Annotated in this window: 118 protein-coding genes and 1 riboswitch (2 of these 119 only partly in view); of the genes, 47 read left to right on the top strand and 71 right to left on the bottom strand. The window is 49.2% G+C overall.

Annotated features, from left to right (window positions below):
* From AR688_RS05660 to AR688_RS05615, 10 genes are all read right to left on the bottom strand, one after another.
* Positions 1-287, bottom strand: the 5' portion of a protein-coding gene (locus AR688_RS05660; protein ID WP_068230305.1) for a DUF2919 family protein. It extends 202 nt beyond the left edge of the window; the window shows 287 of its 489 coding nt (coding positions 1-287); the start codon lies at positions 285-287; its stop codon lies beyond the left edge, outside the window.
* Positions 284-619, bottom strand: a complete 336-nt coding sequence (locus AR688_RS05655) for a DUF3392 domain-containing protein (protein ID WP_068230297.1) — start codon at positions 617-619, stop codon at positions 284-286. Before AR688_RS05655 ends, AR688_RS05660 begins: the two co-directional genes overlap by 4 nt.
* 1 nt (position 620) lies before the next feature.
* Positions 621-2654 (bottom strand): NAD-dependent DNA ligase LigA, encoded by a 2034-nt coding sequence (gene ligA / locus AR688_RS05650; RefSeq protein WP_068231260.1) that lies wholly within the window; start codon positions 2652-2654, stop codon positions 621-623.
* Between the two features lie 108 nt (positions 2655-2762).
* On the bottom strand, positions 2763-3668 hold the full coding sequence (gene zipA, locus AR688_RS05645; RefSeq protein WP_068230294.1) for a cell division protein ZipA: 906 nt from the start codon (positions 3666-3668) through the stop codon (positions 2763-2765).
* Between the two features lie 14 nt (positions 3669-3682).
* Complete coding sequence (locus AR688_RS05640) at positions 3683-7096, bottom strand: AAA family ATPase (protein ID WP_068230291.1); 3414 nt, start codon at positions 7094-7096, stop codon at positions 3683-3685.
* Positions 7097-7189: 93 nt separating this feature from the next.
* Positions 7190-7807 carry a mechanosensitive ion channel domain-containing protein gene (locus AR688_RS05635; RefSeq protein WP_082694680.1) on the bottom strand — a complete coding sequence of 206 codons (618 nt, stop codon included), beginning with the start codon at positions 7805-7807 and terminating at the stop codon, positions 7190-7192.
* Between the two features lie 24 nt (positions 7808-7831).
* Complete coding sequence (locus tag AR688_RS05630; RefSeq protein WP_068230285.1) at positions 7832-8326, bottom strand: YcgN family cysteine cluster protein; 495 nt, start codon at positions 8324-8326, stop codon at positions 7832-7834.
* A gap of 2 nt (positions 8327-8328) precedes the next feature.
* The gene (locus AR688_RS05625) at positions 8329-8991 is read right to left on the bottom strand and encodes a fumarylacetoacetate hydrolase family protein (RefSeq protein ID WP_068230282.1); all 663 of its coding nucleotides are present in this window, start codon (positions 8989-8991) and stop codon (positions 8329-8331) included.
* A 5-nt stretch (positions 8992-8996) separates the two neighbouring features.
* Positions 8997-10025 (bottom strand): lytic murein transglycosylase, encoded by a 1029-nt coding sequence (locus tag AR688_RS05620; protein WP_068230279.1) that lies wholly within the window; start codon positions 10023-10025, stop codon positions 8997-8999.
* A gap of 25 nt (positions 10026-10050) precedes the next feature.
* Positions 10051-10323, bottom strand: a complete 273-nt coding sequence (locus AR688_RS05615) for a YcgL domain-containing protein (RefSeq protein ID WP_068230276.1) — start codon at positions 10321-10323, stop codon at positions 10051-10053.
* Positions 10324-10488: 165 nt separating this feature from the next.
* Between AR688_RS05615 and minC the strand changes: the two genes are divergently transcribed.
* Genes minC through minE form a run of 3 tightly spaced genes read left to right on the top strand, consistent with a single transcriptional unit; the run spans position 10489 to position 12280 of the window.
* Positions 10489-11196, top strand: a complete 708-nt coding sequence (gene minC / locus AR688_RS05610; RefSeq protein ID WP_068230273.1) for a septum site-determining protein MinC — start codon at positions 10489-10491, stop codon at positions 11194-11196.
* Between the two features lie 10 nt (positions 11197-11206).
* A complete protein-coding gene (gene minD / locus AR688_RS05605; protein WP_068230270.1) occupies positions 11207-12016 on the top strand; it encodes a septum site-determining protein MinD in 810 nt (269 codons plus the stop codon).
* Between the two features lie 3 nt (positions 12017-12019).
* Positions 12020-12280: a cell division topological specificity factor MinE gene (gene minE, locus AR688_RS05600; RefSeq protein ID WP_068230267.1), complete on the top strand. Its 261-nt coding sequence runs from the start codon at positions 12020-12022 to the stop codon at positions 12278-12280.
* A 70-nt stretch (positions 12281-12350) separates the two neighbouring features.
* Here minE and AR688_RS05595 read toward each other — a convergent pair whose 3' ends face one another.
* From AR688_RS05595 to AR688_RS05575, 5 genes are all read right to left on the bottom strand, one after another.
* Entirely contained in the window at positions 12351-14276 is a 1926-nt protein-coding gene (locus AR688_RS05595) for an alpha/beta hydrolase family protein (RefSeq protein ID WP_068230265.1), read from the bottom strand.
* Positions 14277-14421: 145 nt separating this feature from the next.
* Positions 14422-15807 carry a DUF4397 domain-containing protein gene (locus tag AR688_RS05590; RefSeq protein WP_068230261.1) on the bottom strand — a complete coding sequence of 462 codons (1386 nt, stop codon included), beginning with the start codon at positions 15805-15807 and terminating at the stop codon, positions 14422-14424.
* A gap of 146 nt (positions 15808-15953) precedes the next feature.
* A complete protein-coding gene (gene rnd, locus AR688_RS05585; protein WP_068230258.1) occupies positions 15954-17087 on the bottom strand; it encodes a ribonuclease D in 1134 nt (377 codons plus the stop codon).
* A gap of 63 nt (positions 17088-17150) precedes the next feature.
* Positions 17151-18806, bottom strand: coding sequence for a long-chain-fatty-acid--CoA ligase FadD (fadD, locus tag AR688_RS05580; RefSeq protein ID WP_068230255.1), 1656 nt, complete (start codon positions 18804-18806; stop codon positions 17151-17153).
* A 156-nt stretch (positions 18807-18962) separates the two neighbouring features.
* Positions 18963-19736: a class I SAM-dependent methyltransferase gene (locus AR688_RS05575; RefSeq protein WP_231731975.1), complete on the bottom strand. Its 774-nt coding sequence runs from the start codon at positions 19734-19736 to the stop codon at positions 18963-18965.
* Positions 19737-20103: 367 nt separating this feature from the next.
* On the opposite strand from AR688_RS05575, the gene AR688_RS05570 reads away from it, so the two are divergent.
* Positions 20104-21402, top strand: coding sequence for an alkaline phosphatase (locus tag AR688_RS05570; RefSeq protein ID WP_068230252.1), 1299 nt, complete (start codon positions 20104-20106; stop codon positions 21400-21402).
* 138 nt (positions 21403-21540) lie between these two features.
* Here AR688_RS05570 and AR688_RS05565 read toward each other — a convergent pair whose 3' ends face one another.
* The 8 genes from AR688_RS05565 to AR688_RS20130 all read right to left on the bottom strand — a co-directional run bounded on the left by AR688_RS05565 (position 21541) and on the right by AR688_RS20130 (position 27232).
* Positions 21541-22053, bottom strand: coding sequence for a chalcone isomerase family protein (locus tag AR688_RS05565; RefSeq protein ID WP_068230250.1), 513 nt, complete (start codon positions 22051-22053; stop codon positions 21541-21543).
* Positions 22037-22537 carry a DUF2878 domain-containing protein gene (locus AR688_RS05560; RefSeq protein WP_197412119.1) on the bottom strand — a complete coding sequence of 167 codons (501 nt, stop codon included), beginning with the start codon at positions 22535-22537 and terminating at the stop codon, positions 22037-22039. Before AR688_RS05560 ends, AR688_RS05565 begins: the two co-directional genes overlap by 17 nt.
* Positions 22537-23274 (bottom strand): SDR family NAD(P)-dependent oxidoreductase, encoded by a 738-nt coding sequence (locus AR688_RS05555; protein WP_068230244.1) that lies wholly within the window; start codon positions 23272-23274, stop codon positions 22537-22539. The genes AR688_RS05560 and AR688_RS05555 overlap by 1 nt, the downstream gene beginning before the upstream one ends.
* 62 nt (positions 23275-23336) lie before the next feature.
* Complete coding sequence (locus AR688_RS05550) at positions 23337-23639, bottom strand: hypothetical protein (protein ID WP_068230241.1); 303 nt, start codon at positions 23637-23639, stop codon at positions 23337-23339.
* Between the two features lie 172 nt (positions 23640-23811).
* Positions 23812-24534 carry a tRNA (adenosine(37)-N6)-threonylcarbamoyltransferase complex dimerization subunit type 1 TsaB gene (gene tsaB / locus AR688_RS05545; protein WP_231731969.1) on the bottom strand — a complete coding sequence of 241 codons (723 nt, stop codon included), beginning with the start codon at positions 24532-24534 and terminating at the stop codon, positions 23812-23814.
* A complete protein-coding gene (locus tag AR688_RS05540; RefSeq protein WP_068230239.1) occupies positions 24527-26461 on the bottom strand; it encodes an ATP-dependent DNA helicase in 1935 nt (644 codons plus the stop codon). Before AR688_RS05540 ends, tsaB begins: the two co-directional genes overlap by 8 nt.
* 91 nt (positions 26462-26552) lie before the next feature.
* Entirely contained in the window at positions 26553-26804 is a 252-nt protein-coding gene (locus tag AR688_RS05535) for a hypothetical protein (RefSeq protein WP_068230237.1), read from the bottom strand.
* A 263-nt stretch (positions 26805-27067) separates the two neighbouring features.
* On the bottom strand, positions 27068-27232 hold the full coding sequence (locus tag AR688_RS20130; protein WP_156420210.1) for a hypothetical protein: 165 nt from the start codon (positions 27230-27232) through the stop codon (positions 27068-27070).
* A 24-nt stretch (positions 27233-27256) separates the two neighbouring features.
* On the opposite strand from AR688_RS20130, the gene hisG reads away from it, so the two are divergent.
* The 10 genes from hisG (at position 27257) to AR688_RS05485 (ending at position 38387) form a co-directional block, all read left to right on the top strand.
* Positions 27257-28165, top strand: coding sequence for an ATP phosphoribosyltransferase (gene hisG / locus AR688_RS05530; protein WP_068230234.1), 909 nt, complete (start codon positions 27257-27259; stop codon positions 28163-28165).
* Positions 28166-28167: 2 nt separating this feature from the next.
* Positions 28168-29490, top strand: a complete 1323-nt coding sequence (gene hisD, locus AR688_RS05525; protein WP_068230231.1) for a histidinol dehydrogenase — start codon at positions 28168-28170, stop codon at positions 29488-29490.
* Between the two features lie 3 nt (positions 29491-29493).
* Positions 29494-30609, top strand: a complete 1116-nt coding sequence (gene hisC / locus AR688_RS05520) for a histidinol-phosphate transaminase (protein ID WP_068230228.1) — start codon at positions 29494-29496, stop codon at positions 30607-30609.
* Positions 30606-31676, top strand: a complete 1071-nt coding sequence (hisB, locus tag AR688_RS05515) for a bifunctional histidinol-phosphatase/imidazoleglycerol-phosphate dehydratase HisB (RefSeq protein WP_068230224.1) — start codon at positions 30606-30608, stop codon at positions 31674-31676. Before hisC ends, hisB begins: the two co-directional genes overlap by 4 nt.
* Complete coding sequence (hisH, locus tag AR688_RS05510) at positions 31676-32269, top strand: imidazole glycerol phosphate synthase subunit HisH (RefSeq protein WP_068230221.1); 594 nt, start codon at positions 31676-31678, stop codon at positions 32267-32269. The genes hisB and hisH overlap by 1 nt, the downstream gene beginning before the upstream one ends.
* Entirely contained in the window at positions 32266-33003 is a 738-nt protein-coding gene (gene hisA / locus AR688_RS05505; RefSeq protein ID WP_068230218.1) for a 1-(5-phosphoribosyl)-5-[(5-phosphoribosylamino)methylideneamino]imidazole-4-carboxamide isomerase, read from the top strand. The genes hisH and hisA overlap by 4 nt, the downstream gene beginning before the upstream one ends.
* Complete coding sequence (hisF, locus tag AR688_RS05500) at positions 32985-33758, top strand: imidazole glycerol phosphate synthase subunit HisF (RefSeq protein ID WP_068230215.1); 774 nt, start codon at positions 32985-32987, stop codon at positions 33756-33758. The genes hisA and hisF overlap by 19 nt, the downstream gene beginning before the upstream one ends.
* 13 nt (positions 33759-33771) lie before the next feature.
* Positions 33772-34386, top strand: coding sequence for a bifunctional phosphoribosyl-AMP cyclohydrolase/phosphoribosyl-ATP diphosphatase HisIE (hisIE, locus tag AR688_RS05495; RefSeq protein ID WP_068231252.1), 615 nt, complete (start codon positions 33772-33774; stop codon positions 34384-34386).
* 193 nt (positions 34387-34579) lie between these two features.
* The gene (locus AR688_RS05490) at positions 34580-36070 is read left to right on the top strand and encodes a sensor domain-containing diguanylate cyclase (RefSeq protein WP_068230212.1); all 1491 of its coding nucleotides are present in this window, start codon (positions 34580-34582) and stop codon (positions 36068-36070) included.
* A 154-nt stretch (positions 36071-36224) separates the two neighbouring features.
* Positions 36225-38387, top strand: coding sequence for a S46 family peptidase (locus AR688_RS05485; protein ID WP_068230209.1), 2163 nt, complete (start codon positions 36225-36227; stop codon positions 38385-38387).
* 155 nt (positions 38388-38542) lie between these two features.
* Here AR688_RS05485 and AR688_RS05480 read toward each other — a convergent pair whose 3' ends face one another.
* Complete coding sequence (locus AR688_RS05480; RefSeq protein WP_068230206.1) at positions 38543-38971, bottom strand: CBS domain-containing protein; 429 nt, start codon at positions 38969-38971, stop codon at positions 38543-38545.
* Between the two features lie 214 nt (positions 38972-39185).
* On the opposite strand from AR688_RS05480, the gene AR688_RS05475 reads away from it, so the two are divergent.
* Positions 39186-39674, top strand: coding sequence for a fasciclin domain-containing protein (locus AR688_RS05475; RefSeq protein ID WP_068230203.1), 489 nt, complete (start codon positions 39186-39188; stop codon positions 39672-39674).
* A gap of 6 nt (positions 39675-39680) precedes the next feature.
* On the opposite strand, the gene AR688_RS05470 is transcribed toward AR688_RS05475, so the two are convergent.
* Entirely contained in the window at positions 39681-40562 is an 882-nt protein-coding gene (locus AR688_RS05470; protein ID WP_197412117.1) for an EamA family transporter, read from the bottom strand.
* Between the two features lie 313 nt (positions 40563-40875).
* Between AR688_RS05470 and AR688_RS05465 the strand changes: the two genes are divergently transcribed.
* Positions 40876-42159 carry a DUF3422 family protein gene (locus AR688_RS05465; protein ID WP_068230195.1) on the top strand — a complete coding sequence of 428 codons (1284 nt, stop codon included), beginning with the start codon at positions 40876-40878 and terminating at the stop codon, positions 42157-42159.
* 84 nt (positions 42160-42243) lie between these two features.
* A complete protein-coding gene (locus AR688_RS05460; RefSeq protein ID WP_231731964.1) occupies positions 42244-42939 on the top strand; it encodes a lytic transglycosylase domain-containing protein in 696 nt (231 codons plus the stop codon).
* Between the two features lie 3 nt (positions 42940-42942).
* On the opposite strand, the gene AR688_RS05455 is transcribed toward AR688_RS05460, so the two are convergent.
* Genes AR688_RS05455 through AR688_RS05445 form a run of 3 tightly spaced genes read right to left on the bottom strand, consistent with a single transcriptional unit; the run spans position 42943 to position 45575 of the window.
* On the bottom strand, positions 42943-43365 hold the full coding sequence (locus AR688_RS05455) for a CBS domain-containing protein (protein WP_068230182.1): 423 nt from the start codon (positions 43363-43365) through the stop codon (positions 42943-42945).
* Between the two features lie 26 nt (positions 43366-43391).
* Positions 43392-44516, bottom strand: coding sequence for a PilT/PilU family type 4a pilus ATPase (locus tag AR688_RS05450; protein WP_068230174.1), 1125 nt, complete (start codon positions 44514-44516; stop codon positions 43392-43394).
* Between the two features lie 6 nt (positions 44517-44522).
* Positions 44523-45575, bottom strand: a complete 1053-nt coding sequence (locus AR688_RS05445; RefSeq protein ID WP_068230172.1) for a type IV pilus twitching motility protein PilT — start codon at positions 45573-45575, stop codon at positions 44523-44525.
* A gap of 30 nt (positions 45576-45605) precedes the next feature.
* Here AR688_RS05445 and AR688_RS05440 point away from each other — a divergent pair, with 30 nt between their 5' ends.
* The 10 genes from AR688_RS05440 (at position 45606) to AR688_RS05400 (ending at position 53216) form a co-directional block, all read left to right on the top strand.
* Positions 45606-46292, top strand: coding sequence for a YggS family pyridoxal phosphate-dependent enzyme (locus tag AR688_RS05440; protein ID WP_068230169.1), 687 nt, complete (start codon positions 45606-45608; stop codon positions 46290-46292).
* An 8-nt stretch (positions 46293-46300) separates the two neighbouring features.
* Complete coding sequence (proC, locus tag AR688_RS05435; protein ID WP_068230166.1) at positions 46301-47116, top strand: pyrroline-5-carboxylate reductase; 816 nt, start codon at positions 46301-46303, stop codon at positions 47114-47116.
* Positions 47117-47154: 38 nt separating this feature from the next.
* On the top strand, positions 47155-47694 hold the full coding sequence (locus tag AR688_RS05430) for a YggT family protein (protein WP_068230163.1): 540 nt from the start codon (positions 47155-47157) through the stop codon (positions 47692-47694).
* A complete protein-coding gene (gene yggU / locus AR688_RS05425) occupies positions 47691-47987 on the top strand; it encodes a DUF167 family protein YggU (RefSeq protein ID WP_068230159.1) in 297 nt (98 codons plus the stop codon). Before AR688_RS05430 ends, yggU begins: the two co-directional genes overlap by 4 nt.
* A gap of 41 nt (positions 47988-48028) precedes the next feature.
* Entirely contained in the window at positions 48029-48451 is a 423-nt protein-coding gene (locus tag AR688_RS05420; RefSeq protein WP_068230155.1) for a DUF4426 domain-containing protein, read from the top strand.
* Between the two features lie 12 nt (positions 48452-48463).
* The gene (gene rdgB / locus AR688_RS05415) at positions 48464-49060 is read left to right on the top strand and encodes an RdgB/HAM1 family non-canonical purine NTP pyrophosphatase (RefSeq protein ID WP_068230152.1); all 597 of its coding nucleotides are present in this window, start codon (positions 48464-48466) and stop codon (positions 49058-49060) included.
* Between the two features lie 2 nt (positions 49061-49062).
* Positions 49063-50205 (top strand): radical SAM family heme chaperone HemW, encoded by a 1143-nt coding sequence (gene hemW, locus AR688_RS05410; protein ID WP_068230149.1) that lies wholly within the window; start codon positions 49063-49065, stop codon positions 50203-50205.
* A gap of 95 nt (positions 50206-50300) precedes the next feature.
* Complete coding sequence (locus AR688_RS05405; protein ID WP_068230146.1) at positions 50301-52148, top strand: DUF885 domain-containing protein; 1848 nt, start codon at positions 50301-50303, stop codon at positions 52146-52148.
* A gap of 359 nt (positions 52149-52507) precedes the next feature.
* A complete protein-coding gene (locus AR688_RS19850) occupies positions 52508-52681 on the top strand; it encodes a YqaE/Pmp3 family membrane protein (protein WP_082694679.1) in 174 nt (57 codons plus the stop codon).
* 46 nt (positions 52682-52727) lie between these two features.
* On the top strand, positions 52728-53216 hold the full coding sequence (locus AR688_RS05400) for a pyridoxamine 5'-phosphate oxidase family protein (protein ID WP_068230144.1): 489 nt from the start codon (positions 52728-52730) through the stop codon (positions 53214-53216).
* A 71-nt stretch (positions 53217-53287) separates the two neighbouring features.
* On the opposite strand, the gene AR688_RS05395 is transcribed toward AR688_RS05400, so the two are convergent.
* The 7 genes from AR688_RS05395 to AR688_RS05365 form a co-directional block, all read right to left on the bottom strand.
* Positions 53288-53827, bottom strand: coding sequence for a DUF924 family protein (locus AR688_RS05395; protein ID WP_197412115.1), 540 nt, complete (start codon positions 53825-53827; stop codon positions 53288-53290).
* 98 nt (positions 53828-53925) lie between these two features.
* Complete coding sequence (locus tag AR688_RS05390) at positions 53926-54198, bottom strand: hypothetical protein (RefSeq protein WP_156420209.1); 273 nt, start codon at positions 54196-54198, stop codon at positions 53926-53928.
* A 173-nt stretch (positions 54199-54371) separates the two neighbouring features.
* Complete coding sequence (locus tag AR688_RS05385; protein ID WP_068230135.1) at positions 54372-55103, bottom strand: SDR family oxidoreductase; 732 nt, start codon at positions 55101-55103, stop codon at positions 54372-54374.
* 10 nt (positions 55104-55113) lie between these two features.
* On the bottom strand, positions 55114-55635 hold the full coding sequence (dhiA, locus tag AR688_RS05380) for a type II toxin-antitoxin system antitoxin DhiA (protein WP_068230131.1): 522 nt from the start codon (positions 55633-55635) through the stop codon (positions 55114-55116).
* Positions 55629-55898, bottom strand: coding sequence for a type II toxin-antitoxin system toxin DhiT (gene dhiT / locus AR688_RS05375; protein WP_068230128.1), 270 nt, complete (start codon positions 55896-55898; stop codon positions 55629-55631). Before dhiT ends, dhiA begins: the two co-directional genes overlap by 7 nt.
* Before the next feature lie 122 nt (positions 55899-56020).
* Positions 56021-56425 carry a VOC family protein gene (locus AR688_RS05370; RefSeq protein WP_068230124.1) on the bottom strand — a complete coding sequence of 135 codons (405 nt, stop codon included), beginning with the start codon at positions 56423-56425 and terminating at the stop codon, positions 56021-56023.
* 205 nt (positions 56426-56630) lie between these two features.
* The gene (locus AR688_RS05365; protein WP_068230121.1) at positions 56631-58049 is read right to left on the bottom strand and encodes an aminotransferase-like domain-containing protein; all 1419 of its coding nucleotides are present in this window, start codon (positions 58047-58049) and stop codon (positions 56631-56633) included.
* A 134-nt stretch (positions 58050-58183) separates the two neighbouring features.
* Between AR688_RS05365 and ccoG the strand changes: the two genes are divergently transcribed.
* The 3 genes from ccoG to msrA all read left to right on the top strand — a co-directional run bounded on the left by ccoG (position 58184) and on the right by msrA (position 62697).
* On the top strand, positions 58184-59560 hold the full coding sequence (gene ccoG, locus AR688_RS05360; RefSeq protein WP_068230119.1) for a cytochrome c oxidase accessory protein CcoG: 1377 nt from the start codon (positions 58184-58186) through the stop codon (positions 59558-59560).
* Positions 59561-59761: 201 nt separating this feature from the next.
* The gene (locus AR688_RS05355) at positions 59762-62023 is read left to right on the top strand and encodes a GGDEF domain-containing phosphodiesterase (protein WP_068230116.1); all 2262 of its coding nucleotides are present in this window, start codon (positions 59762-59764) and stop codon (positions 62021-62023) included.
* A 134-nt stretch (positions 62024-62157) separates the two neighbouring features.
* Positions 62158-62697, top strand: coding sequence for a peptide-methionine (S)-S-oxide reductase MsrA (gene msrA, locus AR688_RS05350; RefSeq protein WP_068230113.1), 540 nt, complete (start codon positions 62158-62160; stop codon positions 62695-62697).
* Between the two features lie 37 nt (positions 62698-62734).
* Here the strand turns inward: msrA and AR688_RS05345 are convergent, their stop codons facing one another.
* Together AR688_RS05345 and AR688_RS05340 are read right to left on the bottom strand one after the other, a co-directional pair.
* Entirely contained in the window at positions 62735-64525 is a 1791-nt protein-coding gene (locus AR688_RS05345; protein WP_068230110.1) for a TonB-dependent receptor domain-containing protein, read from the bottom strand.
* Between the two features lie 38 nt (positions 64526-64563).
* Positions 64564-64748: riboswitch (cobalamin riboswitch) on the bottom strand.
* An 87-nt stretch (positions 64749-64835) separates the two neighbouring features.
* A complete protein-coding gene (locus tag AR688_RS05340; protein WP_068230107.1) occupies positions 64836-65318 on the bottom strand; it encodes a YajQ family cyclic di-GMP-binding protein in 483 nt (160 codons plus the stop codon).
* 93 nt (positions 65319-65411) lie between these two features.
* Here AR688_RS05340 and AR688_RS05335 point away from each other — a divergent pair, with 93 nt between their 5' ends.
* Entirely contained in the window at positions 65412-65768 is a 357-nt protein-coding gene (locus tag AR688_RS05335; RefSeq protein ID WP_068231243.1) for a VanZ family protein, read from the top strand.
* Positions 65735-66631 carry a ketopantoate reductase family protein gene (locus tag AR688_RS05330; RefSeq protein WP_068230104.1) on the top strand — a complete coding sequence of 299 codons (897 nt, stop codon included), beginning with the start codon at positions 65735-65737 and terminating at the stop codon, positions 66629-66631. Before AR688_RS05335 ends, AR688_RS05330 begins: the two co-directional genes overlap by 34 nt.
* Before the next feature lie 2 nt (positions 66632-66633).
* Here the strand turns inward: AR688_RS05330 and thiI are convergent, their stop codons facing one another.
* The 3 genes from thiI to pomA form a co-directional block, all read right to left on the bottom strand.
* Positions 66634-68106, bottom strand: a complete 1473-nt coding sequence (gene thiI / locus AR688_RS05325; protein ID WP_068230101.1) for a tRNA uracil 4-sulfurtransferase ThiI — start codon at positions 68104-68106, stop codon at positions 66634-66636.
* Between the two features lie 91 nt (positions 68107-68197).
* Positions 68198-69160: a flagellar motor protein MotB gene (locus AR688_RS05320; protein ID WP_068230098.1), complete on the bottom strand. Its 963-nt coding sequence runs from the start codon at positions 69158-69160 to the stop codon at positions 68198-68200.
* A 3-nt stretch (positions 69161-69163) separates the two neighbouring features.
* Positions 69164-69931 (bottom strand): flagellar motor protein PomA, encoded by a 768-nt coding sequence (gene pomA / locus AR688_RS05315; RefSeq protein ID WP_068230096.1) that lies wholly within the window; start codon positions 69929-69931, stop codon positions 69164-69166.
* A 199-nt stretch (positions 69932-70130) separates the two neighbouring features.
* Here pomA and xseB point away from each other — a divergent pair, with 199 nt between their 5' ends.
* From xseB to dxs, 3 genes are read left to right on the top strand one after another with little or no spacing between them, the layout of a single operon-like run.
* Positions 70131-70376 (top strand): exodeoxyribonuclease VII small subunit, encoded by a 246-nt coding sequence (xseB, locus tag AR688_RS05310; protein WP_068230093.1) that lies wholly within the window; start codon positions 70131-70133, stop codon positions 70374-70376.
* Between the two features lies 1 nt (position 70377).
* Complete coding sequence (gene ispA, locus AR688_RS05305; RefSeq protein WP_068230090.1) at positions 70378-71265, top strand: (2E,6E)-farnesyl diphosphate synthase; 888 nt, start codon at positions 70378-70380, stop codon at positions 71263-71265.
* 14 nt (positions 71266-71279) lie between these two features.
* Positions 71280-73139 (top strand): 1-deoxy-D-xylulose-5-phosphate synthase, encoded by a 1860-nt coding sequence (gene dxs / locus AR688_RS05300; protein WP_068230088.1) that lies wholly within the window; start codon positions 71280-71282, stop codon positions 73137-73139.
* Positions 73140-73179: 40 nt separating this feature from the next.
* Here the strand turns inward: dxs and AR688_RS05295 are convergent, their stop codons facing one another.
* The 10 genes from AR688_RS05295 to glyA form a co-directional block, all read right to left on the bottom strand.
* Complete coding sequence (locus AR688_RS05295; protein WP_068230086.1) at positions 73180-76212, bottom strand: ligand-binding sensor domain-containing protein; 3033 nt, start codon at positions 76210-76212, stop codon at positions 73180-73182.
* A gap of 26 nt (positions 76213-76238) precedes the next feature.
* Complete coding sequence (locus AR688_RS05290) at positions 76239-76718, bottom strand: phosphatidylglycerophosphatase A family protein (RefSeq protein WP_068230083.1); 480 nt, start codon at positions 76716-76718, stop codon at positions 76239-76241.
* Entirely contained in the window at positions 76715-77677 is a 963-nt protein-coding gene (thiL, locus tag AR688_RS05285) for a thiamine-phosphate kinase (protein WP_068230081.1), read from the bottom strand. Before thiL ends, AR688_RS05290 begins: the two co-directional genes overlap by 4 nt.
* A gap of 34 nt (positions 77678-77711) precedes the next feature.
* The gene (nusB, locus tag AR688_RS05280; RefSeq protein ID WP_068230079.1) at positions 77712-78125 is read right to left on the bottom strand and encodes a transcription antitermination factor NusB; all 414 of its coding nucleotides are present in this window, start codon (positions 78123-78125) and stop codon (positions 77712-77714) included.
* 17 nt (positions 78126-78142) lie between these two features.
* Positions 78143-78607, bottom strand: coding sequence for a 6,7-dimethyl-8-ribityllumazine synthase (gene ribH / locus AR688_RS05275; protein ID WP_068230076.1), 465 nt, complete (start codon positions 78605-78607; stop codon positions 78143-78145).
* A 118-nt stretch (positions 78608-78725) separates the two neighbouring features.
* Entirely contained in the window at positions 78726-79835 is a 1110-nt protein-coding gene (gene ribBA, locus AR688_RS05270) for a bifunctional 3,4-dihydroxy-2-butanone-4-phosphate synthase/GTP cyclohydrolase II (RefSeq protein WP_068230072.1), read from the bottom strand.
* A gap of 12 nt (positions 79836-79847) precedes the next feature.
* A complete protein-coding gene (locus tag AR688_RS05265) occupies positions 79848-80498 on the bottom strand; it encodes a riboflavin synthase (RefSeq protein WP_068230069.1) in 651 nt (216 codons plus the stop codon).
* An 11-nt stretch (positions 80499-80509) separates the two neighbouring features.
* Positions 80510-81643 carry a bifunctional diaminohydroxyphosphoribosylaminopyrimidine deaminase/5-amino-6-(5-phosphoribosylamino)uracil reductase RibD gene (gene ribD / locus AR688_RS05260; RefSeq protein WP_068230066.1) on the bottom strand — a complete coding sequence of 378 codons (1134 nt, stop codon included), beginning with the start codon at positions 81641-81643 and terminating at the stop codon, positions 80510-80512.
* Positions 81643-82098, bottom strand: a complete 456-nt coding sequence (gene nrdR / locus AR688_RS05255; RefSeq protein WP_068231240.1) for a transcriptional regulator NrdR — start codon at positions 82096-82098, stop codon at positions 81643-81645. The genes ribD and nrdR overlap by 1 nt, the downstream gene beginning before the upstream one ends.
* Before the next feature lie 94 nt (positions 82099-82192).
* On the bottom strand, positions 82193-83446 hold the full coding sequence (gene glyA, locus AR688_RS05250; RefSeq protein ID WP_068230063.1) for a serine hydroxymethyltransferase: 1254 nt from the start codon (positions 83444-83446) through the stop codon (positions 82193-82195).
* A gap of 242 nt (positions 83447-83688) precedes the next feature.
* Here glyA and dinB point away from each other — a divergent pair, with 242 nt between their 5' ends.
* Positions 83689-84753, top strand: a complete 1065-nt coding sequence (gene dinB / locus AR688_RS05245; RefSeq protein ID WP_068230060.1) for a DNA polymerase IV — start codon at positions 83689-83691, stop codon at positions 84751-84753.
* 65 nt (positions 84754-84818) lie between these two features.
* Here dinB and AR688_RS05240 read toward each other — a convergent pair whose 3' ends face one another.
* Positions 84819-85031, bottom strand: a complete 213-nt coding sequence (locus AR688_RS05240; RefSeq protein ID WP_068230058.1) for a cold-shock protein — start codon at positions 85029-85031, stop codon at positions 84819-84821.
* 269 nt (positions 85032-85300) lie between these two features.
* Positions 85301-86617, bottom strand: a complete 1317-nt coding sequence (locus AR688_RS05235; protein ID WP_068230055.1) for a DEAD/DEAH box helicase — start codon at positions 86615-86617, stop codon at positions 85301-85303.
* Positions 86618-86763: 146 nt separating this feature from the next.
* On the opposite strand from AR688_RS05235, the gene AR688_RS05230 reads away from it, so the two are divergent.
* Both AR688_RS05230 and AR688_RS05225 read left to right on the top strand, forming a co-directional pair.
* The gene (locus AR688_RS05230) at positions 86764-87297 is read left to right on the top strand and encodes a DUF2058 domain-containing protein (RefSeq protein ID WP_068230054.1); all 534 of its coding nucleotides are present in this window, start codon (positions 86764-86766) and stop codon (positions 87295-87297) included.
* A gap of 30 nt (positions 87298-87327) precedes the next feature.
* Positions 87328-87837 carry a GNAT family N-acetyltransferase gene (locus AR688_RS05225; protein WP_068230052.1) on the top strand — a complete coding sequence of 170 codons (510 nt, stop codon included), beginning with the start codon at positions 87328-87330 and terminating at the stop codon, positions 87835-87837.
* Here the strand turns inward: AR688_RS05225 and AR688_RS05220 are convergent.
* The gene (locus tag AR688_RS05220) at positions 87834-88568 is read right to left on the bottom strand and encodes a class I SAM-dependent methyltransferase (RefSeq protein WP_068230049.1); all 735 of its coding nucleotides are present in this window, start codon (positions 88566-88568) and stop codon (positions 87834-87836) included. The genes AR688_RS05225 and AR688_RS05220 overlap by 4 nt on opposite strands.
* 39 nt (positions 88569-88607) lie before the next feature.
* On the opposite strand from AR688_RS05220, the gene gloB reads away from it, so the two are divergent.
* From gloB to AR688_RS05205, 3 genes are read left to right on the top strand one after another with little or no spacing between them, the layout of a single operon-like run.
* The gene (gene gloB / locus AR688_RS05215; protein ID WP_068231237.1) at positions 88608-89375 is read left to right on the top strand and encodes a hydroxyacylglutathione hydrolase; all 768 of its coding nucleotides are present in this window, start codon (positions 88608-88610) and stop codon (positions 89373-89375) included.
* Between the two features lie 56 nt (positions 89376-89431).
* Positions 89432-91039 carry a LysM peptidoglycan-binding domain-containing protein gene (locus tag AR688_RS05210; protein ID WP_068230047.1) on the top strand — a complete coding sequence of 536 codons (1608 nt, stop codon included), beginning with the start codon at positions 89432-89434 and terminating at the stop codon, positions 91037-91039.
* Between the two features lie 36 nt (positions 91040-91075).
* Complete coding sequence (locus AR688_RS05205) at positions 91076-91558, top strand: hypothetical protein (RefSeq protein ID WP_068230044.1); 483 nt, start codon at positions 91076-91078, stop codon at positions 91556-91558.
* A gap of 5 nt (positions 91559-91563) precedes the next feature.
* Here the strand turns inward: AR688_RS05205 and AR688_RS05200 are convergent, their stop codons facing one another.
* The 15 genes from AR688_RS05200 to pspA form a co-directional block, all read right to left on the bottom strand.
* Positions 91564-91776, bottom strand: a complete 213-nt coding sequence (locus tag AR688_RS05200) for a hypothetical protein (protein WP_068230041.1) — start codon at positions 91774-91776, stop codon at positions 91564-91566.
* Positions 91777-91813: 37 nt separating this feature from the next.
* Positions 91814-92740 carry a chemotaxis protein gene (locus AR688_RS05195; RefSeq protein WP_068230036.1) on the bottom strand — a complete coding sequence of 309 codons (927 nt, stop codon included), beginning with the start codon at positions 92738-92740 and terminating at the stop codon, positions 91814-91816.
* A gap of 206 nt (positions 92741-92946) precedes the next feature.
* Positions 92947-93591, bottom strand: coding sequence for a maleylacetoacetate isomerase (maiA, locus tag AR688_RS05190; RefSeq protein WP_068230033.1), 645 nt, complete (start codon positions 93589-93591; stop codon positions 92947-92949).
* Positions 93592-93742: 151 nt separating this feature from the next.
* Positions 93743-94759 (bottom strand): fumarylacetoacetate hydrolase family protein, encoded by a 1017-nt coding sequence (locus AR688_RS05185; protein WP_068230030.1) that lies wholly within the window; start codon positions 94757-94759, stop codon positions 93743-93745.
* 2 nt (positions 94760-94761) lie between these two features.
* Entirely contained in the window at positions 94762-95910 is a 1149-nt protein-coding gene (locus AR688_RS05180) for a homogentisate 1,2-dioxygenase (RefSeq protein WP_068230025.1), read from the bottom strand.
* Positions 95903-96976 (bottom strand): 4-hydroxyphenylpyruvate dioxygenase, encoded by a 1074-nt coding sequence (gene hppD / locus AR688_RS05175; protein ID WP_068230022.1) that lies wholly within the window; start codon positions 96974-96976, stop codon positions 95903-95905. The genes AR688_RS05180 and hppD overlap by 8 nt, the downstream gene beginning before the upstream one ends.
* A 213-nt stretch (positions 96977-97189) precedes the next feature.
* Positions 97190-98752 carry a transcriptional regulator TyrR gene (gene tyrR, locus AR688_RS05170; protein WP_068230017.1) on the bottom strand — a complete coding sequence of 521 codons (1563 nt, stop codon included), beginning with the start codon at positions 98750-98752 and terminating at the stop codon, positions 97190-97192.
* Positions 98753-98951: 199 nt separating this feature from the next.
* Positions 98952-99293 (bottom strand): 4a-hydroxytetrahydrobiopterin dehydratase, encoded by a 342-nt coding sequence (locus tag AR688_RS05165; RefSeq protein ID WP_068230013.1) that lies wholly within the window; start codon positions 99291-99293, stop codon positions 98952-98954.
* Positions 99294-99302: 9 nt separating this feature from the next.
* Positions 99303-100103, bottom strand: coding sequence for a phenylalanine 4-monooxygenase (gene phhA / locus AR688_RS05160; RefSeq protein ID WP_068230010.1), 801 nt, complete (start codon positions 100101-100103; stop codon positions 99303-99305).
* A 181-nt stretch (positions 100104-100284) separates the two neighbouring features.
* Positions 100285-101481, bottom strand: a complete 1197-nt coding sequence (locus AR688_RS05155) for a trans-sulfuration enzyme family protein (RefSeq protein ID WP_068230007.1) — start codon at positions 101479-101481, stop codon at positions 100285-100287.
* A 103-nt stretch (positions 101482-101584) separates the two neighbouring features.
* Positions 101585-102595, bottom strand: a complete 1011-nt coding sequence (locus AR688_RS05150) for a TIGR01620 family protein (RefSeq protein ID WP_068230004.1) — start codon at positions 102593-102595, stop codon at positions 101585-101587.
* Entirely contained in the window at positions 102592-103971 is a 1380-nt protein-coding gene (locus AR688_RS05145) for a YcjX family protein (RefSeq protein ID WP_068230001.1), read from the bottom strand. The genes AR688_RS05150 and AR688_RS05145 overlap by 4 nt, the downstream gene beginning before the upstream one ends.
* Positions 103972-103989: 18 nt before the next feature.
* Positions 103990-104406, bottom strand: a complete 417-nt coding sequence (gene pspC, locus AR688_RS05140; RefSeq protein ID WP_068229997.1) for an envelope stress response membrane protein PspC — start codon at positions 104404-104406, stop codon at positions 103990-103992.
* Positions 104399-104635, bottom strand: a complete 237-nt coding sequence (pspB, locus tag AR688_RS05135; protein WP_068229994.1) for an envelope stress response membrane protein PspB — start codon at positions 104633-104635, stop codon at positions 104399-104401. Before pspB ends, pspC begins: the two co-directional genes overlap by 8 nt.
* A 24-nt stretch (positions 104636-104659) precedes the next feature.
* Positions 104660-105331: a phage shock protein PspA gene (pspA, locus tag AR688_RS05130; RefSeq protein ID WP_068229991.1), complete on the bottom strand. Its 672-nt coding sequence runs from the start codon at positions 105329-105331 to the stop codon at positions 104660-104662.
* A 184-nt stretch (positions 105332-105515) separates the two neighbouring features.
* Here pspA and pspF point away from each other — a divergent pair, with 184 nt between their 5' ends.
* Genes pspF through AR688_RS05100 form a run of 6 tightly spaced genes read left to right on the top strand, consistent with a single transcriptional unit; the run spans position 105516 to position 111911 of the window.
* Complete coding sequence (gene pspF / locus AR688_RS05125) at positions 105516-106601, top strand: phage shock protein operon transcriptional activator (RefSeq protein WP_068229989.1); 1086 nt, start codon at positions 105516-105518, stop codon at positions 106599-106601.
* 59 nt (positions 106602-106660) lie between these two features.
* Positions 106661-108241 carry an ABC transporter substrate-binding protein gene (locus AR688_RS05120; RefSeq protein WP_068231234.1) on the top strand — a complete coding sequence of 527 codons (1581 nt, stop codon included), beginning with the start codon at positions 106661-106663 and terminating at the stop codon, positions 108239-108241.
* Positions 108238-109254 carry an ABC transporter permease gene (locus AR688_RS05115; RefSeq protein WP_068229987.1) on the top strand — a complete coding sequence of 339 codons (1017 nt, stop codon included), beginning with the start codon at positions 108238-108240 and terminating at the stop codon, positions 109252-109254. Before AR688_RS05120 ends, AR688_RS05115 begins: the two co-directional genes overlap by 4 nt.
* Before the next feature lies 1 nt (position 109255).
* A complete protein-coding gene (locus AR688_RS05110) occupies positions 109256-110152 on the top strand; it encodes an ABC transporter permease subunit (RefSeq protein WP_068229983.1) in 897 nt (298 codons plus the stop codon).
* Complete coding sequence (locus AR688_RS05105; RefSeq protein ID WP_068229974.1) at positions 110152-111147, top strand: peptide ABC transporter ATP-binding protein; 996 nt, start codon at positions 110152-110154, stop codon at positions 111145-111147. The genes AR688_RS05110 and AR688_RS05105 overlap by 1 nt, the downstream gene beginning before the upstream one ends.
* On the top strand, positions 111144-111911 hold the full coding sequence (locus tag AR688_RS05100; protein ID WP_068229970.1) for an ATP-binding cassette domain-containing protein: 768 nt from the start codon (positions 111144-111146) through the stop codon (positions 111909-111911). Before AR688_RS05105 ends, AR688_RS05100 begins: the two co-directional genes overlap by 4 nt.
* Before the next feature lie 43 nt (positions 111912-111954).
* Here AR688_RS05100 and AR688_RS05095 read toward each other — a convergent pair whose 3' ends face one another.
* The 3 genes from AR688_RS05095 to lon form a co-directional block, all read right to left on the bottom strand.
* On the bottom strand, positions 111955-113862 hold the full coding sequence (locus AR688_RS05095; protein ID WP_082694678.1) for a SurA N-terminal domain-containing protein: 1908 nt from the start codon (positions 113860-113862) through the stop codon (positions 111955-111957).
* A gap of 228 nt (positions 113863-114090) precedes the next feature.
* Positions 114091-114363 (bottom strand): nucleoid-associated protein HU-beta, encoded by a 273-nt coding sequence (gene hupB / locus AR688_RS05090; RefSeq protein WP_008220336.1) that lies wholly within the window; start codon positions 114361-114363, stop codon positions 114091-114093.
* A 209-nt stretch (positions 114364-114572) separates the two neighbouring features.
* Positions 114573-114952: the 3' end of an endopeptidase La gene (gene lon, locus AR688_RS05085; protein WP_068229965.1), read on the bottom strand. The gene runs 2017 nt beyond the window's last position; 380 of the gene's 2397 nt are visible here — the last part of the coding sequence; its start codon lies off the right edge, out of view — the gene reads right to left on this strand; the stop codon is at positions 114573-114575.

The following is a 114952-nucleotide window of genomic DNA, read 5'->3' as shown; positions in this document are numbered from 1 at the left end:
CGACCAAAGCGCCAGATATGCCGCCAGCCGCTATGGCCTTTAGGTTTTCGCTGGCTAAGGGCCGCAATGAGCAACAGCAGCGGTGCTGCCACAACACAGGCGAGGATAAAATCAGTCTGGCGTGGATAAAATAACGTCAGCATATCGCGCTGCGCCTGCGGCAACGTTAATACCAGCACCCAGCAAATATAAGGCCGCAACAACAACAGCAACAGCCAGTAAAAGCGCAGCGGTACTTTATGCAGGCCGTGATCGTCCAGCACCGGCCAGAGCGGTGGCTGTGTCATAGCTGGCGCTTACGTTGTGCCAGTATGCCCAGCAGCGTAAAAATACCCAGACAAACCCAAGGCAACCACAGGTTGCCTATTCGGCCCAACTGGCCTGCCACCAATGGTGTCAGGAAAATTGTCAGCGCGCCGTAACCAAAGGCACACAGCAGAATAAAAATGCTGGTGCGCCAGATAAAATGCATGTGGGCAATCTGGCGGCGCACAAAACGGTTTAAATCATCACCAAATACCACCAGACAGGTTGCTACCATAGCCAGGGCAATATCACGCACATAAGGCCGGAAAAAACTGCCCCAATCCAGTAACAACTGATAAAGAAAATCCGGCATCTTAGCTCACCCCATACTGGGCAAATACATCCAGCATCTGTTGCTCGCTCCACACCGGTACATTCAGCTCGGTGGCTTTGGCCAGTTTAGAGCCGGCATTATCACCGGCAATTACTGCATGAGTTTTCGCCGATACTGAACCAGACACCTTTGCGCCCAACCGTTGCAACCTGGCTTTGGCATCATCACGCCCCATGCTAACCAGAGTACCGGTAAGCACCAGGGTTTGCCCGGCCAAAGGTTGCTCAGTTTGCGCCAGTTGTTCTATAACCGGCCAGTTGATACCGGCGTTTACTAAAGCGGTAATAACGCTCTGGTTATGCGGCTCGGTAAAAAAGCTTTTCACGTGCTCGGCAACGACAGTGCCGACATCATTCACTTGCAGCAACTGCTCCAGCGTGGCCTGCTGCACGTTGGCTAAAGAGGCAAAGTGATTCGCCAGATTGAGCGCTGTCGCCTCGCCCACTTCACGGATACCCAATGCATAAATAAAACGCGGCAAAGTCGTTTGTTTTGACTGTTCAATAGCCGACAGCAGCTTGAGCGCCGACTTCTCGGCCATCCGCTCCAGCCCTACCAGTGCTGCCATATCCAGGGTGTAAATATCAGCAGGGGTTTTTACCAGTTGCTGTTCGACCAGTTGCTCTACCAATTTATCGCCGAGGCCTTCTATATCGATGGCTTTGCGTGAAACAAAATGCTTAATTGATTCTTTTAACTGGGCTGCACAAAATAAACCGCCGCTGCAACGCGCTACTGCCTCACCGCTAACCCGCTCTACCTTCGAGTCACATACCGGGCACTGCTGTGGAAAGACAATATCCTGCGCTGTTTGCGGGCGTTGCTCCAGCACTACCGAGACTATTTGCGGGATCACATCTCCTGCCCGGCGCACTATTACGCTGTCGCCTACTTTAACGCCCAGCCGCGCTATTTCGTCCTGATTATGTAAGGTAGCATTACTGACAGTAACACCGCCCACTACCACCGGCTCCAGCCGTGCGACCGGCGTAATAGCCCCGGTGCGGCCAACCTGAAACTCAACATCCAGTAAGGTTGTCAGCATTTCCTGCGCCGGGAACTTAAACGCTATCGCCCAGCGTGGTGCACGGGCAACAAAACCCAGTGCCTGTTGCTGGGCTAAATCGGACACCTTTATCACTACACCGTCTATTTCATACGCCAGTTGGCTGCGCCGCTGCAGAATATCCTGATAATAAGCCAGCGCTTGTTCTGCCCCGGTTACCAGCCGAATTTCCGGACATACCGGCAGCCCCCAGTCCTTTAACTGCATTAAACGCTGATAATGGCTTTGGCTGCTGAGCAGCCCTTGTGGATCGTCAACTGCGCCCACCGCATAGGCATAAAACATTAATGGCCGCTGTGCACTGATCTTGGGATCAAGCTGGCGTAAACTGCCTGCTGCAGCATTACGTGGGTTAGCAAACACCTTTTCACCGGCTGCGCGGGCCTTGTCATTCATTTGCGTAAAACCGGCCAGAGGCATAAACACCTCACCGCGTACTTCCAGCACGGCCGGCACCGCTTTGCCTTTTAGTTTTAACGGTACCGCACGAATGGTTTTCACATTGCTGGTAATATCTTCGCCGGTATAGCCATCGCCTCGGGTAGCGGCTTGCACTAATACGCCATTTTCATAGCGAATGCTAACAGCCAGGCCATCAAGCTTTGGCTCACAGCAAAAGCTGAACTCGGCGCTGTTGTCTAACCGCTCGGCCATGCGTTTATAAAACGCACTGAAATCGGCGGCATCAAAAGCGTTGTCCAGCGATAACATCGGTATGCTGTGGCTTACCTGGCCAAACTTTGCCAGCGGAGCTGCACCAACCCGCTGAGTGGGTGAATCAGAGGTGATAAGCTGCGGATGCTCTGTTTCCAGTTGCTGTAACTGGCGGTATAAGCGATCGTACTCTGCATCGGGCACCGTGGGGTTGTCTAACACATAATACTGATAACTGTATTCTTCCAGTTGCTGACGCAGTTGTTGCAGTTGCTGCAAAATAGCCTGACTCATAAAATAACTTTGCCTGTAAAAATTTACGCCTGAGTTTGCCATAACAAAAACGGCAGGAATACTGCCTGCCGTTTTAGCTGATATTATTTTCGCCGTTAGCTGCCAGCTTTAGCCGTGGATTAAACGCTGGCGCTGAAATTCGCGGATTTTATCCACATAGTGCCGCACCGTTTGCACCGTTAACACGCTGCGCTGGCCATCCAGCACCTGGCCGCCAAACTCTTCAGCAAGTTTTTTTGCTGCATTGTGCATCAGGTTAAAGTTCTGCAGCGGCTCGCCAGGGCCGGGTAAGGTCATAAATAAACTCACGCCACGGGTGCCCAGCTTTTCGATATTTTCTAAGTCAAAAGTGCCGGGGTTAAACATATTGGCCAGGCTGAATAACACTGCGCCTGAGCCTGCGCTGTCCAGATGACGATGGAAAATATCCATCTCGCCGTATTTAAAGCCCAATGTCAGCAACGACGACAGCAGATCCGGCCCTTTCATCTCTTTGCCTTCAGGCAATAATACATACAGGATCAGCACTTCGGCGGGCTCTTCTTCAACCACGGCTGCTGTTTGTGGCTCAGGCTCGGGTTCAGCCTCAACAGCATAGTCAGCCTCGGTGTGCAGCCTGGGTTCGTCATCATCTGCCAGCGCAGAAAAATTAAGCTGCGGCTCTTTGGGCTCATCAAACGGCAGCTCGCTTTGCACTTCGGCTTTTACCGGGGCGGCCAGCGGGCGCTTTGCTGCTACAGTTTCAGCGCGTTTAAACACTGATGTTTTTGCCGGCGAAACGGCCGGTTTAACTGCTGCAGTTTTATCGCCTGCCTTTACTACCCGCACCGCGCCTACGCCCAGCTCGTCAAAGCCATCTGCTTTTTCATCAGCTGCCTTAGCAGCCTGCTCGTCATAATACCTGTGCTTGGGCTGGCCGGCGTTTTTACGCACTGTCCATAAGCCATGCAGCAACAATGCACCTAAGACTAAGGCGCCGATAATAATAAAAACCAAACGTAATTCGTCAGCCATAAGGTTACCTTTAATTAAGAGGCTGCTGCCATTTTAACAGCATCATCCACATCGACAGCAACAACACGTGACACGCCGGGTTCCTGCATTGTCACGCCCATTAGCTGCGCCGCCATTTCCATGGCAATTTTATTGTGGCTAATATAAATAAATTGCACTGTTTCTGACATTTCCCGCACCAGATTGCAAAACCGGCCGACGTTGGCGTCGTCCAGTGGCGCATCTACTTCATCTAACATGCAAAAAGGCGCCGGATTAAGCCGGAAAATCGAAAACACCAATGATAAAGCGGTTAAGGCTTTTTCACCACCCGATAATAAATGTATTGTACTGTTTTTTTTACCCGGCGGTCGCGCCATGATAGTAACACCGGTTTCCAGTAAGTCATCCTCAGTAAGGGCAAGATAAGCACTGCCGCCGCCAAATACCTTCGGAAACAGTGTTTTTAAGCCTTCGTTTACCTGCTCAAAGGTATCTTTAAACTTCTGCCGTGTTTCTTTATCTATCTTGCGAATAGCCGTTTCCAGTGTTTCCATCGCTGAGGTTAAGTCGTTATTCTGCGCATCCAGATATTGCTTACGCTCAGCTTGCTGTTCGTACTCTTCAATAGCCGCCAGGTTTATAGGCCCAAGCCGGCCAACAGCATCAATGGTTTTATCCAGCTGTTGCTGCCATAGCGCCTCTTCAGCATCGGCCGGTAATTGCGGCAGAATATCTTTCATACTGGCCTGCTGCTCGCGCAGCAACTCCAGCATATTGTTAGCACGTACACGATAACCTTCGCTATCAAGGCGAAGTTCTTCCAGCTCGCTGCGCTTTTTATTCAGTATTTGCACAATACCCTGTTGCCCTTGCTCTAACTGGCGGATTTGTTGCTCGGTAGCACCCAGCAGTTCCTGCTGTGCAATCATCTGTTGTTCAGCCTCTTCGCGCTCAAGCAGGCTGTGCTGCAGTTGCTCCTGCAACATCAGCTCGGGCTCATCATCCGGCTGCAGCTTATTGCTTAATTGGTTTAACTGCTCCTGCAACTGCTGTTGCTGCGCTGTGGCACGTTGCAGGCTTTGCTGCAGCGCGAGTAATTGCTGCTCGGCCACTTTTTGTTGCATCAGCAATTGCTGTTGCTGGCTGCGCTTGTGTTCAAACTGAGCGCGCAGTTGCTGTAACTGCTGCTGTTGTGTGCCGCTTTGGCTGTGTAACAGCTGCTGGTCTGCTTCATGTTCAAGTAGCTGCTCAGCGCTTTGCTCTTGTGCCAGCGCCAGTTGCTCGATGCTTTCTTCCAACTGTGCCTGGCGTAACTGCAATTGTTCGCGTTCTGTTGCCAGCTTTTGCGCCAGTTTTTGTGCTTGCTGCAGCTCTTGCTGAGCCAGTAATACGCCGGTTTGCTGCTGTTGTATTTGTCGCTGCACCTGCTGCAGGCTGTGTTGTGCCTGTTGCAGTGTATCGGCCGCCTGCTGCTGAGCCTGCTGCTGGGCGGCCAACTGATCGGCAATGCTTTGTTGCTGTTGCTCTGCACTGGCCAGCTCAGTAATCAGCTGGGCTAAACGCTCCTGGCGCAGTAAATAACTGTCTTGCGCCGCGGCACTGGCCAGCAGCGCCCAGTTGCTGCCAAGCCAGTAACCCTGTTGACAAATAACTGACTGGCCGGCTTTAAGAGCAGCAACACTTTGCTGTGCGCCAGTTAATGTTTCTGCCAGCAAGATATGGTTGAAGCTTTCCGGATATACGCCTGCCAGTATTACCTCTGCCAGCGTGCCCGCTATGGCTGGCTGCTTATTAGCCGTTACCACAGTGGCGGGTTGCTCTGGAAGTTGCGGCGCTACAGCCGCATGCTGCAATTGCCCCAATACCAGCGCAACAGCACCGGCCCAGCCGGGTTTAACCTGTAACTGGCGTAATAACTGTTGCTGCTCGTTATCCTGCTGCTTTTGCTGTTGCTGCAACTTTAGCTGCTCACGCTGCAGCATCTGCAATTCACTATTGGCGTTTAGCTGCTCAGCTTCCAGTTGGCGGCTAAGCTGCTCATGCTGCTGTAAATCGTCCTGAGCCTGGCTATGCGCCTGAGTATGTTGTTGCAACAGCTGTGTGGTGTGTTCAAGCTCTGCATTTAGCTGGCTGATGCGCAGCTGCAGCGGCTCGAGCGACAGCTCTGTGGTTTCCTGCTCAAGTTGCTGCTGTTGTTGCTGTACCTGATTTAACTGTTGTTGCTGGTTCTGTAATTGCAACTGCTGTTGCTGCTGTTGTTGCTGTAAGCGAAAATGCTGCTGTTGCCAGTGCTGAAAAGCCTGTTGTTGCTGTTGTTGTTCATCTTCCAGTTGCTGCAGTTGATGGGTAAGTTCATCCAGTTGCTCGCTCAGTAAGGCCAGTTGTGGCCCGTCCTGTTGCAGTTGTTGCTGCAGCTCAGTTTGTTGCGCCTGCTCGGTGGCAATAAAGTCTTCTGCCTGGCTCAGGCTGTGCTTTGCCTGCTGCATTTGTGCGCTGAGCGTTTGCTGTTGCTGGCGCTGATGCAAAATTTGCTGCTCCAGCCTGCTGATCGTGGCACCTTGCTGATAAAACCGGCTTTGCACCAGATCCAGCTGCTGCCTGCCATCCTGCGCCTGCTGTTTTAGTTCCAGCAACACACGCTGATCGCCCAGCTCCTGCGACTGAAATTTCTCCAGCTCGGTTTGCTGTTGCTGTAATTGCTGTTCCAGCGTGCTAAGCCGGTTGCTGTACTGCAGCCATTTTATCGTTGTCAGCTCGGCTTTTAGTTTACGCTCTTGCGCTTTAAGCTCTTTGTAGCGCTGCGCTGCTGTAGCCTGGCGTTTTAACTTTTCAATGTTTTTACCCAGCTCTTCACGCACATCCGCCAGCCGGTCGAGGTTTTCGCGGGTGTGTTTAATACGGTTTTCCGTTTCACGGCGCCGCTCTTTGTATTTGGAAATACCGGCGGCTTCTTCGATAAACACCCGCAGCTCTTGCGGGCGGGATTCTATCAGGCGTGAAATCATGCCCTGTTCAATAATGGCGTAGCTGCGCGGCCCAAGGCCGGTGCCAAGGAAAATATCGGTAATATCGCGCCGGCGGCATTTACTGCCATTTAAGAAGTAATTCGACTGCGCATCACGGGTTACAATGCGTTTAATCGCTATTTCACTGCGATCGGCCAGGCCACCTGCCAGGCGGCCTTCGGTATTTTCAAACACCAGTTCTACCGATGCCTGTGACACCGGCTTGCGCTGCGACGAGCCATTAAAAATAACATCGGTCATGGCATCCCCACGCAGATTTTTAGCTGAGCTTTCACCCAGTACCCAGCGCACCGCATCAATAACGTTAGACTTACCGCAACCATTGGGGCCAACCACTGCAGTCATCTGCTGTGGAAAAGGTACACTGGTGCTGTCAACAAACGACTTAAAGCCGGACAGTTTGATTTGTTTTAAGCGCATCTGGGCAGCATAGTATTATTGTTATCATTGCTTTGGGGTTATCATTGCGTTAGGCAAAATGTACCAGCGGCCATTTGCGCTGTCACGAAAAAATCAATCTCTTTTCTGGCTAATCAACATCTTACGCCGCCAGCGCTGGGCTTTTTCCGCTGCGGTGTTATGCACCACAGTACGGCTTTTCTTTGGAAATACGATAACAGGGCGCGATATTAACAGGTTATTCGGGTAGACCACCTGCTCATTGTCTTTGGTACGCAATACGGTGCTAAACAGGTTAATTTCCACAATGCGGCCTTCAAGATAATTTCCGCCGTCTATTACCCGCACTTCCATGCCTTCGGCAAAAGCTTTTTGCCCCAGCAGGATAAAAAACGCGGTAATATTGCTAAGCAGACTCCAGGCAGCGAATAACGCAACCCCCACCACGGCAATCATCGATGAGGCCAACACCAGCAAGCCACGGATATCAATACCCCAGATGATACTTAGCACCACAACCAGCAGTAACACCAGCAGAATATGAAACACCGCCGCTGCGCGTTTATTCATCTCTGCTTTCAGTTTACTGTGGGCAATAACCTGATATAGCAGCGGCATAACCCGGCGGCTGATAATAAAATACAGCACCACCACTGTCACACTAAGCAATAGCTGAACTGTTATCGGGCTGAAATGGGTAAATACCTGCTGAATATAATCAAAAAATGACAAGACAGTAACTCCGCTCAACGCTGTTTAATCCAGATCGTTTAGTGGCCAGCGCACGATAAAATCTTCAAAGTCGTCCAGGTTTACCTGTAACTCAGAAATGGTTTTATTGCGCACCGACATCTGTTTTTTATGCATCAGGCTTTTTTTACCGCCGTTGAGTAACGGATGCCAGTGCGGCAAGCCGCGCCCTTCATGCAAACGCCGGTAGGCGCAACTGGTAGGCATAAAGAAAATGTGTTTCAGATTTTCCTTTGTCAATGCGATGCAGTCAGGCACCAGCACTGTACGCTGGGTATATTCGGTACACTCGCACTTATGGCTGTTTAAATAGCGACAGGCGATATTGGTGTAATGCACCTGTTCATCCTGATGCAGCACGGCTGTCGGGCCCTCTTCCTCGTCATCATCGATAAACTTATTTAAACAACATTTAGCGCAGCCATCGCATAAGGCTTCCCACTCTTCAGTGTTCATTTCGTCCAGGCTTTTTGCTTCCCAGAACCGCTCTGCTAACGCCATCTTTAGTTTACCTTGCTGTTTACTGTAAAAAGATCGGAAAGTTGTAGCTGCAGCGTATCACCAGAGCTGAGCGGGCCAACACCTGCCGGAGTACCGGTAAGCACAATGTCGCCTGGCAACAACGTAAAATGCTGGCTCATTTCGCTGATAAGCTGGGTAATACCACGAATCATATTGGCAGTATTACCTTGCTGGCGCTGCGTGCCGTTAACTGTCAGGCTAAAATCCAATTGCTGCGGATGCTGCACCCGGGCTTTTTCGACAAAACCAGCTGCCGGACAGGCGCCGTCAAAACCTTTGGCTATCTCCCACGGCCGCCCCAATTGCTTAAGCTGAGCCTGTATATCACGAAGCGTCAGATCCAGCGCTAAACTGTAACCCCAGATTGCATCATTTACCGCAGCATAACCGGCCTGCTTTAACGGCTGGCCAATCAGTACCGCCAGCTCGGTTTCGTTATGCACTGCGCCTTGTGCTGAGGGAATAGTAAAACCGGGAGCCATTGCACACAGCGCTGTAGAGGGTTTAATAAAAAACAGCGCTTCAGGGGCTGTTTTGCTTTGCATTTCGGCAATATGATCCTGATAGTTCTGACCGATGCAAACAACTTTACCGACAGGCAAGCCGATAGTGTTTCCATTAATATCCAGGTGTTGGTATGCCATGAATGTTAATCCTCAGCCACAATTAAATCAGCCAGATAGCCCACGCTGGTAACAAAGTAGTAAGAACGGTTCCAGTGCATCAGTACTTTGTAGTTGTCGTACGCCAAAAAAGCCCGGCCGCCTTCGCCATCGGGTAGTACCAGAGCAGCTGTCAGATCACGTGCTGGTAAAGCCGTTTTATTCAGCCGCTGCAAACCTAGTTTATTCCAGTCTGCCAGGCTGCGCTCAGATTGCGACCAGCGCCCCAGCCATTCGCTGCGCTGCAGGCTGCCGCGGGCTATGGCGTTGGCAATATCAAAACCTTCCGGCAGTATGACTTCGCGGCCCCAGGTTTTGCTGTTATCCCAGCCTTGTTGTTTTAAATAGTTGGCAATAGAGGCAAATACATCGAGCTGATTGGTCCAGATATCTTTTTTACCATCGCCGTCACCATCCTGCGCGTAGGCCATAAAAGAGCTGGGCATAAACTGGCTTTGCCCCATGGCTCCGGCCCATGAGCCTTTCATATCATCCAGGCTGATATGGCCCTGCACCAGAATATCCAGCGCATGGTAAAACTCTTGCTTAAAAAAGGTTTCACGCCTGCCTTCATACGCCAGTGTGGCTAATGCCGATGGTACTGAATAGTTGCCCATAATGCGGCCAAAGCTGCTCTCCAGCCCCCACAACGCAACAATAAAGCGTGGTTGCACGCCATATTTCTGGCCAATTTTTTCCAGCTCCGGCAAATACTGCTGATAATTCTCACGCGCCATCCTGATACGGGTTTCACTTACACGCTTGGGTAAATAGGTACTGAGGGTTTCAACAAATTCCGGCTGGCTTTTATCGGCAGAGACAATGCGTTCGTGAAACGTCAGCGAAGCAAATACCGGCTCAAGTAATTCAGGTGCATAACCTTTGCTTAATGCCTCTTGTTTTAACGTTGCGGTGTAGTCGGCAAAACTGGGTTTGCTGTCACTATTTTGCTCCTGTGCTATTACAGCCACACTTAAAAAGGTACTAACGGCGACACAGATAAGAGATCTAAACATAAAAAAACCTATTGATAATGGGAAGTTACTGTTGTGACAGCTTCTTGTGCTCTGCCAGTAAATTGTCTACCGGCGGCGGTATCTGTAAATAATAGCCCTGGCTTTGCAATTGCTGCTTTACCTTATCGATATCCGCCAGCGCTAAATGTTCCCGCCGTGCCAAATTGATCAGCGTAACCAGCACGGGGGTACCAAAGGTTTGCAACAGTGCTTCAGGCACCTTGCTAAAATCATCGCGGCGCTCAACATACAGATAGGTACTGTCTTTTCGCACACTTTTGTAAACGGCACACAGCATCGAATAAAACCACGCATCAACCTTGCTTAACTAAGGGCTAAACTATAACATGACAGCCTTGTATTGCGTACCCGCAGACTCGCGGCAACGCAAATAAATGCCGGGGTTTGGCTAAAGTAAAACACCCGGTTATGGTAAATAATAACAAGTGCGCACTATACCCTTATGTCAGATCAGTCTTTGGAACTAAAAGGCAGCTTATTTCCTTTATCGGTGCTGTCATGTACCGATCTCAGTGTCAGTTCACTCTCACAGCAACTTAAGCAGAAGCTGGCTCAGGCTCCGGCTTTTTTTTATCAGGCGCCGATTATTCTTAATTTAGCGGATGTAGAGCAAACACCTGATTTTCATGCGATAAAACAACTCTTTATCGAGTTAAAACTGGTGCTGGTAGGTGTGTGTGGTGCCAGCAGTGAATTAAAGCAACAAGCGCAGCAGGCTGGCCTGGCCGCATTACAACTGGCCAAAGACAGCAAAACTGCGGTAGCTGCCAGCAGCACTACACGCCAGACAGCAGTGGTAACCAGCACAGTTAATATACCGATGGACAGCAAAATTGTTGAACAGACAGTGCGCTCTGGTCAGCAGGTATATGCCAAAGGCACAGATTTAATTGTTAAAGGTACCGTTGGTGCCGGTGCCGAAGTCATTGCCGACGGCAATATTCATATTTATGGCACCTTGCGCGGCAAAGCTATTGCCGGAGCAGGCGGTGACAACACTAAACGTATTTTTTGTTACAACTTACAGGCTGAACTGGTGTCTATTGCTGGTAATTACTGGCTTAGCGACAGCCTGCAGGGCGATTTTTGGGGTAAGCCGGCTTGTATAAAATTACAAGACGACCAACTGGTATTAGCAGAATTAGCGTAAGGATTTCACTATGGCAAAAATCATAGTAGTAACGTCAGGAAAAGGCGGCGTAGGTAAAACCACTTCCAGTGCTGCCATTGGTACAGGCCTGGCGTTAAAAGGCAACAAAACCGTTATTATCGATTTTGATATCGGCCTGCGTAATTTAGATTTAATTATGGGCTGTGAGCGGCGCGTAGTGTACGACTTTGTTAACGTGATCAACGGCGAAGCCAATTTAAAACAGACACTGATCAAAGATAAGCGCACCGACAATTTATTTATTCTGCCTGCTTCGCAAACCCGCGACAAAGACGCGCTGACCAAAGAAGGCGTAGAACGGGTATTAAACGAGCTGGCAAAAGATTTCGACTTTATTTTATGTGACTCGCCCGCCGGTATTGAAGCCGGTGCCATGATGGCACTGTATTTCGCTGATGAAGCTGTAGTGGTGACCAACCCTGAAGTATCATCAGTACGCGACTCTGATCGTATTTTGGGTATGCTGTCGAGTAAATCACGCCGCGCCGAGCAAGGGCTGGATGCCATTAAGGAACATCTGCTGCTGACACGCTACAACCCCGAGCGGGTAGAAAAAGGCGAAATGCTCAGCGTAGAAGATGTAAAAGAAATTCTGTCGATTGATTTGCTGGGTGTTATTCCGGAATCACAAGCCGTGCTTAATGCCTCAAACTCAGGCCAGCCGGTGATCCTGGACAAAGACAGCGATGCCGGCCAGGCGTATTTAGATACCGTTGAGCGCTTGCTGGGTGAAAAAGTGCCGTTTCGCTTTTTAACCGTAGAGAAAAAAGGCCTGTTAAAGCGGATTTTTGGAGGATAAAGGATGTCATTACTGGATTATTTTCGCTCGAGTAAGAAAACCACCGCCAATACCGCTAAAGAGCGTTTACAAATCATCGTAGCGCATGAACGCAGACGGCGTAACAGCCCGGATTATTTGCCACAGCTGGAGCGTGATATCTTAGAGGTGATCCGCAAATACGTGGATATTTCGCCGGAAGATATCGCCGTGTCATTAGAGCAACGCGGCGACGAGCTGTCGGTGTTAGAGTTAAACGTTACCTTCCCGGAAGATAAGCGCTAAATCTCCAACACGGATAAACAAAGCCCGCTTAATGCGGGCTTGTTGTTGTAGATTACTGTAAATTTGCAACTTAATTAACTGCGACACGCTGCTCTGGCAGCTGTAAATGGCTTTTCAAGAAGCGATCCATCGCTTTAAAGGTTTCCAGCCGGTGGCTGTTGGTACTCAGGTAATGATCGCCGTCTTCCAGTTCAATATACTCTACTGATTTTTTCTTGTTTTTCAGTGCTCTGAACATCGCTGTACTTTGCTTTACCGGCACAGAACGATCTTTAGTACCGTGTATTAACAATACCGGCACCTGAACTTTATCAGCATGTGTCAGCGGCGAACGCTGCTCCAGCAGATCGAAATTATCGCCTATTTGCTTCTTGACGATTTCATAATTGGTAAAATTGCGCTGCGATTTTACCAGATCTTCGACATCAGTGACGCCGGCAAAACTTACCACGCACTGATATAAATCAGGTGTTTTTACTGCCCCCATCAGCGCCGCATAGCCACCATAGCTGGCACCTACTATACAAATATTTCCGGGTACTGCTATGCCCTGCTCAATTAACCAGCGCGTGCCGTCTTCTACGTCGTCCTGCATTTGCAAGCCCCAGCCCTGCAGGCCCATTTGCATAAAGTCAAAACCATAACCATATGAGCCGCGGAAATTCATTTGCAATACTGCATAACCACGATTAGCAAAAAACTGTGTCCAATAATCAAAGCCGTCATCATCAAAAGATATCGGCCCGCCATGCGGGAAAATAATCGTTGGCAATGTCCCCTGTTGGTAGCCTTGTGGCGTTGTCAGATAGCCTTCTATCGTTAAACCGTCGCGGGCCTTATATTGAATTTTTTGTTTTGCCACCATCAGCTCTGGTGCCAACTGGCTGAATTTAGGTAGCAGAAATTGTAATGTTTTGGCTTTACGATCGCCTAACAGGTAAGCACCGGCATTGGTTTCACTGCTGGTAAGCACGATATAACGGTTCTGGTCGTGGCTCATACTAACAATATAATTATCAGCATCAGGCAAAGCATCATCCACCGCCTTCTGAAATGCCTGATACTTAGGGTCTATATAATCTTCACCGACGGCAATAATCTTCTTGTCCTGCCAGGAATATGAAATATCGGCAGGTACATCGTAATCAGGATCAGCTTTTATCAGCTCGGGCTCTGGCTTGTCTTTCGCCAGGTCGACTTTAAATATGGCTTTTTTGCCATTATGGTAAGCCGACACATATAACAGGTTTGGATCTTCATCAAAGCCTATCGGCCAAATCGTATCTTCTGATAAGGCTTCAAACTGCCACAATAAACGGAACTCATCGTTATTTGGCTTTTTCTCTTTAATCTGATATTGCGTATCATCGCGGAAAATAGCGATACGCGGCTGGTGCTGCCTGTCGGCAACCCAGTCAATCAGGTTCTCGCGGGAATGGGCAACAATTTTTGATAAATCACCATTGAGATTAATTTTAACCACACTGGTGCCTACTCCATGGTTGAAACCGTCTAATGCCAGTAAGAAATGCTCTTCGTCTTCCGGCATTAACGCTACGATATTTGATTGAAATTGCGGTGTGCGGACTAATTTACGCTGCAGCTGCCCCCGGATAACACTGCGATTTTTACCGGTTTCAGTATCAATAACCATTAACCGGGTTTCGGTTACCGGCGTACCGTAGCGGTGCGACGCATAAGCCGCTTTTACCAGTAACTGCTTGTTATTGGCCCACACCACAGAGTAAATATTGAGATCCCGGCTGTCGGCTTTTACCAGAAACTTCTGCTCCCCCGTTTCCAGATCAAACAGTTTAACCAGCACTAATTGCTCTTTCTCCGTATCGACAGTCTGGGTCATGGATAATTTTGTACCGTCGGGCGATAACTTTAGCATGTCGATACTCGGGGCGCTGGCAAAGGCTTCTACCGGCAATTCAGCAGCGTTAGCCATACTGAATAAAAAAACCAACACTACAACTATGCATCCTTTCATTATTATTATTCCTGATTTTGTCAATAATGCTGCTGCACATTAGCAAAACCGGTTTAACTCAGCAAAATATTTTGTTGTATGGTTTATAAAAAGAAAGCCCGCTTAATGCGGGCTTCAATATTGTGTCACTGATTACAGTCTACGCTTATTGTACAGTAACAAAGTCATCCATCAGGATTAACCCTATCATGGTTGCATCCAGATTTACGCCATCACGCGCTATAGCAGTGTAAATGCTGTTTGCCTCCAGGCTTACCGGCGCTTCAATCGCTTCGGTTTTAGTACCGGTTGGCGTTACGCTAACAACATAGTCACCAGCAGCCAGTGCAACATAGCCTGTTTCAGCTTTAAAGGGCACATTGCTAAAAGCAGGTGTTGCGGTGGCAATATCACCATCAGCCGTGACATAAATATCTACATTACCTGCCAGTGTTGAACCGTGTACAATACGGACTTTGGCTTCAGTAGCCACCCGGCGTGGCATATCAGCCAGGATCAGCGGTTCAACTGTCCCTTCACCCAATGAACCTACTGCCAGCACGCTGTAAAAAGCACCGGCCTCTACAGTAACGTCTTCGTCTATCACCACTACGCTATTATCTGCATCGGCAGCAACTTTTACGTTGTAAGTATTAGGTTCTACTGCAACATAATCTGTAAAATCAGGGAATGCCAGTGCATCCACCAAGGTTATGCTGTCGTTTACTAACACATCTACTGCCGGTGCGTCAGAAACATTATGTACTACCCGTAATGAGGCAGTAGCACCGGCATCCAGAATGGCCATCTCGCTGCCATCCTGCCCTACGGCTAGCAGTGAAACCGGTGACTCGCCCGAATACTGGCTGTCAACCGCTGCAACAACCAGATCTGTACCCGCAGTGCTTAAATCCAGCGTACCGCTATCAAACACTACTGTTTCATTATCAGGTAAGGTAATACGTACCCGGTACTCTGCCGGGTCCAGCTCTAATGGATCAGTAAAATCTTTAAATGAGAAGGTCACCGCCGGCGTACCAAGCTCGGCGTCTGGCGCGGTAACATGTACACTGACTTCAGGCGCTGTAGAGGCGGCGTGCACTACCTGCAGGCGGATTTTACCAGAAGCTACGTCATCCACTGTGCCTGTAACAACCAAAGGCTCAAGGGATTCCTCTGCAACCTTGCCAACCGCAAATACGGTGTAGCGGGTTGCTTCTTCAAGTGCTAAATCCAGTGGACCTATTACCGTAGCGGTGTTGTCTTCACCGGGTAATATAGCGTCAACGGCTATACTGTAGGTAGCGGGCGGCAGCGACAACACATCAGATGCTTCGCCAAAGGCGAGTCCTTCAATAGCAGCATCATCATTGGCTAACACGTTAACATCGGGTGCGTCTATCGCGGTATGAACAACCTGCACACTAGCGTCAACCACTACCGGAGGAGGAGGCTCTGGCGTTGGAGCCGGATCGTCATCATCATCTAACCAGCAACCTGTAAGCGATATTGCCAGCACTGCAGGTAAAGCAAAGCTTTTTATTTCTTTCATTGTTGTAACCCTTCAGTTATGAATTGCTGAAGTGTTACGCCATGGTTTTTACTGGGGATCAACATAGTTTTATGACAAAAATCGAACAAAAATGTCGAAAAAAAACACTAATCCAAAACTGCCAGAATTACGTAGTGCCCGCCCTTTTATAAAGTGATATGGGCCGGAACCGGCAAAAATGGCTTTAAATACTCAGAGCGCCAACCTTTTAAATACTCCGGTACGGGCAATTGATCTCGTTCTTGATCTGTCACCCGCCAGCACCAGTTAAGATATTCATTTAACTGGCGTTTTACTGACATAAATTCAGGCGGAATATTATGCTCAGCTGAGGCTTGTTTAACCGCAGCAGTAAGTTGGGTCACCGTTTCTTTATAACCGGCAAACTGTGACGGATGATAAAAACGTTGCGGACACTCTGTCTGTGGTAGTTCTTTAGCTGTGCTAATCAACTCAATCAGTGCTTTGGCATGACGGCGCAGTTCCCGCGGTGGCATCCCCGGAATATTCAGCAAACTTTCTGCCGTTGCCGGGCGGCGTTTTGCCAGCTCAATAAGCTGAATATCTTTGATAATTAGCCCCAGCGCCAGATCACGCTGCATCGCATATTGCTGGCGCCAGGCAGCCAACTCACGCAGCACTGCCAGCTCTCTTGGGGTAAGCTGCCAGCTGTTTTTAATTTCAAGATACTTAAATTCCAGCGGTAATTGCTGCTCACGCCGCTGCATTAACTGCTGCCCTTCTGCCAGCAATAATTGTTGCTGCGCCGGTGTCATTTGCTCAGTAAGCTGCTGGTACAGCGGAAACAAAAAATGCACATCATTTGCTGCGTACTGTAGTTGGGTTTGCGACAATGGCCGGGCCAGCCAGTCAGTACGGGACTCACTTTTATCCAGTATTTCGCCACTAAGCTGCTCTACCAGCCGGGCATAGCCCATGCTACTGCCCCAGCCTAACAGCTCGGCTGCAAGCTGGGTGTCAAATAATGGCGTAATCTGCGTAATACCCACCGTTGCCAGCGCCTCGATATCTTCACTGCACGAATGCAATAACTTAATCAGCTCTGGTTTAGCAAACAGCTGCTGTAGCGGCCGCCAATCGGTAATTGATAAAGGGTCCACCAGCGCCAGCTGGCTGCCATCATATAGTTGGATTAAACCCAGTTTGGGAAACAACGTACTCTGGCGGATAAACTCAGTATCTACCGCCAGTAATGTGCTGTTTGCTGCCTGCTGACAGTAGGCTGCCAACGCGTTGTTATCTGTGATTACACCAATCATCTGTTACCTGTTATACGCTAAAACAAAAGCCGGCTAAAAGCCGGCTGTTTGCAGTGTTGCACGTTATCCGCGCAGTTCACGCCGCAAAATTTTACCAACATTAGTTTTTGGTAATTCCTTACGGAATTCTACCAGTTTAGGTACTTTATAGCCCGTTAAATGTTGCCGGCAGTGCTGGATCACTTCCTGCTCGGTCAGGCTGGCGTCTTTTTTCACAATAAAGAGTTTAACCGCCTCGCCGGTCGCCTCATTCGGCACGCCGACAGCTGCAACTTCGAGTACTTTGTCACTCATCGCTACAACTTCTTCTATCTCATTCGGATACACATTAAAACCCGATACGATGATCATGTCTTTTTTGCGATCAACAATATAAAAGAAGCCCTCGTCATCCATACGGGCAATATCGCCGGTGTAAAGCCAGCCATTTCTGAGCACTTTTTCTGTTTCTTCCGGCCGGTTCAGGTAACCCAGCATCACCTGCGGGCCTTTTACTAACATCTCACCGGGCTCTCCGGCGGCAACGTCATTACCTTCCTCATCAACCAGACGAATATCTGTAGAGGGCGCAGGCAAGCCAATACTGCCATTAAAGCTGGTTAAATCATAAGGGCTTACCGTTACCAGCGGGCAGCACTCAGTTAAACCGTAACCCTCCATCAGGCGGGTACCGGTTACTTTTTGCCAACGCTCGGCTACCGGGCGTTGCACTGCCATACCACCGCCAATAGAAGCCTTGAGGCCGCTAAAGTTTAAATCAGCAAAACCAGGGGTATTTAGTAAGCCGTTGTACAGCGTGTTGACACCGGTAAAGATAGTAAAGTGAAACTTCTGCAGCTCTTTGACAAAGCCTTTCATGTCACGAGGGTTGGTGATCAGTAGGTTGGTTGCACCATACTTAAAGAAAGTGAAGAAGTTCGCTGTCAAAGCAAAGATATGATAAAGCGGCAATGCCGTAACTACCTGCTCGGCGCCTTTTTCCAGCAATTTATCAATACAGCCACTCACCTGTTCCAGGTTAGCCACCATATTGCGGTGCGTTAACATGGCGCCTTTTGATACGCCGGTTGTACCACCGGTGTACTGTAAAAATGCAATATCTGCCCCCTGTATATCAGGCTTACTATATTTGAGTGTTGCGCCTTGCTCCAGCGCAGTGTTAAAGCCGACAAACTTTGTCAGTTTATACGCCGGCACCAGCTTTTTGACATACTTAACCACCAGATTGACCACTGCACCTTTTAAAGTACCAAGGCGGTCTCCCATTTTGGTCAGAATAACGTGATCCAGCTTCACCTTGCTTTCAATTGCACTTAAGGTGTGAGCAAAATTCTCTACGATAATGATAGCTTTCGCTTTGGAGTCGTTTAACTGATGTTCAAGCTCGCGCGGGGTATACAGCGGGTTCACGTTTACTACTGTACAACCGGCACGTAACACGCCCATAAGCGCTATCGGGTATTGCAACAGGTTGGGCATCATAATAGCGACAGCATCGCCCTTTTTCAGCCCCAACTCCGTTTGCAAATAGGCGGCAAAAGCGGTGCTTTGCTGGTCCAGCTCACGATAGCTGATACTTTTTCCCATATTGATAAAAGCGGTTTTATCCGGGTACTGGGCAATGCTTTGTTCAAATATACTTAATAATGACGGGTAAATATCGGCATTAATTTCTGCGGGTACGCCTGACGGGTAACGTTTTAACCAAACTTTATCCACCGTCTTCTCCTCTTGTCTAAGGTTATTATTTTATAGGTATAAAACCACAAGCACGCAATCTGTTGCTGCGCTTTAGTGCTTAAATAGTGTTTATTTGAGTTTTTACTCTAACAAGCAATCATCCCATAATTGCTGACATTGTACAATTAGCGCTATTTATTCCACGGGCTTAATAAATTTCAGCGTCATGCGGTCACTTTCACCAATGGCGATATACTGCTGTTTATTGTACTGCCCCATCGCCAGCGTTGGCGGCAAAGCATAAACGCCTTTGGGATAATTTTTGGTATCTGCCGGATTAGCATTCAGCTCACTGCTGGCTACCAGTTCAAACCCGGCCAGCTCTGCTGCCTGAATAACATAGGCTTCATCCAGATATCCTTCAACTGCTGAGCTGGAAATATCAGATAGACGGGCAGAACGGTGTTCAACCATACCCAGCACGCCGCCGGGTTTTAGTGCCTGAAAAATACTTTGCAAGGTGCCATATAAGTGGCCGCTTTCGTTCCAGATATGCGCATTGCGAAAGGTCAGCACCATATCAAATTGTTCTTGCTGAGGCGGTGAAAGCAGGGGCGGATCTAACTCAATATTGGCTACCTCACCAAAGTAATCGCTTTGTTCAGTCAATCGCTGCATAAGCCGCTCACTGACACGAGCCCAGAAAATACTGCGCTCTTCTTTTAACGAACCATCGTTATGACGAAATTGCGCCAATGTCAGCTTGCCGTCATCTTTGAGAAAAGGCGCCAAAATCTCAGTATACCAGCCATGCCCCGGCCAGATTTCCAGCACAGACATCTGTGGTTCAATGCCAAAAAACTGCAGCGTTTCTGCTGGCTTACGGTATTTATTACGTAATTTATGCTCTGTGCTACGCTGCTCAGCATCGGCCAGCAGCTGTAATACCAGCTTCGGCTCATCAGCCATAACAGGCGTGTACAGGCAAGCTAGCCCAGCGAAAAAAAGAGTAAATAGGATTGTCTTTCTTGTAGTTATAATTGACATACACCAGACCTTACTGATTGCTGACATCACATAGCGCCGTTACAGACAGCTTGACTATGTATACTTATGACACATTTATACGCATTTACGCACATTTACCAGAGCTTCGATTGTTCAGTTTTAATTCAGTTCCATTTACCTGTGGCTAATTTAGCTGCGCTCAGTCTCGGATACAAAGTAAAGCATTAAGCCTGACAAAATAGCGTTTTATCGACATAGGTTTGTCATCGCACTTGTATAAAGTACACTAGCAACCCAGAACATCAAGCCCTATATAAGGTAAACCTTCATGCGCCGTCATTTGTTATCTCTGTCTTTATTGCTGGCACCGGCTGTAGCACTAGCTGCACCGAAAAACATTATTTATATGATTGGCGATGGCATGGGCCCGGCATATCTGGCCGGTTACCGTTATTTCAGTGATGACAAAGCCACTGCGGAAGTGGAAAACACTATTTTTGACGAGCTGTGGCTGGGCATGGCAAGCACCTACCCTGACGATGACACCTACGTTACCGACTCAGCCGCAGGCGCAACTGCCCTGGCCACCGGCTTTAAAAGCTACAATGGTGCTATTTCAGTAAACCGCCAGCATATTCCTATCGGCACCATGATGCAGCTGGCAAAAAAGCTGGGCAAAGCCAATGGTATTGTGGCCAGCTCTCAGGTTAACCACGCTACGCCGGCGTCGTTTTTAGCGCACAATAAAAGCCGGCGTAATTACAACGAAATCGCCGATATGTACCTGGATTACCGCATCGAAGGTAAAACCGTTGCCGACGTTATTTTAGGTGGCGGTACAGATTATTTTATTCGTGATGACCGCAACCTGGTTAATGAGTTTAAACAGCTGGGTTTTCAATACACCGACAGCTGGCAGCAGCTAGATACGTTAACTAAAACCCCGGCCATGGCGTTGTTAGCTGAAACAGCCTTACCGGCAGTATTAAACAGCGTGCAGGATAAGCAACTGGCTACCCTGACAGAAAAAGCGCTGCAACTATTAACGCCAGCCAAAAAAGGCTTTGTGTTGATGGTAGAAGGCAGCCAGATTGACTGGTGTGGCCATGACAATGATATCGCCTGTGCGATGGCCGAAATGGACGATTTTGCTAAAGCCATTGCCGTGGCTAAAGCTTATGTTGATAAACACCCGGATACTATTTTGGTGATTACTGCCGATCATGAAACCGGCGGTATGTCATTGGGTGCTGCTGGTGAATACCAATGGCTGCCGGATGTAGTACGGAAAGTTACCGCTACCGGCCGCAGTATTGCAGAGCAGCTGAAAAAAGCGGATTCCGATAACGCCGCTTTGACACTGTGGGCAAAGCTGACGTCAATCAGTTTAACGGCAGAAGAGCAGCAAGCACTGCTGGCAGCCAGAACACAGGATGAAACCATGCTGCGTAAGCTGTCCAATCAACTGGTGGCAAAATATTCCTACACCGGTTGGACTACTGGCGGCCACACGGCTGCAGATGTAGCAGTGCTGGCGTATGGCAAAGATGCTAAAGATTTTGTCGGTTTTCAGGATAATACCCAGATTGCGAAAAAGCTGATGCAATATATTCAGCAAACTAAGTAGCATGCATCTTAGTTTACACTGCGAAGTGAGAACCGATTTGCTCTAAGCTAACCGTTGAAGGCATGGATGCCTGAGTCGAGCCCCCAGGGAAGGGTCCACGGCGCGTTAGCGTGAGCAAACCGGTTCGATGGTGTCACGTTAATTTATTGTAATTAACTGGCGGCGCAATTTAGGGGCGCTGGTATCAGGGTGCAGCCAGATATCAAAAAAAGCCGTGCCAAAAGCGCTGTCGTCCAGTACACCGGTTTCAGCACCGTTTAAATAAAATTTAACACTGCCATTATCTTGCAACAGCGCTGCCAGCGTATCGCCCTTTTTCACATCCTGCCACAGGCTCTGCAACTGCTGCACCCATTGCTGCTGTTGTACTTTACTGCTGTGCCCCAATTTTTGCCATTCATCTACAGTGGCATCAATAAACTGCTGCCTGGTAATATCACGTTTATAGGTCAGCTCCAGCAACAGAGGTGTACTTTGCTGATAATTCTCAAACTTACCATCTTTACTGGCTAAGCGGGCATCGTATAACTGCCAGAACATATAGCGGTATGAGCCCTCGCCAACCGTTGTCAACTCCGGCACCGCCGCCGCATTAAAACTAATACCACCGGCTAAACCCAGCAGCAATAACAGACTATACGGCTTTAGCATACCACCTCCTGCTTTGGCCAAGCGCGATGGCAATAAGCGCCCAGACCACGATTAACACGACTGCAGAGTAAAGCTGCAATGGAAACTGCAAGACACCGCCGCTAAGCGCCGCTCCACCCCAGTACGATAAAGGCCCGCCACTGGCACCCAATATGGCTGCCAGCCAGGGTTTAGTCAGTACTTTGGCCATAAACTCCACTGCAGCCAGAGCAAACACAGCCCACAGCAGCACAAACCACAACGGCAATAGCGCGTCACCGCTAAACTGTATAACGTCCAGGCGCAACAACAGCGTGTCTATGCCGAGACCTGCCAGCAATATCAGCAGTACTGCAACGCGCCCCGCTTTATCTAGTTGCCATAAACCATAAACTAAGTACGCCAGCACCGGCAGTACAGCCTGTTGCTGCCAATACACCAGCGCAAACCAACACAGCTCAAAACCCACCAGAGCACGCCAGTTAAAACCTTTAACGCTCGCCACTATTGCTTCATCCTTTTGGCTACACTGTTGCGCAAATCATACGGCAGTAATGACAACAGCTTTAACAGCAGGCTTAACCGGCGCGGAAAGCGGATCCGGCTGTTGCCCTTTGCTAAACCGGTATAAATGCGGCTGGCGGCCTGTGTTACCGGCACTAAAAATGGCATAGCAAAATCGTTCTTCTGCGTTAGAGGCGTATCAACAAAACCTGGTTCAATTAAACTGATACTAATACCACTATCGGCTAAATCTACCCGTAAACTATCGACAAAATAACTGACTGCGGCCTTGCTGGCGCCATAGGCTTCACTGCGGGTGAAAGGAAAAAAGTGCGCCATCGAACTGACAATTGCCAGTTGCGGCGTTAAAGACGCTTTTAGCAGCGGCATAAAGTATTTGGTAGCGGCCACCACAGCGTGAAAGTTAATGGCAAAGGTGCTTTCAAACGCCGCTAAATCCAAATCGTTGGCATCAACATATTCGCAGGTGCCAGCATTAAGTAGCAGTAAATCCAGCACCACGCCGTCATCGCTTAATTGCTGCGCAGTACGCTGCAGTGCGGTGTTGTCGGTAAGGTCCAGCGGCAAAGCGCGGATAGCAGAGTTTTGCGCCAACTCATGCAGTTTGTCGGCTGAGCGCGCCACCGCATATACTATCCAGCCGTTGGCGGCGTAATGCAGCGCTAATTCGCGGCCGATGCCGGAGCTGGCACCGGTTATTAAACAAGTAGAAGTCATAAACCGTCTCTATACAGAATATCTCTGCTTAGACTACGGCAAGAAACGATGATTGGTTTTATTCAGGCGTAAAGATCGACACCCAGCATCGATTGTACTTCACTGCGGCGTTGCTCGTTGGCCTGGCTTTGATAGGCATCGATGGCTTGTTGGCTGCGCCGGTCGTTAGCAGAGCTGAAGCTTGCTTGCCGGCGACGCTCATCATCCAGTTGGCTTATCACCTCATTGCTGGCACGTACACCACGGCCTTGCGGCACTTCGGTAGCCGTTTCATTACGCGGCGGCGCACGGCGAGACTCATTACCGGCGAATACGCTGCTAATGTTGGTGGAAGCATTCAGGCTCTGATTAACGTTTAACGTCATAGCATCATCACTTAAGCAAACTGGCTTAATTATAACCAGAAAGCATTAATAACCAAGTTATTTTATACCCTAACTAGTTGGAGCTGCAGCCAGGCGGCAAGTGAGTGAATCCCCATGAGCATAGTTATCTATGTGATTGGGGTTCACGATTGCGGCCAACACCGCTGCAGTTTCAAGTAGGACGGGTATCCCTTCCGGGCAGTTTTTGCCAGGTAACATCATCACGCACATACACCGGCTCTGCCAGCTCTGCGGCGATAAACTGCCCTGCGCCAAGTGCCGGTAGCGCCAAAGTGAGCATATCCTGTGCCGACGGATATAAAATATCCCGGGCAATAACAGCAGGCTGTTTTTGCAGTAAGGCGTCAGCATAAGTTTGCCAACCGGTGCCAACAGCATAGACTTCACCGCTGATATCAAAGCCGGTGATATCCTGTGGCTTAATGGCCACTTCGCTGCTGAGTGCATGCATCAGGCCCTGTTGTAAGCTGAAACTGCCGATATAGACTTCAGCCATACGGGCATCTATTGCCGCCACTACCTGGTTAGCGCCATATAGCCGGTGCGCGGCCTGCGCCATCGCTGCCAGGGTGGAAACGCCATATACCGGTATGTCAGCCCCAAAGGCCAGGCCCTGGGTTACACCCACACCAATGCGTACGCCGGTGAAGCTGCCGGGGCCACGGCCAAATACAATACCGTCGAACTGAGTAAGGCTGATACCGGCCTGACTTAACAGCTGCTGCACCATCGGTAGCACACGTTTGCTATGCTGCTGCGGGCAGACTTCGTCCAGCGTCAAAATATCTGTGCCAACCTGCAAGGCTACTGAGCAGGCTTCGGTCGAGGTATCTAAGGCAAGTAATTTTATGCCGGCCACGGCGCTTTTATTCACGTTCGCTGTCCTGTTTCATCTGTTGTAAAAAGCTTACTGCCTCGTCCAGTGAGCGGGTGCGACGCATCGGCGGTAAGCTGGTTAAAAATACTTCGCCATAAGGTTTGGTTACTAAACGATTATCGCAAATCACCATCACGCCGCGATCAGTAACATCCCGAATTAAGCGGCCTACGCCCTGCTTTAAGGTGATCACCGCCTGTGGCAGCTGCACTTCTGCAAAGGGATCTAAACCGCGCATAGTGCAGTCTTCACTGCGCGCTTGCAGTAGCGGCTCGTCCGGTGAGGCAAAGGGGAGTTTATCAATAATCACGCAGCTTAACGTATCGCCGCGCACATCTACGCCTTCCCAAAAACTACCGGTGCCCAAAAGCACAGCGTTATCCAATTTAACAAACTGCTCCAGCAGCAAACGCTTACCGCTGCTACCCTGCACTAACACCGGCTGGCGCACTAAATCGGGCAGTTGTTTCGCTACCAGTTGCAGCATGCGGTGGCTGGTAAATAAAAAGAAACAGCGGCCGTTATTGGCCTCTATCAGCCGAACGGCAATTTGCAGCAACTGCAGTGCCATGCCCTGTTCGTGCGGCTCGCTCATATACCGTGGTACACAAAGTAGTGCCTGCTCAGCGTAGTTAAACGGACTTTCCAACAGCAGGGTTTTGGCGTTATTCAGCCCCATCTGCGCGGTGTAATGGCTAAAGCCGTTATTGACCGACAAGGTAGCCGAGGTAAACACCCAGCTACGGCTATCGGCAGCGACAATGTCACGAAATTTATCGGCAATACTCAGCGGCGTTAAATGCAGGCTAACGTGCAACCGGGTAGTTTCAAACCACAAGCTGACACCGTTTTGCTGCATATCGGTCAGTTTTAATAAGCGTGCTTTACACAGCGCTAGGCGCTCAAAGGCGTTGTCGATTAAGTCGCTGCGGCCCAGGCTGCTTTTCATTACCAGATACAGCATATCTATGGCTTCGCTAACGCGGTTTAGCGCAGTTTGCATCTCCGGTTTTTGATAGGCTTCACGCCAATTGCCTTTGGTGGCATCATTGCCAAACTGCAGGCGCCAGTCTTTTATCAGCTGCGCCACTTTATCAGCGGTTTTCGCCAGTTGCGGGTGGTCGCGCAGTTCGGTTTTGCAGGCAACATCAATATCACGGCACAGATCGAGTAACAGACGGCTGGAGACGTTTTCACCAAAATAGTCACTGGCAATATCCGGCAGCTGATGCGCTTCGTCAAAAATAATCACATCCATTTGCGGCAGCAGTTCGCCAAAGCCAGTGTCTTTTAATGCCAGGTCAGCAAAAAACAGATGATGGTTTACTACCACCAAATCGGCAGCCTGGGCTTTTTTGCGCGCTTTGAGTAAGTGGCAGTCTTCATACACCGGACAATCTTTGCCCAGGCAGTTGTCGGTGGTGCTGGTGACATAAGGCAGGGCTTTGGAGTCTTCGCTGATGTAGCTTAACTCGCCGATATCGCCGCTTTGGGTTTCGGCCGACCATTTTTTGATCAGGCTTAAATCCTGGATCAGTTGATCGTCCTGCATCGGCACATGGTGGTAATGCTGCTCTAAACGAAACAAACACAGATAGTTACTGCGGCCTTTAAGTAACGCAAGTTGCAACGGGCTGGCCAGGGCTTTAACCACCTTAGGCAAATCGCGGAAATACAGCTGTTCCTGCAGATTCTTTGTACCGGTAGATAGCACTACTTTTTTCCCGCTCAGCAGCGCCGGCACTAAATAGGCATAGGTTTTACCGGTACCGGTACCGGCTTCTACCACCAACGCGCCCGGCGTTTCGATCACATCGGCTACCGCCTGCGCCATTTGCAGTTGAGCATCGCGGGCGTTAAAACCGGCAATATGCGCAGCTAAAACACCGCCTGGCGCAAAGGCGCTGGCAACCTGCTTACGCATAACAACTCAGTTTGTAATAAAAGGAAGTAGGCAACACTGAAACAACCGTCAGAAAAATAAGGCGGCTATTATGCCTTAACAGCGGGCAAATTCAGACAAAAATATCCAGATGGCCGTCTTTATCAACATGCAAATCTTCTTCCGGTGTGGTGTAAGGTGCTGCCGGGTAGTCTTGCTGACGACGATCGCGTTTACGTGTGGGCCTGCTCAGGATCAGGTATTTCTGCTCATGCGGTTTTATCGGGCTTAAACGCGCGTCTTTAAACACCGGCACTACCTGTTTGGGATCAGGCTCGACCGGCGTACCGGGTACGCGCTGGATAAAAGGCATAAAAGCGTCCATCAGCTTCTCCTCAAAGCAATTTACTATTATCGGCAGCCAGCCGATAAACTTAAGCCCAACACTGCATTGACTATACAAGTTGACCGTTTTTTACACTTAGAATTCCCATATCTGCATTTTCAAAGAAAATAATTTATTGCCGCCCGCGGCTCAAAAACACATAAAGTAAATTAATTTCAAACACTTAAAAACAAATCTATAATACATTCAAAACCAAAACAGGCTTGCACTTACTGCTGTACAAGGGTAACTTGTATAGCAACTTAACCAGCAAAACCCTGAATATGAATATTATTACTGTACTGCGCCATCATCATAGGTACTAGCCGTCCGCTTTGTCGGAGGGCTATGGTCTGGCGCTCCGGTGGTAAAGTAATAAACAAAAACCCCGCGCCCAGGCCGGGGTTTTTGTTTATTACTTTGTTCATTTTATTATCGTCACGGAGACCATTATGAGTCCGGCAACAGAATCTAAACGCTTACGTATCGCCATGCAGAAATCCGGCCGCTTGTCGGTCGACTCCCAGGCCTTGTTTACCAGTTGTGGCTTAAAAATTAACCTGCGCGAGCAACGCCTTATCGCCCATGTCGAGAATATGGATATTGATATCCTGCGCGTACGAGATGACGATATTCCGGGCCTGGTGATGGACGGCGTCTGTGATTTGGGCATCGTTGGCGAAAACGTACTGGAAGAAGAATCACTGCAGCGCAAACTGGATAACGACAGCTTTGATTATACCGTATTGAAGCGGCTTGATTTTGGCGGCTGCCGCCTGTCCATCGCTGTACCGCAGGAAGAAAACTATGGCGGTGCAGCCTCGCTGGAAGGTAAAACCATCGCGACTACTTATCCGCGTTTGCTCGCCCGTTATTTAAAGCAGCAAGGCGTAAATGCCCGCATTGTTAATTTAAAAGGTTCGGTAGAAGTGGCACCACGTGCCGGTTTAGCCGATGCCATTTGTGACCTGGTATCTACCGGCGCCACGCTGGAGGCCAACGGTTTAAAAGAAGTGGATGTGATTTACCGCAGTAAAGCAGTGCTTATTCAGCGTAAAAACCTTACCGACGAGCGCCAGCTAAAACTGATCAATAAACTGATGCCGCGTATTAACGGTGTAATGCAAGCCAACGAAAGCAAATACATTATGCTGCATGCGCCACGCGCGCGTCTGGACGAAGTAATCGCACTGCTACCGGGAGCCGAAAACCCGACGATGCTGCCGCTGGCGGGTAACAACGATATGGTAGCCATTCATGTGGTTAGCAGTGAAACACTGTTTTGGGAAACCATGGAGCAATTAAAGGCGCTGGGTGCCAGCTCGATTTTAGTACTGCCAATTGAAAAGATGATGGAGTAGCTATGACTGGGGTAATTAACTGGGCACAATTATCCGCCACTGAGCAGCAAGCCGCACTGGCGCGGCCACAGCTTGCCGACTCTGCCAGCTTAAACGCTCAGGTACGCACTATTATTGATACCGTGCGCCAGCAAGGCGATGAAGCACTGGTGGCATACAGCCAGCAGTTTGATGGCCTAAATGCCAACCCGTTGCGCTTAAGCCCGGAAACAAAACTGGCACAGTTAAACCGCTTACTGCCAGAGCGCAAAGCGGCGATAGAGCTGGCGTATGACAATATCCGTAAATTCCACGCTGCGCAGTTGCCACGCGATATCGAGGTAGAAACCAGCACGGGCGTAGTCTGCCAGCTAAAAAGCCGTGCCATCGCCGCAGTGGGTTTGTATATTCCGGGCGGCAGTGCCCCCCTGCCCTCTACAGTGCTGATGCTGGGTATACCAGCGCAGTTAGCCGGTTGTGATCGCATAGTGCTGGTTACCCCGCCGGGTAAACCAGACGCCGGTGATATAGCGCCGGAAATTCTGTATGCGGCTGAATTGTGCGGCATTAGCGAGATTTACACCATTGGCGGCGCCCAGGCGATTGCTGCGCTGGCTTATGGCACAGAAGCGATTGCCAAAGTAGATAAAATTTTTGGCCCGGGTAATCGCTATGTGACCGAAGCCAAACAGCAGGTAAGCCAGGATGCCAGAGGCGCCATGATCGACATGCCGGCTGGGCCGTCGGAAGTGCTGGTGCTGGCCGATAGCAGCGCCAATGCAGCCTTTGTTGCCGCCGATTTACTGTCGCAAGCTGAGCATGGCCCCGACTCCCAGGTGATCTTAGTCAGTGACAGTGCTGATTTGATTAACGCAGTACAAGCTGAAGTAGCCAGCCAACTGGCACAGCTGCCTCGACAAGAGATTGCCGCAGCGGCACTTAGCCACAGTCGCTATATTTTAACCGCCGATTTAGCCCAGGCTGTTGCGGTAACCAACGCCTATGCACCGGAGCATTTAATTGTGCAAACCGCTTGTGATGAAGCGCTGACAGAGCAGTTTACCAGCGCCGCCAGTATCTTTGTTGGTAAGTGGACGCCAGAATCGGCCGGAGATTATGCCAGTGGCACCAACCATGTGCTGCCTACCTACGGCTACAGCAAAACCGTATCGAGTTTGTCATTAACAGACTTTTACCGGCGTTACACGGTGCAAAAATTATCCGCCGACGGTCTACGCAATATAGGCCCGGCCATCGAAGTGCTGGCCACAGCAGAAGGTCTGCAGGCGCATGCTAACGCCGTCACCTTACGTTTAGCGGCCCTGACAGATCAAGCAAAGGATTAAACCATGAGTAACAGTATTAATTCACTGGCCCGTGATGCGGTAAAAGCCATAGTGCCTTATGCCTCTGCCCGCAGCAGTATGAGCGGCGGTGCTATCTGGCTTAATGCCAACGAAAACGCACTGGCACCGGAGTATCAGCTTAGCGGCAGCTTTAACCGCTACCCGTCATGCCAGCCCAAAGCGGTTATTAACGGCTATGCCGCTTATGCCGGTGTAACACCAGAGCAGGTATTGGTAAGCCGCGGTGCCGATGAAGGCATTGAGCTTTTGATCCGCAGCTTTTGCGAACCGAAACAAGACAGTATCAGCATTTGCCCGCCTACTTATGGCATGTATGCCATCAGCGCGCAAAGTAACCAGGTGCCGGTAAATATAGTGCCGCTCACCGCCGATTTTACGCTGGATTTAGCCGCGTTATTTTCTACCACGCCCAAACTGGTGTTTATTTGCAGCCCGAATAACCCCACCGGCGATTTAATCCCGTGTGAGCAAATTATTGCCGTGCTGGAGCACTACAAAGACAGCGCTTTAGTGGTGCTGGACGAAGCCTATATTGAATTTGCGCCACAGGCGTCGGTGGTTGATTTACTGCCACAATATCCGAACCTGGTGATATTGCGTACGCTGTCTAAAGCCTTTGCTTTGGCGGGCCTGCGCTGTGGTTTCACCCTTGCGGCGCCGGATATTATTAATGCGCTAAAACAAATGATCGCGCCCTACCCGCTGGCCGAGCCGGTAGCGCAAATTGCCGCTCAAGCGTTAACGGCAGAATCTGTCGCGCTGATGCAAAACACGGTAACAACGATAAACACCTTGCGGGCCGAGTTTATCGCTTATGCCAGGCAGCGCAGCGGCATTAGTAAAGTGTGGCCCAGCAATGCCAACTATGTATTGCTGCAAGTAGACGATGCGGCAGCCTGCGTAGCTGCACTGGCACAACAAGGTATTTTAATTCGTAATCAATCCAGTCAATTGGGGTTGTCGCAGGTGGTGCGGGTGTCTATCGGTAGCCCGGCTGAAATGCAGGCGCTATACAGCGTAATGGACGACTATTTTAACTCACCAACAACCTTACAACAGGCAGCATTACAACAAACAGCACAGAGAGAACGCGCATGAGTGGCCAACCTATTTTATTTATCGACCGCGACGGCACCATGGTAGAAGAGCCGCCGGTAGACAAGCAACTTGATAGCCTGGAAAAACTGGCCTATGAGCCTGGCTTAGTGCCAGCGTTATTAAAATTGCAGGCCGCCGGTTACCGCTTAGTGATGGTAACCAATCAGGATGGCTTGGGTACCGACAGCTTCCCGCGCGCTACCTTTGATGCGCCGCACAATAAAATGATGCAGCTGTTAACCTCACAAGGCATTAACTTTGATGATGTGCTGATTTGCCCACACTTTGACAAGGATAACTGTAGCTGCCGTAAGCCTAAACTTGGGCTGGTAAAAGACTACCTGCAGCAGGGTAAAATCGACTTTACCAACTCTTATGTGATTGGCGACCGGCTTACTGATGTACAGCTGGCGGAAAATATGGGCTTGCCCTCCTTTCGTTACGATCGCGCTACGCTGGGCTGGAGCGAGATTACCAAACAACTGCTAAGCCGCGGCCGCAAAGCTACAGTGCGCCGTACCACACGTGAAACCGATATTGAAATCAGCGTTGATCTGGATAACAGCGGCAATAATTTCTTCGGCACCGGTGTTGGCTTTTTTGACCATATGCTGGAGCAAATTGCTACACACGGCGGCTTTTCACTGCAGGTAAAAGTTACCGGCGATTACCACATTGATGATCACCACAGTGTGGAGGATACAGCACTGGCACTGGGCCAGGCTTTAAAGCAGGCGCTGGGCAACAAGCGCGGTATTAACCGCTTTGGCTTTGTACTGCCGATGGATGAATGCCGCGCTGAGTGTGTACTGGATTTATCCGGCCGGCCGCTGTTTGTGTTTAACGGCGAGCTGGGCGACGGCGCCGTTGGCGGCTTAACGCTGGAGATGGTGCCGCACTTTTTCCGCTCGTTAAGTGATGCCATGTTAATGACACTGCACTTAAGCATTACCGAAGGTAATAAACACCACAAGGTAGAGGGCCTGTTTAAAGCTTTTGGCCGCGCACTGCGCCAGGCTATTACCGTATCGGGCGAGGCGCTGCCAAGCTCAAAAGGAGTGTTGTAATGCAACTGGTAATTGTTGATACCGGCTGCGCCAATATCAGCTCGGTGTATTTTGCTTTTAAACGCTTAGGCGTTGACGCCAGCATCAGCCGTGATGCCAGGGTAATTAAAGCGGCAGATAAAGTGCTGCTGCCGGGTGTAGGCACGGCGCACAACGCCATGGCCAAGCTGCAACAGGCTGAACTGATTGATACGCTGCAAGACCTGCAACAACCACTACTGGGTATTTGTTTGGGTATGCAACTGCTAACCGGCCACAGCATGGAAGGCGATGTGCCTTGTTTAAACCTAATCCCCGGTGAAGTATTGCCGATGCAAAGCGCAGGTTTGCGCTTGCCGCATATGGGCTGGAATACGCTGAAAAATATCAGCAATCATGCCCTGATGCGTGGCTTTAACGAAACAGACTATATGTATTTTGTTCACAGCTTTGCTGTTGCGTCCAGCCAGTATTCACTTGCGCTATGCCATTATGGCAGCGATTTTGCCGCGGTGATTGGCAAAGATAATGTTGCCGGTGCCCAGTTTCACCCAGAACGCTCGGGCAAAACCGGCGCGCGTTTATTACAGAACTTTCTGGAGTGGCGTTTATGATTATTCCGGCAATCGATCTTATTGACGGTAATGTGGTTAGGCTTTATCAGGGCCGCTATGACAATACAACTGAATATGCTTTCAGAGCTATTAATCTGCGTAACCAATACGCTCAGGCCGGTGCCGATTGGCTGCATATTGTTGATTTATCCGGCGCTAAAGATGCAACTAAACGTCAGCTGAAATTATTAACTGAACTGATGACCGCTGCTCCGCTGCATATTCAGGTAGGCGGCGGAGTGCGCAGCGAGCAGGACTTAATTGACTTACTGGACGCCGGTGCAGGCCGTGTGGTTATTGGCAGCCTGGCCATTCGCCAAAGCGAACTGGTGCAAAGCTGGGTGCGCAAATACGGCGGCGAGCAAATTGTGCTGGCGCTGGATGTTGCCATCAATGAAAAAGGTGAGAAAACCCTGCCGTCACATGGTTGGATAGAACAGTCTGATATTACGCTGGAACAGGTGCTGGACGGCTATATCACCGCTGGCGCTCAGCATGTGCTATGCACTGATATCAGCAAAGACGGCACCTTAAGTGGTTCTAACGTGCAGCTTTATAAAGAGCTGGTTGCTCACTACCCGCAAATTCAGTGGCAGGCTTCAGGCGGTATTGGCTCGCTGGATGATATCCGCGCCTTAATTGGCAGCGGCGTAGCCGGGGTTATTTTGGGTCGCTCTTTGCTAGAAGGTAAGTTTACTTTGCAGGAGGCCATAGCATGCTGGCAAAACGGTTAATTCCCTGCCTGGATGTACGTGATGGCAAAGTGGTTAAAGGTGTACAGTTTCGTAACCATGAAATTATCGGCGATATAGTACCTTTGGCACAGCGCTATGCCGAGGCCGGCGCTGACGAGCTGGTGTTTTATGATATCACTGCGTCGAGCGATGGCCGCGTAGTCGATAAAAGCTGGGTGCGGCGTATAGCAGAAGTGATCGACATTCCGTTTTGTGTCGCCGGTGGTATAAAAACGGTGGCTGATGCCGGTAAGATTTTAGAAATGGGCGCCGATAAAATTTCAGTTAATAGCCCCGCTCTGGCACGGCCCGAGCTGATTAACGAGCTGAATCACAACTTTGGCCAACAATGTGTGGTGGTAGGTATCGACAGCTTTTTTGATGTCGTATCGGGCCAATATCAGGTGTACCAGTTTACTGGTGACGAGAGCCGTACACAGAAAACGCAATGGCTTAGCCGTGATTGGGTAGCCGAGGTATTAAGCCGTGGTGCCGGCGAGATAGTGCTTAACTGCATGAATCAGGACGGTGTACGCCAGGGGTATGATATCGCCCAGTTAAGAAGCATCCGCGATATTTGTACTGTGCCATTAATTGCCAGTGGTGGCGCCGGTACTATGCAGCACTTTACTGACGTATTTGAACAGGCCGACGTTGACGGCGCCCTGGCTGCCAGTGTGTTTCATAAAGGTATTATTGAGATAGCGGCGTTAAAAGCTAAGCTGATTGCCGATGGTATCAGCATCCGGCCATGATAAAAGGTTACTTATGAACGAAGAACAGATAAAAGCGCTAAGCTGGCCCGATAACCAGTTATTACCCGCAATAGTCCAGCACGCCATCTCCGGCAAAGTACTGATGCAGGGTTATATGAACCCAGAGGCACTTGAACACACACTGCAAAGCGGCCAGGTGACGTTTTTCAGCCGCAGCAAACAGCGGCTGTGGACCAAAGGTGAAAGTTCGGGCAATACCTTGCAGCTGGTTAGTATCGACAGCGACTGCGATGCAGACAGCATTTTAGTAATGGCACTGCCGCAAGGCCCAACCTGCCATGTCGGCACCGAAACCTGCTGGCACGATAACAGCGCCAACAGCCCGCAACTGGCATTTTTGTACGACTTAGAGCAAGTAATTAAAAGCCGCGAAGGCAGCGATCCGGCCAGCAGCTACACTGCCAGCCTGTTTGCCAAAGGTGTAAAACGCATCGCGCAAAAAGTCGGTGAAGAAGGCGTCGAATCTGCTCTGGCTGCCATGGCTGGTGACAAAGAAGAGCTGGCTAACGAAGCGGCTGATTTAATTTTCCACCTGCTGGTATTGCTACGCAGCCAAAAGCTGGAACTGAACGACGTAATTACCGTACTACAACAACGGCATAAATAACAAAGGGCCATTTTAACGGCAGGTTTAGCTTCAACATATACACCCAGCGCAAGGTATTGAACCTATACCCTGCGCTGGTTTAACTTGTGATAAGGTTAAGGTTTACATGGCGACAATACCTTCCCTTGACTACACTGTTAACATTATTAGGGTTAAATCACCGCATATGTAAGCCGAGGCTAAGCAAATCCAGATGCAGGACGTATCCGCTGGCAGCGCTCAATCGCAGCACCTATCTGATAATGAACCAGCCAGCAAACTGGTCGCTACTATTGATTTTTCAGAACTTAACACCGTATTTAACAACATTCTGCAGGTAATGGGCTTACCCGTTGCATTGCTTGATATATATGGCAAAGTGCTGGCATCATCCGACTGGCCAGATGCCCGCTTTGGTTTACAACAGGCAGCTGAAATAACTGCTGAAAACAGCCAGCAAAATTACGCTACACCGATAATGCTGGACGGCGAACATATTGCCAGTTTGTTGGTTGGCAAACGCCGGCCAAATAACGCAAGTGTGGATAAAACCCAGCCCAACAGCATAACGCAAATGCTGGCACCACTGGCGTTACAGATCACAAAACTCAGCCTGCTAAACGCCCGCTACCAATGCAGCCTGCAACAAACCGAGCAAAAAGTAGCCCAGCGCACCCAAGAGCTGCTGCTGCAAAATCAGATCTTAAGCCAGATCAGTGAAGGCGCTGAGCTTAAAGCCATTCTGCATAATCTGGTCACTCAGGTAGAGCTGCTACATCAGGGCATGCTGTGCTCTATCTTACTGCTGGACCAAGATAGCCAAACCCTGCACCACGGCGCGGCGCCTTCGTTACCGGATGAATATAATAATGCACTGGACGGTGTTGCTATTGGCGTGGGCGTCGGCTCATGCGGCACAGCTGCTTCTACCGGTGAAACCGTAATAGTGCAGGATATCAGCACGCACCCGTATTGGCAGCCTTATCAGGCACTGGCGGCCATCGCCGGGGTGAAAGCCTGCTGGTCACAACCAATAAAAAACGCTCAGAACAAAGTGCTGGGCACCTTTGCCATCTATCATTATCAGCCAGCTGAGCCCTGTGCGGTGCTGCTGCAAGAAATCAAAACCTACAGCAACCTTGCTGAGCTGGCCATCAGCCGCTGCCTTAGCGCCGCGCAAATCCGCCGGTTAGCTTTTTATGACAGCTTAACCGGTCTGGCCAATCGCCGCTTACTGGAAGAGCACTTACTGCAAGCTATAGCATCCAGCCAGCGCGGCCTGAAATTCAGTGGTCTAATGTTTATCGATCTGGACAACTTTAAACCGGTCAACGATATTTACGGCCACAAAACCGGTGACAGCCTGCTGGTAGAAGTAGCACACCGGTTATTAAGTGCAGTGCGTCAGGCCGATACCGTGGCGCGCTTTGGCGGCGACGAATTTATTGTGCTGCTACGCGATATTGATACCGAAATTGAGCGCAGCAAACTGCATATTCAGCACATTGCCGCTAAAATTGCTAACGAGCTGGCCCGACCTTTCCCGCTGTCTGAACACAATATGCATCAATGCGCCTGCAGTATCGGCCTGGTGCTATTTCAGGGTGACACCAACTGTGATGAACTATTGCGCCAGGCCGACACGGCCATGTACCAGGCCAAACGGCTGGGCCGCAATCAACCTTGCTGGTTTTCCGACAAATAAACTGCTTCTATCACCCAACGCTTGAACTGCGATAACCGTCGCATAGCGGCATCTGCGGCTTTAGCCGAGTATTGACAAGGCCAGCGCTGGCATCGACTATAGCTGTCGTCTTACGTTTAACATTCCTGTCAAAATTAAAAATAAAAGAGTACTTATGAAAAAATCCATTCTGATGCTGGCGCTGGCCAGCAGTTTTGCCATGGCTGATGAAGGCATGTGGATGCCACAACAACTGCCGCAAATTGCCACCGAGTTAAAAGCTGCCGGTCTTGAACTGGACCCGGCTAACTTAAGCAAACTAACCGAATTCCCTGCTGCAGCTATTGTTAGTTTAGGCGGCTGCTCTGCCTCTTTTGTGTCACCCAATGGTTTGGTTGCCACTAACCACCACTGTGCTTATGGCAGCATTGCGCATAACTCCACACCAGAAAACGACTTACTGGCCAACGGCTTTTTAGCCCAACAGCCAGGCGACGAAGTTGCCGCTGCACCCGGCAGCCGCATTTTTGTTACCAAAGCGGTAAATAACGTTACCGATAAAGTGATTGATGGCAAAACCGCTAAACTAAGCGGCAAAAAACGTATCGACGCTATTGAAGCCAACCAGAAAGCTACTATTGCCGAATGCGAAAAAGACGAAGGTCACCGCTGTACGGTAGCCGCCTATTACGGCAGCTTAGAGTTTTACCTGATTAAACAGCTGGAAATTAAAGATGTGCGTTTAGTACATGCTCCGGCCGAAGGTGTCGGCAAATTTGGCGGCGACACCGACAACTGGATGTGGCCGCGTCACACTGGTGATTACAGTTTCTACCGTGCTTATGTCAGCCCAGAGGGTAAATCGGCAGATTACAGCGTAGATAACGTGCCGTATAAACCGGATTACCATTTAACGCTGGCCAAAGACGGCTTAAAAGAAGGTGATTTTGTCATGGCGCTGGGTTACCCCGGCCGCACTAACCGTCACCGTTTACCAAGCGAAGTCAGCGATACCTTTGAATGGGCTTACCCCAATACCGTTGCCCAGTTTAAAGACACGCTGGATATTATTGCCCGCGAAACGGCCAGCAATAAAGATGCTGAGCTAAAGTACGCCGGCCGTGTTGCCGGGTTAAACAACTATATGAAAAACCGCCAGGGCATGCTGGACAGCTTTGCCCAAAGCGACTTTTTACAACGTAAAACGCAAGAGCATCAAGCCCTTACCGCCTGGGTTAACAGCAGCAGCGAAAATAAAAAAGCCTACGCTAAAGACTTAACAGCAATAGAAAAACTGTTAAAAGAAAACCAAACCCAGGAGCGTGCCAATTACCTGCTAAACAACGCTACTCCGCGCCTGCTGGCAGCCTCACGCGCCCTGTATCGTTTGGCACAGGAAAGTACCAAACCCGATGCACAGCGTAAAGCTGGCTTTCAGCAGCGCGACATTCCGCGCTACCAAGCCTTTGTAGCCGGTATGGAGCGCAACCTGGATGTTGGCGTAGAAAAAGCGCTGGACCTGCACAACCTGAGCAAATACGCCGCTTTGCCAAAAAAACAGCGTAACGCAGATTTTGACAAAGCGATGGGCATTAAAGATGGTATGGGCAACGAGCAACTGAAAAACCTGATTGACAGCTGGTACGCCAACAGCGATTTAACTGATCCGGCTAAGCGCACTGCTCTGCTGGACAGCACGCCACAGCAATTTGCCCAAAGCAGCGATGCTTTTGTTAAAGCCGCAGTAGCACTGTATAAAACCGATTTAAAACGTGAAGCGCAGGAAGAAGAACTGGCCGGTAAAATTCAGCAGGCCTACGCCAGCTATATGCGTGCCAAAATTGCCTTTATGCAGTCTAAAGGCCAGGCAGTTTACCCGGATGCTAACAGCACGCTGCGGGTAACTTACGGTAACGTAAAAGGCCGCGCACACGGCAATGAAGATGGCAACGCCTGGGCGCCCTTTACCACGCTACGCGGTATTACGGCCAAAGCGACCGGTGAAGGTGAATTTAACGCACCACAAAAACAGCTGGATGCCATAAAAGCCAAACAATACGGCCCGTATAAAGTAGAGAGCTTAAATTCCGTACCGGTAAATTACCTGGCTACACTGGATATTACCGGCGGCAATTCAGGCTCGGCAGTATTAAACAGCAAAGCCGAACTGGTAGGTTTAGCCTTTGACGGCACGCTGGATTCCATCATTTCAGATTGGGACTACAACCCGGACAACACCCGTTCTATTCAGGTAGATCACCGTTTTATGCTGTGGCAAATGCAGCTGGACGGCGCAGATAACCTGTTAACAGAAATGGGTGTTAGCTTAGCCGACTAAGCGGAACCAGCAGGCGAGCAGAGGTTTACTCTAAGCCAACCGTTGAAGGCATGGATGCCTGAATCGAGCCCCCATGGATGGGTTTACGGCGCGTTGGCGTGAGTAAACCGGCGCGAGCTTTCCCCATAAAGGCCGGCTTTTTTTCGCTGGTCTTTTTATTGCCTTGCTAATAATTCCGCCGCTAACCGGACAAAATCTGAAGAAGTCAGTATGCCCTTCAGTTTATTGTTTTCATCTACCACCGGCATACAGCCATGACGGTTTTTAACGAAAAAGCCCGCCACTTCTTTTAACGATTGATCCGGCGTTACTGCAGCAAAATCGGTGGCCATCATATCGGCTACCAGTTGTTGCTTTTCTTTACGCTCCAGCGCGGTTGCGCCGAACTGCGCCATTAAGCCCATTACTTTGGCGATCATAATTTTTTGCGTCAACATACCAACCAAAATGCCATCGGCATCTATTACCGGAATATGGCGGATATTTTTACCGCGCATTAAATCATGTGCATCTTTTAAACTGGCCTCCCGGGTGACACACAAAGGATCAGCCGTCATTAATTGGGCAACAGTGGTAATGGTCATAAATACGCTCCTCTAACAGTATTTTAGTATCAGACAACAGATATAGCGAAAAACTGCACCACTTGCACAGGGCTGGATCAAGTTTTTCGCCGTACGTTAAATAATCGACTGTGGTTTAGCTAAAACAGAAAAAGATAAATCTGATCCTTATGCCGCAAGCCTGCGTTTGTAATGGCGACTGTTATGTCTAACTTTGTGCAAAAAAGGAAACACTATGAAACTGTCACACCTTATTACCGGTTCATTATTACTGGGCTCGATGCTTCTCACAGCACAGGCGCACAACCATAAAATGAAAGCAGATATTGTTGATACCGCAGTAGCAGCTGGCAATTTTTCAACGCTGGTAACCGCCGTACAGGCTGCTGAGCTGGTAGACACATTAAAAAGTAAAGGCCCGTTCACAGTATTTGCGCCAAATGACGCGGCCTTTGCCAAAATCCCTGCCGCCGATTTAAACGCGCTGGTAGCAGACAAAGCCGCACTAACAAAAGTGCTTACTTATCATGTTGTTGCAGGCAAAGTCATGGCTGCAGATGTGGTTAAGTTAACCTCAGCTAAAACAGTACAGGGGCAAGACTTGGCCATTGAAGTAAAAGACGGCAAAGTATACGTAAACGGTGCCCAAGTCATTGCAACGGATATCGAAACCAGCAATGGCGTGATCCACGTGCTGGACACTGTTGTAATGCCAAAAATGTAATCAGCGTTAATTCTCTGGGGCGGGTTTCGCCCCGGAGGATGTTAGCGAACTGCCAAGCGATGCCACGATAACCAGACCAATCGCCAGCCACTGCCATAGCGTAAGCAACTCAGCCAGAATAACAAAGCCAGCCAACGCGGCTATTGCCGGTTCCATACTCATAAAAACACTAAAGTTTTGCGATGTCATATTGCGCAGTGCCACCATTTCCAATGTGTAAGGCAAAGCACTGGATAAAATACCCACCAGCAGCCCCAGCGGCAGCACTTGCCAGCTTAGCAGTGCCATGCCCTGACTAACGGCACCTATTGGCACCAAAAAGGCAGCTGCCACTGTCATACCAAGCGCCACCGTAATACCGCCCGAGGCCTGGGCATTGGTGCGTTTACCAAACAAAATATACCCGGCCCAGCACGCACCTGCGCCAAGTGCTAATAGCACGCCGATGGGGTCCAGCGCATCGGTACCGCGCATATCCGGCAGCAGCAATAAAATGCCGGCAACAGCACAGGCTACCCAGATTAAATCGCGTTTACGCCGTGATAAAAACAGCGCTACGGCCAAAGGCCCGGTAAATTCCAGCGCTACGCCAATACCCAATGGAATACGGGCAATAGCCAGATAAAACAAAATATTCATTCCGCCCAGACACAAGCCATAGGTAACTATTGCGTTCCAGTCACGCCGATTTGTTGGCAAGCTGCGCCACGGCCGGAATACCAGCCACAGCACCAGCGCAGAAAACCCCAGCCGCAATGCGGTAGTGCCTTCAGGGCCAATCAGCGGAAACAATTGCTTGGCGATAGAAGCACCAGACTGAATAGTCAGCATTGCCAGCAAAACACTGACCACCGCCACAACCAGATTACGATTGAGCACAATTGACATAAAGTTAAAACCCGACAGAACAGACAAAAGGTAAGAGCAATATTGTAACCTGCCGCCAGCGTTAAAGGTAACAGAGTGCGCACTGAATTATGCCGCGGCTGCGTTATTTCAGGGCAAACCCACCGCCGACAAGGGCCGCGATGTCGGGCACTACATCAAGACGTAAAGAAAATATCATTTTATAGCAATGATTTAGGCCCATATTGCTCTGTAGCTGGCACAGGCCAATGCACTGGCACATTAGCTGCTTTGCTTAACCTAACGGTGTTTGTGCTCATTCCCGCTTTGTGCCTTCAGATCCAGGAGCATTATTATGACCGGACTACATAACCGCAGCCATCCACTGCGCGACGTACTGGATAAAGAACTGCAACAGCGCACCTTCCCGGCGTTAACGGCACCAAGCCGACTGTGCCAGTTTATGCTTACGGTATCACCGGCCTCGCGCAGCAGCGAACTTAGCTTTATGCAACAACTGGCCAGCCAGCAAGGCAGCCATTTTAGTGAAACCGATCATGACATTAATCTGCCACTGTTTGGCGGCAGCCTGCGGTTTGAAAAACATGGCGAGTTTTCCAGCTATATCTTTATTCAAAGTGGCAGTGAAAAGCAGCTATTTGATGATCCGCTGGATTTTCTGCCAGCAAAAAACTGGCTGGATAATATTCCGGGCCAGATTTTCCGAGTGGTTCAGCTAAGTGTCATCACGCCGGCACAGCTAAAAAGCTATGCCGATACCAACCAGCTGTTTAATCCGGACAATTGCATCAGCAGTATGCTGGCCGGGCAAAAAGCCCGCATCTGGACCGACTTTCAAAAACATGCCGAAGGTGCCGGCCGTATGTTATTGCTGGATCAGGGCTTGAGCCCGGCAGCGCTGGGCCGTTTAGTGCAACAGCTGTTTGATCTTGGCAATTACCGCAAATTATCGCTGCTGGGCTGGCCACAATCGCGCCAGGCGCTGAGCAAACTAAATATGCTGGAGCAGCGCCTGTCAGATATTACCCAGCGTATAGAACTGCGCCTGAGTGATGATGAGCATTTACTCAACGAAATTACTACCATGGCGGCCCAGACTGAGCACCTGATCGCCGAAACCAGCTCGCGGCTGCAAGCCACCGCAGCCTATTACCAGCTAACACTGGACCGGATCAGAAGCCTGAACGAAACGCCGATAGAGGGCTTGTTGTCATTGCAGGATTTTACCGAGCGGCGCTTAACACCGGCATTTCGTACCAGTGAATCGGTGGTATACCGCCAGCATGCCTTATCTGGTCGTTTAGGCCGCTCTACCGAGCTGCTGCGCACCCGGATTAATTTAAAACTGGAGCAACAAAACCAGCAGTTGCTGGCGTCAATGGATAAGCGGGCAAAACTGCAGCTGAATATGCAGCAAATGGTCGAGGGTTTATCGCTGGTGGCAATCAGTTATTACGCCGTGCAGCTTAGCGACAAAGCCATTGATGCACTGGGTTACTGGCTGCCACAACTGGATACCCGGCAGTGGCAAAGTATCAGTGTGCCGGTAGTGGTTGTCATTGTGGCAGCGGTACTGTTATGGGTTAACCGCCAGTTGCACCGGGATAAAAGCCGCTAAAGCTTTTATCAACCGGTATGGCTTGAGCTTTGCGTGGCTTAGTGCTTTACTTTCAGTCCGCTTAATTTATGCATGGATGTTGCTTTGTCATCTGCCGGTGTTGCCATTGCTGTGTTTGCCTTAAGCTGTAGCCTGATGCTGGCTGCTGAGCCGCACACAGCTGAAAAAAAGCAACTTAAGCTTTCGCCCGACAGTACCAATACTGCTTTGGTGCAGGCACAGCCAAAAGCCACCCCGACCATTGCGGTATATAAATCGGTTAAAAGCGATGGCACTGCGATGTTTTCCGATCGCCAGCCGCTAAACCGGTCTTTTCAGGTGATGCGGTTTGACTGCTTTGCCTGCGATCCGGGAGCAACAGTTAACTGGCATACGGTGCCACTGTATACCCGGCCTTTTGATCAGTTTATTGCCAAAGCAGCAGATGAACACCAACTGGACCCGGCGCTTATTCGAGCGGTTATTCATGCCGAATCGTCTTTTCGCCCGTCAGCTGTATCACGAAAAGGTGCAGTAGGCTTAATGCAACTGATGCCCGGTACCGCCAGACAGCTTGGCATCAGCGATGCCAGTGTGCCAGAACATAATATTGCCGCCGGCAGCCGTTATCTGGCCCAGCTGTTAAAACAACATAATGGTGAGTTACCGCTGGCTTTAGCGGCTTACAATGCAGGTAGCAGTAATGTGCGCCGTTATAATGGTATTCCGCCTTTTGCCGAAACCCAGGCCTATGTTGAACGGGTGGCTATTTTGCATAAGCGCTATCAGCGCGCCGGTTAACAGCTAACTGGCCGGCTTGTGCAGCGCGGCGCGCAGTATGTCTTTCCATGATACCAGGCCAAGCAAATGCTTATATTCGTCGGTTACCGGTAAACAACTGATATTGTGTTGCAGCAGTAGCGCGGCAGCCTGTTTTACACCGGTAGTTTCACTGACGGTAATCACCGGACTTACCATCACCTGATGCACTTTGCGCGAACGGATAAACAGCCCGATAGCCGGATCACTGGCGGCGTCCATTACCGGGCTAAGCTCACGAAAGTAATCTTTTACCGACACTATACCAACAAGGCGGTTGGTATGATCCACCACCGGCACATGCTGAAAGCGTGCCCTGGCAAATACATCGCGCAGTGAGGCCAGGCTGGCATCGGCCATGGTGGTGATCAGTTTGCTGCGATGCGTCATGATCTGTGCAATGCTCATAGCGACCTCACTGTAACAACGGCTGGTTAATTGTCTTTATTTTCAAAACCTTCAATAGTAACACCAGACAGGAACCCCGCCCCTTTGGTATCGCCACTGCGCAGTTTAATCATCAGGCGTAAATCATTCGGAGAATCGGCATGGTGAATAGCATCAGCGTAGGTAATTTGGCCACGCTGATATAAATCATACAGCGCCTGATCAAAGGTTTGCATACCCAGCTCGCGTGATTTTGTCATTACCGCTTTAATCTCGCCCATTTCACCGCGGGCAATTAAATCGGCAATTAAGGGCGAATTCAGCAGCACTTCAATGGCTGCCAGCCTGCCATGGCCATCTGCAGTGGGAATAAGCTGCTGCGCAACGATACCGCGCAGGTTTAACGACAAATCAAACAGCAACTTCTGGTGCATCTCTTTGGGCACCAGATGCATAATGCGATCAATTGCCTGGTTGGCATTGTTGGCGTGCAGTGTGGCAATACATAAATGGCCGGTTTCGGCAAACGACAGTGCATATTCCATTGTGTCCTGGCTGCGGATCTCACCAATTAAGATCACATCCGGTGCCTGGCGCAATGAGCTTTTCAGTGCAGCTTCGAATGATTCAGTATCAATACCCACTTCGCGCTGGGTAATTAAACTTTTATGGTGCTCGTGCACAAACTCGATTGGATCTTCAATCGTCAGAATATGGCCTTTAGAATTGCGGTTACGGTACCCCAGCAAAGCCGCCAGTGACGTTGATTTACCTGTACCTGTACCCCCAACAAACAGCACCAGGCCGCGTTTGGACATGATCACTTCTTTCATTATCGGCGGCAGGCCTAAATCGTCCACGTTAGGGATTTTGGTAATAATCCGGCGTACCACCATGCCAGCGCAGTCACGCTGCCAGAACGCTGACACCCGAAACCGGCCCGCCTCGTTGGCAATCGCAAAGTTGCACTCTTTGCTGCTCATAAACTCCTGCTGCTGCTTATCATTCATTGCCGATAGCACCAGCTTTAATGACGCAGCATCCGTCAGAGGTGTTTCATCAATAGGCGTCATTTCACCGTTTATCTTTGCTGCTACCGGCATACCGGCGGTAACAAACATATCCGATGCTTTAACGGCTACCATTTTTTCCAGAAAATCAACTAGCTGCATAAGCGTTTATATCCTGCCCATGGCACCAAAGGTGTTTTTGTCCTGCGCTTTGGCCGCGGCATCTTTTTGCGATACCAAACCCCGGTTTACCAGATTCACCAAACATTGATCCATGGTTTGCATGCCATGCGATGCGCCGGTTTGTATTACCGAATACATCTGGGCAATTTTATCTTCGCGGATAAGATTGCGGATCGCCGGTATCCCAATCATGATCTCGTGCGCCGCCATACGACCACCGCCCACCTTTTTCAGCAGAGTTTGTGAAATAACCGCGCGCAGTGACTCTGACAACATCGAGCGCACCATGTCTTTTTCTTCACCGGGAAACACATCAATAATACGGTCGATGGTTTTAGGGGCTGAAGTGGTGTGTAAAGTGCCAAACACTAAATGGCCGGTTTCAGCGGCGGTCATCGCCAGACGAATCGTTTCCAGATCGCGTAATTCACCTACCAGTATTACATCAGGGTCTTCGCGCAGGGCTGAGCGCAGCGCATTGCTGAAGCTATGGGTATCGCGGTGCACTTCACGCTGGTTAATCAGGCTGGATTTATTATTGTGCACAAATTCAATCGGGTCTTCTATCGTCAGAATATGGTCGTGGCGCATGGTATTAATGTAGTCAATCATCGCTGCCAATGTGGTACTTTTACCAGAGCCTGTTGGCCCGGTAACCAGCACCAGGCCACGCGGGTTTTCAGCAATGGTTTTGAAAATTTCCGGTGCACCTAAATCTTCCAGCGTTAACACTTCGCTGGGGATAGTACGAAACACCGCCGCCGCGCCGCGGTTTTGCACAAAAGCGTTAACCCGAAACCGGGCCAGGTTGGGCACTTCAAAGGAAAAGTCGGCTTCGAGGTGTTCTTCGTATTCTTTACGCTGCTTGTCAGTCATAATCTCGTACACTAATGCATGCACGTCTTTATGAGTAAGCGGCGGGATATTCAGCTTGCGTACGTCACCGTCAACCCGTATCAATGGCGGTACACCGGCGGAAAGGTGTAAATCTGACGCTTTATGTTGCACACTAAAGGCTAATAATTCGGTAATATCCATGACAATTTCTACTCCACGTTGCCAATCTTTATGAATAACATAGCAGAACAACTTAACCTCGCCTATCAGAACCTGACGGAAAAATTGCAGGCTTTGCCAGCGGCCAAATTAACGCCACAACTGCTGGCCGTAAGTAAAACCAAACCAGTATCTGCTGTTGTTGCAGCCTATCAGGCCGGGCAGCGCCAGTTTGCTGAAAACTACCCGCAAGAATTAGCTGAAAAAGTAGTACAATTAAGCAGTTATGCGGATATTATCTGGCATTTTATCGGCCCGTTGCAGTCGAACAAAACCCGGCTGGTAGCCGAAACCGCGCACTGGGTACACAGTATCGACCGGCTTAAAATTGCTGAGCGTTTAGCAGCACAGCGCCCTGCGGCGTTGGGGCCACTTAAAGTGCTGCTGCAGGTGAATATCAGCAATGAACCCAGCAAAGCCGGTATTGCTGCGGCAGATATGTTGCAATTAGCTGCCGACGTAAGCAGCCTGCCACAGCTGCAATTAAAAGGCTTAATGGCTATACCGGCACCGGGCATGAGCGAACCGGCCTTTGCTGCTATGGCGCAACTGTCGAAAACATTACAGCAGCACTACCCGCAGGCAGATGAATTATCCATGGGCATGTCGGATGACTGGCCTTTGGCTCTGCGATATGGCGCAACTATGATACGATTGGGCACCGCAATTTTTGGCGCAAGAGATTATCACAAGGAATGAATACACAGATGAATGACAATACTGTTGCCTTTATCGGCGCGGGCAATATGGCACGCTGCGTTATTGCCGCCATGGTGCGCGCGGGTTATCCGGCACAAAACATTATTGCCGCTAACCGCAGCCAGCCTAAACTGACCGCGCTGGCCGCCGATTTTGGCATTCAAACCACACTGGATAACGTTGAAGCTGTAACCAAAGCCGACGTTATCGTGCTGGCGGTAAAACCGCAAATGATGCAGGAGCTGTGCGAAGCGTTAATCAGCGCCGCACCGGAAATAGCCGAAAAGCTGTTTGTTACCCTGGCAGCCGGTATTACCGTAGCGCGCTATCAGCAGTGGCTGGGTAATATCCGCCTGGTGCGTGCTATGCCCAATACGCCATCACTGGTAGGGTTAGGCGTTACCGGCTTGCTGCCACAGGGCTGTTCTAACTATGAAAAAGCTTTTGTTGATCATATGTTCAGTGGCACTGGCATGAATGTCTGGTTAGACAACGAAGCACAAATAGACCATGTTATTGCTGTTACCGGCAGTTCACCGGCGTACTTTTTCTTTTTTATGCAAGCGATGCAGCAAGTAGCAGAGCAACTGGGTTTTGACGCGGCGCAAGCTAAACAGATGGTGGCACAAACCGCGCTCGGCGCAGCCACCATGGCACTGGATAGCGATCACAGTTTTGCTGATTTGCGCGCGCAGGTCACATCAAAAGGTGGCACAACCCATGAAGCGGTAACCACTTTTGCCAACCAGGGCCTTGAAAAAATGGTTTCAGATGCCATGTATGCCGCCATTAAACGGGCGCAGGAAATGGCGCAGAGTTTGTAATTTTCATCGTTGTTATAATTTAAGATGCGGAGAACCTGATGCAAGCTGTGCTATTTCTAATTGATACTGCCTTTAGTCTGTACCTGATGGTGATGATATTGCGCCTGTGGTTACAACTGGTGCGGGCCGACTTTTACAACCCGTTCAGCCAGTTTGTGGTAAAAGCCACCAACCCGCTGGTATTGCCGCTGCGCCGGGTTATTCCCAGCATTGGCCGGCTGGACACCGCCTCGCTGGTGCTGGCATACAGCATTATGCTGGTAAAATTGCTGGTGCTGCAGCTTATTCAGTCGGGCCAGGTTTTGCTGGTGCCCAGTTTAGTGTTGTCAGTGGTGTTTCTGATAAAAGAAATTCTTACCTTGCTGTTCTGGATTTTAGTGATCCGTGCTCTGCTTAGCTGGTTTAGCCAGGGCCGCAGCCCGGTAGAGCATGTCATGCACCAGTTAACCGAACCATTATTACGCCCGGTGCGTAATATTTTACCGCCACTGGGCGGGCTGGATTTATCGGTACTGGTAGTGCTGGTTGGCCTGCAATTTTTAAACATCCTGTTTAGTAGCTGGTTTCCGGGTTTTTGATTGCAGTAACTCAATGCGGGGCGGATATACGGGTAAAACTGTATATTCAGCCCAAAGCCAGCCGCGATGCCTGGGTGGAGCTTTATGGCGATGAAATTAAAGTTGCCATTACTGCACCACCGGTAGATGGCAAAGCCAACGCCCATTTACAGAAGTTTCTGGCCAAAAGTTTCGCTGTTGCCAAATCACAGGTGGTCATTGAAAAAGGTGAAACCGGGCGGCATAAAACGGTACTGATTATTGCCCCGAAACAGTTGCCACCGCTGGTGAAAAACCAGCTGGCAAGCGCTTAAACCACTATACTTAACAGCCTGAACCCATACCGAGGTGAACTATGAACCGCATTATTATCGCCCTGTTGTTGGGCTTAGCCGTTAGCTTTAGCGCTGCGGCAGAACAAAAAAAACAACTGGGTAACTGGGATGTACACTATATTGCCTTTCCTGCCCCGCTGCTAACACCGGAAATAGCCCTGCAATACCAGCTACAACGTAGTAAATACAATGCGGTGATTAACATCTCGGTGTTGGATAAAAACAACCAGCAGGCGCAAAAAGTTGCCCTGAGCGGCAATGCCAAAGATTTGCAGGGCCGCCAGCGTAAACTGGAATTTACCGAAGTAGTTGAAGGTGATGCAGTATATTATCTGGCGCAGTTGCCGTTTTATCACGAGCAGCGCTTTAGCTTTACGATAACCGTGGCCAGTGGCAATGAGTCGCAATTATTAAAGTTCGACCAGACCTTTTACGTAGATTAAGAAGAGCTTTCAATGACACAAAAAATTGTGCTGGCTACCGGCAATAAAGGCAAAGTGGCAGAGCTGTCGCAGATGCTGGCCCCTTACCACTACCAGATAGTGCCGCAAACGGAACTGGGCGTAACCGATGCCGACGAAACCGGCCTGACCTTTATTGAAAACGCTATTTTAAAAGCCCGCCATGCCGCTCTGGTTACCGGTTTACCGGCCATAGCTGATGACTCTGGCCTGGCGGTTGACGCCCTGGGCGGCGCACCGGGTATATATTCGGCGCGCTACGCCGGTGAAGCGGCAACCGATGCCGCCAATATCACTAAGCTGCTTAGTGCACTACAAGATATTCCAGCGGCACAGCGCACAGCGCAGTTTCATTGTGTACTGGTGTATTTACGCCACGCTGAAGACCCAACCCCGCTGGTATGCCATGGCGTATGGCATGGCGAGATTACACAGACCCCGGCCGGCAGTGCCGGCTTTGGCTATGATCCGGTGTTTTACATTGCTGCAGAAGGCTGCACCAGTGCAGAACTGCCGCCCGGACGTAAACAACAGCTTAGCCACCGTGGCAAAGCACTGGCACAATTGCTTAGCCAGTTGCAGGCGCGTTAACCGTGGCGCTACAGTTACCGCCGCTGGCGCTGTATATTCATATTCCCTGGTGTATTCAAAAATGTCCCTACTGCGATTTTAACTCGCACGCAGTAAAGCAAGGTATTCCGGAGCAGGAATATATCGCCCACCTGCTGGCCGATTTAGAACAAGACTTATCCTTAGTAACCGGGCGTAACTTAAGCAGCATTTTTATCGGCGGTGGCACGCCCAGCGTATTTTCTGCCGCAGGTATTGGCCAGATTTTAACCGGCGTAAAACAGCGGTTAAACTGCGACGCCGATATGGAAGTCACGATGGAAGCCAACCCCGGCACAGTAGAGGCCGAGCGCTTTGCCGGCTATGTGCAGGCAGGCGTAACGCGGTTTTCTATTGGTGTGCAAAGCTTTCAAACCGCGCAATTACAAGCGCTGGGCCGTATTCATGATAGCGGCGAAGCCATACGGGCTGCCAAATTGGCGCAGAATCTGCCCCTTGGCAGCTTTAACCTTGATTTAATGCACGGCCTGCCGCAACAGGATGTTAACGGCGCACTGGCCGACTTACAACAAGCCATAGATTTAGCCCCGCCGCATTTGTCCTGGTATCAGCTGACCATTGAACCTAATACAGTCTTTGCCTCACGCCCGCCAGTACTGCCACCAGACGATACACTGTGGGATATTCAGCTGCAGGGGCTGGCACTGTTACAGCAGCATGGTTACCAGCAGTATGAAATTTCTGCCTATAGCAAACCCGGCCATCAGTGCAAACATAACCTTAACTACTGGCGCTACGGCGATTACTTAGGCATAGGCTGCGGCGCGCACGGCAAAATTACCCTGCCGTCACGTAATGCTATTTTGCGTACCGTGAAAATTAAGCACCCCAAAGGCTATATGGATATCAGCCGTGGCTATATGGACAGCCGTGAACAGGTTGAGGCTGAAGACCGGCCATTTGAGTTTTTTATGAACCGCTTTCGCCTGCTGGAACCCTGCCCGATAGCCGACTTTACCGCTTATACCGGCTTGCCGCTTAGTACGGTTACCAGCGCTATTAGCGATGCCGAGCAAAAAGGCCTGCTTAGCGTTAGCGCCACACACTGGCAGGTTACCGATAAAGGCGCGCGCTACCTGAACGATTTACTCACGTTGTTTATCTAGGGCTGATTAACCTATCGTTGCGATACGCTGTCTTTTCATCTGCCACCAGTTGCGTAGAATAAAACTATTACTCTAACAATAAGACAGGAAACTATATGAAAACCGCCTTTACCCGCAAAGCTTTGCTGCCACTTGCCATAACTGCCGCTTTACTGGCAGGCTGTGGCCCGCAGCAAAGCCAGAGCCCGCAGCAAAGCAATGCACCGGCAACAGTGGTAACCCAGTCTGAGTCAGATAAGGCTAATGCCTTGTTTGAACAGATATTTATGGACAAAGTGCGCCGTGATCCGATCCGGCAAACCCGGCTGGGCATTAAAGATGACTACGATAAATGGCAGGATTTATCCGACGCGCACTTCGACGCAGATATAGCCCTTACCCAGCAGCATTTAACCATGTTAAAGGCCGTTGATGTCAGCAAACTGGACGACAATACCCGTATCAGCTACCTGCTGATGCAACAAAACCTGCAGCAAACTCTGGATGAAGCCAAATGGCGGCTGTACAGCTACCCGGTTAACCAGATGTTTGGTATCCATTCGCAGGTGCCGTCAACGTTGATCAACCAACACAGCATTAGCAGTGAAAGCGACGCTAAAGCTTATATTGCCCGGTTAAATGCCGTACCTGCGCTGTTTAATCAACTGCAGGAGCAACTGCAAAAACGCGCTGAGCTTGGTATTATTCCACCTAAATTTGTGTTCCCGTTGGTGCTCTCAGCCAGTGAGAATGTCATTAAAGGCGCCCCATTTGATACCGGTGCCGACAGCACCTTACTGGCCGATTTCAGTAAAAAAGTCAGCCAGCTTGATGCTGATGAGCACAGCAAAAAATTATTGCTGGATGAAGCCAAAGTAGCGTTGTTAACCAGTGTTAAACCGGCCTATACCAGCTTAATCCGCTATTTAAATACGCTGGAGCAACAAGCTGATACCGTTGACGGTGTATGGCGCTTTAAAGATGGCGCAGCATTTTACAATGATGAGCTAAAGCGCATTACCACTACCAATTTAACGGCCGATGAAATACACCAGATTGGCCTGGATGAAGTAGCCCGTATCCATGCAGAAATGCAGGCTATTATGCAAAAAACCAGCTTTGACGGTGACTTAAAAGCCTTTTTCCAGTTTATGCAAACCGATCCGCAGTTTTACTACCCGGATACCGAAGCAGGCAAAGCCGCCTACCTGGCTGAAGCCACTGCGGTTATTGATAATATGCGCACCCGGCTGGACGAGCTGTTTTTAGTAAAACCCAAAGCCGACATGGTTGTAAAAGCAGTAGAAGCGTTTCGTGAGCAAAGTGCCGGTAAAGCGTTTTACCAACGCCCGTCGATGGACGGCAGCCGCCCCGGCATTTACTACGCCAACCTGTACCGTATGAGCGATATGCCCAAGTACGAGCTGGAAGCACTGGCTTACCACGAAGGTATCCCGGGCCACCATATGCAACTGGCTATAGCGCAAGAACTGGAAGACATGCCTAAGTTCCGCCGTTTTGGCAGCTACACCGCTTACATTGAAGGCTGGGGTTTATATACCGAGTTATTACCAAAAGAAATCGGCCTGTATCAGGACCCATACTCAGACTTTGGCCGTTTAGCCATGGAACTGTGGCGCGCCTGCCGTTTAGTGGTAGATACCGGTATTCACGCCAAAAAGTGGAGCCGCGATCAGGCGATACAATACCTGCTGGATAACACGCCTAATACGCAAACCGCGGTAGAAAAAGCCATAGAGCGTTACATCGTCATGCCCGCTCAGGCCACCGCCTACAAAATTGGTATGATCAAAATTGTCGAACTACGCGAAAAAGCTAAAACTGAGCTGGGCGATAAGTTTGATATCCGCCAGTTCCACGATGTGGTGCTGAAAAACGGTGCGGTACCGCTGGATGTATTAGAGCAGTTGGTAGACGAATATATTGCTGCCAGCAAAGCCTGATAGCATCTGGCGGCCTCACCAGCCCAAGCCGGTCAGTTGACCGGCTTGTTATTTTTTAAGCGCTGAACTAGTCAGTTTAAATACCGGTAAAGTTTGCACACTAGGCTATAAAATATACTCTTTCCCTCCCCGCCACAGAATAACCACACCGGGTAATAGCCGTTAAACGTAATAAGCGCTTCCCGGTAGTAGCATTGGCAAAAGCCCAGCCGCAAAAGGCCCTGCAGAGCAATACTGTCGCTATCTGAATGACGTCACCAAGGCTTTTTACGATAAACGGCATAGATAGTGCTTGGTTTAAACAGAGCAATGAGAGTCGGGCAAGCAACACATCTGACTCACAACCTAAGGAGCCTGTTATGGCAGTTACCGCAACCGATCCTATAAAAATCCTTTTCGCAATAATCCTGCCACCGCTGGGGGTTTTTCTTGAAGTAGGCCTTAAAGGTCATTTCTGGCTTAGCATTTTGCTGACGCTGTTTGGCTTTATACCCGGCATTATCCATGCGCTGTATGTAATTTTGAAACATTAACGCCGGTTGAAAACAACCTTATTCCGATAAATAGACAGGAGGAATTATGTCCAGCCCGGAGCATAAGCAAAAAATCTGGCAGCTTATCAAACAGATAAAAACAGCCATGCTGACAACCCGCCACGGTGATGAGTTAAGATCCCGCCCTATGGTGTTAGTGCAAGATGAGTACGACGGCACACTGTGGTTTTATACTGATTTATCCACGGAAAAAGTGCTGGAAATAGAACGTGATCACGATGTCTGTTTAACCTTCTCCGATGCTGACAATCAGGTGTATGTATCGCTGACCGGCGTCGGCCGCGCTACTCGTGATAAAACGCTGATCAATAAATACTGGAACCCTTTTGTTGCGGCCTGGTTTCCTGACGGTAAAGACTCGCCCCATGTCGGTATGCTGGAAATTAAAGTGCAAAAAGGCGAGCATTGGGACAGCGACAGCAGCGCAATGGTAAAAATGTTTAAAACAGTGCAGGCGAAGGTTAAAGGTGAGCAGCCAAACCTTGGCGAGCACGAGAAATTCGGCACAAAATAGTAGCCTGTTTAACAGCAGCTAAATAACCGCAAAACATACTTCAAGCCGCCGCCACCTAACCGCTGGCCGGGCTAAAACCCCGAGCCAGGCTGTTTAAGAAACTCAATTTCCTCAGCTGTCGACGTACGGCCTAAAATGGCGTTACGATGCGGATAACGACCGAAACGGTCAATTATTACTTTGTGTTTCAGCTCAAATTGATAATTCTCCGCTGGGGCAAATTGCTTAAACAGTGTTTCTGCTTGCTGGTGAATAACCGGAGATTCGCTGTGCATATAGGGCATTAGTAAAAAATTACGCTCATCGGCATTAAGCTGTTCCAGTGCACCTGCCACCACGGCTTCTTGTGCCAATACCAGCGCCATGGCATCCTGCGAAAAGGCTTTTGCGGTATTACGGTAAATATTACGCGAAAACTGATCCAGCACGAGAATTTCTGCCAAACGCCCTGCAGCACTTTCGCGCCAGCCAAATAACTCACCCGCCGCAGCCTGCTGCAACAGTGGCAAAAAGCGCTGTTTAATCTGCGCATCAAAGCCAGGCTCTGACACCCACCACTGCTTGGGCTCTAATTCTTTAAACCAAAAATTTAGTACGTCTTTAAACATCATGGCCTCGTTGGTGTGTCCTTTGCCGAATACGGCCGCTTAGCAACAGGCTTTGCAACCGGAATGCCAGCCTCTGTGGAGCACGGTTTTTCGCTCCGGTTTTATGTGTCTTTAGATGCTGCCGGGCTGCGCGTGCAGTAGTAGGTAATCAGATTGACTAAAACAAAGATCGCGCCCGCTATTAGCAGCTTACAAAATGTTTCATAACCGCCTTGGTTCATTGTGATATATGGAAAAGCACTGTCACAGTTGCTTAAGCAATTTGTGGTGGCTAAATAAGCGGCGGTATTGACAAGATCCAATGTAGCCCAGGTAAGTACTCCCTGATATGCAAGCATTGAAAATATCAATATCTTCCAGCGAACAGATAACATGCTGTGTATTCCTTCTCAGTTTTTAAAGAAAGTCCCTCGCGGAAGTATTCGCGGCAAGGGCTCATTTAGGCAGCAACGCCAATAATATATTACCAAGTAGCTTGCACATGATTTGCGTCAACTTTTACCTGAGATATTTCATTAGCAAATGACCTTAAACTAAAAATATTAAATTACCTCCCACCGGCTAAATCGATAAAAGAGCCGGTAACATAAGATGCTTCGTCTGATAATAACCAGGCTATCGCATTGGCAACTTCATCAGCTGTGCCGCCACGCTGCAGTGGGATCTGCGACGATAAACGATCAACTCTGTTTGGTTCACCACCATCTGCGTGCATCTCTGTATAAATAAAACCCGGCCTGACGGCATTCACCCGAATACCTTGTGCTGCAACTTCCAGCGACAGGCCTTTTGTTAAAGAGTCCATCGCACCTTTAGATGCTGCATAATCGATGTATTCAAATGGTGCACCGGTTCGGGCAGCAGCTGAGGACACATTGACGATAGCACCCTGTGATTTGGTGCGTTTTATAAACTCACGCGAGCAAAGAAAACAGCTCGTCACATTAGATATCAGAACTTTGTTGAATCGCTCTACATCAATGCCTGCAAAACCAGACTGTGGTAGCAGAATTCCCGCGTTGTTAACTAAATGAGTAACAGCACCGAACCTTGCTTCAGTGGCATCAAACAAGGCGATGACGTCACTTTCATTGGATACATCAGCCTGAAATGAAAATGCTTTACCACCCACTGCTGTAATTGCGCTGACCGTTGCCTTCGCACTTTCGGCATTTGCACGATAATTAACACAAACCCAATATCCGCTCGATGCCAGCAACTTAGCCGTTGCAGCACCAATCCCCCGTCCACCACCCGTTACAATTACAACTTTACTCATGAAAAGCTCCTTACACCTTAAGTGCAGGCGTGGGGGGTATGCGATCTTTTGCCAACTCAATCACGGCATGCCCCAGCTGAACCAGAGTAGCAAAGCTTGGTGTGGTTTGCGGTTTGAGTGAACGATAAGCACTGGTGCGGCTTTTAATACCTGCTTTGGCAATTACCTGACTATGGCCAAACTGTTCAACGTAAGCGCGAATGGCCGCCTGCAAAATATCAGGCCTGCCTTCCTGCATGGAATCCCAGGAAGCCTGCTTAATAACCTGCTCTATCTCCGTAACATTAACGCTTAAATCTAACGCCTTATATTCGCCCTGCGTGGCATCACGCAGCGTAGCAGCAGACAGCTCATTTCCACTCCAGTTTAAAGAACCTTCTGCGGTTAAAGAGAATTTCTTAAAGTCTGTTATTGTTGAAAAAGGAGGACGGCAAAAATACTCAGATAAATCAGCTTTACCTTCAAAGCCGTCATTGAATTTCAGCGTAAGTGTATAATCAGCAATCCAATCTACGTCAATGATCTTTAACATAAATCCTCCAACTTCCCGGGATTTTGCCCTTTTACCGCTTTGCGCCACATATCCATTAATTGCGCACGGTGCGCTGCAATATGGCACTCTGCCCGTTTACGCTGTTTATTCGGTAAATACCCTTCCAGACATTCGCCCGTTTCAATCGCAATAATCACCTGATAGCCACCGTACTTAACGTGTATATGAGGTAATTTATGCTGCTTGTTATCAAAGAAATACAAGCAGAATGAAAGGCCCAAAAAGGCGTCTATCTCTGGCATAGCAATCCACACTCAGCGCAATGTGCTTACTATAGCAACGTATCTTTAAAGAGACAAACTAGCAGCTGGAATTACGCCACCAGCCAGCGTGATGCTTTGACAGCGTACGCGGTGAAACCGGCTTATTCGGCCGGGACTGCGGCAGGGTCCATCCAGAACGGTTCCCAAATATGGCCATCCGGGTCGGTTAAAGCGCGGCTGTACATAAAGCCTAAATCCTGAACGGGGTTAATATCTGCTGTACCACCCTGCTTAGCAGCATTATTCATAGCATCAACTGCTTCGCGGCTGTCGCACGACAACGCCAGCATTACCTCGCTTGAGGTTGTTGCAGGGATAGGCCGGTTGGTAAACTGGCGCCACTTGTCATGGGTTAGCAGCATTACGTTTATTGCTTTGCTCCAAACCATACAGGCGGCGGTATCGTCAGTAAAGTGCGGGTTATTGGTAAAACCCAGTGCGGTATAAAACGCCATTGAGGCTTTTAAGTCTTTTACTGGCAAGTTAACAAATATCATGCGGCTCATGCTGTTTCTCCGAATAGCGTTGTGAATAGTTGTTATAAATAGTCGCTACAAATAATAGCCAACCATGCAGTCTGGCAGGCTATCTGCTCCTAATCGGATAACAACCGGTAAATTCGACAAGGCTAACGTTTTTTTTGTTTAAGCGCTGGCACCAAAGCATAACAGTATCTGTTAATTCAATAGCGGACGACCATCTGCCCGGCTGCTAAATTTGTTCAGCTGGCATTTTAAGCAGCATACGGCCAAGTTCGGCCAGAGCATTCTTTCTGCTGCCGACAATAGGATGAGCAAAACTTAACCGCAGATAATGGTTAAAATTATTGCTATTAGAAAACATCACCCCCGGCGTCAGTATTATGCCGCGCTTAAGGCACTGCAAATACAGCTGCTGGCAATTTATGCCCTTATCAAGCTGTAGCCACAGCGCCAACCCGCCTTGTGGCGTGGTGTACTGAATATCACTGGCCCAATCGTGCTGTAAACAGTTAATTAACTGATCACGCTGGTGTTTCAGCTGCTGGCGGTATTGGTTAAGGTGCCTTTTATAGTGGCCTTCAGCCATAAAGCTGGCAATACCCTGCTGCATAGCCTGGCTGCTGGCTAACTGGCTTACCAGCTTTAAACGTGCCACGGCCTTTGACCAACGGCCGGCAGCAATCCAGCCGATACGCAAATCACGCGACAAGGATTTAGAAAACGAGCTGCACAGCATTACTCTGTCTTGCGTATCAAGCGATTTAAGCGGTTTAGGCCTCTGGTGAAACCCCAAGTCGCCATAGATGTCATCTTCAATTACGGCAAAATCGTGTTTATTGGCCAGGCTAATCAATTTAGCCTGCTGCGTGGCCGGCATACAAGCACCGGTCGGTGTGGCAAAGGCCGGGGTTACCACACAGGCGCTGATCTGCCAGTTTTCCAATGCCTGCTCCAGGCTGTCAACATCAAGGCCAGATCCCGGCGAGGTGGGTATTTCCAGGGCTTTAAGCTCAAGCTCCTGCAGCAATTGCAGCACGCCGTAAAAAGCCGGGCATTCAACCGCCACGGTATCTCCGGGCTTGCAACTGGCTTTTAGTGCCAAAAATAACGCATGTTGGCAACCGGCTGTAATACACAAATTTTGTGCACTTAACGCCAGGCCTGTGCTGCGGTAATGCTCTGTTATCTGTAGCCGCAGCTCATATAACCCCAGCGGTTCGTCGTAATACATTGCCTTACTAAAAGGTTGCTGGCGCAGCGCCCGGCCAATGTGACGCATTAAACTGTTCAGGTGAGTAAACTCAACCTGAGGACCACTGGGGAATATGTCAAAGGCACCACTGCGGTTCATGATATCAAAAAACATATCCGGCACCGTAACCATATTAGGTGCAGGGATATGTTGGCTGAATTGCGGAGTTTGCACTGGTGCAAGCGCAAACTTAACAAAATAACCGGCCCGGCTTTTGGCTTCTATTACGCCCTGCGCTTCAAGCAAATGTAAGGCGTGCTGCACCGTAGCCAATGAACGCTGATAGTGCCGGCATAACCAGCGAACTGACGGCAACTTTTCCCCTGCCTGCCATTGGCGGGCATTAATTTGCTGTAACAGCTCGTTAGCCAGTTGCTGGTACTTAAAACGGCTCATTACTCTGCTCCCTTACAATGCTGTATCTATTTTATTTTATTTTTTTGTATCTGCATCTTTTTTCTTTTGCTGCTTAAAATGCGCCCGCAACTGGCTGCACCGGCCGCTGCTGTTAATTCCCGCAGGTACTTGTTATGGCGTATTCTTTACCTCCTGAAGATCAGATTATTTTTTCCACCAAAGATAGCAGCGGGAAAATTTATATCCGTGAGCAAAGCGGCTTTTATCAACGCATACGCCGCGCGTTAAGCTGGCTGCTGATGGCACTGTTTATTGGCATTCCTTTTATTCAATATAACGGTGAACAGGCATTTAGAATTAACGCCGCTCAGCAAACCATTGAGCTATTTTCTATTATTTTATTTCCGCAAGATTTACTGATCGCGGCGTTGTTATTTACGCTGGCGGCCTTTGCTCTGTTTTACGTAACGCGTCTGTATGGCCGGGTGTGGTGTGGCTATACCTGCCCACAAACGGTCTGGACACTGATGTTTGTCTGGATAGAGCGGCGTATTGAGGGTAGCCATAACCAAAGCCGGGTGTTAGATAACGCTCAATTTAGCCTGGATAAACTGGCTAAAAAGCTGGCGAAACACCTGAGCTGGCTGGTGGTGTCTGTTATTACCGCTTTGGTATTTATGTCGTATTTTATTCCGGTATCGCAGCTGTATTCAGCTTTTTTCTCGTTGCAGGCGTCCTGGCAGGTGTACGCCTGGGTGGGGTTTTTCGCTTTATGCACCTATTTTAATGCCGGGCTGATCCGGGAAAAAATGTGCTTACACATGTGCCCCTATTCGCGTTTTCAGTCGGCCATGTTTAATACCGGTACCAAACTGGTAACTTATGACGCAGCGCGTGGTGAAACGCGGGGGCCGCGTAAACGCCACGGTGATAAACCAGCAAACTTAGGCGACTGTGTAGACTGTAACCTTTGTGTACAGGTATGCCCGGTAGGTATTGATATTCGTGACGGCATGCAATACGAGTGTATTAATTGCGGCCTGTGCATTGATGCCTGTGATCAGACCATGAGTCAGTTTGGTTATGCCAAAGGCCTGATAAGCTACACAGCAGAACAAAGCAGCCGGTCGAACCTGAGCGGGCATCTGATTTACGCTGCGACCATTTTAGTGACTCTCATTGCTATTTTCGGCTGGGGTATGGCAAGAACCAGTACCGAGCTAACTGTGTACCGTGAGCGCAACGCCTTGTACCGGGTAACCGCTGATGGCGCTATTGAAAATACCTTTACGTTAAACGTGATCAATAAAACCAAAACCGCACGCCAATACCAGCTGCAGATTGAAGGTATGGCCCATAGCCAGCTAAACAGCAACGCCGCGCTTAGATTGCAAGCGGGCGAGCAGCGCCAGTTTGTGGTGTCGGTAAATACAGCGGAAAAACCCGCAACATTGTTCACGCCGTTTAAGTTTATTCTGTTGGATAAACAAAACGCAGAGCGCATCGCCGGGGTGTCGCAGTTTTACAGTGGCAATACCGCTGCCAGGTAGCGCTGGCAGTCATAATTGCTGCTTACATCTGCCCAATTTATATACATTTTTATACACTGTTTAAAACAGTTTTCACTTTGCTATTGTCCCGATACAGGTATTTGTTTACGCTAGGCTGTCATTTAACAGGAAGTTAATAGCCAATGCGTATTTTCCGCTGTGCAAGCATACGGATCCCAAGCCTAATTTAGTGGACAATTCATGTTAAGCCGTATAAAAAATCTACTGTTATTAACTGAAACACACCTTAATTCGCCGTCCGCAACCGTATTACAACAAAGTGCTCTGCGCATTATTCTCACTTCTGGCTTGTTGCTGGTATTAACTATAGTGCTGCACAGCTCCTGGCAGGCGTATCAGGCTGGTGCCTGGTACACCATTGGCATAACAACCAGTTTTTACGCTATCTTATTGCTAGCACTGTATTTTTCTACCCACCATTTGGCTATCAGTCGGGTTATTTTATTATTTACCGTGTTTGGTGCCGGGCTCTGCATGTTGTTTTTTATTGATAACTTTGAGTTGTCAAAGCTGGGGGTTATTTTTGTTTATACCGCCCCGCTTATTGCGCTGCTATTTTTTAACCGCACGGTAACGCTGTTGGTAATGGCAATAAATGTGCTGCCATTTTTATTCATTCTGTACAGCGATACACCGGTAAATTTATTTAACTTTTCTATTACCCTACCGGCTACCCACACTTACCTGCACAGCTTGCTGTTTTTATTTTTTAATCTGTGTATTCCGCTTACCATTATGCGCATGCTTAGCACCTTAAACCGTAATGCCGCAGTGCTAAAAGCACAAAACGCCAACATTATGGAAAGCCATCAGCTGTATCAGGACATTTTTAATCACCACAGTAAAGCCACGCTACTGGTTACTGCAGGCGGGTATATTCTTAAAGCCAACGCCAAAGCACAGCAAACACTGGCACTGACAAACGCCGAACACAGACATTTAACAGAGGTCATAAGCACCACACCGCAGGACAAAACAGAATTCTGGCTGGGGCATGACACTGAGTGCCAGTTGCTGGCAGACAACAGCAAGCATTTGTTACTGAACCATCTTTGCAGCACACAACAGCAGCATCATTTACTGCAACTGGATGATATTACCCCGTTAAAGCTGATGCATAAAAAACTGGCTGCCAGCGAACAGCAGCACGAACTGTGGCACAACTACGACACCCTGACGTCATTACCTAACGCCGGTTTTTTATTACGCCTGATACATAAACAGCGTGAAAGCACAGTAGCGGGCCTGATGCTGATTATCAGGTTATGCCATGTTAAAGCCTTTAATCACCAGAATAGCTATCAGGCTGGCGACGAGCTGTTAACTACTTTTGCCCAACAACTACAAAATGCCCTGCCAGAGCAGGTAATGTTTGGTCGCTTAAGAGGAGTGAAATTTGTGCTGTGGACAGATTTACTTCACAGCAGCAGCTCGGTTAGTGAGCAGGTAACCCAACTGCGTAATTTGTTGCCTGTTGAACTAAAACTGTCTGCCGGCAGCATAAAACCCATGTATGAAATTGGCGTAAGCATCGCTACCTCAAACAACCTTAGCGCTGAGGAAATGCTGGAGCAATGCGAATCGGCGCTGGAACTGGCCGACGCCTACAACTGCCCTGTCGCTTATTATCAGGCCGATTCTTTACAACAGCGCAACCTTGATTTACAACTGCTGGCTGATTTAAAACAAGCCTTACATAAGGATGAACTTACACTATGGTTGCAGCCCAAAGTAACGCCGGATGGCACTATTCAAAGCTTCGAAGCCTTATTACGCTGGCCCCGTGCTGATGGCAGTTTTGTCTCGCCAGAAACCATTATAAAGCTGGCCGAGCAGTACGGCCTGATTGGCGAGGTATCGTCAAAGGTGCTAACCCAGGCTATCGCTATAGTGCGGCAGTTCAAAGCACAGGCGCTTAACTATCCGGTGGCGATTAATCTGGCAGGCTCTGATTTACTGGTAAACACGTTTTACAATGCTTTAATTGACGTGGCGACCCACCAACCCTCTCTTCTTAGCCAGCTTACGCTGGAGCTGACAGAAAACAGTATTATCAGCCATAAACAGCCATTGTTTGACAAAATACACGCACTGAAAAAACTCGGCTTCAGTATTGCCCTGGACGATTTTGGCACCGGCCAGGCATCACTAAGCATGCTCAGTAAACTGCCGGTGGATAAAATAAAACTCGACCGAAGTTTCCTTAAAGAAATACCGCATAACCCGGTACAGGTCAGGTTAGTGCAATCGGTGATCCAACTGGCAGCAGCACTGCAGCTAAAACTGGTGATAGAAGGTATTGAAACCGATATCCAGCGCCGTTTTTTAATTAAACTGGGCTGCAAACAGATGCAAGGCTACTTTTTTGCCAAACCGGCACCCGTAGCATACTGGTTAAAACAGCTCAAGGCATCCAGAGTTAACTGCGCGGTAACTCTCTGAAATGACACACTGTAGCTAACCGTTCTGATCGCTACACAAGGCTTTGGCGTATTGCCGGTATAAACTGGTGCATACCCTAATGTTAGGATACATTCAGTATTGGGCTACAAGAACTGGGCCACAGGAGAGATGATATGGCAATACAAACGGCGACTTTTGGTGCAGGCTGTTTTTGGTGCTTAGAGGCCGCAATGAACCAGCTTAGCGGCGTTATTCAGGCCTTAAGTGGTTATATGGGTGGTGAAAACAGTTTTCCTACCTACGAACAGGTATGCCGGGGTGACACTGGCCATGCCGAAGTGGTGCAGGTGCAATTTGAAAGCAATATCATAAGTTTTGAGCAACTCTGTCTGATTTTTTTCAGTTTGCATGATCCTACCCAGTTAAACCGTCAGGGTAATGATGTTGGCACCCAGTACCGCTCTGTGGTGTTTTATCATAATGATGAACAGTTACAACTGGTGCGCGGCGTAATGGCAGAGCTTGAGCGTACCCAGGTATTTACCCAGCGCATTGTGACAGAGGTTAGCCCGGCAGGCCCGTTTTACGTGGCTGAGGAGTACCATCAGGGCTACTTTTTGCAACACCCCGAGCAAGGCTATTGCCAGTTTATTGTGGCACCGAAGATGGCCAAGTTCAGACAAAACTACACTAAAATGCTAAAACAAAATTAGCAAAGCGTGCCTAAGCACGCTTTTCTCACAACTGCATTTACTGCGGTGTATAGCTAACACTAAGACCAAAGTTAGTGCCTTGAGTGGCATAACCATGACTGGTGTAATAGTCTTTATCAAACAGGTTATCGACTTTGGCACGCAGAGTTAATGCCGGTGATACCGTATAACTCGCCCCTAAGCCCCATAACGTATGTGCCGCAGCATCAGGACGATCACCGCCTGTTGTCCAGTCAGCACCTTGATAGGTAGCGCTTTGATAGTCAGCTGTAACAAATGCTGACCATTTATCGGCGTCATAACTGCCACGCCAATTAATCGTATTCTCCGGCCTGCGCTCCAGTTTTTTCCCGCTGGTACGGTTTTCAGTATCCAGCCAGGTATAGGTAAACTGGCTGCCATATTGCTGCCACTGCTGTTTAATACTGAACTCAATACCCTGCACAGTTGCCAGCAGTACATTTTCAGCTTGATCTTCGCCAGCCAGGATCAGGTTGGTTACATCACGATCAAACCACGCAAGTTCTGCTGTCAGCACATCACCTTGGTAAACCAACGCTAATTCATCGGATATAGATTCCTGCGGCTGGAGATCCGGGTTAGCAAAACCCGGATAATACAGCTCGTTAAAGGTAGGTAGTTTAAATGCGCTGCCGCGGCTTGCACGTATTAGCCAGTGCTCTGCCAACTGATAACCAGCCGCCAGTTGCCAGGTGTTTTGCCCGCCATACTGACTCACAAGATCGCGGCGCACTGCAGCTTCGAGTTGTAGCGCACTGCACTGGTAATTGACGCCACCGAATATAGCGCGGTTAATGCGGCTGGTTTCTTCATACGCCGTCGCTGACTGATCAACTTGTTCATGGTACCAGTTCACGCCACCGACAAAACTGAAAGTGTCTGTTATATCGGTAGCAGCCTGATAGTTAAACTCGTCGCGTTCAGTAACAAAGGGGCTACGTGAATCAGGGCCGAAAGTTGTATCGCTGTCGAGATTACGGCTCAGTTGAGCCTGATGCTGCCACTGCCCCAATTGATGTTGCCAACCCAGCAAGTAAGCCCGGCTTAAGGTGTCAGCTTCATCTTCGCTGCCGAAATCGGTATCAAACTGATAAAAACCTGAGTTAACATCTGCCTGAGCGCTCCATAAGCCGAGTTCACTCTGGTAATCGGCTGCTACTTTAACAAATTTCTGATTATATCCATCCCGATCTGGATCTTGTGCCGGCTGCACGTTGTAACCGTCGGCACGGCTGGTACCGGCTGTGGCGCGTAAAGTCAGTTGATCTACAGTGTGGCTTAAACTGATATCTGTACCCGCCTGACCGTCACTGCCAACGTTAGCGTTCAGCTCTACCGTATTGCTACGCCGGGTAGTAATAGCAATAACACCGGATAATGCATCCGAGCCATACCAGGCTGCGCGTGGGCCGCGTACTACTTCAATTCGTTCGATCAGCTCCAGCGGTAACATGGACAGTGTTTTATAACCCAACGTAGCCGAGCCACTGCGCACGCCGTCAATAATCACCAAAGTGTGGCCGGTATTACCGCCGCGGATATAAACACTGCTGTTTTGGCCCCGGCCACCATCGCGGGATAAATTAATGCCTGGCAGTTGCGCCAGTAAAGCGGGTAAATCATTGGCCTGGCGCGCAACGATATCGTCACGCTCCAGCACCGTTACGCTGGCTAGCACGTCTTGCTGCGGCGTTGCCGTGCGGTTAGCATAAATACTGATATGTTCAAGATTAGAGTATTCAGTAGTGTCAGCTGCAGCAGAGCAGCAAGATGCGACCAGCACGGCCGCAAAAGCAGGTTTAAACATATAGGCTCCGAAAATGTGCCCACCGCACATTTAATAATGTTGAAGGTTTTTTTCCGGCCGGTCTCCGGGCTGACAACCTGCTTGCGCCTGTGCTCGCCTTCCCATCTTTGGACAGTGGCATTGAACACAGTTCAGTTGTTTACCGTTGCGGGGGCAGCTCTGGATTACACCAGATTCCCGTTTACCTGCAGTTGCCTGCAGCACCAGAAAAAGCGGCTCCCTGTCGGAGCCGCCTGCAGTGTAGCGTGGGGAAATTAAAAGTCAACAGCAATCCAGACGGCTAAAGCCAATCGGCATAGCGTTTTTCAGACTAATCTCTGAAATTAGTAAACTGAAACGCCTGTTCCAGCTCGCTGGCGCGCACTAAAGCCATAGCCTCTTGTAAATCATCACGTTTTTTACCCGTTACCCGCACCTGATCGCCCTGAATAGCGGCCTGCACTTTTAGCTTGTTATCTTTAATCAGCTTGACCAGCTTTTTGGCCATGTCCTGTTCAATACCCTGCAGCAGGCTTAAGCTTTGGCTGTAGGTTTTGCCAGAGTGCACTACATCGCCCTCTTTAAATGAGCGCACGTCCAGGCTGCGCTTTACCGCCTTGGCGAGAAAAATTTCCAGCATTTGCTGCAACTGAAACTCAGCTTCAGCTTTCATGGTAATCACTTTATCTTTCAATGAAAATTCGGCCTGCACACCACGGAAGTCAAACCGGGTATCCAGTTCGCGGTTAGCGTTTTCCACGGCGTTCAGCACTTCTTGCTGATCTACTTCTGAAACGATATCAAATGAGGGCATGCAGCATCTCCTAATCATAAGCCATTCTGTCTGCTGGTGATTATAACCAGAAAACTGCTACAATCCGAGCGCCATATATCTTCGGGGGTCTTTGTGTCGCAAACATTTTATCGCTGGTTGTGTGTTTTTTGCTTTGCCGTGGCTACTGCAAGCTTTTTGGCTGAATTAAGCGGCCACCGCATTGGTGGCGGCATAGCCCATTTAGATAAAGTGGCGCACTTTGGTATCTTTGCCATATTAAGCGCCTTGCTGTGGAAAGGCTTTAAACTCAGCCCCTGGCTGGCCTTTATATTGCTGGGTGCATACGGCGGTGCTATTGAACTGTCGCAACACTACTTTACCCGCCGTAACGGCGACTGGTGGGATTTACTGGCAGATCTTGTCGGCATAGTCAGTTTTTATCTGGTGCGGGCCCTGTGGCACAAAATTCGCCCGCGCAGCCAGCGTTAAGCTGGACGGTTGTCGGCCAGGGCGCAATAGGCTTACTGGCTGCCAGCCGCTTTAAACTGGCAGGCTGGCCGGTACAACTCTGGTTAAGACAACCTGCACCGGTTGATATCTGCTTTAATCAGCACCCCCTTCATTTTGCCTACGCTACTGCGCCCCTTACAGCCGTATTAATTCCGGTAAAAAGCTATGCTGTGCTCTCTGCGGTACAGGCATTGTTGCCCGTCTTGACACCTGATGCGCAACTGGTACTGAGCCACAATGGCATGGCTGCTACAGAACACATTTTACCTTTGATTGGCCCAGCGCATGGGTTGTGGTTTATCACCACAACCCATGGTGCACTAAAACAAGACGCTACGGTGCACCACACCGGGCAAGGCCAAAGCGTCTTGGCGCCGTTAAACGCGGCAGCGAAAAATCAGCATTTAGCGGTGCAGCAGGCGATGGATGTTGCCCTTGGGCCGGTTACACTAACAGACAATATTGTGCCGTTTTTATGGCACAAGCTGGCAATTAATGCGGTAATAAACCCGCTGACAGCACTGTATAACTGCAACAATGGTGAGCTGGCAAAAGTACAGTATCAACAGCAGATAAATCAGATCCTGGCCGAAGTATGCCAGGTGGCAGAAGCGACAGGTTATCCGCTGCAATACGCGCAAATGCTGGAAAAAGTGCAGCAAGTTATCCAAAGCACTGCAGCGAACTTCTCGTCAATGCAACAGGATATTATCCATAAACGCCGTACCGAAATAGACGCCATCAATGGCTATATCGTTACCCAGGCGGCACGGTATAACATTGCTGTGCCGTTTAATACGCAACTGATGCAGCAGGTGCTGCAATTGCAGCACCGTGCATAATATTAAGGCCGGTATACCGATACGTTATTAAAGCCCTGCTCCTGCAATACCACAGCCTGCAAACGGCTCATGACGCCGCGCTCACAGTAAAAATAGTATTGTTTGCTCTGATCAAGGCTAGCAAACTGCGATGCCAGACGGAAAAATGGCAGTTCAACCACGTTATGCCCCTCAACTGTCAGCGGTTTAATATCGGTTTCTTCCGGGCTGCGAATATCCAGCACTACTGCATCGGCAGGCAGCTGTGCCAGTTCAGTCACCACATGCGCCTGTTGTTCGGCCTGATAATCTATCGTACGGATATCCAGCACTTTTGCCGCTTTCACCGCCTGCTCCAGCACAGTAAAATCAAACTTCTGCTCGTTAGCCAACACTTCTGATAATACCGCATTCACCGTGGGCTTTTTCGATATAACACCGCAATATTCCGGCATACTTTTGGCAATATCTTCAGCACCAATTTTGCGGCACATGTCAATAATTTCTTGCTTGTCCTGATAAATCAGCGGCCGCAGGATCAACATTTCCGTAACCCGGTCTATTACGTTTAAATTGGTAATGGTCTGGCTGGATACCTGGCCGATACTTTCACCGGTAACGATGGCTTTAATGCCCAGGCTATCTGCTACGTCGCTGGCCGCGCGCATCATCATACGCTTGAGCACCACGCCCATTAAGCCATTGTCGATGGTTTCCAGAATCTGATCTACTACCGGAGCAAAGTTGACGCTGACAAATTTCACCTTGTGCGACAAGCTGTATTTTTGCCAGATATGAAAGGCCATTTCCCGCACACCGGCCTCGTGTGCCGCACCACCGAGGTTAAAAAACAGGTAATGCGTGCGCAGGCCTTTGCGGATCATCAGGTAGCTAGCCACGGCAGAATCGTAGCCACCGGAGATCAGTGATAGCACATCTGATTGCGATGGCAGCGGAAAACCGCCCATGCCCTGGTGCATCTTACGCACCATAATCAGCCGATCTTTTCTGATTTCCAGCGTGACCACCAAATCCGGTTTTTTCAGCTGCACTTTGGCACTGGCAACATGCTGGTTTAAACCACCGCCAATATAGCGCTCGGCTTCGATTGAGGTAAATTCATGATTACCACTGCGGCGCACGCGCACACTAAAGGTTTTATGTTCCAGCTGCGGCGCATATACCGCCAGTACCTGCTCAAAAATATCGTGCAATGAGCTGAAGCCGCCCGACTGCATCTCAGCAAAATAAACAATGCCCGGAATACACCCCAGACGGTCAATTAAGCGCTGGCGCAGCGCTTCCTGTTGCACAGCATCACCTGTAGTGTCACAGCGCACTGTAAGGTGATCGAAGTTATTACTCACTTCAACACCGGCATCAACCTGTAGCAGAATGGTTTTAAGGTTACGCTCCAATAACAGCGTTTGGCGTTTGCGCACCGATTTACTTTTAATAGCGATTTCGGGGTGTAATTTGATAAGAAATTCAATCATCAGGCAGCAGCATTGTTTAGCAGGAAAAAAAGTGGCGCAGATTATAGCGGATCTGTGCAGAAAGACCTAATCTGCGCACTGCTGAGGATGGTTATGGCTGCTCGCTGGGTGGCTCCAGGCTTATAGGGTCTGACTCTTTGGCTTTACCCTGCATAATGGCAATTTCAACCCTGCGGTTGCGCCGCCGGCCCTGCTCAGTGTCATTAGGTACTAACGGCTTGGTGTCTGCATGCCCTACTACAACTAAACGGGTACGGTCAAAGCCGGTTGCTTTTACCATTTCGGTGGCGACTGATACGGCGCGTTTGGCCGATAAATCCCAGTTATTGCTGTGTAACTCGTCAGATACCTGAATATCATCGGTATGGCCGGTTACAGTAATTTCGCCGGGTACTTCATTTAGCAAAGTACCAATACGCTGCACTATCGGTTTAAACCTGGGTTGCAAAAAGGATGAACCCGATGGGAATGAGCCGTTTTCACGAATACGGATAATAATTTGCTGGCCCAGAGATTCCAGCTCTATAGCGCCATCAACAATTTGCTGCTGTAGTTGCTCGGCCAGCTTTTTCACCATTTCATTGGTTTGCTCCTGCGCCGCCTGTGCTTCGGCTGCTGCCGCCGCAGATTCACCATCCATAATTTCTTCAGCATTACTAACCGACTGGCCACCGCTTAAGTCTTCGCGCTGCTCTTGTCGCCCGCCGGCAGAATCTTCCTCGCCAGCCTGAAATTCAATTACCTGCTGGGTAATTTCAATCGTTTGCTGTTGCAAAGTTTCAATAGGCGTTGGATCGGGGCGACCAGGGCGAAACTCCATCGCAATTACGCTGGTGCCTTTGGGAATATCCTCTACTTCAATTTTATTTTGCACACCAAAGGCAAATTTCATTGAGCCGGCAATCTGTTTAAACTTCAGCACATCCATTTCTGAAAATGCCAGCAGCAGGACGAAAAAGCACATTAACAGCGCCATTAAATCGGCAAAAGTACCCATATACGCCGGTAAACCCGGTGGTGGGCATTTGCATTCTTCTTCTGCTTGATCACTCATACATTACTCCGCCGGGACTACTTCGCGTTTACCCTGCGCTAAATAATTACGCAATATACCTTCAATCACTTTCGGGTTCTGGCCATCCTGAATACCCAGTATCGCATCGAGAATTAACTGGTTATTCATCTTTTCCTGCTGGTTACGAATAGCCAGTTTATCAGCCAGTGGTATGGCTATTACGTTGGCAATAAAAGCACCGTACAAGGTGGTTAATAGCGCCACTGCCATGGCCGGGCCGATCGCTTTAGGGTCATCCATATTAGATAACATCGCCACCAGGCCTATCAGCGTACCGATCATGCCCATCGCCGGGGCAATATCACCCAGGCTCTTAAAAAGAGCGATTGCTGTTTCATGCCGCTTTTCGGTCAGGCTGATGTCTTTTAATAAGGTGGCACGTACTACATCGGCATCATGGCCATCCACCAGCATATTGACACCTTTTTGCATAAACGAATTGGGAATTTCAGCCTCTTCCAGTGCCAGAAAACCGCCTTTACGCGCAGAGTCAGCCAGTTGTACGGCTTTTTCGATCAGCTCTTCGGGCGATTCAATTTTAAACATAAAGGCTTTAGCGGCGGCTTTGCCTGAACCGAAAAACTGGCTCAGCGTAAACTTAGAGATAACCACAAAGATAGAGCCACCAAACACAATCAGTACTGATACTGTATCCATAAACATTCCAGGCGCACCGCTGCTACCCAGAATCATCGCCATGACAATAAAACCAATTGCACCTAACATACCAACTAGGGTAGCTAAATCCACTTTACTCTCCTTAATTGCAACACTACTGCACCAGCTATCTGTACAAGTTTATCTTAGACGATAGTTGTTTATCGACAACCACGCAGAATGATTAAGCATAAATTACGTAAAATTATCAATTTAGCCTTTCACATCCGCTTTCTGATTGACCATAATAGCCTGCTAAGGTACCTTTGCGCACACTTTTTCCGGGGGTAGTATGAGCAAGAAAAAAGCAGATTTAAGCCAGTTTGAACAAACCTTGTCTGAACTTGAGCTTATTGTGCAGCAACTGGAGCAAGGCGAGCTATCGCTGGATCAGTCGTTGCAACAATTTGAACGCGGCATTACCCTCGCCCGGCAAAGCCAGCAACTGTTGCAAGCAGCAGAGCAAAAAGTCCAGATCCTGATGCAGCAACAACAACAGGAATCATTATTACCTTTTGACCCGCCAGCAGGAGAATAAGGTGCAACCTGAACGTTTAGCGTTATACCAGCAGCGGGTCGAACAACATTTACAGCAGCAGTTAAACAACCGCACTGTTACCGATCAGCGGCTGTTGTCTGCTATGTCGTACAGCTTATTGCTAGGTGGTAAAAGAGTACGGCCTTTTCTGGTGTATAGCTGCGGCACACTGCTTGGTGCCAGCCTGCATGATTTAGACGGCCCGGCTGCAGCGCTGGAAGCCTTGCACAGTTACTCGCTTATTCACGACGATTTACCGGCGATGGATAACGACGATTTACGCCGTGGCAAACCCACCTGCCACAAAGCTTTTGATGAAGCCACTGCCATACTGGCAGGTGATGCTTTGCAAACACTGGCTTTTGAGATATTAAGCGCACACCCGTATCAGCAGGTAGATAGCAGCAATATCGTAAAAATGTTGCAACAGCTGTCACAGGCCGCAGGTTACAGCGGTATGTGCGGTGGCCAGGCGATAGATTTAGCCCAAACTAACCAGCACACCAGCCTGGCGCAGCTTGAACAAATGCACAGGCTGAAAACCGGCGCCCTGATTGAATGTGCAGTGCATCTGGCCTGGTTGTGTAGCAAGCGGCAAAACTTAGCAGAGCGCGATGCTTTAGTGCAGTTCGCCCAAGCTTTAGGGCTGGCATTTCAGGTGCAGGATGATATTCTCGACATTGAAAGCGACACCAGCACACTTGGCAAGCCACAGGGGTCCGATACCAAGGCAAACAAATCAACCTACCCGGCATTACTGGGGCTGGACAATGCCAAAGCCAAAGCACAGCAATTATATCAGGATGCACTGAACGCTCTGGCTAGCTTACCGTATAACACTGATGAGCTACGCGCCTTTGCGCAGTATATTATCGAACGCAGGTTTTAACACAGGCATGGATTATGGCGTTAGATATTAACGATTACCCGTTATTAGCCAAGGCTAATTTACCCGAGCAGCTGCGTCAGCTGCCACAGGACAAACTGCCCGCACTCAGTGACGAGTTGCGCAGTTATTTGTTGCAGAGTGTCAGCCAGAGCAGTGGCCACTTTGCCTCTGGCTTAGGCACGGTAGAGCTTACCGTTGCTTTGCATTATGTGTATAACACCCCGTTTGACCGGTTAATCTGGGATGTGGGCCATCAGGCTTATCCACATAAAATTCTGACCGGCCGGGCTGAGCGTATGCACACCATTCGCCAGAAAGATGGCCTGCACCCTTTTCCGTATCGCGAAGAAAGCGAATACGACGTGTTGTCTGTCGGCCACTCCAGTACGTCAATCAGTGCGGCTTTAGGTATGGCGATTGCCGCTCAGCAGGCACGCAATAACCGCAAAGTGGTTGCTGTCATTGGTGACGGCGCTATTACCGCCGGTATGGCCTTTGAAGCACTAAACCATGCCGGCGAAGTACGGCCTGACATGCTGGTTATTCTGAATGACAATGAAATGTCGATCTCAGAAAACGTTGGTGCCTTAAATCGCTATTTTGCCCGTATTTTATCCGGCAGCTTTTACACCAGCCTGCGCGAAGGCGGTAAAAAGATTTTAAGTGGTGTGCCGCCGCTGCATGAACTGGCCAGCCGTGCTGAAGAGCACTTTAAAGGCATGGTCACGCCAGGCACCTTTTTTGAAGAGCTGGGCTTTAACTATATCGGCCCAATTGACGGTCACGACGTACTGGGGCTGGTAGATACCATCCGCAATATGCGTAATTTAAAAGGGCCGCAGCTGCTGCATATTGTCACTAAAAAAGGCAAAGGTTATGCCCCGGCAGAAGCTGATCCTATTGGCTATCATGCCGTATCTAAATTTAACCCGGATGATAAAAAGCAACCGGCGAAAAAGGCTGGCCGTCCCAGTTTTTCGAACATCTTTGGCAACTGGATATGCGATATGGCAGCGCAGGATGAACGCTTACAGGCGATTACGCCTGCTATGCGTGAAGGCTCTGACTTAGTCCGGTTTTCTAAAAGCTACCCTAAACGCTATTTCGATGTCGCCATTGCCGAGCAGCATGCCGTTACGCTAGCCGCAGGTATGGCAATTGAAGGCTTAAAGCCGGTAGTGGCTATTTACTCCAGCTTTTTGCAGCGCGGTTATGACCAATTGATCCATGACGTAGCCCTGCAGAACCTTGATGTGCTGTTTGCGGTTGACCGTGCCGGCGTAGTCGGTGCCGATGGCCCAACCCATCAGGGGGCTTTTGATATCAGCTTTATGCGCTGCATTCCGAATATGGTGGTTATGACGCCATCAGACGAAGACGAATGCCGCCAGATGCTATATACCGGCTATCAGTATCAGGGACCTGCAGCAGTGCGTTATCCGCGCGGCAGTGGCACCGGTATTGATGCCCAGCCGCAAATGCAATTGCTGCCATTGGGTAAAGCCAAAGTGGTACGCCAGGGTGAGAATATCGCCATACTGGCTTTTGGCCCGCTGTTAAGTGCCTGTCAGCATGCAGCAGAGCAGTTAAACGCCACTCTGGTAGATATGCGTTTTGTCAAACCCCTTGATGAAGGCTTGTTAACTGAACTGGCACAAAGCCATCAGCTGTTTGTCACGGTTGAAGACAATGCCATAACCGGTGGGGCCGGTTCAGCCGTTAATGAGTTTATTGCTAAAGCCCGGCTGGCGGTGCAAAGCCTGAACCTGGGTTTGCCGGACCACTTTATTAAGCATGGCAGCCAGGAAGAAATTTATACTGAGCTGGCGCTGGACAGCAACGGTATTCTTGCCAGTATCCAACAACGGCTTTAACCGTTAACACCACTAAAAACCCGCTGCTAACAAACCGTTATCAGCGGGTATTTTTTAGTTCAAAATGTGCCAACCCGGCGGCCAGTAGACGCTCTACCTGTGCTTCAACATGCGATGAGTCTTCAAATTCAAAGGCATCAACCTGCTGATCAAAGTGAATAGTCGCTACACCATTTTTACCCGCATGTTTAACATGGTACAACGCCATTTCAGCCAGTTGTAACGATACTTCCCAGTTGATCAGCTGCCCGCCAAGTAATTCTAACGGGTAGACAGCATAGCCCACTGAGCAGGTTAAGCGGGTGCGGTGCCCGTCAGGTAAATTAAACACCGTTTTAGCCACCAGCTCATTCAGGCGATAACTAAACTGCTCTACCAGTTCAAGCGGTATATCACGCAGCACCAGGACAAACTCTTCACCGGCAAAGCGTACAACATAATCTGAGCCACGTGTTTCACGGATCAGTAAACCGGCTACCTGTTGAATACAGCTGTCACCAGCACTGTTACCAAACTGATCATTAACCTGTTTAAAGTTATCCAGATCCAGATGAATTAACGCCACGCATTTGCCCTGCGTTTGCATAGACTCACGGTTGCGCTGAAAGTGTTCGATGTCTTTTGGCAACTGTTCAAACATAAAACGACGGTTACGCAGACCGGTTAAACTATCTTTATGGGTTAGTAATGCCAGTTGTTCATTTAATTCATTTAGTTTCAGGTTACTGTTTTCCAGCTCCTGTGTGCGCTGCTTTACCAGGCGCTCCAGCTGTTGTTGCTGGTGCACAGTATTGCGCCTTAACAGCCAGATCAGGCCGTACAGACAAAACAAAAACAGCACCAGCCATAAGCCACGGTATACCAGAGTTTCGTCAAAGCGCTTGGGCACAATCAGTTCAAGCTCCTGTGTTTGCGCAGCAGCCCAGGGTTCATTCTCCAGCCGGGTTTGTATGCGAAACACAAAACGCCCGGGTTCCAGGTTAGTGTAAACGGCTTCACGCCGGTCTGCAGCGTCATGCCAGCTAGGTTCAAAGCCGGTTAACTGATAGCGAAACTGTAAAGCGGCTGGTTTGATAAATTCCAACGCAGAGTATTTAATGCTGATGTTGCGATCGTCCAGCTCTAATACCAAACGTTGCTGCTCTGCGGTAAGAACATAAGTTTGCTGGCCCTGCACCAGTTTAATTACCGGCTGTACGGGCTTATCAGCTTTACGGTTAAGTTCTGCCGGCACGGCCACCAGGCCCTTTAATGTAGGGTACCAATACTGCTGCTGCCACAATGCGACCTTGGCATGGCCAGCGCCGTTACAACAACGCCCGGGTACAGTGCCCAACTGGCGATCATGTGGCCCCAGTACATCCTCTATTGGCAGGTTATCCAGATTTGGCCGGTCAAGCTCTGCCGCGCGTAAACGAAAAATGCCTTTATGGCTGCTGATCCAGATATAATCTGTTGCGCCATCGTATGTCATGCTGACTACCGGGCTGTGCGGTAGCCCGTTAGCGGTATGCAACTGATACCAGCTGTTGTCGGCACGGCGAATAAAGATGCCGTCATCAAGCGTGCTGGCCAGTAAATGGCCGTTGGGTAACAACAGCAAGGCGGTAATGTAACTGTTGTACAACGCCGTGCCAACGCCCAACCGACTAAGGCGTTGCTGTTCGTACTGATATAAGCCGCGGGTAGTGCCAAATACCAGTTGCTTATCGTTTTGCTGCAACACGGTAATGTGGCGGGATTCCAGATCAGTGTTCAACGCAAACGGTGTCAGCGTGTTGTGCTGGTAATGCACCAGCCCCATCACACCGCCAATCCATAAACCACCCGTTGTATCTGCTTGCAGCACTCTTACGGCAAAGCCTTTTAAGCTATCAAACTGTGTCGTAAGCTGCCTGGTATCCCGCTGATATGCCAGAATACCGTTGTCAGTACCAAGCCATACATGGTTGGCATCTGGCCAGTAAATGTCGTGCACGGTGCCGCTGCCTAGCTGTTCAGCATTGATCAGGCTGTGGTATTGACCATCAGCTGCTAACTCGCCAATATCCGACTGCCCGGCCACCAACAATGTATCTGATGGGGTAACGGCGACGCTGCGTACCACAGCGTCTGGTTGAAACGGTACTACCCGGCGAATATTTCCTACTGCTGCGCGGTATAAGCCATCGCTGAAACTGGCCAACCAGATATTGTTATCACGGTCTTCAAAAATATCACTAAACCAAGGGTAACTACCCAGTTCGTCGCCGGTAATATGCTGCCAGGGCTGTTTGGCATGTTTATGAAATAATTTACGGTGGGCTGATATCCAACTATTACCACGGCTGTCACGCAGTAGTTTGTATACTGCAGTGCTGTTTTGATCCGGTAGCTGACACTTTTGTACCTCGCTAGTGGCAACATTCAGATGATAAAACCCCGACTCACCGGCAATATGTAAACCTTTTTCGGTCCAGTACAAATCATAAACCGGAGTTTGAATAAGCTCGGCCGGTAAGGTGTAGCTTTTTACATTGCCATCCAGATCCATGCGGTACAGCTGCTCAGACCCCATGATCCAGATATGCTCACCCACCAGCTCCAGTTGGCTGACCTGCGAAAGCACCTGCTCTACCCGGCTGACATGGCCATTGTAGATACGAAATAAATGATCAGCTGCCACCCAGATTTCACCGGGGCGGACTTCAATAATAGCGGTAACTTCAGAGAGGATCTGATAACGTTCAAACTGTAATGTCAGCGGGTCAAACCCCGACAGGCCAGACTTCGTGCCCACCCACATATAGCCCTGACTGTCATGCAGCAGGCGGGTAACACTATTGCTGGCCAGATGGCGATGGCTTTCTTTGGTAAAATGCTCAAACTGTACGCCGTCAAAGCGATTCAGGCCATACAGAGTCGCTAACCAGATAAACCCTTGCGAATCCTGGCTGACAGACCGTACTGAATTACTGGACAGGCCATCAGCACTGTTCCAGTGCTTGATATCAAAATCATATACCGATGGTTGGTTGTACGCATACAAAGTAAGAGGACACAACAATAAAAACAACAGTAAGGCTTTTTTCATTGATGCACTCTCTTTCTTATTTTGCGTTAGCCCAATGGTAAAAACGGCAGTAACAATTGCAACACGATAAGCGCAGCGACACCGGCCGCAATATCATCAAGCATAATGCCAATACCGCCGCCCAGATGGCGATCCAGCAAGCTTATCGGCCAAGGTTTTACAATATCAAACAGACGAAATAAGACAAACCCCAGTAAAAACGTCTGCCAGTGCAGCGGGGCCCACAGCATGGTAATGCCATAGCCAACAATTTCGTCCCACACTATAGCGCTATGGTCATGAGTTTCCATTTCAGTTGCTGTCTGACCACAGATATAGATACCAAGCACACTGCCAATAACAACAAAGGTCAACAGCCAAATATTGCCAGCCCACAGCAACAACGCCACCAATGGCACGGCTGCCAGCGTGCCAAACGTACCCGGCGCTACCGGCGATAAGCCACTGCCAAAACCCACTGCAAGAAATTGATACCACTTTCTGAGGTTAAACTTCAGTTCGTTCATAAGAAATGTTTAAAGCCATTATGCTGGTAGTTAAACGGTTGTTCGCCCTGTTTCAGCTCCAGCTTACCGGCAGCACCGGTAACACGGCCGATACAACTAACGCCAACACCGTAGGGCGACAGTAATACATCCAGCGAACCGCGCCGGGCTTCTGGTACGGTAAACAACAGTTCGTAGTCTTCACCGCCAGATAACGCCAGTTGTATTGCCGTGGCGCTATCGCAACTGTCTTTAACCGCTTGCGACAGTGGCAAACGGGCAACATCAATACTGGCCCCCACCGCAGAGCGCTTCATAATATGCTGAATATCGCTATACAGACCATCGGATAAATCCATCGCACTGCTGGCAATATTCCTCAGCGCCTGGCCAAGTGCAACACGGGCTGAAGGATAATGAAAACGTTGCAGAATATGGGTCTGATGTTTTTTACTGACTTCATGCAGGCCCTGACACAGTTTCAGCCCCAGAGCAGCGTCACCTAAAGTACCGGTAACATAAATATAATCACCTACTTTGGCACCGCTGCGGGTCAGTGCTTTACCGCGCGGTACTATGCCTTTGGCTATCATGGTCAGACTAAGCGGGCCACGGGTGGTGTCGCCGCCAATTAACTGGCAATTATAGTATTCAGCGGTTTCGTGTAAGCCTGCAGCAAAGGCTGCCACCCAGGGCTCATCCACGGCTGGTAATGTCAGCGCCAGCGATAACCAGGCTGGCTCTGCGCCCATGGCGGCTAAATCACTGACATTTACGGTCACTAGTTTGTGGCCCAGCGCACGGGGCTCATCATCAGGGAAAAAATGCGTACCTACCACCATAGTGTCGGTGGTAACCACTAAGTCATAGCCATCACGCACCTGCAGTACAGCACCATCATCACCAACACCGATAGCACTGTCGGCGCGTTTGGCGCCACAGTTGGCAAAATAGCGGGAAATGAGTTCGAATTCACCCATAAAACTAAGAAGCCGACTGATGTCGGCTCTCCTTTTAACTTGGACGCAGTACGCGTACGGCTTTATCCAGAATGCCGTTAACGAACTTATGGCTGTCGTCGGCGGCGAACGCTTTGGCCAGCTCAATAGCTTCGTTGATAATCACCTTGTACGGAACATCAAGACGGTATTTCAGCTCGTAAGCTGACACCCGCAATATGGCTTTTTCAACAAAATCAATTTCATCGAACGGCCGATCTAAATAAGGTTTTAATGCTTCATCCAGTACCGCATGGTTTTTTACCACACCACGCACCAGATCCTGAAAATAGCCAACGTCGAGATGTTTAACGTTGGTTTCTAATAATAGTTGTTGCTCAATATCTGCAATAGGGTTTTTGCTGACATGCCAGCTGTATATTCCCTGTACTGCAAGTGACCGTGACTGACGACGGGCATTAGGTTTCATCTGTGCGTCTCTTCCTGTTACAGCTTGGCCAGCAGGTTAACCATTTCCAGCGTAGACATGGCAGCTTCGCTACCTTTGTTACCAGCCTTGGTTCCTGCGCGCTCAATGGCTTGCTCAATGCTGTCTACCGTGAGTACACCAAAAGCTACCGGAATGTCATGTTGCATCATTACCTGGGCAATACCTTTGGTACATTCACCGGATACATATTCAAAATGTGGCGTACCACCGCGGATAACTGCACCCAGTGCAATAATGCCGTCATATTTTTTACTGGCAGCAACACGCTGCACTGCCAGCGGCAATTCAAAGGCGCCCGGTACACGGATCACGGTGATATCCTGCTCTGCCACGTTGCCAATACGCTGCAATGTGTCGGTTGCACCGCTTAATAAGCTCTCAACAATAAAGCTGTTAAACCGCGCTACGACTAACGCAAACTTCTTACCGTTGGCAGAAAACCCTGCTTCAATAACCTGCATAAGTTGCCCTTAAAATCTGACCGCTGAAAATTAGCCGTGCATAATAGCACAACACTGCCTAAACCGGCATAGTCTTTGTTATGTTGGCTGACGCTTTATTGGTAAGCCGGTAGCACGGTTACTCGCTAACGTAATCCACTACTTCCAGGCCAAAACCAGACAACGCATGGTATTTTTTTGGCTGGCTAAGTAAGCGCATTTTCTTTACACCCAGACTGGCCAGAATTTGCGAGCCCACGCCAACATTACGTGAGGTGCCCTTCCACGGTGCACTGCGCGGCTTTTCCCCTTTATCTTCGGCTTCAAACGCCTGCACGGTGCGGATAAGCTCGTCGGTAGATTCATGCTTGCCCAGTAACACCAGCACTCCACCATCTTTGGCAATACGCGCCATGGCGGTATGTAATGGAAAGCTGCGGTTTGCTGCACGGTCGGCCATTAACAAATCACTGAAGGTGTCATGCAAATGCACTCGTACTAAAGTCGGCTCATCGGCACTGATGTCACCTTTTACCAAAGCAAAATGAATTTGGTTATCAATGGTATCTTTAAAGGTCACCAGCTTGAACTCGCCCACTTCGGTAGGTAGCTGGCAACTGGCCACCTGCTCAATGGTGGTTTCATTTAAGTTACGGTATTCAATTAAATCGGCAATAGTACCAATTTTAATACCGTGTTTTTGCGCAAATAGCTCTAAATCAGGCCGCCGCGCCATGGTGCCATCGTCGTTTAATACTTCAACAATTACCGCGGCAGGTTCCAACCCGGCTAAACGGGCCAGATCGCAACCAGCCTCTGTATGACCGGCGCGCACCAACACACCGCCATCTTGTGCCATCAACGGAAAAATATGCCCAGGCTGCACAATATCGGTGGGCCTCGCATCGCGTGCCACTGCCGCTTTAACTGTGCGGGCACGGTCTGCTGCTGAAATACCGGTAGTAACACCTTCTGCTGCTTCAATTGACACGGTAAAGTTAGTAGAAAACGGCGATTTATTCGCATCAACCATTAACGGTAAGGCCAATTGTGTACAGCGCTTTTTCGTTAGCGTTAAGCAAATTAAACCGCGGCCATGGGTAGCCATAAAATTAATCGCTTCGGGCGTAACATATTCTGCCGCCATCACCAGATCGCCTTCATTTTCGCGATCTTCATCGTCCATCAGCACGACCATTTTGCCCTGACGGATGTCTTCAATAATTTCAGCAGGAGTATTCAGTTGCATAACAGACCTTATTTATAAAAAACCACGCTGAGCCAACAGCGCCATACTGACACCGCTACTGGCGCTGCCGTTGTCTTTACTGAGTAAACGTTCCAGGTAACGGGCAATTAAATCCACCTCAAGGTGTACCTTAGAACCTACTTTAAGCTGGGAAATGGTAGTTTGCTCTGCCGTATGCGGCACTATAGTAAGCCTGAATGCATCATTGCTCAGCTCATTTACCGTCAGGCTGACACCATCAATAGTGATAGAGCCTTTAGCGGCAATATAATGCGCCAGTGCTTTGGGCAACGTAAGCCAGATGTGCCAGGCGCGGCCGCTGGCTTCAATTTTGGTTACGCTGCTAACACCATCGACATGGCCGCTGACTAAATGCCCGCCCATGCGCGTTGTTGGTAGCATGGCTTTTTCCAGATTAATCAGTTGCCCGGTTTTGTAGTGACAAAACAGGGTGTGAGCCAGGGTTTCTGATGACACGTCAGCATCAAAGCTGTGTTTACCCAGTTTGGTTACCGTCAAACACACGCCGTTGCTGGCAATGCTGTCGCCCAACTTTACGTCAGAAAAGTCCAGGCTCTGGCTGTCGATAGTGATTGTGATATCAGTACCGCGCTGTTGTACTGCGCTTAACTTGCCTGTGGCTTCAATAATACCTGTAAACATAGGTTATCCCGTTATGCGGCTGGCGCAGAATTTAACGTGGCAGTAAGGCGGATATCCGACCCAACCATACGTATGTCTGTCCAGCTTAATTCAGGCACCTGCGCCAGAGCAGTAAACTGGGGCAGCACTGCCAGCGGCTGAGCTGCATTGCCCAGCAGCTTTGGTGCTATATACACTATCAGCTCATCCACCAGATTTAACTGTAATAAGGTACCGGCCAATGTAGCCCCCGCCTCGACCCACAAGGTGTTGACATTTTCGCGCAGTGCTAAGTGTTCCAGCAGTGCCATTAAATCAAATTGCGCATTGCTATCTAAAGGGCAATGAATTTGTCTGGCGATATTGGGCAGTTGCCGCGAGTTTTCAACCTTACTGACGCACAGTAATACTTCGCCACCGTCATTAAATATTGCCTGGCGCTGATCGAGTACTCCGTTTCGGTCCAGAATCACCCGTTTGGGCTGGCGCAGTTCGCCACTTTCCAGTGCTGTCACGCTTTGCAGCAGTTGTTCAGCACGTAAATTCAACCGGGCATTGTCGGCCAGCACTGTCGTAGCGGTAGATAAAATAGCACAGCTTTGTGCGCGGTAATGCTGCACATCTGAGCGGGCGGCAGCGCCGGTTAACCATTTACTGTCGCCGTTAGCCAGCGCGGTGCGCCCGTCTAAACTGGCAGCCAGTTTTAGCTGCACATAGGGGCGTTTGCGCTCCATACGGCTTAAAAACCCCGGGTTTAATGCCCGCGCCTGCACTTCCAGCAATCCCACATCGACGACAATACCGGCGTGGCGCAACATTGCCACACCGCGCCCGGCTACCTGCGGGTTCGGGTCTTGCATCGCTACTACCACGCGGGCAACACCGGCAGCAATTAATGCCTCAACACAAGGTGGCGTGCGGCCATAATGGCTACAGGGCTCTAGCGTAACATAACAGGTGGCGCCTTTGGCTACCGCACCGGCTTCACGCAGAGCAAACACTTCGGCATGGGGCCCACCGGCTTGTCTGTGATAACCAGAGCCAACCACCACACCGTTTTGCACCAGCACTGCGCCAACATTCGGATTTGGGCTGGTGGTGTAACGACCAAGCTCAGCTAAGCGGATAGCCTGGGCCATAAAAGTGGTATCAGCGGCGCTAAACATCAGGCTTTTTCCCCTAAGCGGGCAATTTCTTCGCCAAATTCGCGGATATCTTTAAACGAGCGGTATACAGAAGCAAAGCGCACATAAGCGACTTTATCTACTTTAACCAGCTCATCCATAATCAGGTTGCCCAGCAACTGACTACCCACTTCCCGCTCGCCGGTGGCACGCAACTGAGACTTAATTTTATTGATCAGCTGTTCAATTTGCTCGGTGGATACCGGCCGCTTTTCCAGCGAACGCAGCAAGCCGCTGCGCAACTTATCTTCGTTAAAGGGTTCACGCGAGCCATCACGTTTAATAATGCGCGGCATCACCAGCTCGGCTGACTCAAAAGTAGTAAAACGCTCATGACAGGCCAGACATTCACGCCGGCGGCGTACCTGATGGCCATCGGCCACCAGACGTGAGTCAATTACCTTGGTATCGTCTGCATTACAAAACGGACAGTACATGATAGAAATCCTGCTAAGCTGCCAAAAAGCCAAAAAGAAAGGGCCAGATAAAGAAATGGCCGCAATAGCGGCCATCATAGCACTTAATCAGCGTTTACGCATAAACCGGGAAACGGCTGCACAGCTCAGATACCTGGCCACGCACTTTATCAATCACACCGGCATCGCCACGGCTGTCAAGCACGTCACAAATAAAGTTTGCCACAGTACGCGCTTCGGCTTCGTTAAAACCACGGCGGGTGATCGCCGGTGTACCAATACGCAAACCTGAGGTCACAAACGGCGAACGCGGATCATTCGGTACTGAGTTTTTATTTACCGTGATATGCGCCTGCCCTAACCAGGCATCGGCCTCTTTGCCGGTAATGTCTTTGTCAATTAAGTCCATCAGAAACAGATGGTTCTGTGTGCCACCAGAAACCACTTTATAACCGCGTTGCTGCATGGCATCACACATCGCCACAGCGTTTTTTAGTACCTGCTGCTGGTAAGTTTTAAACTCCGGCTGCAGTGCTTCTTTAAAAGCTACTGCTTTAGCGGCAATAACGTGCATTAACGGGCCGCCCTGACCACCCGGGAATACCGCTGAGTTCAGCTTTTTCTCAATTTCTTCGTTCTTACGCGCTAAAATTAAACCACCGCGCGGGCCTGCCAGCGTTTTATGTGTGGTAGTCGTTACCACATCAGCTACTGGTACCGGGTTCGGATATAAACCAGCGGCTACTAAACCGGCAACATGGGCCATATCAACCATCAGGTAAGCGCCTACTTTATCAGCGATATCACGAAACCGCTGCCAGTCAACAATACCGGAATACGCAGAGAAGCCGGCAATAATCAGTTTTGGTTTATGTTCCAGCGCCAGCGCTTCAGCCTGATCATAATCAATCACGCCGGTTTCTGGGTGCAGGCCGTACTGAACCGCTTTATACAGTTTACCGGACGAGCTGACATGAGCACCGTGAGTTAAGTGGCCACCATGTGCCAGGCTCATACCTAAAATAGTGTCGCCCGCGTTTAACAGCGCCAGAAATACCGCAGAGTTAGCTTGTGAACCAGAATGCGGCTGCACATTGGCGTAATCGGCACCAAACAGTTCTTTAGCGCGGGAAATGGCTAAATCTTCTGCTATATCAACATATTCACAACCACCGTAGTAGCGTTTATGCGGGTAGCCTTCGGCATATTTATTGGTCAGCTGAGAGCCTTGCGCCTGCAGTACGCGTGGGCTGGCATAGTTTTCTGACGCGATAAGCTCAATGTGCGCTTCCTGACGGTCGTTTTCATCGGTTATCGCTTGCCATAACTGTGGGTCGAAATCGGCAATATTCATATCACGCTTTAACATGCTCTCTCCTGGTGCGGCTTGCACGCGTAGTCTTAATCAAATTCAGCTGAATCAAAACTGGCTTACTAAAATTGGCCGCCATTCTACCTTTAAATATGACTTTATGCACCCGCAATTTAGCCATCTAAACTTCTAAATAACAAATGCATGGCTGGTTTAACAAGGTGACTCTGTGTTGCAAGCTTTACAATATAAAAAACACAGCCTAATATACTGTATATAAAAACAGCCTCGGTGTTTGCATGCGCAAAATTATACATATAGATATGGATTGTTTTTTTGCTGCGGTGGAAATGCGCGACAACCCGGCGCTGAAACATATTCCTATTGCTGTTGGCGGCTCAAGGCAAGCCCGCGGCGTAATATCTACCTGCAACTACCCTGCCCGGGCTTATGGCGTGCGTTCAGCAATGCCAACCGGCCAGGCGTTAAAGCTGTGTCCTCACTTGACCCTACTCAGTGGTAATATGGAGAAGTACAGCGCGGCCAGCCGGCAAATCCGGGCTATTTTTGCCCGCTATACCGACAGTATAGAGCCATTGTCGTTAGATGAAGCTTATCTGGATGTCACCGATTGCCCGCTGTTTCATGGCAGCGCCACGCGCATTGCTGAAGATATCCGCCGTAGTATTTTTATTGAAACCGGCCTTACAGCCTCGGCTGGTGTGGCACCGAATAAGTTTCTGGCAAAAATTGCCAGCGATGAAAATAAGCCAGATGGTTTATGCGTTATTACGCCTGATGACGTCAGCAGCTTTGTTAAAAAATTGCCGCTTAAACGCCTGCCAGGTGTGGGGGCAAAAACAGCCGAGCGCTTAAGTCAGTTGGGCTTAAACTACTGCGCCGATATCGCCACCGCCCCGCTGCCTTTACTGGTAAAACAGTTTGGCAGCCTGGCCGATAGCTTGTTAAAGCGCAGCCAGGGTATTGATGAGCGGCCGGTATGCAGCCGCGAGCAACGAAAATCGTTGGGGGTAGAGCGCACGCTGGAGCATGATTTACTGCAATATACCGAGTGCGTAGAAACACTAAGTCAGTTGCTGCCACAGTTACAACGCAGGCTGGATCACTATAGCAACACTGCAGCAGGACGACTGACGCCGATTCAGAAAGTGGGTATTAAACTAAAGTTCAGTGACTTTCGCCAGACAACCGTAGAAAAACAAGGTCAGCCATTACAGCTTGATAAACTGCTGCCACTACTGGATGAAGCCTGGCAACGCCGCCAGCAGCAAGGGGTAAGATTAATAGGTCTACAAATAGGCTTTAAAACTGCTGCTTCACAGCAACTGGCCTTGCCGTTTTAATTGATTAGCACTTTGCAGATAACAGAAAACCGGCAAAAGCCGGTTTTATGCAAGCCTGGCCGGAATTACCCGATAACAGTTACGTTCTCAGCTTGTGGGCCTTTTTGGCCTTCAGTTACTTCAAAAGTAACTTTCTGACCTTCAACTAAAGTTTTACGGCCGGTACCGTTGATCGCACGGAAGTGAACGAAAACGTCCTTACCACCATCACGCTCCAGGAAACCGTAACCTTTCTCTTCGTTGAACCACTTAACTGAACCGGAAATTAACTGTGACATAACACTCTCTTACTTTAACTAAATTTGCCAGCTCGCTGGCGACTTAAATATAACCGGCCATCTCAGCTGGCTAGCATATATTTTCGCCCTCATTATCAGGTAAGCCATATAAGGGGTCAATAACCTTGCCTGCCGCGCAGAAAATATTTCTGCTCTGGCCGTACCAGCAACATGAGCCACGTTACTGATAACCCTGTTGTTGTCAGCATACTAAACAGCAACAATTTTAGTGTAGCAGCAATAGTGCTGAAAAAATAATCAGTGTTAATTTATTTTTGTTTACGCCTTACCGGAGCTAAACCATCGTCTCCACCTTCAAAAAACTGCGGTGCGTTTTTCGTCAGCGGCTTAACCGCTTTAGTTTTAGCTTTGGCTTTACCCTGCAGCGCTTTTTTGCCGGCTACAGCTTTAACTGCAGCCTTTGCTACTTTGGGCTTACCGTCAAACTTAGCGGCTAATCCTTCTACTTCAGTAAAACTGGTTGGCTGGCGTAAAAAGGCTTCAATGCGTTCCAGTGCTGCTATATCTTTTGGCCCAACCAATGAAATCGCCTGGCCTTTGGCGCCAGCACGGCCGGTACGGCCAATACGATGCACATACTCTTCTGCATGCTTGGGCAAATCGAAGTTAATAACATGCGATACCTGCAATAGATCCAGGCCACGCGAGGCTAAGTCGGTTGTTACCAGCACCTGGTGCTTGCCGGTAGCAAAAGCCTGCATTACCGCATTACGGCTGCTTTGCGTTAATTTTCCGCTTAACCCCACGGCGCTGCGGCCAAGCTGCTCACACAGCAGCGCTAAGCGCTCGGCATCTTCGCGTGTGGCGGTAAAAATAATCAGTTGCTTAATATCATCCTGCTGTAAAAAGTGCTGCAGCAGAGCTTCTTTATGACTGAGGTGATCGGCCAGAAAAAACCGCTGGCTGATATCCTGATGTTGCTGATGCGAAGCACCAATAGCAACGCGGTATGGATTTTTCAGTAATGCCAGTGTCAGTTCATCTACTTCTGCATGATCTAATGTGGCAGAAAACAGCAAAGTCTGGCGTAAACGGTGATCTGCAGCTTTATTGATCACCGTTAGCTGCGGCATAAAGCCTAAATCCAGCATCCGATCCGCTTCGTCGAGGATCAGCATTTCCAGGCCATTAATAAATACTGATTTATGCTCAAGGTGATCAACAAAACGGCCCGGCGTGGCGACAATGATGTTTGGCTCACGTTTAAGCAGCTTTTCCTGATCGTTAAAGTTTTCGCCACCGACAATCAACGCTGACGTTAACGGTGTATTAGACACAAACAAGCGCAGCTGCGCATACACCTGTTTGGCTAATTCGCGCGTCGGCGCCAGTATCAGCGCCCGCGCATCACGCTTGGACAACGGCCGACTTTTTAGCAAGCGTTGCATCATTGGCAATAAATAAGCCAGCGTTTTACCTGAACCGGTTTGCGATGACACAATTAAATCACGGCCAACCATCACAGCAGGAATCGCCTCAAGCTGAATCTCAGTTGGCTTAACAAAGCCCAGATGCTGTACCGAGCGCATTAGCCGCGGATCAAGCGATAAATCATTAAATGGCAAAGTGAACCTCTTAAACCTTAAATTACCGCTATATGATAACCGAAGCTGGCAAATTGAGTTAGTTTGATTTCTTAACTGGCAGCCTTTGCGCTACTATAAGCGCATTATGACTACCGCTAAAAAGCATTGAATGATCAGGATATACCATGAGTAATGCACTAAAAGAACAACTGTTAAAAGCTGGCCTGGCCGATGCCAAAAAGTTAAAAGCCGTTAAAAAAGAGAAGCACCAGCAAAAAGTTCAGGCTGGCAAGAACCAGAAAATAGTTAACGAAGCCAGTGTGCTGGCAGAGCAAACGCGCCAGCAACAGATAGAGCGCGACCGTGTTTTAAACCAGCAAAAACAAGCTGCACTGCAGCAAAAAGCGATAGCTGCACAGGTTAAACAGCTTATCAGCAACAACACTATTAAAGCTCAGGGCGAAGTGGCCTACAACTTTACTGATGGCAAGCTGGTTAAGCGGCTGTATGTGAATAACAAACTGCATGATGAGCTAAGCCGTGGCCTGTTAGCCATTGCTAAGCAAGACGAACAGTATTATCTGGTACCTGCCGCCGTTGCCGAAAAAATTAAGCAGCGTCAGAGCGACAGTATTATTGTGCTGAATGTGAAGCAACAGCAGGTAGATGAAGACGACCCCTACGCCGACTTTAAAATTCCTGATGATTTAATGTGGTAAAGCCGCTTAGGCGTTTTGACAGAGAGCTGAATGAATACACAACTGGTACTGGCCAGTGTCGGTGAAATGCTGCAACTGCAACACTGGTTTAGTAGTACTGAGCAACAACAAAGCTGGGGCGGCGATAACTTTGATTATCCGTGCACCGAGCTGCGTTTTCTTCAACTGTTGTGCCGGCCTGGTACCCAAAGCTACAGCTTACTTGATAGCGACAACAATACCGTACTGGGCTTTGGTCAGGTTTGTGACCGTTTTGGCTGCCATCATCTGGCCAGGTTGGTTATTCACCCACAGCAACGCAGCAAAGGTTTGGCTAAAACTTTGATTAGTGAGCTGATCATTCAGGCGCTAAACCAGCAATACCGTAACATTTCGCTGTACGTACACCGGCACAACAATATTGCCCTGCAATGTTATGCCAGTCTGGGCTTTGAGATAAGCCCGCCGCCGGAAGCTGAAAGCCCACGCTTGCATTTTATGACACTAGCGGCAGACGATGCGATAGCGGGTGTCAACCGCTACTTGCAGCAGCAAAGCTAATCTGAACGCTGTCGGGCACTAACGCCTTTAACCTGTTGCGCGAAAGCGGGGCTTAACTGCCACTTTGGTTTAATAGGTGTCAGCGGCAGCTCGCGTTTACGGGCGACCAGCAAATAACTCGCACCAAAATAATTCATATATTGCTCGTTCCACAGCTGCCAGCGGGTTGCTTTATATTCTTTTGCCAGCATGGCAGAGCAAAAAAAACGCTGCTCTGACAACACTTCAAAACCAATAAGGTGCAGCCAGTCTTTAATACGTGATGCACTGAAAAACCGGCCATGCCACGGATATTTCTGCGCCAGCCCGGGCAGCCATTTTAATAAACCGACACTACTGTACGGATTGATACCACTGAGCAACAAATAACCATCGGGTACCAATACCCGGTGTGCTTCGCGTACCACATGATGTGGATCTGCAGTGTATTCCAGGCAATGGCTCAACAACACAGCGTCTACACTGTTTTCAGTAACAGGTAAAGCGTCTGCTTCAGCCAGCAACATGGTTTGCTGGCAATACCGGCCGACACCAATATGATGCTGAATTTTGCAGTTGCTGGTGTCCAGCTGGCAGCTGAGATCGCCAACTTTTAGCATGTAGTAACCAAAAATTTGCTGCCACCAGGGCTGCAATTGACGGGATATTGCATCAGCCAGCGCTTGCCCTTGCGTAAACTGCTGCCAGTCTGACGGCGAAGTACGGTCTTTTTCGCTCAGTGCCGGTTTCATGTTAAGTTAACAGCCGGATTCATTAAGATGGTTGTCATTATGTATCACATTACTCCAGTGCCAGCGTTTGAGGATAACTATATTTGGGTGTTATGTCAGCAAGACAACCCCAGTTGCATTGTAGTTGACCCCGGTGACGCCAGCCCGGTTTTGGCATTTTTACAGCAACAGCAAAAAATACCGGTGGCAATACTTATTACACACCATCATGCTGACCATACTGGCGGCATTACAGAGCTACAACAGCAATTTCCAAATGTAAGAGTAATAGGCCCGGCTATGGAACATAGCCGCATCCCGCAGCTTACAGAAACTGTGAGCGATAATCAGTTGGTTGTCATTGCTCAGTTAGGGCTTACTTTTGCTGTTATTGCTGTACCAGGACATACTTTGGGCCATATTGCGTTTTATTCAGCACCGGTTTTGTTTTCTGGTGATACCTTATTCAGCGCAGGTTGTGGCAGGCTGTTTGAAGGTAGCCCGCAACAAATGTGGCAGTCGCTGCAGAAGTTGCTGGCATTACCCGACAGCACCCAGATTTACTGTACCCACGAGTACACCCTGTCTAATTTAAAATTTGCTTTAACTGTGGAACCAGATAACGCGGCGCTACTCGAATACACGCAACGTTGTCATGATTTACGTTTGGCAAAACAGCCAACCCTGCCTGCAGGGTTAGCAAAAGAGAAACAAATTAATCCGTTTTTACGCTGTAATAACAAAAACCTACAGCAAAAATGGCAAAAAAATACAGCGTTAGCGCTGTTTAGCTGGTTAAGAGCCAGTAAGGACCAGTTTAAAAGCTGACTTGCATTCAGTGACCGAACAGGTAACATTCGATTTTTTACATGTGGAACAAAATAATGCTCAGAAGATTATCTGCCCTGGCTGGAGCCATGATCCTTGCAGGATGTGTTAGTACAAATAGCACTGAAAAAACTAACATACCTCCTGTAGTAAAAGCCCCACAAAATAAGCCGGCAGATTTTCATAAGCACGCCGCCAGTGCCGAGCAAATAGCCAATCGGTTATGGAGTGCAGGCGAAGCCTCGGGCAATGATATTATTGAACTTGATGCCACAGAATTAGAAGATTTATGGCAGCGCATTCAGTTGCAAATGAGTTTTAATGTGCCACAAACCCGACCGATTGTGGAACAACGTAACTTTTACAGCAGCCATCAGGCCTACCTGGACAGAGTAGCCAGCCGTGCCCAGCCGTTTTTATTCCATATCGTGCAAGAGTTGGAAAAACGCCAAATGCCATTGGAACTGGCGTTACTGCCTATTGTAGAAAGTGCTTTCGATCCTTTTGCCTATTCACACGCTGCTGCTTCTGGCATGTGGCAATTTATGCCTGCTACCGGCAAGCGTTTTGGTCTAAAACAAAACTTCTGGTATGACGGCCGTCGTGACGTAGTGGCCTCCACCCGGGCGGCGTTAGATTATTTACAGTATCTGCACGATAAACTCGAAGGTGACTGGCTCAACGCCATTGCCGCGTATAATTCTGGTGAAGGCCGGATCTTAAGAGCTATTCAACGCAATAAGCAAAAGCGTTTACCCACAGATTTCTGGTCGTTGGATTTACCTTCCGAAACTACCGCTTATGTGCCTAAGTTGCTAGCTTTGGTAGATATTCTCAAGCGCCCGGATGATTTTGATATTGTCTGGAAGTTTATTGCCAATGAACCGAAAATTGATGTGGTAGAAGTGGGCAATCAAATTGATTTGGCCATAGCCGCAGAGATGGCAGAGCTGAGTATTGCCGAACTACAGGCATTAAACCCGGGGTTCAGCCAATGGGCCACTGATCCTGACGGTCCGCACCATTTAGTACTGCCGGTACATCAGGTAGAAACCTTCCGGCAAAAGCTGGCGCAAACGCCCACTAAAGAATGGCTACGCTGGAAACGCTACACCGTAGCTAAGGGCGATACTCTTGGTAAAATTGCCCAAAAGCATGACACTAATATCAGTGCTATTCAGCGTATAAATAAACTTGATGGCAACACCATTCGCCTTGGCCAACATTTGCTGTTACCAGTATCTTCTGCTGAAGAGGCGAATTACAGCCTGAGCCAGCCAAACCGGATAGCCAAAGCACAGCAACAAGGTAATAACGGTACTAAGCTGGAGTATATTGTTAAAGATGGCGATACCCTGTGGGATATTAGCCGTGAGCACAAGGTTACAGTGGCTGAACTGGCAAAGTGGAATGCTATAGCGCAGCGCTCTGCACTTAAACCAGGCCAAAAGCTAGCGATATGGCAACCTATTACTGCAACAGGTAACAAGGGAATATCCCGCACTGTTACCTACAAGGTACGCAAAGGCGACTCTCTGGCAAGAATTGCACAACGTTTCAGCGTTTCAGTGTCTGACATTGTAAAGTGGAACAATATTAATACCGGCAACTACCTGCAGCCAGGCCAACAGCTGAAACTAATGGTCAGTATGACACAGGTATAAACCGCTAACGGGCTGGTATCATACGGGGCCAATATCATGAAATTGCAATACCTGCTGCTATGCACAGCATTACTGTTCACACCATTGAGTCAGGCACAGTTTGATATCAGTGGTGAGGGCAAAGTAACGCTTACCGACAATAGCAGCAAGACATTCGATTTCGGCTTTAGCTACTTCCGTCAGGATGGTACCTACCGCTTTAATGCTGGTAAGCAAAGCCTGAATGTCCCCTCTGTACCACAAAAATATTCTATTGCTGTCATTCTGCAGGATAACAGCCATGTCTGGGTGCCTGACTTTGTTAACGAGCCGCTTAGCAGTTTTGAATTACAACTGGAGCAATACTCTATAAAGTTGTTTGCGGATCCGCTGGCAGTAAATGCACCGGGAAACTTTGTGCTGCAACTAAACGATGAGACCTATTATTTTAACCGCGGTCCCGGCCAGATAAATTTTTACTTTACCGAAACCGGGATCCGCGATGTGCGGATAGAGGGTATGTTTAAACCGCGCAAATAGCCGGGTTAATCTGGCTCTTTTTGTAATTGCAACGCAGAAACCATTCCGGATGCTATACACAATAAAGGCGCCAATAAGGTTAAAAACCAGCTGGCCTGTAAACCAATATCATGCCACCAGGCGTAACATGCCGCCGTTAGCTGAAATATAATACCGAACAAGCCGGCGTAAACTAAAGCGCGGTTCAGCGGCCTTTTGGGTAGAGAAAATACTTTCATTTTAATGCCTGTCTACTTTTTCAATCCAGAATCAGCTTTAGTCTGCCTGCATCCATTTTTGTACTGCTGACACCAGCTCGTCAGGGTGAAACTTAGCGATAAACTGATCTGCACCTACTTTTTTCACCATGGCTTCATTAAATACACCGCTAAGCGATGAGTGCAACACAACATGCATTTGTCGCAGTGCCGGGTTAGCTTTTATTTCTGCTGTTAGCGTGTAACCATCCATTTCCGGCATTTCAATATCAGAAATCAGCAACGGCACTTTTGTAGAAATATCGCCGCCTAATTCTGCCGCTTTGGCGGTTAGCCAATCCAGCGCCAGTTTACCGTCGTTGACCAGTTCAACCTGAATACCGATTGAAGTCAGCGCCCGCTTTACCTGATTACGTGCCACTGCAGAGTCATCGGCTACCAACACAATCAAGTCTTTAAAATTACGCTCTGTTGCTTTTACTTTAATATCTTCGCTCACCTCTTCGTTAACCGGTGTTATTTCTGCGAAGACTTTTTCTACATCAATAATTTGTACCAGCTTACCGTCAATCTGGGTAACGGCTGTCAGGTAGTGGCCTGCCCCCGCACCTTTGGGCGGGGGCATGATTTGATCCCAGTTTGTGTTAACAATACGGTCGACACCGCTTACCAAAAAGCCCTGCGTATGGCGGTTGTATTCGGTTACCAGTACATAAGCAGTAGATAAATCTTCAATACGTTTACCACCGGTAGCCTGGCTTAAATCAATTACCATCACCGGTACACCGCGTAAATGCGCAATACCACGCACATGCGGGCTGGAGCCGGGCATTTCTGTCAGCTCCGGGCACTGTAACACTTCGCGCACTTTAAACACGTTAATGCCAAACGGCTGGGGGCCATACAAACGAAACAACAGTAACTCCAGCCGGTTGTTACCTACCAGATTTGTCCGCTGATTCACTGCGGCCATTAGTTTACTCATAATTTTGTACCTCTTCGGCCATATTGGCCGCTGCACGGTTAACGCTGATCAGGCACTACTACAGCATGTTGCTGTCAGCTAAGCAATGTGGACTTGTATCTGGAAGACAGAAATTTGTATAAGCATAGGCGAACATAGCTAATCGTCTAGCAAAACAGATGAAATGCTACTGCCGTTATTACACGACGGCAGCAACATTCTTAACCTTAACTTATTTGTGCATCTGGCTGTTGCTCGGGGGCTGCCAGAGCAAAAGCAGCCAGTTGCTGGCAGTTGTGGTGTACGGCCATCACTGTAGGAAAGGCGCTCATATCCAGCGCAAAGCGCTCGGCGTTATAAACTTGCGGCACTAAACAGATATCAGCCAGCGTTACTTCATCGCCAAAGCAAAACTGCCCGGCACTTTGCTTTAAACGTTGTTCAATTGCGTCAAAGCCGGTATTAAGCCAATGGTTAATCCAGTTTAGTTTTTGCTGTTCAGTTAATGCTAAAGGCCCGGTAAGGTATTGCAATACGCGCAGGTTATTCAGCGGATGCATATCGCAGGCAATATCCAGTGCCAGCGCGCGTACTTTGGCCCGTGCTGCGGGTTCTTCCGGCAACAACACCGGTTGCGGATAGGTTTCGTCCAGATATTCCACAATGGCCAGCGACTGGTTCAGACTAAGATCATCATCTACCAGCACAGGTACCAGTTCTGCCGGGTTCAGTGTTTTGTAGTCAGGGCTGTGTTGCTCGCCGCCGTTTTTTACCAGATGTACCGGCAGATTTTCAAACGTCAGTTGTTTTAAGTTTAGCGCGATACGCACACGATATGCTGCTGAAGAGCGCCAGTAGCCGTAGAGTTTCATTGTTATCCTTAAGATACCGAGCTTCGAATACGCAGCTGCTGCGTACATTTTTTCTGCGACACGCCGTAAACCCATCCCTGGGGGCTCGACTCAGGCATCCATGCCTTCAACGGTCGCAGAAAAAAGTACATCCGCATCCGCTTACTAAGGGTTAAGCTTTATATTGCACTACTTTCTGGTCAATGGCACCAAAGATGCTATTACCCTGCGCATCCAGCATTTCCATACGAATAGTATCGCCAAACTTCATAAAAGCAGTAGATGGCTTACCATCACGAATGGTTTCGATCATGCGAATTTCAGCAATACAGCTGTAGCCAACACCGCCCTCATCCACAGCAGTACCATACTCGGTGCCCTGCTTGTTTGATACCGTGCCCGAGCCAATAACCGCACCGGCGCTTAGATTACGGGTTTTCGCCGCATGCGCGACTAACTGACCAAAGTCGAATGTCATATCGATACCGGCATTGGGCTTGCCAAAAAGTTTGCCATTGTAAGTAGATAGCAGCGACAGATGCACACGGCCATCACGCCAGTTATCACCCAGCTCGTCCGGCGTTACCGCTACCGGGCTAAATGCCGATGACGGCTTGGATTGAAAAAAGCCAAAACCTTTGGCTAACTCATTCGGAATAAGGCCACGCAAGGAGACATCATTGACCAGCATCAGTAAGCGGATTTTGCTGCGCGCCTCATCAGCGCTGCACGCCATCGCCACATCGTCGGTAATGACTGCGACTTCGCCTTCAAAGTCGATACCGTAGTCTTCGCTAACCACTTCAACATTGTCGCGCGGGCCGATAAAATCGTCCGAACCGCCCTGATACATTAACGGATCGGTCCAGAAGCTTGGCGGCATTTCGGCATTACGTGCTTTGCGCACCAGTTCAACGTGGTTCACATAAGCACTGCCATCGGCCCACTGATATGCACGTGGTAAAGGCGATTCACACTGAGCTTCATTAAACGCCATTTCGCCGTCTACTTTGCCGTTGTTCAGCGCCTGATATACTTGTTCCAGCTTCGGGCTTAACTGTGCCCAGCTGTCCAGCAATTGCTGCATAGTGGCGGCTACTGCCGGCGCTGCTACACAGCGGCTTAAATCGCGGCTGACTACAACCAGCAAGCCATCACGGCTGCCATTTTTTAAACTTGCTAACTTCATTATTATTCCTTCGCCTGCTCTGGTTTAACTTTCCAGCTGTTAACGTATTCCGGGTTTTCGGTGGCCAGCGCTGCAGTACCTATCTCCAGTGCGTCGCGGGTATCAAGCATTACTGCCACTTCATCAGTAAATTTCTTTTTATACTCACGCCCCGCCGCAAAGGCTTTGGGGTGCGGGCCATGGGTAAAACCGGCCGGGTGGAAAGTGACCATACCTTTTTCGATATTATCGCGGCTGAAAAAGTCACCGGCATGGTAAAACAGTACTTCATCGTAATCGTCATTGTTATGGTAAAACGGCACTTTTAACGCACCGGGATCACTTTCAATTGGCCTTGGCACAAAGGTACACACCACAAAGCGCTGCGCAACAAAGGTAGTATGCGCCGACGGCGGTAAATGATAGCGGTGGCTCATCAGCGGGCGGATATCGCGCCAGTTAATGCGCATTACCGCTAAATCGCCATGCCAGCCAATCGCATCCAGCGGGTTATACGGATATGTAATCACCGATACCTGGCCGTGGCGTTTTACTTCAACCTGCCATTGCTGCTCGCTGTACTGAGCTTTAAAGGCATCATCAATTTTCGGCGTATCCAGCATTGCCGGGTCAAAAATTGCGTGGTTACCTACCAGGCCTTTTTCCGGCAGCTGATAGCTGTCGTTAGTAGCTTCAACCAACAGGATAAACATCGGCTGTTTTGGCTCTAAACGCCACATGGTAGAGCGCGGAATAACAATATAATCGCCGTCGCGTACTGTCATATGGCCGTAATCGCAATACAGCTCGGCGCTGCCTTCGTGGATAAACAGCAGCTCATCACCGTCGGCGTTGCGCACCAGCTTGCTCATGTTGTCATTCAGGCGCCAGGTGCGCATTTTACAATGCGCATTAAACAGCAAATTTGGCACGGCCCACGGCGAATTAGTGTTATCTGCACCTATGTCATTAAAGTTAAACAGGTGTGGTCGCAGTGGCCCCTGCCAGTCAATCCAGCCGGTAGGCGCATGGCGGTGATGAAAGTGCGTGGCCGGGCCAAAAAAACCGCTGCGGCCGGTTTCACGCTCATATATCGCCTGCTCAGGAAAATCTGCGTGCGCCTGTCTTGATACATCACCTTCCTTTAACGGAAACGATGCCCATTTACGCATTGCTTAACACTCCGCGCTGAATTTGATCTTCTTCGATAGACTCAAACAGTGCCTTAAAGTTACCCTCGCCAAAACCTTCGTTGCCTTTGCGCTGGATAATTTCAAAGAACACCGGGCCAATCACGGTTTTGGTGAAAATTTGCAGCAAAATGCCGTCTTTCATTGGCGCGCCGTCGATCAAAATACGTAAGTCCCGCAGTTGCTCTAAGTCTTCATCGTGGCCCACTACCCGCTCGTTTACTTTGTTGTAGTAGGTTTCCGGTGTTGGCATAAAATCCATGCCGCGGCTGCGCAAAGTGCGTACAGTTTCATAGATGTCTTCGGTTGTCAGCGCAATATGCTGGATACCCTCGCCTTTGTATTCGCGGATAAATTCTTCAATCTGAGATTTATCATCAGAAGATTCGTTAATTGGAATACGAATTTTGCCGCAGGGTGCTGTCATCGCTTTTGATACCAGGCCAGTAAGCTTACCTTCAATATCAAAATAACGGATTTCACGGAAGTTACCGATATTTTCATAGAAGCCGGCCCAGGTATTCATATTGCCGCGCATAACGTTATGCGTTAAATGATCCAGCACTTCCAGGCCAACACTGTGCTTGGTCATTTCAAGCTGCCAGTTGTCATAGTATTTAAAGTCAACATCGTACACTGAGCTGGCACCATAGCGGTCCACAAAATACAGCAGGCTGCTGCCAATACCGTAAACAGCCGGGATATTCAGCTCCATCGGGCCAATCTGGTTTTTATACTCTTTAGCGCCGTTAGCAACGGCATGTTTTAATGCATGAGCCGCATCTTTTACCCGAAATGCCATGGCGCACACGCTGGGGCCGTGCTTACGGGCGAACTCTTCGGCCTGCGAGTTTGGCTCAGCATTAACAATAAAGTTAATGTCGCCCTGCTTATATAACCAGGCTTGCTTCGAGCGGTGCTGTGCGACTTCGGTAAAGCCCAACGCAAAAAATAAATCTTTTAATTTCTGAATACCGTCAGCATCAGCGGCGGTATATTCAACAAACTCGAAACCATCAGTTCCCAGCGGATTAATTTTATCTGTCATTGTTATAGTCCTAACTACGTCTTGGTTGGCGCTAATAATGCGCTTGCGGCAAAAAAAAGGAAGGGGGCAGCAAGTAACAGCTTAATGCCTGCTAAACTGCTGTTTTGTAAAGCTGCTGATACAAAACGGCGACTTTCTGAAAAAGCGATCAAAAAGGGCCGCCAAATCGCTTTGGCAGCCCCTTTGCAGTACAGTTTTACGCACAAAGCGTAGTTAAATTTTTACACTCTTTCGATTAATGCCGTAATCACGTAATTTATTGGCCACTGCCGTGTGGCTTAAACCGAGTTTTTTTGCCAACTGACGCGAGCTGGGATAGGCCGGAAACAATTTGCGCAACAGGTTCGCTTCAAAGCGTTTTACCGCTTCGTCGAGGGTACCGTCGAAATCTTGCTCTAAATAACCAAAATCGTTGTTGTAACTGGGTAATTGCAAATGCTCTTTATCCAGTTCAAAGCCTTCAAGCAGAGTAATAGCACGATACAATGCATTTTCCAGCTGACGCACGTTACCCGGCCAGGGATAATTTTGCAGAAAATTAGCACAGCTGTCGGTTAACTTTGGCGCTTTACGGCCCAGCCGTGCGGCAAAACGGGCAATAAAAAATTCGGCCAGCGGCAGCACATCCTGTTTGCGTTCACGCAGTGCCGGTAAAGCCAGCGTCAGCACATTAAGGCGATAGTATAAGTCTTCGCGGAACTTGCCTTCCTGCACCATGCCGGGTAAATCTTTTTGCGTGGTACAAATTACCCGTACATCGACTTTTACTTCGTTTTCATCGGCAACTCGGCGAAAACTGCCATCCTGCAAAAAGCGGATCAGCTTGGTTTGCAACTGATGCGACATCTCGCCTACTTCATCTAAGAATACCGTGCCGCCATTGGCCAGTTCAAAAATGCCTTTTTTGCCTTCAACAGTCCCTGGAAAGGCATTAGCGCCATACCCGAACAGTTCAGACTCTGCTACGTTGTCTGGCAACGACGCACAGCTAAGGGCTAAAAAAGGTTTACCGGTGCGGCTGCTGGCAGCATGACAAGCCCGGGCCAGTAGCTCTTTACCGGTGCCGGTTTCACCCATAATCAGAATGGGCGCATCCAGCTGTGACATTTTTTTCGCTTCGCGTACCACTCTACGCATTAAGTTACTGTGCGCCTGCAAAGTGTTAAAGCTTTCCTGATCGCCTTTTTTAAACGCCACCATATGCTGGCCGAGCCGGCTTTCAGATTTTAAATTAATCACCGCACCAGCCAGAATCTCATGGCCGGTTTCATCCGGCACCATCACCGGCAAAATATCAGCAACAAAGCGCTTGCCGTGAATTTCTAACCGCCGGGTTTGCGCCAGCACATCATCGCCCTCTAACCAGCGCTGAAAATTAAAGCCCTTAACCATGCCCTGCAATGACTGACCGGCGATAGCGTTATGCTCTACCGACAACGCTTCCAGTGCAGCGTCATTAATTACCGTGACATTGGCTTTAATATCAACGGCAATCAGGCCATCCGGCAGTGTTTTAAGTAAGGTAGACAGTTCATTATGCTCACGCTCTGACGGCATAAAAGCGGTGGTTTTAACATCTTCTACGCCGGTGATGCGGCGCATCTTGGTCATTAACTCCTGAAACTTTTCAAAGTTTACTGTCGGAAATGACACGTACATCCGGCTTAAACTGGGATCGACTTCAATACCGCGCAAATCCAGCTGATAACTTACCAGTACATTTAATACTTCCTGTGCCAGGCCGAGCCTGTTCTGGCATTGAATTTCTAAACGCATACCGCAAAGTGTCCCAAGACCAAGTAATTAACAACATAATACGGTATAACGCTAAGAAGAGACCAGTAGTTTTGTAAAGAAATGTGAACAAAAAGACGATTTAGCGGGTTATTGCGACAAGTGGCAGCTAAGACAACGCGGCAGTGAACAACAAAAGACAGCAATGAGTGGCGCCCCGGCACCACTCACACAAAGAACACTAAGCGGACAGTAAAGCATCCGTTTTGGCTGCACAGATAAAGTCATTTTTATGCAAGCCTTTAATCGAGTGCGACCACCAGGTTACCGTTAACTTGCCCCACTCCAGCAACAGCGCAGGGTGATGGCCTTCGGCTTCTGCCAGCTCGGCCACTTTGTTATGAAATGCCCAGGCTAACTTAAAGTTTTTAAACTTAAACTCGCGCTCCAGTTGCAAAATACCATCACGCACCACCGGCGTCCAATCGGGGATCTGCCGCATTAACTCAGGCAGCTCGGCATCAGATACTTTAGGCGCATCAGCGCGGCAGGCTTCACATTGCATTGCTTTTAATTCAGACATTCTGTAATCCTAACTTGCTTGTTTTTCTTTGGGCGGAAATTTTGGCGCATGCAGCCCCAGTGCTCTGGCCTGTTCAACCAGCGCCATCATATCCAGATGGGCAATATCAAACAGTTGGTCAATACGTTCAATCATAAAATACACCGGCTGCATAATATCGATACGGTAAGGCGTACGTAATACGTCTACCGCATCAAAGGGTTTACGCTCCGGCACATCAGATTCAAGGGCGTAGGTGGTTTCACCCGGCGACGATAAAATACCGCCGCCATATATGCGTAAACCATCCGCGGTGTTTAATAAACCAAATTCAATGGTAAACCAGTATAGTCGGGCCAGATAAACGCGGTCCTGCTTGTTGGCTGACAGGCCCAATTTACCGTACATATGGGTAAATTCGGCAAACGCCGGATTGGTAAGCATAGCGCAGTGGCCGAAAATTTCATGGAACACATCCGGCTCCTGCAGATAATCAAACTCTTCGCGGCTGCGGATAAAGGTCGCCACCGGAAAGCGCTTATTGGCCAGCAATTCAAAAAACTTATCAAAGCTGATTAACGCCGGTACTTCAGCACATTCCCAGCCGGTAGTAGCGCGCAATACCTTGCTGACTTCCTCCAGTTGCGGAATGCGGTCAGTGGGTAGCTGTAACTTTGCCAAACCAGCCATATATTCGTCACAGGCTTTGCCTTTGATCACGCTAAGCTGACGGGTGATCAGTTCGTGCCATATTTGGTTTTCTTCATCTGACCAGGCAATCACACCCTGGTCGTCCGACTGACGGGAGACATATTTACTCGACTTACTCATACACAACCTGTTGAATAATCTGTTATACGGGAGTGTCCCGCTTAGCTGCCATTTTGTAATTTGAATAATGAGCAGATAATTAGTTACAGCGGATACTAAGCGATAGTGCGGCAAGAGTTAATCTCGTTGCCGCCTAAAGTTGGCTGCTCTGGCGTAAACATAGCCTTACAAGGCTGGTGACTCAACGCTGGCGTTGCTGCATTTTATCCAGCGCCTGCGCCAGATCGGCGATAATGTCATCAACGTGCTCTAACCCTACCGAAACACGGATTAAACCATCACTGATGCCAGCCATCTGCCGCTCTTCTGCGGTGTAAGGGCTGTGCGTCATCGACGCCGGATGTTGAATAAGCGATTCGGCATCGCCCAGGCTTACCGCCAGGCTAAGCAACTTACATTGATTAATAAAATAGCGGCTGTCGTCCAGGCTGGCATTTAGTTCAAACGCCAGCACGCCACCGGCGGCTTTCATCTGGTTACCAATAAACTTAAAGCCCGGATGCGACGGTAAGCCGGGATAAAACACTTCGCGCACTGCAGGATGTGCCTGCAGATATTCCGCTACCGTCTGTGCATTGCTGCAGTGGCGCTCCAGCCGCACCGACAGCGTTTTTAAACCGCGAATAATCAACCAGGCGTCATGTGGGCTAATGGTGGCGCCCATGTCTTTTAATGTGGTCAGTTTGATGGTTTTTATCGTTTCTGTGTCCGATACAATCAGCCCCGCTACCACATCGCCATGGCCGTTAAGGTATTTGGTAGCGCTGTGAATGACGATATTAATGCCGTAATCGGCTGGCTTTTGCAGCAACGGCGTAAGAAAGGTATTGTCTATCACTGAAATCAGCTGATGGCGCTGACAAAAGTCACCAAGAAAGGCCAGGTCTAGCACCACCAAATTCGGATTTATTGGCGTTTCAGCAAACAGCATTTTGGTATTAGGTTTAAGGGCTTGTTCAACCGCCGCGTGGTCTGTCATATCGACAAAGCTAACTTCAATGCCGTAACGGGCAAACATATGATTAAACAGTGCAAAGCTGCAGCCATAAATGGCTTTGCTGGCAATAAGATGATCGCCCTGCTGTAAAAAAGCCATAGTACTGGCTGCAACAGCGCCCATACCGGTAGCCGTGGCGGCAGCATCAGCCATGTCTTCCAGCGCCGCTATTTTCAGCTCCAGCTCGCGGGTGGTCGGGTTACCCAGTCGGGTGTAAATATAGCCTTCAGCCTCACCGGCAAAACGGGCCGCACCCTGCTCGGCGTTATCAAAAATAAAGGTGGAGGTTTGGTACAACGGCGTGGCTAAAGTACCGTGTTGATTTTTTTCTTTACCGGCGTGAATACACAGGGTTTCGGCTTTTTTATTATTGTCATGCATAAAGTTACTGCTACTGAAAGTTAAAGTCGCTGTAACAAATAGCAGAAACTAATATTAATGGAAGCACGCCAGACATCTTGCAGTCTGGCGGTATCAGAAAAGTTTATCCGGCACTGTCAGCTTTAGTTTGCGCAGCAGTGCTAAAACGTTGTAATAACGCACGGCCAAGCGATTTAATACTGACTTTGGCAGCAGCCGTTACCGGTAGTGGCCGCAACTGTTGCTGCGCCAGATTACCAAGGCGGGCTACCAATAAGCCGGCAATCACGCCCTGCCCGGCCCGGGCCGATAACTTAGCCGTTAACTCGCTGCCAATAACGTCGGATGCCATATCCAGCGCTAACTCTGAGCCACCAGCCCACAGCAGCGCTGCAAACAGCCGTTTTAACAGCACCATACTGCGCAACTGGCCGATAGCACCACCGTACAGCTGCGCCAGTTCACGCACCAAACGGCTGCTGCGCCACAACACCAATATCATATCGGCCAATGCAAAGGGGCTGATTGCCACCGCCATGCTGGTATCTGTGGCAGCACGATAAATGATTTGCTGCGCCTGTTTATCCAGCACGGTCAAAACAAAATGCTCAAACAACGCCAGTTGTTCTTCATCGCTATGCTCATCTTTTACTGCCGCGCGCCACTGGTTTATTGCTGCGCTAATATCAGGGTTTGCCGGCAAACTGGCCGCCACCGCCTGGCACAGCTTTTGTGCTTCGCCAAATTGTACGCTGTGGCGAATACGCTGTGCGCTTTGCTGCCACTGCCGGTTGCGGGCCAAACGACGCCATAGCTTTACTTCACGCCAGATCAGGCTGGTTAGCAGCACCAGTACAGCCACAGTAACCAGGCTGAGCAGGCCTCCCTGCAGCACACTTTGTTGCCAGCTGTGTTGCAACATTAGCCCCCATTGCCAAACCGACAGCACGACAATAGTCAGCAAAGTTGCCGCAGACAAGCGCCACCACCAGCGGTTAGTTTTTACCGGCTTGGCAGGCGCTGCTGGTGCACTAATTAAGTTGTCGTCGTGGTAATAACTGGCGCTTTTTAACTCAACGGCTGCTGGCGTTAGCTTTGGCTGGCTAAAATGACGGGCTTGCTTTAATTCGCTCATCGTAATTTGTCTCCAAGGATAAACTGCAGCACATGGTCCATCCGCACATGAGGCAGAGCCTGAGTGTCGTTCCACGGCAGTGGCCGTAGCGGTAAAAAAGCAAACTTATGTTGTTCAAACACCGCTTGAGGTGGCACGGTTGGCGGTATGTCGCCGGGGAAATAGGTCAGTGCTTGCTGATCCAGCCCGGTACCGCTGATGCAAGGTTGCGCCAAACCGTCAGCCTGCACAAAACCACTGCTGCTGGCCCGTATTGCGGCTATCGCCATAGCCTCAGTGGTAGCAGCCTGATACTGGCTGTTTTTCAGCGGCTGCTGTAATAACTGTTGCAACAGCAAAGTAAGGGCTTTGTGCTGCTCAGGCGTAGCATGATCAGACTTGCTGGCCGCAAATAACACTTTACTGATTTTTGGCTTAAACAACCGGCTTAACAGGCTGGACGGGCCATAATTGAAGCTTTGTAAAATAAGCCGCAGCGCCTGCTGCAGCTCGGTAATAGCCGCATAACCGGCATTGAGTGCCGACAGGCAATCGACCAGAATAACCTGCCGATCCAGACCAGAAAAATGTTGCTGGTAAAACGGCTTGATCACATGTTTACGATAGCTGTCGTAGTGCTGCTCTAACTGGGTTGCCAGTGCAGAGGGTTGCTCTGCCTGTTGCGGTAACAATGGAAATAACTGCAGCATAGGTGCACCAGACAGCACACCCGGCACCAGCAAACGCCCAGGCTGATTTAAGTAAGCACCGGGCGTTTGATGAAATTGTGTCAGTAACTGCTTGTAGCTGTCAGTAAGCTGCTGCAGATGTAATTCGCTGGCATCTTGCAAATTGGTATTTTGCAGTAATTGTGCAAACGGTTGTGCCGCCGCACTGCGATGGGTTTTGGCAAACAACTGCCAGCTAAACTCACACCACTGGGCATAACTCATATCCAGCATCGGTAAATCCAGTAACCACTCACCGGGATAATCGATAATATCCAGCGCCAGTTCGCTGTGGCTCTGCAGGTGAGAGCGCAAACCTGACGCGGCTTTGTAGCGCAGTTGCAGGCTTAACTGACTCCAGCCCGTGGTTGATGGCGGCCAGGCTGGTGGGGTTTGCTGCAGATATTGCAGGTTTTGTTCCAGTGGAAAGCGCGGCACCGCCAGTACCTGGCTTGCCAAACGTCCGCCCAGATAACGTTGCTCACGTACTACATCAAAAAATGGCAGATTAGACGGCTGGTCGCCCTGCGTCAGCTGATGTACCAATGAGGTAATAAATGCTGTTTTACCTGAGCCACTAAGCCCGGTAACCCCCAGGCGTAAATGACGATCAAAAGCGCGGCCTGTTAGCTCGCGCCTTTGATGTTGAAGATGCTTAAATACATTCATAAGCTAAGGCTTACCACCCTAGAGGCTGTTAAATTCGCGATTTAACTGAAATTTAGCTGATGTAACGTGGCGCTCAAGATCACGCAAACGTAGCTCCAGTCCGTTAAACTGATTGGTTAAATGCTGCAGCGCGTCTTTTGGTGCCTCGCCGCGCTGCCATAACCGGGTTTTCACCTCTACCACCTTCTCTGTTGCCGGGCTTAAATCAGCCGTAGTTGTTGCTCTGAAGGCGGCTTTGGACTTTTTTTCCAGCACCACCCAGGCTGCTATGTACAACACTAATACCAAACCGCCGGCGCCAAGAAAAAATGCTGATACGGTAATGATACGCACCAACCAAAGTTCCCAGCCAAAGTAGTCGGCAATACCGGCGCATACGCCGGCTATCTTGCCATTGGCATCATCACGTAACAGTTCACGCTTAATCTTAGTCATGTGAAGACCTCCATTTCGGACTTTCTGCATCTAAAATAGCTTCCAGCGTTTTAATGCGATCGGCCATTTTCTCTGCCCGGTGCGCCAGATCATTTAACTGTAACAGTTCCTGATCTGACAACCCCTGCCCCATTTTGTTCTTGCTACGGTAATGCATGATTACCCAGATCGGTGCAACAAAAATCATAAACAGGATAATTGGTACACCAATGACTTCTGACAAATCCATGAGTTACTCCTAAACGCCTGCTGCTCAGGCGTCTTGATCTTTCTGATTAACTTTAGCCTTTAATGCCGCCAGTTCATTGTCAATTTTGTCCTGTGCAGCCAGTTCAGCAAACTCATCCTTTAGGGTTTTCTTACCTAAGTCATAGGCTTCAACCTGGGCTTCCAGCGTATCAATTTTCTGCTCGTAACGCTCAAACTTGTACATCGCATCGTTAATACGGTTGCTGTCCAGCGTCTTTTTCACTTCCAGGCGTGATGCCACTGTTTTCTGGCGCATCAACATAGACTTCTGCCGAGCTTTGGCATCCGCCAGCTTTTCCTGCAGCTGTGCTACTTCGTCCTGCAGCTTGCTGATATGCTCGTCCAAATTAGTAATATCTGCTGCCACTGCATTGGCCTGATCAGACGCTTTTTGCCGTTCAATCAGCGCAGAGCGCGCTAAATCTTCGCGTTCTTTGCTAAGCGCCAGCTCAGCCTTAGCCTGCCAGTCGGCTACTTCTTCCTGCAAACGGTTTACCACCCGCTGCAACTCTTTTTTCTCGGCGATGGTTTTAGCAGAAGAAGAACGTACTTCTACTAAGGTGTCTTCCATTTCCTGAATAATCAAGCGGACCATTTTTTCCGGATCTTCGGCTTTATCCAACAGCGCGTTGATATTTGAGTTCACTATGTCTGAGAAGCGTGAAAAAATACCCATAATATTTACCTCTTAAATGACTGGTTTAGTACAACCTAATCTATTCAGTTTCCTTGCCAACTTTGCAGATTATTTTAAACCAATGATTAGTATCAATTTTTATTTATTTTGCGTTAAAGCTTCTGCTGACGGATATTATGAAATACACTACTAATTAGCCAATTTAACTAACAAATAGCACGCCATGAGCATAAAATTCAAACAAGATAATCTGGTGGGCCAGTCTAACAGTTTTCTGAATGTGCTGGATCAGGTCTCACAAATAGCCCCGTTAGACAAACCGGTATTAATTATCGGTGAACGTGGCACCGGTAAAGAACTGATTGCAGCCCGTCTGCACTTTTTGTCACAACGCTGGGATCAGCAATACCTTACGCTTAACTGCGCCTCACTGAATGAAAACCTGCTGGAAAGTGAATTATTCGGCCACGAAGCCGGTGCCTTTACCGGAGCCAGTAAACGCCATGAAGGGCGTTTTGAGCGGGCTCATGGCGGCACTCTGTTTCTTGACGAGCTGGCTAACACGCCGGGCTTAGTGCAGGAAAAGCTGTTACGGGTAATTGAATATGGCGAATTTGAACGCGTAGGTGGCAGCCGTTCGATAAAAACGGACGTCAGGCTGATTTGTGCGACTAACGAAGATTTACCGGTATTAGCTGAGCTGGGCGAATTCCGTGCCGACTTACTGGACAGGCTGGCGTTTGATGTTATTACTTTACCGCCGATGCGTGAGCGCCAGGAAGACATTATGGTATTGGCCGAACATTTTGCCATTAATATGGCGCGCGAGTTGGGCTTTGAGTTGTTCAGTGGTTTTAGTGAAAAAGCCAAGCGCACCCTGCTTGACTACCATTGGCCCGGTAATGTGCGCGAACTGAAAAATGTGGTAGAGCGTAGCGTATACCGCACTAATAATGCTTATGTTCCGGTGCACGACATTCAGCTAGACCCGTTTGAATCGCCTTACCGGCCAAGACAGCGCATTAAAGCTCTGCGCCCGCAGGCACAAGCCTTGCCGGTACAGGAAAGCACGAACGCGTTGCCTGTTGCTACCACTGCCGTAGTTGCAGCAAAGAGTAACCAGTTCGATTTTAACCAGGTGCAGGATTTTAAAACTCTGTCGCAGGATTTTGAGGTAAGCCTGATTAAACAGGCGCTGGCTGCCAGCCAGTATAACCAGAAAAAAACGGCTGAACTGTTGAATCTGACCTATCATCAGCTACGTGGCTATATGAAAAAATATCAGTTACTGGAAAGCCAGCAACCATGAACGTTAGCTTTAGCCAGATAATACAGTCGGCACCCAGGCGCCGTTTTTTGCCTCTGCTGATGGCAACCGTTGTAAGTGCCTGTCAGCCGCAGTTGCCTGAAACCGTGCGCAGCGGTTTAGTATATTGCTCTGAAGGCTCGCCAGAGTCGTTTAACCCGCAACTGGTCACTTCCGGCACGACTATTGATGCTATCAGCCAGCAATTATATGATCGCCTGCTGGATATTGACCCGCAAAGTGGCGAGCTTAAACCCTTACTGGCCACCCAATGGCAAGTAAATGACAGCGGCACCGTGTATGAGTTTACGCTGCGTCCGGATGTGCAGTTTCATCAAACCGAGTACTTTAGCCCCAGCCGGGCATTTAACAGCGACGATGTAGTATTTACCTTTAACCGTATTATGGATAAAAGCCATCCTTTTCATTATCAGGGCGGCGGTAACTACCCGTTTTTTCAAAGTGTTGACTGGGCCAATTTGGTTGAACGTGTAATTGCTGTTAACAGCACTACCGTACGGTTTGAGTTAAGCCGGCCGGACAGCTCGTTTTTATCCAATCTGGCTACTGATTTTGCCGCCATTTTATCTGCAGAATACGGCGCTGCCGTGCTTGCTCAAGGCCAACCCGGCCGCATTGACAGCCATCCGGTTGGTACAGGGCCGTTTCGCTTTAAAGAGTACCAAAAAGACGTACTGATACGATATTACCGCCACAAGACCTACTGGCGCGAGCTGGCAAAACCGGAGCAGTTAGTGTTTGACATAGTGCCAAACAACGCCCGGCGGATGGCTAAACTGTTCACCCACGAATGTGATGTGGTGGCCTTTCCTCGGGTGGCAGAGCTTGGCCTTATCAGCCAGCGACCAGATGTCGACGTGCAGGAAAGTACCAGTATGAACGTTGGTTTCTGGGCATTTAATACCGCCAAACCACCTTTTGACAATGCCAAAGTACGGCTGGCACTGGCGATGGCAATTAATCGCGAAGCCATTTTACAGGCGGTGTATTTTGGTTATGCCACAGCGGCAAACTCTGTATTACCGCCAACTTCCTGGGCCTATAATGCTGAGTTGCCACAATTACCTTTTGATCAAACCCAGGCTAAAGCATTACTGGCCGAAGCAGGCTATGCCAATGGCTTTAGTATGGATATCTGGGCAATGCCGGTGCAACGTCTGTATAACCCCAATGCACTTAAAATGGCCGAAATGATGCAGGCAGATCTTGCACAAATTGGTGTCAGGGCCACGATAGTCTCTTATGAGTGGAACAGTTTTCGCCGTAAATTGAGTAATAACGAGCATGACTCGGTGTTGATCGGCTGGTCGGCCGATAATGCCGATCCGGATAACTTTTTCCGGCCGCTGTTAAGCTGCAGTGCCGCACAAACCGGCACTAACAGAGCCAACTGGTGCGATGCTAACTTTGACCGCTTAATCAGCCAGGCACTGCTGACATCGGATCAAAAGCAACGCCGCAGCTACTATATGGCGGCTCAACAATATCTGGCCGAGCAAATGCCGCTGCTGAGTATCGCTCATTCGCAGCGCTTTCAGGCGCTTAACAGTGACATCAGCGGCATTGACATTAACCCTTACGGCGGTATATCGCTGGCCACAGCCGTTAAGGATGTTAAATGATCCTGTATCTGCTACGTCGCCTGTTTTTACTGGTTTTTGTCTTTATTGCTCTGAGTATACTGGCATTTAGCCTGGGGTATCTGTTCCCGGGAAATACGCTGCAAAACTTTACCGGCATGACAGATATTTCTGCTGAACTGGCCACACAATTAACGGCAGAGTACCGCTTAGATAGCGGCTATATACAGCAGTATATTGCCTACCTGCAACGTATTTTCAGTGGCGATTGGGGCCTGTCTTTTGCCAGCAAACAACCGCTGCTACAAGAGATTAAAATACTGCTGCCAGCCACATTGGAACTGGCCGCTTATGCTCTGCTGGTATCATTTTTTGTCGGCATTCCACTGGGTATTATTGCCGCGATAAAACCAGAGGGTATTGTCAGCCGCATTATTTCAGCATTGGCGATAGCAGGTTATTCAATACCGATATTCTGGTGGGCACTGCTACTGATTATGCTGTTCTCAATCGGGCTTGGCTGGTTGCCGACAGCTGGTCGCATTGGCGTTTTATATGAAATCCCGCATGTTACCGGGTTTATGCTGGCGGATATTCTGCTGGCTAACAGCCAGCACCAGGCCGAAGCCTTGCTTAATGCCTTGCGCCATACATTGCTGCCGACATTAGTGCTGGCAACCTTCCCCACTACCGTGATGGTCCGTTTTACCCGTGATTCTATGCTGGATGTCTGGGAACAAAGTTATATAAAAACGGCGCGTGCCAAAGGGCTTAACCGGGCGCAAGTATTGTACCGGCATGCTCTGCGTAACGCCCTGTTGCCGGTTATCCGCCAGATAGGTCTGCAATTTAGTACCCTTATAACGCTGGCCATGATTACTGAAGTTATTTTTTCCTGGCCCGGCATTGGCCGCTGGCTGATAGACAGCATTTATCAGCGCAATTACCCGGCTATACAAGCGGGTTTGCTGGTTATCTCAACCCTGGTTATCAGTGTAAATATGTTGACGGAAATTCTGCATACGCTGTTTAACCCTTTAGCAAGGAAGCGTTGAGATGGCCCGCTTTCGTTTATTACCAGATGAGCAACAAGCCCGCTCACCACTATTACTGCTATGGCGCGAATTTGCCCGGCAGCACAGTGCCATGTCCGGGCTGGTTTTGTTTATTCTGTTTTTTCTGCTGGCGCTGCTCTCGCCATTGCTGACACCACATGATCCCTACCTGCAAAACGATGCACTATTGCTCATTGCGCCGTCCTGGTCCGAGCAGGGATTGGTGCAATATCCGTTTGGTACCGATGATCTTGGCCGCGATATGTTCTCACGTATGCTGGTGGGAGCCCGTTATACCTTTGGTATTGCCCTTATCACAGTAGTAGGTGCTTTATTGATAGGCTTGTTGCTCGGTGTACTGGCAGGTATGAGCAAGGGCGTAAAATCCAGTGCATTAAACCATGTGCTCGATTTGGCGCTGACTATCCCCTCCCTGCTGTTGGCGATCATTATCGTTGCCATACTGGGCCCTGGCCTGATAAACACACTGTGGGCCATTATGCTGGCTTTATTGCCACAATTTGTCCATAGCATCCGTAATGCTATAGCCGAACAGCTGAATCAGGATTATGTCACCGCATACCGTTTAGACGGCGCCAGCAACTGGCAGGTACTTACCCGGCTTATTTTGCCCAATATCTGGGAGCGGCTTACCGTAACCGCAACGATGGCACTATCAACTGCTATTCTGGACATCGCTGCGCTGGGCTTTCTTGGGCTTGGTGCTCAGGCTCCCACTGCAGAATGGGGCGCTATTATTGCCGACTCGCTGGATCTTATCTATGTTGCGCCTGCCGGCGTAGCACTGCCGGGGCTACTGATCTTTACTGCAGTACTGTCGGTCAATCTGGTGGGCGATGGCCTTCGTAACGCCATGAAAAAGCGGCGGGAAAACTAATGCTGTTACTTGATATAAAAAACCTGACCATAGAGCTGAAAACCCCGGACGGGTTAATTCGTGCGGTCGACAGAGTTAATCTTAGTTTACGCGAGGGCGAAACCCGTGGTCTGGTGGGTGAATCTGGTTCAGGCAAAAGCTTAATCGCCAAAGCTATTGTTGGCGTGCTGAACAAGCGCTGGCTGGTCAATGCCGACCGCTTTAACTGGTGTGGCCAGGATTTACTACGTTTACCCTACGATCAGCAGCGTAAAGTGATCGGCCGTGATATTGCCATGATATACCAGGAACCCAGCCGTAGCCTTGACCCTACCGCCGCGATACTGGAGCAACTCGAAGAGGCTATTCCCGATCATCTGCTGGAAGGCCCCTGGTGGAAACGCGCATATATGCGCCGGCGCAAGGTTATTGGTTTACTGCACAAAGTAGGCGTACGTGACCACCAAGCAGTATTGCAAAGCTATCCTTATCAGCTGTCTGAAGGCGTTTGCCAGAAAATCATGATCGCTATGGCGATTGCCAAAGCCCCGAAACTACTGATTGCTGACGAGCCCACCACTGCACTGGAAAGTACCACCCAGGCGCAATTATTTCGTCTGCTGGCCAGTTTTAACCAGCTAAAGGGCACCTCAGTATTGCTGATAAGCCATGAGCTAGAAAGTATAGCCCGTTACACCCAAAGCCTGAGTGTACTGTACTGTGGCCAGCTGGTTGAAGCCGGCGAAACCGCCAGTATTATCAAACATCCGTATCATCCCTATACCCATGCCCTGATTAAAAGCGTGCCGGAATTTCAGCCTAATCTGCAGCCCAAAACCCCCTTGTATGCGCTGCCGGGCAGTATTCCGGTGCTGCAACATTTACCCATAGGCTGCCGTCTTGGCCCGCGCTGCCCCAATGCCCGCAAAGAATGTGTAAAAACGCCAACACTGGAGCGTTTGCAAAATCATTACTACAGTTGTCATTTTCCTTTAACCGGTAAAAAAGACGTATGAACACGCTGCTAGAAGTCAAAGATCTGTGTAAAACCTATCGCAAACAAAGTGGCTGGTTCAGTCAGCGCAGCGTTATCGCTCTGGAAAATATCAGCTTTACGCTGGCAGAAGGTAAAACCCTGGCCATTGTCGGTGAAACCGGCTCAGGCAAAAGCACATTGGCAAAGCTGCTGGTAGGAATTGAAAAACCAGACAGCGGCGATATCCTGCTGGCGGGCCAGCCCGTTAAAATAAGCCACTACCGGCAGTACAATCATGTTATCCGGTTTATTTTTCAGGATGCGGCTAAATCATTAAACCCGCACCAGAAAATAGGCCAGATGCTGGACGACGTCTTGCGTTTCAGCACAGTGCTGGACCCGCAACAGCGCAAGTTAAAAATACGCCAGACATTAAAACAGCTCGGTTTGCTGGATGAACACAGCGAATACTACCCTCACATGTTTTCCGGCGGCCAGTTGCAACGGGTAGCATTGGCCAGAGCCCTGATCCTTGACCCTAAACTGCTTATTTTAGATGAAGCCCTTACCGCACTGGACCCATCACTGCGGGCGCAAATTGTTAACCTGCTGCTGGAGCTACAGCAAAAATCCGGTCTGGCTTACTTACTGATCACCAACCATTTGCGGCTGGTACGCCATATTGCTGACGATTTACTGGTATTGCATCAGGGTAAAGCGCTGGATTACGGTAACACGGCGCATGTATTTGCTCACGCCGAGCATGACTACAGCCGCAAACTGATTAATAGCGCTATTACATAAAAAAACCGTGGCAAGCCACGGTTTTTTTATCATTATATCTTTGTTATTCCGTATCCGTTACCGCTTCGCGCAGGTTACGGCTTATTTCCGCTTTGGCTTTTAATGCTGCAATTACCGCACGGTAATACTGTTCGGCCTGCTGCTCTGCCAGACGATCCAGCTGGGCAGGTTCAGGCACCATGGTCACTTCGGCATCTTTCACTGCCAGCACCGACACCAGTGCAGTATCACCATTTGCCAGTGTGGCCAGCTCAATAGCCGGTTTATCCGCCGGGCGAGGCATAGCAAAAGCTTTAGCACGAATTTGCGCATCCAGAGTTCCACCAAAACGTGGTGTATCTGTAGCCTGTTCCAGCGTCAGCGACGCTTGCTCAGCCTGGGCCTTTAAACTGCTCTGTGCTGCCGCTGCCAGTATTTCTTCGCCTTTTGCTTTGGCTAACAACGAGCTTTGCTCTGCGCGAACAGCCGCTTCAACTTCAGCTTTAACTTCTTCCAGCGACAGTGTGCGTTTTGGCTGGTAATCAGTAACACGCACAACAATGGCACGTTGGTTATCCAGCTCAATAATCTCACTGTTTAAGCGTTCTTCAATAAAGCCGTTATCGAAAATTTTACTCATTACCGCAGGAGCGGACAAAGGCTCTGTCGCTTCATTGCGGCTAAATAAAGGCGTTGATATAACCTTCATGTCCACTGCCGAAGCTGCATCTTCCAGCGTATCCGGCACTTCAAAACTCACTTCGGCTAAGCGTTGCTGCAATTCATAAAATTTTGCAGTAGCTGCATCTTGCTTGATACGTTCAGCAATATCTGCCGATACTTCTGCCAATTCCTGAACCTGCGCCGGTTCCAAAGCAACTAACTTAATAATGTGATAACCATAAGCACTTCTAACCACAGGGCTAAGTTCGCCTGTTTCTTTCATGGCAAAAGCAACACGTTCAAATTCAGGGTCAACATCACCGGCAGCCAGCCAGTCCAGCACACCACCGTTTTCTGCAGAAAAGGTGTCAGCAGACTCTGTTTTAGCCAGCTCGGCAAAATCAGCACCGGCTTTTAACTGCTGTAAAATAGTTTCAGCTTTTGCGGCGACTTCAGCGTCGTCTTCTTCGGCTTCAAGCATGATATGCGCAACCTGCCGACGTTCATCGCGGGTGTAACGGGCTTTGTTAGCTTCGTAGTATTCAGCCAGTTGCTGCTCAGTAACTTCGGTATCTGACGCCAGCGCGGCGGCTGACAATTCAACATACTCAATGGCAACTTTTTGTTCAGTCTCAAATTGCTGCATATTAGTTGTGTAATAGTCTTGCAGCATTTGCTCAGTCAGCTCAACTTTATCGGCAAAGTCAGCCGCAGTGATACGTACAAACTCAATATCACGGCTTTGTTGCTGTAACTTAGCCAACAACTGCATATCTTTGACTGTAGCAAACTCACTGCTTAATAAGCCTACTAGTAGTTGGTTACGCGACATTTGCTCGCGCATCAGCTCGCGGAACTGATCAGGCTGATAACCGGCCTGGCGCAGGAGCGCCTGGTAACGGTCATTATTAAACTGACCGTCCACCTGAAATTCTGTCATGCCGCGGATAGCTTCACGCACCTGATCATCACTGACACGCAGGCCAAGCTCTGCAGCAAATTGCTTTTGCAGGGTTTCGTCGATAAGACGTTCCAGCACTTCACTGCGAAAATTATTCATATAAGCGCTATCGGCTGCAAGGGTGGCGTACATTTCGCCAAACTGCTGTTGCAGTCGTGACCGCTCATTCTGAAATGCCTGGTCAAAGTCTTCACGGCTGATTTTTTCACCGTTAACCTCTGCCACATTAACTTCGGCAGGCGTACTTAAATAACTACCAACACCTGCTAATGCGAACGTCAGGATCACTAAGCCTAAAATAGACTTGGCAATGATTCCCTGCGAGCCTTCTCTGATTCTCTCTAACATCTTAGCACGATCTCTTTATTCATCTTTAACGGCTGGGAGGCAACAAAAACGCATCTTGGTTGCCGTAAAAAAAAACGCATCTTAACAGATGCGCTTTTTTTAGAGAAGCCTTTGGGAGACTGTGGTTACCGTATTAAGCAGCCTTTTGTAGTTAATCAGAACCTGACCGGCCAAGCTTAACTACAATGTACTCCCAAAACTGGCACTGTGTTTGTACCAAACTAAAGCTTAGTTACAGGCGTCTTTTAACGCTTTACCAGGCTTGAAAGAAGGAATTTTCGCAGACGCGATTTGAATAGTTGCACCAGTTTGTGGGTTACGGCCAGTACGGGCTGCACGCTCGCGTACGCTGTAAGTACCAAAACCAACTAATGCTACAGAGTCGCCTTCTTTAAGAGCTTCGGTAACAGCATCAATGAACGAATCTAAAGCACGACCTGCTGCTGCTTTAGAAATGTCTGCACCAGCAGCAATTTTGTCGATAAGTTGAGACTTGTTCACAATATCATCCCCTTCAATTGTTATTATTTTCAACAACTACACTTCATTAGTTCTGTAAGTGAGCTTCATCGTTATAACAAGCATTTTTGACGCTTGCAAGCAAAAAAGCAGCAAAACTAATAGTTCTGGCTTTGACTGCAGCCCTTGTATAACAAGGGCTTGGTCGAAACTTTCCATAACTTAGCACAGCCAACAGGAATGAAAAGCCCCTACGCAGGATTTTTTTCCGTTTTTTTGCTTTTTGCTGGATTTTTTACCGTTTCAACCACTGAAACACGCTCCAACGGCTCTTGTAAAGCAAGTTCAAGCACTTCGTCTATCCATTTTACCGCGCAAATTTCGATATCCCCTTTCACATTATCTGGGATATCTTTTAAGTCGCGCACGTTGTCATGTGGAATAAGTACCCGCTTAATGCCACCACGGTGCGCTGCCAGCAGCTTCTCTTTTAAGCCACCAATGGGTAAGACTTCACCACGCAGCGTAATTTCACCGGTCATGGCAACATCAGCCCGCACCGGGTTACCGGTTAAGCTTGATACCAGCGCTGTTACCATAGCAATACCGGCACTGGGGCCATCTTTTGGCG

The sequence above is a fragment of the Rheinheimera sp. EpRS3 genome (genome assembly GCF_001513785.1).
Classification (GTDB): domain Bacteria; phylum Pseudomonadota; class Gammaproteobacteria; order Enterobacterales; family Alteromonadaceae; genus Alishewanella.
Note: the sequence above shows the minus strand (reverse complement) of the source record. Positions and strands in the feature narration are given on the sequence as shown.

Bases quoted from the DNA above. Each gene is read 5' to 3' on its own strand.
- AR688_RS05655 (WP_068230297.1), bottom strand. From the start codon at position 619: ATGCCGGATTTTCTTTATCAGTTGTTACTGGATTGGGGCAGTTTTTTC.
- ligA (WP_068231260.1), bottom strand. From the start codon at position 2,654: ATGAGTCAGGCTATTTTGCAGCAACTGCAACAACTGCGTCAGCAACTG.
- zipA (WP_068230294.1), bottom strand. From the start codon at position 3,668: ATGGCTGACGAATTACGTTTGGTTTTTATTATTATCGGCGCCTTAGTC.
- AR688_RS05640 (WP_068230291.1), bottom strand. From the start codon at position 7,096: ATGCGCTTAAAACAAATCAAACTGTCCGGCTTTAAGTCGTTTGTTGAC.
- AR688_RS05630 (WP_068230285.1), bottom strand. From the start codon at position 8,326: ATGGCGTTAGCAGAGCGGTTCTGGGAAGCAAAAAGCCTGGACGAAATG.
- AR688_RS05625 (WP_068230282.1), bottom strand. From the start codon at position 8,991: ATGGCATACCAACACCTGGATATTAATGGAAACACTATCGGCTTGCCT.
- AR688_RS05620 (WP_068230279.1), bottom strand. From the start codon at position 10,025: ATGTTTAGATCTCTTATCTGTGTCGCCGTTAGTACCTTTTTAAGTGTG.
- AR688_RS05615 (WP_068230276.1), bottom strand. From the start codon at position 10,323: ATGCTGTGTGCCGTTTACAAAAGTGTGCGAAAAGACAGTACCTATCTG.
- minC (WP_068230273.1), top strand. From the start codon at position 10,489: ATGTCAGATCAGTCTTTGGAACTAAAAGGCAGCTTATTTCCTTTATCG.
- minD (WP_068230270.1), top strand. From the start codon at position 11,207: ATGGCAAAAATCATAGTAGTAACGTCAGGAAAAGGCGGCGTAGGTAAA.
- minE (WP_068230267.1), top strand. From the start codon at position 12,020: ATGTCATTACTGGATTATTTTCGCTCGAGTAAGAAAACCACCGCCAAT.
- AR688_RS05595 (WP_068230265.1), bottom strand. From the start codon at position 14,276: ATGAAAGGATGCATAGTTGTAGTGTTGGTTTTTTTATTCAGTATGGCT.
- AR688_RS05590 (WP_068230261.1), bottom strand. From the start codon at position 15,807: ATGAAAGAAATAAAAAGCTTTGCTTTACCTGCAGTGCTGGCAATATCG.
- rnd (WP_068230258.1), bottom strand. From the start codon at position 17,087: ATGATTGGTGTAATCACAGATAACAACGCGTTGGCAGCCTACTGTCAG.
- AR688_RS05575 (WP_231731975.1), bottom strand. From the start codon at position 19,736: ATGGCTGATGAGCCGAAGCTGGTATTACAGCTGCTGGCCGATGCTGAG.
- AR688_RS05570 (WP_068230252.1), top strand. From the start codon at position 20,104: ATGCGCCGTCATTTGTTATCTCTGTCTTTATTGCTGGCACCGGCTGTA.
- AR688_RS05565 (WP_068230250.1), bottom strand. From the start codon at position 22,053: ATGCTAAAGCCGTATAGTCTGTTATTGCTGCTGGGTTTAGCCGGTGGT.
- AR688_RS05555 (WP_068230244.1), bottom strand. From the start codon at position 23,274: ATGACTTCTACTTGTTTAATAACCGGTGCCAGCTCCGGCATCGGCCGC.
- AR688_RS05550 (WP_068230241.1), bottom strand. From the start codon at position 23,639: ATGACGTTAAACGTTAATCAGAGCCTGAATGCTTCCACCAACATTAGC.
- AR688_RS05540 (WP_068230239.1), bottom strand. From the start codon at position 26,461: ATGCGTAAGCAGGTTGCCAGCGCCTTTGCGCCAGGCGGTGTTTTAGCT.
- AR688_RS05535 (WP_068230237.1), bottom strand. From the start codon at position 26,804: ATGGACGCTTTTATGCCTTTTATCCAGCGCGTACCCGGTACGCCGGTC.
- AR688_RS20130 (WP_156420210.1), bottom strand. From the start codon at position 27,232: ATGAACAAAGTAATAAACAAAAACCCCGGCCTGGGCGCGGGGTTTTTG.
- hisG (WP_068230234.1), top strand. From the start codon at position 27,257: ATGAGTCCGGCAACAGAATCTAAACGCTTACGTATCGCCATGCAGAAA.
- hisD (WP_068230231.1), top strand. From the start codon at position 28,168: ATGACTGGGGTAATTAACTGGGCACAATTATCCGCCACTGAGCAGCAA.
- hisC (WP_068230228.1), top strand. From the start codon at position 29,494: ATGAGTAACAGTATTAATTCACTGGCCCGTGATGCGGTAAAAGCCATA.
- hisB (WP_068230224.1), top strand. From the start codon at position 30,606: ATGAGTGGCCAACCTATTTTATTTATCGACCGCGACGGCACCATGGTA.
- hisH (WP_068230221.1), top strand. From the start codon at position 31,676: ATGCAACTGGTAATTGTTGATACCGGCTGCGCCAATATCAGCTCGGTG.
- hisA (WP_068230218.1), top strand. From the start codon at position 32,266: ATGATTATTCCGGCAATCGATCTTATTGACGGTAATGTGGTTAGGCTT.
- hisF (WP_068230215.1), top strand. From the start codon at position 32,985: ATGCTGGCAAAACGGTTAATTCCCTGCCTGGATGTACGTGATGGCAAA.
- hisIE (WP_068231252.1), top strand. From the start codon at position 33,772: ATGAACGAAGAACAGATAAAAGCGCTAAGCTGGCCCGATAACCAGTTA.
- AR688_RS05490 (WP_068230212.1), top strand. From the start codon at position 34,580: ATGCAGGACGTATCCGCTGGCAGCGCTCAATCGCAGCACCTATCTGAT.
- AR688_RS05485 (WP_068230209.1), top strand. From the start codon at position 36,225: ATGAAAAAATCCATTCTGATGCTGGCGCTGGCCAGCAGTTTTGCCATG.
- AR688_RS05480 (WP_068230206.1), bottom strand. From the start codon at position 38,971: ATGACCATTACCACTGTTGCCCAATTAATGACGGCTGATCCTTTGTGT.
- AR688_RS05475 (WP_068230203.1), top strand. From the start codon at position 39,186: ATGAAACTGTCACACCTTATTACCGGTTCATTATTACTGGGCTCGATG.
- AR688_RS05470 (WP_197412117.1), bottom strand. From the start codon at position 40,562: ATGTCAATTGTGCTCAATCGTAATCTGGTTGTGGCGGTGGTCAGTGTT.
- AR688_RS05465 (WP_068230195.1), top strand. From the start codon at position 40,876: ATGACCGGACTACATAACCGCAGCCATCCACTGCGCGACGTACTGGAT.
- AR688_RS05455 (WP_068230182.1), bottom strand. From the start codon at position 43,365: ATGAGCATTGCACAGATCATGACGCATCGCAGCAAACTGATCACCACC.
- AR688_RS05450 (WP_068230174.1), bottom strand. From the start codon at position 44,516: ATGCAGCTAGTTGATTTTCTGGAAAAAATGGTAGCCGTTAAAGCATCG.
- AR688_RS05445 (WP_068230172.1), bottom strand. From the start codon at position 45,575: ATGGATATTACCGAATTATTAGCCTTTAGTGTGCAACATAAAGCGTCA.
- AR688_RS05440 (WP_068230169.1), top strand. From the start codon at position 45,606: ATGAATAACATAGCAGAACAACTTAACCTCGCCTATCAGAACCTGACG.
- proC (WP_068230166.1), top strand. From the start codon at position 46,301: ATGAATGACAATACTGTTGCCTTTATCGGCGCGGGCAATATGGCACGC.
- AR688_RS05430 (WP_068230163.1), top strand. From the start codon at position 47,155: ATGCAAGCTGTGCTATTTCTAATTGATACTGCCTTTAGTCTGTACCTG.
- AR688_RS05420 (WP_068230155.1), top strand. From the start codon at position 48,029: ATGAACCGCATTATTATCGCCCTGTTGTTGGGCTTAGCCGTTAGCTTT.
- rdgB (WP_068230152.1), top strand. From the start codon at position 48,464: ATGACACAAAAAATTGTGCTGGCTACCGGCAATAAAGGCAAAGTGGCA.
- AR688_RS05405 (WP_068230146.1), top strand. From the start codon at position 50,301: ATGAAAACCGCCTTTACCCGCAAAGCTTTGCTGCCACTTGCCATAACT.
- AR688_RS19850 (WP_082694679.1), top strand. From the start codon at position 52,508: ATGGCAGTTACCGCAACCGATCCTATAAAAATCCTTTTCGCAATAATC.
- AR688_RS05400 (WP_068230144.1), top strand. From the start codon at position 52,728: ATGTCCAGCCCGGAGCATAAGCAAAAAATCTGGCAGCTTATCAAACAG.
- AR688_RS05395 (WP_197412115.1), bottom strand. From the start codon at position 53,827: ATGATGTTTAAAGACGTACTAAATTTTTGGTTTAAAGAATTAGAGCCC.
- AR688_RS05390 (WP_156420209.1), bottom strand. From the start codon at position 54,198: ATGTTATCTGTTCGCTGGAAGATATTGATATTTTCAATGCTTGCATAT.
- AR688_RS05385 (WP_068230135.1), bottom strand. From the start codon at position 55,103: ATGAGTAAAGTTGTAATTGTAACGGGTGGTGGACGGGGGATTGGTGCT.
- dhiA (WP_068230131.1), bottom strand. From the start codon at position 55,635: ATGTTAAAGATCATTGACGTAGATTGGATTGCTGATTATACACTTACG.
- dhiT (WP_068230128.1), bottom strand. From the start codon at position 55,898: ATGCCAGAGATAGACGCCTTTTTGGGCCTTTCATTCTGCTTGTATTTC.
- AR688_RS05370 (WP_068230124.1), bottom strand. From the start codon at position 56,425: ATGAGCCGCATGATATTTGTTAACTTGCCAGTAAAAGACTTAAAAGCC.
- AR688_RS05365 (WP_068230121.1), bottom strand. From the start codon at position 58,049: ATGAGCCGTTTTAAGTACCAGCAACTGGCTAACGAGCTGTTACAGCAA.
- ccoG (WP_068230119.1), top strand. From the start codon at position 58,184: ATGGCGTATTCTTTACCTCCTGAAGATCAGATTATTTTTTCCACCAAA.
- AR688_RS05355 (WP_068230116.1), top strand. From the start codon at position 59,762: ATGTTAAGCCGTATAAAAAATCTACTGTTATTAACTGAAACACACCTT.
- msrA (WP_068230113.1), top strand. From the start codon at position 62,158: ATGGCAATACAAACGGCGACTTTTGGTGCAGGCTGTTTTTGGTGCTTA.
- AR688_RS05345 (WP_068230110.1), bottom strand. From the start codon at position 64,525: ATGTTTAAACCTGCTTTTGCGGCCGTGCTGGTCGCATCTTGCTGCTCT.
- AR688_RS05340 (WP_068230107.1), bottom strand. From the start codon at position 65,318: ATGCCCTCATTTGATATCGTTTCAGAAGTAGATCAGCAAGAAGTGCTG.
- thiI (WP_068230101.1), bottom strand. From the start codon at position 68,106: ATGATTGAATTTCTTATCAAATTACACCCCGAAATCGCTATTAAAAGT.
- AR688_RS05320 (WP_068230098.1), bottom strand. From the start codon at position 69,160: ATGAGTGATCAAGCAGAAGAAGAATGCAAATGCCCACCACCGGGTTTA.
- xseB (WP_068230093.1), top strand. From the start codon at position 70,131: ATGAGCAAGAAAAAAGCAGATTTAAGCCAGTTTGAACAAACCTTGTCT.
- dxs (WP_068230088.1), top strand. From the start codon at position 71,280: ATGGCGTTAGATATTAACGATTACCCGTTATTAGCCAAGGCTAATTTA.
- AR688_RS05295 (WP_068230086.1), bottom strand. From the start codon at position 76,212: ATGAAAAAAGCCTTACTGTTGTTTTTATTGTTGTGTCCTCTTACTTTG.
- AR688_RS05290 (WP_068230083.1), bottom strand. From the start codon at position 76,718: ATGAACGAACTGAAGTTTAACCTCAGAAAGTGGTATCAATTTCTTGCA.
- thiL (WP_068230081.1), bottom strand. From the start codon at position 77,677: ATGGGTGAATTCGAACTCATTTCCCGCTATTTTGCCAACTGTGGCGCC.
- nusB (WP_068230079.1), bottom strand. From the start codon at position 78,125: ATGAAACCTAATGCCCGTCGTCAGTCACGGTCACTTGCAGTACAGGGA.
- ribH (WP_068230076.1), bottom strand. From the start codon at position 78,607: ATGCAGGTTATTGAAGCAGGGTTTTCTGCCAACGGTAAGAAGTTTGCG.
- ribBA (WP_068230072.1), bottom strand. From the start codon at position 79,835: ATGCAACTGAATACTCCTGCTGAAATTATTGAAGACATCCGTCAGGGC.
- AR688_RS05265 (WP_068230069.1), bottom strand. From the start codon at position 80,498: ATGTTTACAGGTATTATTGAAGCCACAGGCAAGTTAAGCGCAGTACAA.
- ribD (WP_068230066.1), bottom strand. From the start codon at position 81,643: ATGTTTAGCGCCGCTGATACCACTTTTATGGCCCAGGCTATCCGCTTA.
- nrdR (WP_068231240.1), bottom strand. From the start codon at position 82,098: ATGTACTGTCCGTTTTGTAATGCAGACGATACCAAGGTAATTGACTCA.
- glyA (WP_068230063.1), bottom strand. From the start codon at position 83,446: ATGTTAAAGCGTGATATGAATATTGCCGATTTCGACCCACAGTTATGG.
- dinB (WP_068230060.1), top strand. From the start codon at position 83,689: ATGCGCAAAATTATACATATAGATATGGATTGTTTTTTTGCTGCGGTG.
- AR688_RS05240 (WP_068230058.1), bottom strand. From the start codon at position 85,031: ATGTCACAGTTAATTTCCGGTTCAGTTAAGTGGTTCAACGAAGAGAAA.
- AR688_RS05230 (WP_068230054.1), top strand. From the start codon at position 86,764: ATGAGTAATGCACTAAAAGAACAACTGTTAAAAGCTGGCCTGGCCGAT.
- AR688_RS05225 (WP_068230052.1), top strand. From the start codon at position 87,328: ATGAATACACAACTGGTACTGGCCAGTGTCGGTGAAATGCTGCAACTG.
- AR688_RS05220 (WP_068230049.1), bottom strand. From the start codon at position 88,568: ATGAAACCGGCACTGAGCGAAAAAGACCGTACTTCGCCGTCAGACTGG.
- gloB (WP_068231237.1), top strand. From the start codon at position 88,608: ATGTATCACATTACTCCAGTGCCAGCGTTTGAGGATAACTATATTTGG.
- AR688_RS05210 (WP_068230047.1), top strand. From the start codon at position 89,432: ATGCTCAGAAGATTATCTGCCCTGGCTGGAGCCATGATCCTTGCAGGA.
- AR688_RS05205 (WP_068230044.1), top strand. From the start codon at position 91,076: ATGAAATTGCAATACCTGCTGCTATGCACAGCATTACTGTTCACACCA.
- AR688_RS05200 (WP_068230041.1), bottom strand. From the start codon at position 91,776: ATGAAAGTATTTTCTCTACCCAAAAGGCCGCTGAACCGCGCTTTAGTT.
- AR688_RS05195 (WP_068230036.1), bottom strand. From the start codon at position 92,740: ATGAGTAAACTAATGGCCGCAGTGAATCAGCGGACAAATCTGGTAGGT.
- maiA (WP_068230033.1), bottom strand. From the start codon at position 93,591: ATGAAACTCTACGGCTACTGGCGCTCTTCAGCAGCATATCGTGTGCGT.
- AR688_RS05185 (WP_068230030.1), bottom strand. From the start codon at position 94,759: ATGAAGTTAGCAAGTTTAAAAAATGGCAGCCGTGATGGCTTGCTGGTT.
- AR688_RS05180 (WP_068230025.1), bottom strand. From the start codon at position 95,910: ATGCGTAAATGGGCATCGTTTCCGTTAAAGGAAGGTGATGTATCAAGA.
- hppD (WP_068230022.1), bottom strand. From the start codon at position 96,976: ATGACAGATAAAATTAATCCGCTGGGAACTGATGGTTTCGAGTTTGTT.
- tyrR (WP_068230017.1), bottom strand. From the start codon at position 98,752: ATGCGTTTAGAAATTCAATGCCAGAACAGGCTCGGCCTGGCACAGGAA.
- AR688_RS05165 (WP_068230013.1), bottom strand. From the start codon at position 99,293: ATGTCTGAATTAAAAGCAATGCAATGTGAAGCCTGCCGCGCTGATGCG.
- phhA (WP_068230010.1), bottom strand. From the start codon at position 100,103: ATGAGTAAGTCGAGTAAATATGTCTCCCGTCAGTCGGACGACCAGGGT.
- AR688_RS05155 (WP_068230007.1), bottom strand. From the start codon at position 101,481: ATGCATGACAATAATAAAAAAGCCGAAACCCTGTGTATTCACGCCGGT.
- AR688_RS05150 (WP_068230004.1), bottom strand. From the start codon at position 102,595: ATGAGCGAATTAAAGCAAGCCCGTCATTTTAGCCAGCCAAAGCTAACG.
- AR688_RS05145 (WP_068230001.1), bottom strand. From the start codon at position 103,971: ATGAATGTATTTAAGCATCTTCAACATCAAAGGCGCGAGCTAACAGGC.
- pspC (WP_068229997.1), bottom strand. From the start codon at position 104,406: ATGACTAAGATTAAGCGTGAACTGTTACGTGATGATGCCAATGGCAAG.
- pspB (WP_068229994.1), bottom strand. From the start codon at position 104,635: ATGGATTTGTCAGAAGTCATTGGTGTACCAATTATCCTGTTTATGATT.
- pspA (WP_068229991.1), bottom strand. From the start codon at position 105,331: ATGGGTATTTTTTCACGCTTCTCAGACATAGTGAACTCAAATATCAAC.
- pspF (WP_068229989.1), top strand. From the start codon at position 105,516: ATGAGCATAAAATTCAAACAAGATAATCTGGTGGGCCAGTCTAACAGT.
- AR688_RS05120 (WP_068231234.1), top strand. From the start codon at position 106,661: ATGGCAACCGTTGTAAGTGCCTGTCAGCCGCAGTTGCCTGAAACCGTG.
- AR688_RS05115 (WP_068229987.1), top strand. From the start codon at position 108,238: ATGATCCTGTATCTGCTACGTCGCCTGTTTTTACTGGTTTTTGTCTTT.
- AR688_RS05110 (WP_068229983.1), top strand. From the start codon at position 109,256: ATGGCCCGCTTTCGTTTATTACCAGATGAGCAACAAGCCCGCTCACCA.
- AR688_RS05105 (WP_068229974.1), top strand. From the start codon at position 110,152: ATGCTGTTACTTGATATAAAAAACCTGACCATAGAGCTGAAAACCCCG.
- AR688_RS05100 (WP_068229970.1), top strand. From the start codon at position 111,144: ATGAACACGCTGCTAGAAGTCAAAGATCTGTGTAAAACCTATCGCAAA.
- AR688_RS05095 (WP_082694678.1), bottom strand. From the start codon at position 113,862: ATGTTAGAGAGAATCAGAGAAGGCTCGCAGGGAATCATTGCCAAGTCT.